At 63.6% G+C, this 112,078-nt stretch carries 107 protein-coding genes and 1 pseudogene (1 of these 108 cut by a window edge); 50 read left to right on the top strand and 58 right to left on the bottom strand.

The annotated features are described in order from the left end of the window. Positions 1-59 precede the first annotated feature (59 nt). From ltrA to secB, 4 genes and pseudogenes are all read left to right on the top strand, one after another. Positions 60-1,741, top strand: a pseudogene (gene ltrA, locus J7655_RS20175) (group II intron reverse transcriptase/maturase). A gap of 160 nt (positions 1,742-1,901) precedes the next feature. Further along, on the top strand, positions 1,902-2,315 hold the full coding sequence (locus tag J7655_RS20170; RefSeq protein WP_230925931.1) for a rhodanese-like domain-containing protein: 414 nt from the start codon (positions 1,902-1,904) through the stop codon (positions 2,313-2,315). A 1-nt stretch (position 2,316) separates the two neighbouring features. Further along, complete coding sequence (grxC, locus tag J7655_RS20165; RefSeq protein ID WP_230925930.1) at positions 2,317-2,577, top strand: glutaredoxin 3; 261 nt, start codon at positions 2,317-2,319, stop codon at positions 2,575-2,577. Between the two features lie 28 nt (positions 2,578-2,605). Next, the gene (gene secB / locus J7655_RS20160) at positions 2,606-3,091 is read left to right on the top strand and encodes a protein-export chaperone SecB (protein ID WP_003464143.1); all 486 of its coding nucleotides are present in this window, start codon (positions 2,606-2,608) and stop codon (positions 3,089-3,091) included. 345 nt (positions 3,092-3,436) lie between these two features. Here the strand turns inward: secB and trmL are convergent, their stop codons facing one another. Further along, positions 3,437-3,901, bottom strand: a complete 465-nt coding sequence (trmL, locus tag J7655_RS20155; protein WP_230925929.1) for a tRNA (uridine(34)/cytosine(34)/5-carboxymethylaminomethyluridine(34)-2'-O)-methyltransferase TrmL — start codon at positions 3,899-3,901, stop codon at positions 3,437-3,439. Here trmL and J7655_RS20150 point away from each other — a divergent pair. Then, the gene (locus J7655_RS20150) at positions 3,900-4,343 is read left to right on the top strand and encodes a hypothetical protein (RefSeq protein ID WP_230925928.1); all 444 of its coding nucleotides are present in this window, start codon (positions 3,900-3,902) and stop codon (positions 4,341-4,343) included. The genes trmL and J7655_RS20150 overlap by 2 nt on opposite strands. A gap of 317 nt (positions 4,344-4,660) precedes the next feature. Here the strand turns inward: J7655_RS20150 and J7655_RS20145 are convergent, their stop codons facing one another. Next, complete coding sequence (locus tag J7655_RS20145; RefSeq protein WP_230925927.1) at positions 4,661-7,039, bottom strand: penicillin acylase family protein; 2,379 nt, start codon at positions 7,037-7,039, stop codon at positions 4,661-4,663. A gap of 118 nt (positions 7,040-7,157) precedes the next feature. On the opposite strand from J7655_RS20145, the gene J7655_RS20140 reads away from it, so the two are divergent. Then, positions 7,158-8,189: an AraC family transcriptional regulator gene (locus tag J7655_RS20140; RefSeq protein ID WP_230925926.1), complete on the top strand. Its 1,032-nt coding sequence runs from the start codon at positions 7,158-7,160 to the stop codon at positions 8,187-8,189. Positions 8,190-8,208: 19 nt separating this feature from the next. Here J7655_RS20140 and J7655_RS20135 read toward each other — a convergent pair whose 3' ends face one another. After that, positions 8,209-9,189: an IS110 family RNA-guided transposase gene (locus tag J7655_RS20135; RefSeq protein ID WP_230925834.1), complete on the bottom strand. Its 981-nt coding sequence runs from the start codon at positions 9,187-9,189 to the stop codon at positions 8,209-8,211. 379 nt (positions 9,190-9,568) lie between these two features. Here J7655_RS20135 and J7655_RS20130 point away from each other — a divergent pair, with 379 nt between their 5' ends. Beyond that, on the top strand, positions 9,569-10,654 hold the full coding sequence (locus J7655_RS20130; RefSeq protein WP_011913346.1) for an IS5-like element ISPst12 family transposase: 1,086 nt from the start codon (positions 9,569-9,571) through the stop codon (positions 10,652-10,654). A 400-nt stretch (positions 10,655-11,054) separates the two neighbouring features. Further along, a complete protein-coding gene (locus J7655_RS20125; protein WP_230925834.1) occupies positions 11,055-12,035 on the top strand; it encodes an IS110 family RNA-guided transposase in 981 nt (326 codons plus the stop codon). Between the two features lie 14 nt (positions 12,036-12,049). On the opposite strand, the gene J7655_RS20120 is transcribed toward J7655_RS20125, so the two are convergent. Then, positions 12,050-12,631 carry a DUF6436 domain-containing protein gene (locus tag J7655_RS20120; RefSeq protein ID WP_230925925.1) on the bottom strand — a complete coding sequence of 194 codons (582 nt, stop codon included), beginning with the start codon at positions 12,629-12,631 and terminating at the stop codon, positions 12,050-12,052. 122 nt (positions 12,632-12,753) lie between these two features. Here J7655_RS20120 and bipL point away from each other — a divergent pair, with 122 nt between their 5' ends. Then, on the top strand, positions 12,754-13,695 hold the full coding sequence (bipL, locus tag J7655_RS20115) for a phospholipase BipL (protein WP_230925924.1): 942 nt from the start codon (positions 12,754-12,756) through the stop codon (positions 13,693-13,695). Positions 13,696-13,950: 255 nt separating this feature from the next. Here the strand turns inward: bipL and J7655_RS20110 are convergent, their stop codons facing one another. Next, positions 13,951-14,718 (bottom strand): hypothetical protein, encoded by a 768-nt coding sequence (locus tag J7655_RS20110; RefSeq protein WP_230925923.1) that lies wholly within the window; start codon positions 14,716-14,718, stop codon positions 13,951-13,953. A 112-nt stretch (positions 14,719-14,830) separates the two neighbouring features. Here J7655_RS20110 and J7655_RS20105 point away from each other — a divergent pair, with 112 nt between their 5' ends. Together J7655_RS20105 and J7655_RS20100 are read left to right on the top strand one after the other, a co-directional pair. Beyond that, a complete protein-coding gene (locus tag J7655_RS20105) occupies positions 14,831-15,454 on the top strand; it encodes a 2OG-Fe(II) oxygenase (RefSeq protein ID WP_230925922.1) in 624 nt (207 codons plus the stop codon). A 2-nt stretch (positions 15,455-15,456) separates the two neighbouring features. Next, positions 15,457-15,948, top strand: a complete 492-nt coding sequence (locus J7655_RS20100; protein WP_230925921.1) for a 2-thiouracil desulfurase family protein — start codon at positions 15,457-15,459, stop codon at positions 15,946-15,948. A gap of 192 nt (positions 15,949-16,140) precedes the next feature. Here J7655_RS20100 and serA read toward each other — a convergent pair whose 3' ends face one another. Beyond that, complete coding sequence (serA, locus tag J7655_RS20095; RefSeq protein WP_169968940.1) at positions 16,141-17,370, bottom strand: phosphoglycerate dehydrogenase; 1,230 nt, start codon at positions 17,368-17,370, stop codon at positions 16,141-16,143. 181 nt (positions 17,371-17,551) lie between these two features. On the opposite strand from serA, the gene J7655_RS20090 reads away from it, so the two are divergent. The 5 genes from J7655_RS20090 (at position 17,552) to J7655_RS20070 (ending at position 22,173) form a co-directional block, all read left to right on the top strand. Beyond that, entirely contained in the window at positions 17,552-18,943 is a 1,392-nt protein-coding gene (locus J7655_RS20090; RefSeq protein ID WP_230925920.1) for an FAD-binding oxidoreductase, read from the top strand. Positions 18,944-19,056: 113 nt separating this feature from the next. Next, positions 19,057-19,722 carry a fumarylacetoacetate hydrolase family protein gene (locus J7655_RS20085; protein WP_230925919.1) on the top strand — a complete coding sequence of 222 codons (666 nt, stop codon included), beginning with the start codon at positions 19,057-19,059 and terminating at the stop codon, positions 19,720-19,722. Positions 19,723-19,820: 98 nt separating this feature from the next. Then, positions 19,821-20,738, top strand: coding sequence for an SdiA-regulated domain-containing protein (locus tag J7655_RS20080; protein WP_230925918.1), 918 nt, complete (start codon positions 19,821-19,823; stop codon positions 20,736-20,738). A 101-nt stretch (positions 20,739-20,839) separates the two neighbouring features. Next, on the top strand, positions 20,840-21,187 hold the full coding sequence (locus J7655_RS20075) for a NirD/YgiW/YdeI family stress tolerance protein (RefSeq protein WP_230925917.1): 348 nt from the start codon (positions 20,840-20,842) through the stop codon (positions 21,185-21,187). 71 nt (positions 21,188-21,258) lie between these two features. Beyond that, positions 21,259-22,173 carry an SdiA-regulated domain-containing protein gene (locus J7655_RS20070; RefSeq protein WP_230925916.1) on the top strand — a complete coding sequence of 305 codons (915 nt, stop codon included), beginning with the start codon at positions 21,259-21,261 and terminating at the stop codon, positions 22,171-22,173. Here the strand turns inward: J7655_RS20070 and J7655_RS20065 are convergent. Together J7655_RS20065 and cadR are read right to left on the bottom strand one after the other, a co-directional pair. After that, on the bottom strand, positions 22,170-22,505 hold the full coding sequence (locus tag J7655_RS20065; protein WP_230925915.1) for a YegP family protein: 336 nt from the start codon (positions 22,503-22,505) through the stop codon (positions 22,170-22,172). The genes J7655_RS20070 and J7655_RS20065 overlap by 4 nt on opposite strands. 60 nt (positions 22,506-22,565) lie before the next feature. Continuing rightward, complete coding sequence (gene cadR / locus J7655_RS20060; protein ID WP_230925914.1) at positions 22,566-23,018, bottom strand: Cd(II)/Pb(II)-responsive transcriptional regulator; 453 nt, start codon at positions 23,016-23,018, stop codon at positions 22,566-22,568. Positions 23,019-23,097: 79 nt separating this feature from the next. On the opposite strand from cadR, the gene J7655_RS20055 reads away from it, so the two are divergent. Further along, a complete protein-coding gene (locus tag J7655_RS20055) occupies positions 23,098-25,287 on the top strand; it encodes a heavy metal translocating P-type ATPase (RefSeq protein ID WP_230925913.1) in 2,190 nt (729 codons plus the stop codon). Positions 25,288-25,298: 11 nt separating this feature from the next. After that, positions 25,299-25,634 carry a DUF3703 domain-containing protein gene (locus J7655_RS20050; RefSeq protein WP_230925912.1) on the top strand — a complete coding sequence of 112 codons (336 nt, stop codon included), beginning with the start codon at positions 25,299-25,301 and terminating at the stop codon, positions 25,632-25,634. Positions 25,635-25,810: 176 nt separating this feature from the next. On the opposite strand, the gene rpiA is transcribed toward J7655_RS20050, so the two are convergent. After that, entirely contained in the window at positions 25,811-26,482 is a 672-nt protein-coding gene (gene rpiA / locus J7655_RS20045) for a ribose-5-phosphate isomerase RpiA (RefSeq protein ID WP_079782531.1), read from the bottom strand. Positions 26,483-26,571: 89 nt separating this feature from the next. Between rpiA and ilvA the strand changes: the two genes are divergently transcribed. Further along, positions 26,572-28,155, top strand: coding sequence for a threonine ammonia-lyase, biosynthetic (ilvA, locus tag J7655_RS20040; RefSeq protein WP_420850958.1), 1,584 nt, complete (start codon positions 26,572-26,574; stop codon positions 28,153-28,155). Between the two features lie 85 nt (positions 28,156-28,240). Further along, complete coding sequence (locus J7655_RS20035; protein ID WP_230925910.1) at positions 28,241-28,681, top strand: DUF2269 family protein; 441 nt, start codon at positions 28,241-28,243, stop codon at positions 28,679-28,681. A gap of 110 nt (positions 28,682-28,791) precedes the next feature. Here J7655_RS20035 and J7655_RS20030 read toward each other — a convergent pair whose 3' ends face one another. Continuing rightward, positions 28,792-29,445 (bottom strand): histidinol-phosphatase, encoded by a 654-nt coding sequence (locus J7655_RS20030; protein WP_230925909.1) that lies wholly within the window; start codon positions 29,443-29,445, stop codon positions 28,792-28,794. A gap of 143 nt (positions 29,446-29,588) precedes the next feature. Here J7655_RS20030 and J7655_RS20025 point away from each other — a divergent pair, with 143 nt between their 5' ends. Continuing rightward, positions 29,589-30,068: an RNA pyrophosphohydrolase gene (locus tag J7655_RS20025; protein WP_004373919.1), complete on the top strand. Its 480-nt coding sequence runs from the start codon at positions 29,589-29,591 to the stop codon at positions 30,066-30,068. An 18-nt stretch (positions 30,069-30,086) separates the two neighbouring features. Next, complete coding sequence (gene ptsP / locus J7655_RS20020) at positions 30,087-32,366, top strand: phosphoenolpyruvate--protein phosphotransferase (RefSeq protein ID WP_230925908.1); 2,280 nt, start codon at positions 30,087-30,089, stop codon at positions 32,364-32,366. Positions 32,367-32,555: 189 nt separating this feature from the next. Here ptsP and J7655_RS20015 read toward each other — a convergent pair whose 3' ends face one another. Continuing rightward, the gene (locus tag J7655_RS20015) at positions 32,556-33,299 is read right to left on the bottom strand and encodes an NRDE family protein (RefSeq protein WP_230925907.1); all 744 of its coding nucleotides are present in this window, start codon (positions 33,297-33,299) and stop codon (positions 32,556-32,558) included. Between the two features lie 127 nt (positions 33,300-33,426). On the opposite strand from J7655_RS20015, the gene J7655_RS20010 reads away from it, so the two are divergent. Genes J7655_RS20010 through J7655_RS20000 form a run of 3 tightly spaced genes read left to right on the top strand, consistent with a single transcriptional unit; the run spans position 33,427 to position 35,814 of the window. After that, positions 33,427-34,209, top strand: a complete 783-nt coding sequence (locus J7655_RS20010) for a sulfite exporter TauE/SafE family protein (RefSeq protein ID WP_230925906.1) — start codon at positions 33,427-33,429, stop codon at positions 34,207-34,209. 10 nt (positions 34,210-34,219) lie between these two features. Continuing rightward, positions 34,220-35,020 (top strand): prolipoprotein diacylglyceryl transferase, encoded by an 801-nt coding sequence (gene lgt, locus J7655_RS20005; RefSeq protein ID WP_230925905.1) that lies wholly within the window; start codon positions 34,220-34,222, stop codon positions 35,018-35,020. Continuing rightward, positions 35,020-35,814 (top strand): thymidylate synthase, encoded by a 795-nt coding sequence (locus J7655_RS20000; RefSeq protein ID WP_230925904.1) that lies wholly within the window; start codon positions 35,020-35,022, stop codon positions 35,812-35,814. Before lgt ends, J7655_RS20000 begins: the two co-directional genes overlap by 1 nt. A 108-nt stretch (positions 35,815-35,922) precedes the next feature. Here J7655_RS20000 and J7655_RS19995 read toward each other — a convergent pair whose 3' ends face one another. After that, positions 35,923-36,903 carry an IS110 family RNA-guided transposase gene (locus tag J7655_RS19995; RefSeq protein ID WP_230925834.1) on the bottom strand — a complete coding sequence of 327 codons (981 nt, stop codon included), beginning with the start codon at positions 36,901-36,903 and terminating at the stop codon, positions 35,923-35,925. Between the two features lie 249 nt (positions 36,904-37,152). On the opposite strand from J7655_RS19995, the gene J7655_RS19990 reads away from it, so the two are divergent. Beyond that, the gene (locus J7655_RS19990) at positions 37,153-37,680 is read left to right on the top strand and encodes an REP-associated tyrosine transposase (RefSeq protein ID WP_230925903.1); all 528 of its coding nucleotides are present in this window, start codon (positions 37,153-37,155) and stop codon (positions 37,678-37,680) included. A gap of 75 nt (positions 37,681-37,755) precedes the next feature. Here J7655_RS19990 and J7655_RS19985 read toward each other — a convergent pair whose 3' ends face one another. From J7655_RS19985 to J7655_RS19975, 3 genes are all read right to left on the bottom strand, one after another. Continuing rightward, entirely contained in the window at positions 37,756-39,138 is a 1,383-nt protein-coding gene (locus J7655_RS19985; protein ID WP_230925902.1) for a GTPase/DUF3482 domain-containing protein, read from the bottom strand. Positions 39,139-39,243: 105 nt separating this feature from the next. Beyond that, positions 39,244-40,581 carry a DUF2868 domain-containing protein gene (locus J7655_RS19980; RefSeq protein WP_230927767.1) on the bottom strand — a complete coding sequence of 446 codons (1,338 nt, stop codon included), beginning with the start codon at positions 40,579-40,581 and terminating at the stop codon, positions 39,244-39,246. A gap of 114 nt (positions 40,582-40,695) precedes the next feature. Further along, the gene (locus J7655_RS19975) at positions 40,696-41,841 is read right to left on the bottom strand and encodes a glycerophosphodiester phosphodiesterase (protein ID WP_230925901.1); all 1,146 of its coding nucleotides are present in this window, start codon (positions 41,839-41,841) and stop codon (positions 40,696-40,698) included. Between the two features lie 115 nt (positions 41,842-41,956). Between J7655_RS19975 and J7655_RS19970 the strand changes: the two genes are divergently transcribed. Further along, positions 41,957-42,487, top strand: coding sequence for a dihydrofolate reductase (locus tag J7655_RS19970; RefSeq protein ID WP_230925900.1), 531 nt, complete (start codon positions 41,957-41,959; stop codon positions 42,485-42,487). A gap of 112 nt (positions 42,488-42,599) precedes the next feature. After that, the gene (locus tag J7655_RS19965; RefSeq protein ID WP_230925899.1) at positions 42,600-43,247 is read left to right on the top strand and encodes a YitT family protein; all 648 of its coding nucleotides are present in this window, start codon (positions 42,600-42,602) and stop codon (positions 43,245-43,247) included. A gap of 64 nt (positions 43,248-43,311) precedes the next feature. On the opposite strand, the gene gloA is transcribed toward J7655_RS19965, so the two are convergent. The 9 genes from gloA to J7655_RS19920 form a co-directional block, all read right to left on the bottom strand. Continuing rightward, entirely contained in the window at positions 43,312-43,839 is a 528-nt protein-coding gene (gene gloA, locus J7655_RS19960) for a lactoylglutathione lyase (RefSeq protein WP_230925898.1), read from the bottom strand. Positions 43,840-44,068: 229 nt separating this feature from the next. Further along, positions 44,069-44,530 carry a metallophosphoesterase family protein gene (locus J7655_RS19955; RefSeq protein WP_230925897.1) on the bottom strand — a complete coding sequence of 154 codons (462 nt, stop codon included), beginning with the start codon at positions 44,528-44,530 and terminating at the stop codon, positions 44,069-44,071. Continuing rightward, on the bottom strand, positions 44,527-48,603 hold the full coding sequence (locus J7655_RS19950) for a DEAD/DEAH box helicase (protein WP_230925896.1): 4,077 nt from the start codon (positions 48,601-48,603) through the stop codon (positions 44,527-44,529). The genes J7655_RS19955 and J7655_RS19950 overlap by 4 nt, the downstream gene beginning before the upstream one ends. Before the next feature lie 105 nt (positions 48,604-48,708). After that, positions 48,709-50,547: a dihydroxy-acid dehydratase gene (gene ilvD, locus J7655_RS19945; RefSeq protein ID WP_230925895.1), complete on the bottom strand. Its 1,839-nt coding sequence runs from the start codon at positions 50,545-50,547 to the stop codon at positions 48,709-48,711. Positions 50,548-50,762: 215 nt separating this feature from the next. Beyond that, positions 50,763-51,617 carry an ABC transporter permease gene (locus tag J7655_RS19940; RefSeq protein ID WP_230925894.1) on the bottom strand — a complete coding sequence of 285 codons (855 nt, stop codon included), beginning with the start codon at positions 51,615-51,617 and terminating at the stop codon, positions 50,763-50,765. A 133-nt stretch (positions 51,618-51,750) separates the two neighbouring features. Further along, entirely contained in the window at positions 51,751-52,986 is a 1,236-nt protein-coding gene (locus tag J7655_RS19935; RefSeq protein WP_230925893.1) for an ABC transporter permease, read from the bottom strand. Positions 52,987-53,066: 80 nt separating this feature from the next. Then, entirely contained in the window at positions 53,067-54,140 is a 1,074-nt protein-coding gene (locus J7655_RS19930) for an ABC transporter substrate-binding protein (protein ID WP_230925892.1), read from the bottom strand. Continuing rightward, the gene (locus J7655_RS19925) at positions 54,125-55,279 is read right to left on the bottom strand and encodes an ABC transporter ATP-binding protein (RefSeq protein ID WP_230925891.1); all 1,155 of its coding nucleotides are present in this window, start codon (positions 55,277-55,279) and stop codon (positions 54,125-54,127) included. Before J7655_RS19925 ends, J7655_RS19930 begins: the two co-directional genes overlap by 16 nt. Before the next feature lie 424 nt (positions 55,280-55,703). Then, positions 55,704-56,903: a class I SAM-dependent rRNA methyltransferase gene (locus J7655_RS19920; protein ID WP_230925890.1), complete on the bottom strand. Its 1,200-nt coding sequence runs from the start codon at positions 56,901-56,903 to the stop codon at positions 55,704-55,706. A gap of 192 nt (positions 56,904-57,095) precedes the next feature. Between J7655_RS19920 and J7655_RS19915 the strand changes: the two genes are divergently transcribed. The 5 genes from J7655_RS19915 to J7655_RS19895 all read left to right on the top strand — a co-directional run bounded on the left by J7655_RS19915 (position 57,096) and on the right by J7655_RS19895 (position 61,771). Then, positions 57,096-57,908, top strand: a complete 813-nt coding sequence (locus J7655_RS19915) for an HDOD domain-containing protein (protein ID WP_230927766.1) — start codon at positions 57,096-57,098, stop codon at positions 57,906-57,908. Between the two features lie 93 nt (positions 57,909-58,001). Then, positions 58,002-58,814 (top strand): bifunctional DNA-formamidopyrimidine glycosylase/DNA-(apurinic or apyrimidinic site) lyase, encoded by an 813-nt coding sequence (gene mutM / locus J7655_RS19910; RefSeq protein ID WP_230925889.1) that lies wholly within the window; start codon positions 58,002-58,004, stop codon positions 58,812-58,814. 34 nt (positions 58,815-58,848) lie between these two features. Continuing rightward, the gene (locus J7655_RS19905; protein WP_230925888.1) at positions 58,849-59,427 is read left to right on the top strand and encodes a lysophospholipid acyltransferase family protein; all 579 of its coding nucleotides are present in this window, start codon (positions 58,849-58,851) and stop codon (positions 59,425-59,427) included. Between the two features lie 76 nt (positions 59,428-59,503). Beyond that, complete coding sequence (locus tag J7655_RS19900) at positions 59,504-59,842, top strand: multidrug transporter (protein ID WP_230925887.1); 339 nt, start codon at positions 59,504-59,506, stop codon at positions 59,840-59,842. Positions 59,843-59,935: 93 nt separating this feature from the next. Beyond that, entirely contained in the window at positions 59,936-61,771 is a 1,836-nt protein-coding gene (locus J7655_RS19895) for a Na/Pi cotransporter family protein (protein WP_230927765.1), read from the top strand. 89 nt (positions 61,772-61,860) lie between these two features. Here the strand turns inward: J7655_RS19895 and ggt are convergent, their stop codons facing one another. From ggt to J7655_RS19865, 6 genes are all read right to left on the bottom strand, one after another. Next, entirely contained in the window at positions 61,861-63,519 is a 1,659-nt protein-coding gene (gene ggt, locus J7655_RS19890) for a gamma-glutamyltransferase (protein ID WP_230925886.1), read from the bottom strand. A gap of 108 nt (positions 63,520-63,627) precedes the next feature. Beyond that, complete coding sequence (locus J7655_RS19885) at positions 63,628-63,879, bottom strand: YfhL family 4Fe-4S dicluster ferredoxin (RefSeq protein WP_004373873.1); 252 nt, start codon at positions 63,877-63,879, stop codon at positions 63,628-63,630. A gap of 198 nt (positions 63,880-64,077) precedes the next feature. Further along, complete coding sequence (gene coaD / locus J7655_RS19880; RefSeq protein ID WP_147811578.1) at positions 64,078-64,560, bottom strand: pantetheine-phosphate adenylyltransferase; 483 nt, start codon at positions 64,558-64,560, stop codon at positions 64,078-64,080. 104 nt (positions 64,561-64,664) lie between these two features. Then, entirely contained in the window at positions 64,665-66,263 is a 1,599-nt protein-coding gene (locus J7655_RS19875; protein WP_230925885.1) for a GMC family oxidoreductase, read from the bottom strand. Positions 66,264-66,531: 268 nt separating this feature from the next. Beyond that, positions 66,532-67,077 carry a twin-arginine translocation pathway signal protein gene (locus tag J7655_RS19870; RefSeq protein ID WP_230925884.1) on the bottom strand — a complete coding sequence of 182 codons (546 nt, stop codon included), beginning with the start codon at positions 67,075-67,077 and terminating at the stop codon, positions 66,532-66,534. A gap of 42 nt (positions 67,078-67,119) precedes the next feature. Beyond that, entirely contained in the window at positions 67,120-68,550 is a 1,431-nt protein-coding gene (locus J7655_RS19865) for a coniferyl aldehyde dehydrogenase (protein ID WP_230925883.1), read from the bottom strand. A 210-nt stretch (positions 68,551-68,760) separates the two neighbouring features. Between J7655_RS19865 and J7655_RS19860 the strand changes: the two genes are divergently transcribed. Next, positions 68,761-69,417 carry a TetR/AcrR family transcriptional regulator gene (locus J7655_RS19860; RefSeq protein WP_230925882.1) on the top strand — a complete coding sequence of 219 codons (657 nt, stop codon included), beginning with the start codon at positions 68,761-68,763 and terminating at the stop codon, positions 69,415-69,417. Between the two features lie 5 nt (positions 69,418-69,422). On the opposite strand, the gene J7655_RS19855 is transcribed toward J7655_RS19860, so the two are convergent. The 4 genes from J7655_RS19855 to J7655_RS19840 are packed head-to-tail and all read right to left on the bottom strand — an operon-like array spanning position 69,423 to position 74,081. Further along, a complete protein-coding gene (locus J7655_RS19855) occupies positions 69,423-69,902 on the bottom strand; it encodes a response regulator (RefSeq protein ID WP_230925881.1) in 480 nt (159 codons plus the stop codon). A gap of 2 nt (positions 69,903-69,904) precedes the next feature. Next, the gene (locus tag J7655_RS19850; protein ID WP_230925880.1) at positions 69,905-72,256 is read right to left on the bottom strand and encodes an ATP-binding protein; all 2,352 of its coding nucleotides are present in this window, start codon (positions 72,254-72,256) and stop codon (positions 69,905-69,907) included. Continuing rightward, on the bottom strand, positions 72,253-72,915 hold the full coding sequence (locus tag J7655_RS19845) for a response regulator (protein ID WP_230925879.1): 663 nt from the start codon (positions 72,913-72,915) through the stop codon (positions 72,253-72,255). Before J7655_RS19845 ends, J7655_RS19850 begins: the two co-directional genes overlap by 4 nt. After that, complete coding sequence (locus tag J7655_RS19840; RefSeq protein WP_230925878.1) at positions 72,912-74,081, bottom strand: sensor histidine kinase; 1,170 nt, start codon at positions 74,079-74,081, stop codon at positions 72,912-72,914. Before J7655_RS19840 ends, J7655_RS19845 begins: the two co-directional genes overlap by 4 nt. A gap of 163 nt (positions 74,082-74,244) precedes the next feature. On the opposite strand from J7655_RS19840, the gene J7655_RS19835 reads away from it, so the two are divergent. After that, the gene (locus tag J7655_RS19835; RefSeq protein WP_230925877.1) at positions 74,245-74,751 is read left to right on the top strand and encodes an SgcJ/EcaC family oxidoreductase; all 507 of its coding nucleotides are present in this window, start codon (positions 74,245-74,247) and stop codon (positions 74,749-74,751) included. 1 nt (position 74,752) lies between these two features. Here the strand turns inward: J7655_RS19835 and J7655_RS19830 are convergent, their stop codons facing one another. From J7655_RS19830 to J7655_RS19810, 5 genes are all read right to left on the bottom strand, one after another. Next, positions 74,753-75,733, bottom strand: coding sequence for a hydrolase (locus J7655_RS19830; protein WP_230925876.1), 981 nt, complete (start codon positions 75,731-75,733; stop codon positions 74,753-74,755). Between the two features lie 67 nt (positions 75,734-75,800). After that, complete coding sequence (gene rsmD, locus J7655_RS19825; protein ID WP_230925875.1) at positions 75,801-76,418, bottom strand: 16S rRNA (guanine(966)-N(2))-methyltransferase RsmD; 618 nt, start codon at positions 76,416-76,418, stop codon at positions 75,801-75,803. Next, positions 76,418-77,878: a M16 family metallopeptidase gene (locus J7655_RS19820; protein WP_230925874.1), complete on the bottom strand. Its 1,461-nt coding sequence runs from the start codon at positions 77,876-77,878 to the stop codon at positions 76,418-76,420. Before J7655_RS19820 ends, rsmD begins: the two co-directional genes overlap by 1 nt. Further along, positions 77,875-79,242 (bottom strand): M16 family metallopeptidase, encoded by a 1,368-nt coding sequence (locus J7655_RS19815; RefSeq protein WP_230925873.1) that lies wholly within the window; start codon positions 79,240-79,242, stop codon positions 77,875-77,877. The genes J7655_RS19820 and J7655_RS19815 overlap by 4 nt, the downstream gene beginning before the upstream one ends. A 144-nt stretch (positions 79,243-79,386) precedes the next feature. Then, complete coding sequence (locus J7655_RS19810; RefSeq protein WP_230925872.1) at positions 79,387-79,821, bottom strand: BLUF domain-containing protein; 435 nt, start codon at positions 79,819-79,821, stop codon at positions 79,387-79,389. A 340-nt stretch (positions 79,822-80,161) separates the two neighbouring features. Between J7655_RS19810 and ftsY the strand changes: the two genes are divergently transcribed. The 5 genes from ftsY to J7655_RS19785 all read left to right on the top strand — a co-directional run bounded on the left by ftsY (position 80,162) and on the right by J7655_RS19785 (position 84,805). Next, positions 80,162-81,481, top strand: a complete 1,320-nt coding sequence (gene ftsY, locus J7655_RS19805; protein ID WP_230925871.1) for a signal recognition particle-docking protein FtsY — start codon at positions 80,162-80,164, stop codon at positions 81,479-81,481. Continuing rightward, positions 81,478-82,146 carry a cell division ATP-binding protein FtsE gene (gene ftsE, locus J7655_RS19800; RefSeq protein WP_003463983.1) on the top strand — a complete coding sequence of 223 codons (669 nt, stop codon included), beginning with the start codon at positions 81,478-81,480 and terminating at the stop codon, positions 82,144-82,146. Before ftsY ends, ftsE begins: the two co-directional genes overlap by 4 nt. Beyond that, positions 82,146-83,162 (top strand): permease-like cell division protein FtsX, encoded by a 1,017-nt coding sequence (gene ftsX / locus J7655_RS19795; RefSeq protein ID WP_230925870.1) that lies wholly within the window; start codon positions 82,146-82,148, stop codon positions 83,160-83,162. The genes ftsE and ftsX overlap by 1 nt, the downstream gene beginning before the upstream one ends. 128 nt (positions 83,163-83,290) lie before the next feature. Next, positions 83,291-84,145: an RNA polymerase sigma factor RpoH gene (gene rpoH, locus J7655_RS19790; RefSeq protein WP_230925869.1), complete on the top strand. Its 855-nt coding sequence runs from the start codon at positions 83,291-83,293 to the stop codon at positions 84,143-84,145. 63 nt (positions 84,146-84,208) lie between these two features. Beyond that, the gene (locus J7655_RS19785) at positions 84,209-84,805 is read left to right on the top strand and encodes a hypothetical protein (protein ID WP_230925868.1); all 597 of its coding nucleotides are present in this window, start codon (positions 84,209-84,211) and stop codon (positions 84,803-84,805) included. A 19-nt stretch (positions 84,806-84,824) separates the two neighbouring features. On the opposite strand, the gene mtgA is transcribed toward J7655_RS19785, so the two are convergent. After that, entirely contained in the window at positions 84,825-85,535 is a 711-nt protein-coding gene (gene mtgA, locus J7655_RS19780; protein WP_230925867.1) for a monofunctional biosynthetic peptidoglycan transglycosylase, read from the bottom strand. 301 nt (positions 85,536-85,836) lie between these two features. On the opposite strand from mtgA, the gene J7655_RS19775 reads away from it, so the two are divergent. The 6 genes from J7655_RS19775 (at position 85,837) to J7655_RS19750 (ending at position 91,030) form a co-directional block, all read left to right on the top strand. Continuing rightward, complete coding sequence (locus J7655_RS19775; RefSeq protein ID WP_230925866.1) at positions 85,837-86,208, top strand: DUF423 domain-containing protein; 372 nt, start codon at positions 85,837-85,839, stop codon at positions 86,206-86,208. Positions 86,209-86,310: 102 nt separating this feature from the next. After that, positions 86,311-86,511, top strand: a complete 201-nt coding sequence (gene thiS / locus J7655_RS19770; RefSeq protein ID WP_230925865.1) for a sulfur carrier protein ThiS — start codon at positions 86,311-86,313, stop codon at positions 86,509-86,511. A gap of 18 nt (positions 86,512-86,529) precedes the next feature. Then, on the top strand, positions 86,530-87,324 hold the full coding sequence (locus tag J7655_RS19765; protein ID WP_230925864.1) for a thiazole synthase: 795 nt from the start codon (positions 86,530-86,532) through the stop codon (positions 87,322-87,324). 68 nt (positions 87,325-87,392) lie between these two features. Then, complete coding sequence (gene trmB, locus J7655_RS19760; protein ID WP_230925863.1) at positions 87,393-88,109, top strand: tRNA (guanosine(46)-N7)-methyltransferase TrmB; 717 nt, start codon at positions 87,393-87,395, stop codon at positions 88,107-88,109. Positions 88,110-88,493: 384 nt separating this feature from the next. Continuing rightward, entirely contained in the window at positions 88,494-89,837 is a 1,344-nt protein-coding gene (locus J7655_RS19755; protein WP_230925862.1) for a DUF1329 domain-containing protein, read from the top strand. A gap of 116 nt (positions 89,838-89,953) precedes the next feature. Next, on the top strand, positions 89,954-91,030 hold the full coding sequence (locus J7655_RS19750; protein ID WP_230925861.1) for an NAD(P)-dependent alcohol dehydrogenase: 1,077 nt from the start codon (positions 89,954-89,956) through the stop codon (positions 91,028-91,030). 40 nt (positions 91,031-91,070) lie between these two features. On the opposite strand, the gene J7655_RS19745 is transcribed toward J7655_RS19750, so the two are convergent. From J7655_RS19745 to J7655_RS19695, 11 genes are all read right to left on the bottom strand, one after another. Continuing rightward, the gene (locus J7655_RS19745; RefSeq protein WP_230925860.1) at positions 91,071-91,394 is read right to left on the bottom strand and encodes a DUF3392 domain-containing protein; all 324 of its coding nucleotides are present in this window, start codon (positions 91,392-91,394) and stop codon (positions 91,071-91,073) included. An 87-nt stretch (positions 91,395-91,481) separates the two neighbouring features. Beyond that, positions 91,482-92,642 (bottom strand): radical SAM family heme chaperone HemW, encoded by a 1,161-nt coding sequence (gene hemW, locus J7655_RS19740; protein ID WP_230925859.1) that lies wholly within the window; start codon positions 92,640-92,642, stop codon positions 91,482-91,484. Beyond that, positions 92,639-93,235: an RdgB/HAM1 family non-canonical purine NTP pyrophosphatase gene (gene rdgB / locus J7655_RS19735; protein WP_230925858.1), complete on the bottom strand. Its 597-nt coding sequence runs from the start codon at positions 93,233-93,235 to the stop codon at positions 92,639-92,641. The genes hemW and rdgB overlap by 4 nt, the downstream gene beginning before the upstream one ends. A gap of 129 nt (positions 93,236-93,364) precedes the next feature. Further along, positions 93,365-93,781, bottom strand: a complete 417-nt coding sequence (locus J7655_RS19730; RefSeq protein ID WP_230925857.1) for a DUF4426 domain-containing protein — start codon at positions 93,779-93,781, stop codon at positions 93,365-93,367. 14 nt (positions 93,782-93,795) lie between these two features. Beyond that, complete coding sequence (gene metW, locus J7655_RS19725; protein ID WP_230927764.1) at positions 93,796-94,416, bottom strand: methionine biosynthesis protein MetW; 621 nt, start codon at positions 94,414-94,416, stop codon at positions 93,796-93,798. Between the two features lie 2 nt (positions 94,417-94,418). Next, positions 94,419-95,558, bottom strand: a complete 1,140-nt coding sequence (gene metX, locus J7655_RS19720; protein WP_230925856.1) for a homoserine O-succinyltransferase MetX — start codon at positions 95,556-95,558, stop codon at positions 94,419-94,421. An 84-nt stretch (positions 95,559-95,642) separates the two neighbouring features. After that, positions 95,643-97,619 carry a dynamin-like GTPase family protein gene (locus J7655_RS19715; protein WP_230925855.1) on the bottom strand — a complete coding sequence of 659 codons (1,977 nt, stop codon included), beginning with the start codon at positions 97,617-97,619 and terminating at the stop codon, positions 95,643-95,645. Positions 97,620-97,800: 181 nt separating this feature from the next. Further along, positions 97,801-98,106, bottom strand: coding sequence for a DUF167 domain-containing protein (locus J7655_RS19710; RefSeq protein WP_230925854.1), 306 nt, complete (start codon positions 98,104-98,106; stop codon positions 97,801-97,803). Positions 98,107-98,185: 79 nt separating this feature from the next. Next, positions 98,186-98,779: a YggT family protein gene (locus tag J7655_RS19705; RefSeq protein ID WP_230925853.1), complete on the bottom strand. Its 594-nt coding sequence runs from the start codon at positions 98,777-98,779 to the stop codon at positions 98,186-98,188. Positions 98,780-98,789: 10 nt separating this feature from the next. Beyond that, the gene (proC, locus tag J7655_RS19700) at positions 98,790-99,608 is read right to left on the bottom strand and encodes a pyrroline-5-carboxylate reductase (RefSeq protein WP_230925852.1); all 819 of its coding nucleotides are present in this window, start codon (positions 99,606-99,608) and stop codon (positions 98,790-98,792) included. 17 nt (positions 99,609-99,625) lie between these two features. Beyond that, a complete protein-coding gene (locus tag J7655_RS19695) occupies positions 99,626-100,318 on the bottom strand; it encodes a YggS family pyridoxal phosphate-dependent enzyme (protein WP_230925851.1) in 693 nt (230 codons plus the stop codon). Between the two features lie 75 nt (positions 100,319-100,393). Between J7655_RS19695 and pilT the strand changes: the two genes are divergently transcribed. Further along, positions 100,394-101,428, top strand: a complete 1,035-nt coding sequence (pilT, locus tag J7655_RS19690) for a type IV pilus twitching motility protein PilT (RefSeq protein WP_003463935.1) — start codon at positions 100,394-100,396, stop codon at positions 101,426-101,428. Between the two features lie 165 nt (positions 101,429-101,593). Continuing rightward, positions 101,594-102,739, top strand: coding sequence for a PilT/PilU family type 4a pilus ATPase (locus J7655_RS19685; RefSeq protein WP_230925850.1), 1,146 nt, complete (start codon positions 101,594-101,596; stop codon positions 102,737-102,739). Here J7655_RS19685 and J7655_RS19680 read toward each other — a convergent pair. Both J7655_RS19680 and J7655_RS19675 read right to left on the bottom strand, forming a co-directional pair. After that, positions 102,705-103,592 carry a TIGR03915 family putative DNA repair protein gene (locus tag J7655_RS19680; RefSeq protein ID WP_230925849.1) on the bottom strand — a complete coding sequence of 296 codons (888 nt, stop codon included), beginning with the start codon at positions 103,590-103,592 and terminating at the stop codon, positions 102,705-102,707. The two genes, J7655_RS19685 and J7655_RS19680, sit on opposite strands and share 35 nt — an antisense overlap. Next, positions 103,592-104,803 (bottom strand): putative DNA modification/repair radical SAM protein, encoded by a 1,212-nt coding sequence (locus J7655_RS19675; RefSeq protein WP_230925848.1) that lies wholly within the window; start codon positions 104,801-104,803, stop codon positions 103,592-103,594. The genes J7655_RS19680 and J7655_RS19675 overlap by 1 nt, the downstream gene beginning before the upstream one ends. Before the next feature lie 148 nt (positions 104,804-104,951). Between J7655_RS19675 and J7655_RS19670 the strand changes: the two genes are divergently transcribed. Next, positions 104,952-105,350: an NINE protein gene (locus tag J7655_RS19670; RefSeq protein WP_108233432.1), complete on the top strand. Its 399-nt coding sequence runs from the start codon at positions 104,952-104,954 to the stop codon at positions 105,348-105,350. A gap of 137 nt (positions 105,351-105,487) precedes the next feature. Here J7655_RS19670 and ntrC read toward each other — a convergent pair whose 3' ends face one another. From ntrC to glnA, 5 genes are all read right to left on the bottom strand, one after another. Continuing rightward, on the bottom strand, positions 105,488-106,921 hold the full coding sequence (gene ntrC, locus J7655_RS19665; RefSeq protein WP_230925847.1) for a nitrogen regulation protein NR(I): 1,434 nt from the start codon (positions 106,919-106,921) through the stop codon (positions 105,488-105,490). Next, positions 106,918-108,006, bottom strand: coding sequence for a nitrogen regulation protein NR(II) (glnL, locus tag J7655_RS19660; RefSeq protein ID WP_420850899.1), 1,089 nt, complete (start codon positions 108,004-108,006; stop codon positions 106,918-106,920). The genes ntrC and glnL overlap by 4 nt, the downstream gene beginning before the upstream one ends. A gap of 263 nt (positions 108,007-108,269) precedes the next feature. Further along, positions 108,270-108,887, bottom strand: a complete 618-nt coding sequence (locus J7655_RS19655; RefSeq protein WP_230927762.1) for a DUF4124 domain-containing protein — start codon at positions 108,885-108,887, stop codon at positions 108,270-108,272. Positions 108,888-108,892: 5 nt separating this feature from the next. Next, complete coding sequence (locus J7655_RS19650) at positions 108,893-109,456, bottom strand: DUF4124 domain-containing protein (RefSeq protein WP_230925846.1); 564 nt, start codon at positions 109,454-109,456, stop codon at positions 108,893-108,895. 257 nt (positions 109,457-109,713) lie between these two features. Beyond that, positions 109,714-111,120 carry a glutamate--ammonia ligase gene (gene glnA, locus J7655_RS19645; RefSeq protein WP_230925845.1) on the bottom strand — a complete coding sequence of 469 codons (1,407 nt, stop codon included), beginning with the start codon at positions 111,118-111,120 and terminating at the stop codon, positions 109,714-109,716. Positions 111,121-111,448: 328 nt separating this feature from the next. Between glnA and thiI the strand changes: the two genes are divergently transcribed. Continuing rightward, positions 111,449-112,078 carry the beginning of a tRNA uracil 4-sulfurtransferase ThiI gene (gene thiI, locus J7655_RS19640; RefSeq protein ID WP_230925844.1) on the top strand. 825 nt of this gene lie beyond the right edge of the window, so the window shows 630 of its 1,455 coding nt (coding positions 1-630); its start codon is at positions 111,449-111,451; the stop codon falls past the right edge of the window.

Genomic DNA, 112,078 nt, shown 5'->3' with positions numbered 1-112,078 from the left:
GTCAGATGTTCATGGAATGGGTGGCCAGATGACCGTGGAATCCGCACTCCGGCGGAGTGATGAACTGGCACGATCTTGATTGGACCACCATTCAGCAAGCCGTTCGGAAAACGCAGCTAAAGATTGCGCAGGCAACACAGGAAGGTAACTGGCGCAGGGTTAAACGCCTGCAACGGATGCTGACCTATTCGTTTTACGGCCGCTGTTTGGCTGTACGACGAGTCACGGAGAACCGGGGTCGTAAGACTCCGGGCGTCGATGGAGAAACCTGGGGATCGCCCCAGGCCAAGCGCCGTGCTGTGGGAAGTCTGTCGAAACAACGGGGTTATCGGCCCAAACCGCTACGGCGGGTCTGGATACCGAAACCCGGCAAGCTGGAGGAGCGCCCGCTGGGTATCCCGACGATGTTGGATCGGGCCATGCAGGCGCTGCATCTGCAAGCGTTGGAGCCTGTAATCGAAAGCACCAGCGATCCGAAGTCCTATGGATTTCGCCCGGATCGTTCGACTGCTGACGCAATGGTTGAGCTTTTCCACCTGCTGTCGTCGCAAACGGCGCCGGTCTGGATTCTGGAAGGCGACATCAAGGGCTTCTTCGACAACATCAACCACGAATGGCTGTGTCGGAATGTCCCGATGGACACGAAGGTACTGCGCAAGTGGTTAAAAGCCGGGGTTATCGACCGGCGACAACTCATGGCAACGGAAGCCGGGACGCCGCAGGGTGGAATTATTTCGCCCTGTCTGGCCAATGCCACTCTGAACGGTCTGGAAACTCAGCTGAAACGTCATCTGGCGAAGAAGCTAGGCATCAATAAGGCCGAGAAGACCAAGGTGCAGTGTGTACGGTATGCGGACGACTTCGTGATCCTGGCAGCCTCGAAAGAGCTGCTGGAGGAAGAGGTCAAGCCCTGGGTAGAGCAATTCCTGTCAGTACGAGGGGTTGAGTTATCTCGGGAGAAAACGCGCATCACGCACATTCACCAGGGATTCGATTTCTTGGGGTGGAATTTCAGGAAGTACGTGCCGAAGTCACCACGTAGGAAGGCCAAGCTGCTGATCAAGCCCTCGAAGAAGAACGCCTCGGCGTTGTATCGGAAGGTACGCGAGATCATCAAAAGCAGCGGGGCTATGACGCAGGAAGCGTTGATCGGCCAACTGAACCCGGTACTGAAGGGGTGGGCGCAATATCACTCCCGGTCGTGGCAAAGGAAACCTTCAGCAAGCTGGATCATCTGATCTTTTGGCGAATCTGGAGGTGGGCGAAACGTAGGCATCCGAGGAAGTCGGCTGATTGGATCAGGAATAAATACTTCCGATCCATAGGCGGGCAGAGCTGGGTGTTCGCGTACCCCTACAAGAATGGTAAGGGAGAAAAGCAGTACCGCCGGCTATACCTGTTGGCGGGAACCGCAATCGTGCGTCACAAACGTCTACCTGGGGCTTACAACCCCTATGATGTGGCGCACGAGCTGAAGTGGGAGGCGCTGAGGGTTCAACGGATGCAGCACAAGCTGCGTTATCGGGGGCAAATACTCAGTATCTTCCGCAGACAAAAGGGGCTTTGTGCCCTTTGCGGGCAAGCGGTGAGCAAGGAAACTGGCTGGCACGACCATCACGTCATCAGGCGTGTGGACGGCGGCTCGGATACTTTACGTAATCGCACCCTGCTTCATCCCAACTGCCATGCGCTGGTTCACAGCCAGCGCCAAGAGGTAACTCTACGATTCAGCGGCTTATAGCTGTAGAATCCGACGCAACACTTCGTACGTTGCCGGCCAAGCTACTTGATTTTTTCGTAAGCTTGAGCCGTATGCGGTGAAAGCCGCACGTACGGTTCTTAGGGGGGGATGGGCCAGCAATGGCCTATCCCTACCCGACTTACCGTCCTGGGCCCTATAGATGTTCGCCAACCTGATTGAATTCATCATTAACCACTATGTACTGAGCGGCACATTTGCCGTGCTGCTGGTGCTGCTGATCGTCACCGAAATGCGCAAGGGCGGGCAGAGCCTGTCGAGCCGCGAGCTCACCGCACTGGTCAACAGTGAACAGGGCGTGGTGTTGGATATCCGCGCGCAGAAGGACTTCTCCGCCGGTCATATCGTCGATTCGCTGCACATTCCTTACGACAAGGTCGCAGCGCGCATCGCCGAGCTGGACAAGCACAAGGCCAAGACCATCATCATCGTCGACGCCATGGGCCAGCACGCCGGCAGCATCGCCCGCGAGCTGAAGAAGGCCGGCTACACCGTTGCCAAACTGTCCGGTGGCATCGCCACCTGGCGCGGCGACAACCTGCCGCTGGTGAAGTGACATGACCGGCGTGGTCATCTACTCCAGCGACTGGTGCCCCTACTGCATGCGTGCCAAGCAACTGCTGAGCAGCAAAGGGGTGGGCTTCGAGGAAATATGCGTCGACGGTCAGCCGGCCGTGCGCGCGGAGATGACCCGCAAGGCTGGGCGCACCTCGGTGCCGCAAATCTGGATCGGCAGCACCCATGTTGGTGGCTGTGACGACCTCTATGCCCTGGAGCGCGCCGGCAAGCTCGATGCGCTGCTGCAGAACCCCGCTTGAAACCTCAACGTTAAGGAAGGCACACGCCATGACCGAGCAAGCCAACAGCGGCGCCGCCGCTGCCGATTCGCAGAACCCGCAATTCTCCCTGCAGCGCATCTACGTCAAGGACCTGTCCTTCGAAGCGCCGAAGAGCCCGGAAATCTTCCGTCAGGAGTGGACGCCGAGCGTCGGTCTGGATCTCAATACCCGCCAGAAGGCCCTGGAAGGTGACTTCCATGAAGTGGTGCTGACCCTGTCGGTAACGGTGAAGAACGGCGAAGAAGTCGCCTTTATCGCTGAAGTGCAGCAGGCCGGCATCTTCCTGATCAAGGGTCTGGACGCGGCTTCGATGAGCCACACCCTTGGCGCCTTCTGCCCGAACATCCTGTTCCCCTACGCCCGCGAAGCGCTGGACAGCCTGGTGATCCGCGGCTCGTTCCCGGCCCTGATGCTGTCGCCGGTGAACTTCGACGCGCTGTACGCCCAGGAGCTGCAGCGCATGCAGCAGGCTGGCGAAACCGCTGCGCAATAAGCGTCATAGCGCTGGAAAAACGCCGCGACTCCCTGCGAGGGAGCGCGGCGTTTTGCTTTTTCAGGGGCGGCATGAACCGGTTTCCATAACCGGTGCTGCCCACGCTCTGCAGGGTTACCAGTGTTTGCAGCGCCCACTTCATGCCGGGTGGCGCGGCAGAGCATAAGAATGACCCATCAGGCGGCCCCCGGGTTTCGCTGAGCTTAACCCAGGCTGCCAGCATGCGTTGTAGGCGCCCGCTTGCGGGCGATGTTTGGCTGGTGTGATCACCGGCAAGCCGGCTCCTACAGGTTGTGTTGCGGCGTTTATTCGGCATCGTTGGATGGGTAGAGCAGGGTGCGCGCCTCACTCGGCTTCGGCGAAGCCGTTCTGCCGCCAGGCTTCATAAACCGTCACCGCCACGGTGTTGGAGAGATTCAGGCTGCGGCAACCGGCGCGCATCGGCAGGCGCACGCGCCGTTCGGGCGGCAGGGCGTTGCGAACCTCTTCTGGCAGGCCGCGGCTTTCCGGGCCGAACAGGAAGGCATCACCGGGCTGATAGGCGATTTCGTGGAACGGCTGCGAACCCTTGGTGGTGAAGGCGAACAGGCGCGGCTGGCCGAGGCTGTCGAGGCAGCTCTGCAGGTCAGAGTGGCGCTTGAGCGTGGCGTATTCGTGATAGTCCAGGCCGGCGCGGCGCAGGCGCTTGTCGTCCAGCTCGAAGCCCAGCGGCTCGATCAGGTGCAGTTGGCAGCCGCTGTTGGCACACAGCCTGATAATGTTGCCGGTATTGGGCGGAATTTCCGGTTGAAAGAGGATGACGTGAAACATGCAGCACTCCGAGCACTGGGACGAGCGCCATTCTACGCCGCCAGAAGATCCACGGCCGCGTTTGCGCTGGCGTTTTGTCGCGTCGGTGATGCTGCTTGCCTTTCTGATCGGGGTGATGATCGGCCGGGTGTTCGAGCCGCCACGGCTGCGTATCGAGGACGCCGAGCCCTGGGAGCAGGGCTTGCAGCTATGGTTCAACCGTGAGCCGCCGCAGCAGGTCGAGCATGTCGAGGGCGCGCTGGTGTATCGCTATGAGGATGCCTACGGTCGGGTACGTGACGGCCAGCTCAAACTGCCGCTGGGCCTGGTGAACTGGCGCATCGAGCGCGAGGGGCGTGATCTGCTGCTGGTGCTGGTGTCGCCCCGCCCGCTGGACGGGGAGTGGCGCGGTGCGCAAGAGGATGGGCGTTGGCATGCGCGCCTGGTGCTGCGTACCAGATAAAGAAGGGGATTCCCCAGCCTGCCTGTACCAAGGTCCCCGAAACGGATGGCGCCGTGCCTGTTGAGCGGTGGCGCCCATCTGACGCGGTTGTCGCGTCGCATAAAGAGGGGGATTCCCCGGCCTGCCTGTACCAAGGCCCCCAAAACTGGATTGTCATAGCCCATGCAGAGGCTGTGCCAGTTTTATGACCGTGGCTGTAAGGCGCGTTCTGCTTGGGTTTCAGGCCTGTTCGGCGCGGCTGAGACGGCTATTGGCAGCCAGCAGGCTGCACCAGCGTGCAGCGCGATGCACCGTTGGTGCACCACGCTGCGTGGTGCTCAGCGCGGCAGCAGGCGCAGCGTGCCCTGGCTGTGCGCGTTGACGTCGGCTTCGCTCAGATGCTGCGGTTGATACTCGCCGGCCACATGTGCGGCGGCTTGATCAGCGTAATGCGCGTCGAAGGGGACGCCGCTCTGGCCGACGGGAATGCCGCCCAGCGCCTTGTCGGCATCGGCCAGGTCGATCAGGCGCCGCGTCGAAGGGCCGTAAACCACCGGCCAGGGCGCCGTACCGATTTTGTGTGACAGGTTGTTCGGCGTTTCATGGCCACCGGGTGCGGCGAACGGGCCGATATTCAGCACGCGCGCCAATAGCGGCTGTTGGCCAAGTGGGTGTTCGTGGGTGAGGGTATGCGCGCGATCCCAGGTCCAGGTTTCCGGGGCGTTGCCGAGTACGTGGCGCAGATGCGCCAGGCTGGCGCGCCAGGCATCGGCGACGATCTGCGCACGGCTTTCGCGTTGTTCGCTGCCCTGGCGGTTCCACCAGGGGGAGTCGGCATCGGCGGTCAGGCGCGGCAGGGCGCTGTCGAGCGCGCGGGACTGCAGCAGGCTGTCGAAGAATACCTCGCCCAGTTCGTCGGCCATGGCTTCGTGGGCGATCTGATAGGTCAGCTGGTTGAACAGGGTAGCGGCCACGGAGTCGAGCGTATGGTCGCCATTCCACCCGGCCAGTTGCGCCACCAGCGCGCGCTCCTGATCGTCCAGTGCCGCGCTGCGCAGTTCGTCGAGGATCGGCGCCAGCAGACGCGGGCCATAACCGGTGCCGGGGTCGAGCTGCAGTGCCTGGCTGTTGTGCGTATCCCATTTCACCGAGGTGTCGTTCAGGCGCTGGTTCAGGCGCTGACCGCGATCAGGCAGGTTGTAATAACCGGGAATCTCGATGCCACTGGCCGGCACGGGCTGGTAGTTGGCCGAGAGGATATAGCCTCGCTCGGGATTTTCTTCCTGCGGGTTGGCGCTGAAGGGGTGATAGCCGAGTTTGTCCGCTTCGCCGCTGCTGCCGTCGAGAATGAAGGTCGGGTTGACCCCGGCTGGGCGCAGCGGCAGCTTGGCCGCCGCCCACCAGGCGATATCACCGCTGGCGTTGGCCCAGACCACGTTGAGGCCAGGGGCCTCGATCTTCTCGACGGCGGCGCGCGCCTTGCCCAGGCTGTCGGCACGATTGAGCTGGTAGAAGGCGTCGAGCATCGGGTTGTCGGTTTCGAGGAAGGCCCACCACATGGCGATGGGCGTGCTGCCACTGGTCTGGCCCAGCGCATCGTTGATGATCGGCCCGTGCGGCGAGCGCCGCAGGGTGAGCTGCACCGGTTCGGCGTCCTTGACCTGGATGGTTTCCGTGCGCTGCTCGAGGTCGACCCAATTGCCCCGGTACCAGACCTGATTGGCGTTGTCCGGGTTGACGCGCTCGGCGATCAGGTCGAGGTCGTCATTCTGGAACATGGTCAGGCTCCAGGCGAAGTCGCGGTTATGGCCGAGCATGGCGCTGGGTACCAGCGCGTGGTGGTAGCCATACAGCTCGTAACCGGGCGCTTGCAGATGGGCCTCGTACCACACGGCTGGCAGCGAGAAGCGAATGTGCGGGTCGCCGGCCAGCAGTGGCTTGCCGCTGGCCGTGCGGCTGCCGGAGACGACCCAGGCATTGCTGCCCTCGAACTGGGGCAGGCCGCTGCCTGCCAGGGCACCATTGCTGAGTTGGGCGAGTGCCGCGAGATCCTGCCAGTCACCGGTATTCAGTGTGTTGGCGAGTACGCCCTGTGGATACCAGTCGAGATCGAACAGCTGGAGGTAGTCCGCGCCCAGCTCGTCGCGGATATGGGTCATCAGCGGCTCGGTGCGCAAGGCGGCGGCGAAGCTGTAGGCCACGTAACCGGCGACGCTCAGCGTATCGGCCATGGTGAAGGGGCGTGACGTGATGCCCAGCAGGTCGAACTCCAGTGGGCGCGGGCGGCTGGCCTGGTACTGGTTGATGCCTTCGAGATAGTGCTGCAGGGCCTGGGTGGATGGGCTGCTGGCATCCAGTCGGGCGGCGTAGGCATCGGCATGGCGAGCGATTTCCAGGGTGCGGAACAGGCGATCGGTGGGCACCAGCTGTTCACCCAGGACTTCGGCCAGTTCGCCGCGTGCCAGACGGCGCAGCAGCTCCATCTGGAACAGACGATCCTGGGCATGCACGAAGCCCAGGGCGCGGTACATGTCGGCCTCGTTCTCGGCGCGAATATGCGGCACGCCGCGCTCGTCATAGTCGACCGTGACCGGCGCCTGCAGGGTGCTCATTCGCAATTCGCCGTCACGTTGCGGTTGCTTGTCGTGCAGATACCAGGTCAGGCCACCGGCTGCGGCAGCGATTACCAGCGCCAGGGCGGTCAGTGAGCGTTTCATCCAGCGATCCTTATTGTTGTGGGCAAGCGTGCAGGCATTTTGCGTGGGCGCCCGTGTGGCGGCATTGACCATATGCTTCAGGCCTGAAATTATATGGTCAAATCCATATGGAGTCCTCATGCCCGATAACGCCTTCGTCGCCCTGACCCACTCTTCGACCCTGCGTCGCCTGCTGTATGAAGCCCTGGCGGCATTGGGGCTCGATCCCACCGATACCTACCGTCAGGCCTACGCCGGCGTGGCGCTGGCGGCGCCGTTGCTGGAGGCGCGTGAGGAGCATGACAACGCACCGCGCTTCTGGCAGGCGTTGGAAGGTATCACCGGGGACGCCGACATTGGCCTGCACCTGGGCGAGGTCATGCAGCCACGGCCGATGGATGTGGTCGGTTACCTGCTGCTGGCTGCTCGGGACGTGCGTCAGGGCTTGCAAGCCTTCGTGCGCTTCCAGCACATCCTCTCCGGCGGGTTCGCCGCGCGGCTGGAGGAGCAGGGCGAGGAAGCGCGCCTGGTGATCGACCTCAACTACCGTGAGGTCGGTTCACTGCGCCAGCAGATGGAGTGCCTGGCCGTGCTGCTGAGCAAGATGCTGGCATCGGCCGCTGGCGGTGAGCTGCCGCTACTGGGCGTCGAGTTTCGTCACCTGGCGCCACGCAGGCTGGTCGAGCATCGTCGCCTGCTGGGCGTCGAGCCACGCTTCGCGCAGCCGCATGACGTACTGATCCTGCCGCGCGTATTGCTCTCGCGACCCTCGCGCAGCGCCAGTCCAAGGCTGTTCGAGGTGCTCAGCGAGGAAGCCGAGAGGCAATTGGCGGAGTTGGTGGAAAACCAGCTGTTGGCACGGGTGCGCTACTGGCTGGAACTCAACCTGGGCCGCGCAACCTGCAGCCTGCAAGCCTGCGCGCAGGCCTTGGGCAGTAACCGCAGCGCCTTGCAGCGGGCATTGAGCGAGCAGGGCAGCAGCTTTCGTGCCCTGCACGATGAAGTGCGCCGCTTGCGCGCGCTGCGCCTGCTCGATCAGGGGCAGGATATGCGCGACGTGGCACGGGCCTGCGGTTTCGCCGAGCTGTCACCGTTCTACCGCGCCTTCCGCCGCTGGCAGGGCGGCACACCGCGTGGTCTGGTAGCGCGCCACGGAGCGACTGGCGAGTGAAGCGCGTTCGTAGATACTGTTATCTGGCGCAAGCGACATGGAGTTCGGGGTCGAACTTTCGTCCGGACTTCAGCACGCCAAAGGCCACATGCACGAGTTTGCGCATCATGGCACCGATGATGACTTTGGCTGGCTTGCCGTTACCGGCAAGCCGGTCACGATAGCGACGCCCCCAGTCGGTTCTGTACAGAGCCACCATCGCGGGCATGTACAGCGCACTGCGCAGCCGTGAGTGACCGACCTTGGACATCCGCGGCTTGCCCCTGACGCTGCTGCCAGACTCATACGCACGCACGCTCAAGCCGGCAAAGGCAACGAATTGGCGCGCCTTGTCGAAGCGTTCTCCTCCCAGGCCGTAGGCCAATAGAACGGATAAGGTGCGTTCCCCAAGACCAGGGATGGAGATCAGCAGCTCACGCTTGCCTCGTAACGTCGGGTCATCATCAAGCGTCTGGGATATCTGCAGTTCAATACGCTTGATCTCTTCGTCGAGCCATTGCAGGTGCTTGTCCAGACTTTCACGCACCGAGTCACGGGCCGACTCGATCCGGTTCTTTTCCTCGGTGCGCATGGTCACTAGGCCTTGAAGGCGCAGTACCAGCGCTTTTAACCGCTGCTCCGAAAGTGATGGAGCAACCCAAAGGGCAGGTTGTCGTTGCCGACAATAATCAGCCAACGCCTTTGCATCGATTGCATCAGTCTTGCTACGCAGACCCAGCGATTGAGCATGGGCTTTGGCCAGGGCTGGATTGATGACACTGACGCGATGCCCCGCATTGGCCAGATGTACAGCCACTGCCTCCCAGTAGATGCCCGTAGCCTCCATACAGATGTGCACTGTTGCTTGGGCGTGCTGATCGATCCAAGCGCACAACCCGACAAACCCTTCGGGGTTATTGGCGAAGACCTTGTTCTTGAATTTTGCACCCAGCATCAGGGCGCAATCGATTTTCTTCTTGGATATGTCGATTCCCAGAGGGATGAAGTCAAAAGAGCTCATGGCTTGCGCGATCCACCTTGTGAATGCTGACTCACGGCTTGGCCGGGTCGAAGATACTGTCCGATCTCTGGCAAGTTAAAGCAGGCAAACCGGTGCGAAATCTACATCACGGCCTTGTCGCCAAGGGTGGATACGGCATCCGGGTGCCTTGTGCTCAAGAGCGACTTGAGCAAAAACAAAATACAAGGGTGGGTTAGCCGCCTGTCGCGCTTATCAGTCGACTCGCTTTATTAGCTGCGGTGTAACCCACCGCCGGCGCAACGCGATCTACCGCCTGGTGGGTTACGCGACGCACTAGCAGGCCGTTGAAAAAAGCCAGAGCCCGCGTGGCTCTGGCAAAATGGCGGCCATCCTCTTCTGCCGAAGCCAGCCCAAGCCGATGCGTGGACTCGACCTCAAACAAAACGAGCTGTTCAGTTATACGACGCTGGAGCAGCGCATCCCGAACGATCACCCGCTGCGTCCCCTGCGAGGCCTGGTCGATACCGTTCTGGCTTCGATGGATCGGGACTTCGACGGGCTGTACTCCACCCTGGGACGGGCCTCGATTGCGCCGGAGCGGCTGCTGCGCGCCTCGTTGCTGCAGGTGATTTACACCATTCGCTCCGAGCGGCAGTTGGTCGAGCAGATTGATTTCAACCTGCTGTTTCGCTGGTTCGTCGGCTTGTCGATGGACGAGCGCATGTGGGATCACTCGACCTTCAGCCAGAACCGTGACCGCTTGTTCAACCAGGATGTAGCGCGGCTGTTCTTCCAGCGCATCAAGTCGCTGGCCGCATGGTCCGAGTACGCCAGCAACGAGCATTTCAGCGTCGATGGCACGCTGATCGACGCCTGGGCCTCGCACAAGTCCTTTATCAAGAAGGATGGCGGCGACCCACCGGAGGATGGCACGCGCAACCCCGATGCCGACTTCAAGGGCGAGAAGCGCAGCAACGCGACCCACCAATCGACCAGCGATCCCGAGGCCCGGCTGGCGCGCAAGAGCAATGGCGATGCCAGTCGTCTGGCGCACATGGCCCACACGATGATGGAGCACCGCAACGGTCTGATCGTGGATGTGGAATGCACCGAGTTCAATGGACGTGCCGAGGTAGAGGCGGCGCTGGAGATGCTGGAGCGCACGGCCAAGCCGGGCAGCACGGTAGGTGCAGACAAGAATTACGACCAGAAGCGTTTCGTGCAGAGGGCGCGCGAGCTGAAAGTGACACCGCATGTGGCGCAGAAGCGCAAGGGCAGCGCCATCGATGGGCGCACCACGCGGCATCCGGGGTATGCCGCCAGCCAGAAGATCCGCAAGCGGATCGAAGAAGGTTTTGGCTGGCTGAAGACGGTTGGCGGCCTGCGCAAGACCAAGCTGATCGGTCGCGCCAAGCTGAGTGCTCAGTTATTGCTGGGTTTCTCGGTCTACAACCTGATCCGACTGGGTAGCCTGTCGGGTTGGTGGCGAGGATCGCATGTATAGGGCGAGTTACGCCCAAAAAACGCCGAAAGGCGTGAACGTGGTGCTGAAACCTGTCAAAAAGGCCTGAAGTCAGGCCTTGTGTGGACTCCGTTAGGCCAAAGCGCTTGAAAAAGCGCCAAACCGGACGGGTTGGGGCAGTTGAAGCCGAGTTTTTCAACGGCCTGCTAGCTGCGCGGCGCCTGTCCGATTTGCCTCGGCCGTCGCTAACCCACCCTTGTATTTTGTTTTTGCTCAAGTCGCTCTTGAGCACAAGGCACCCGGATGCCGTATCCACCCTTGGCGACAAGGCCGTGATGTAGATTTCGCACCGGTTTGCCTGCTTTAACTTGCCAGAGATCGGACAGTATCTTCGACCCGGCCAAGCCGTGAGTCAGCATTCACAAGGTGGATCGCGCAAGCCATGAGCTCTTTTGACTTCATCCCTCTGGGAATCGACATATCCAAGAAGAAAATCGATTGCGCCCTGATGCTGGGTGCAAAATTCAAGAACAAGGTCTTCGCCAATAACCCCGAAGGGTTTGTCGGGTTGTGCGCTTGGATCGATCAGCACGCCCAAGCAACAGTGCACATCTGTATGGAGGCTACGGGCATCTACTGGGAGGCAGTGGCTGTACATCTGGCCAATGCGGGGCATCGCGTCAGTGTCATCAATCCAGCCCTGGCCAAAGCCCATGCTCAATCGCTGGGTCTGCGTAGCAAGACTGATGCAATCGATGCAAAGGCGTTGGCTGATTATTGTCGGCAACGACAACCTGCCCTTTGGGTTGCTCCATCACTTTCGGAGCAGCGGTTAAAAGCGCTGGTACTGCGCCTTCAAGGCCTAGTGACCATGCGCACCGAGGAAAAGAACCGGATCGAGTCGGCCCGTGACTCGGTGCGTGAAAGTCTGGACAAGCACCTGCAATGGCTCGACGAAGAGATCAAGCGTATTGAACTGCAGATATCCCAGACGCTTGATGATGACCCGACGTTACGAGGCAAGCGTGAGCTGCTGATCTCCATCCCTGGTCTTGGGGAACGCACCTTATCCGTTCTATTGGCCTACGGCCTGGGAGGAGAACGCTTCGACAAGGCGCGCCAATTCGTTGCCTTTGCCGGCTTGAGCGTGCGTGCGTATGAGTCTGGCAGCAGCGTCAGGGGCAAGCCGCGGATGTCCAAGGTCGGTCACTCACGGCTGCGCAGTGCGCTGTACATGCCCGCGATGGTGGCTCTGTACAGAACCGACTGGGGGCGTCGCTATCGTGACCGGCTTGCCGGTAACGGCAAGCCAGCCAAAGTCATCATCGGTGCCATGATGCGCAAACTCGTGCATGTGGCCTTTGGCGTGCTGAAGTCCGGACGAAAGTTCGACCCCGAACTCCATGTCGCTTGCGCCAGATAACAGTATCTACGGAGTCATTCGCTGTCGGTTTCAGCCCATTGGCAGAAGCAGCCCACGGCCAGGGTGTTGCTGGCATCCACCTTGCGCCCGGCCGCCAGCGCTTCGAGTATGGGTTCGATGAAACTGTTGCTCGAGTTGCACACCAGCCCTTCGCTGTAGGGGCCGAAATAGGCCAGCTGGCCTTGTTTGTCCCAGATCGCCACGGCCGGGCTGGCCGGCAGTTTGGCGCTGCCGGGCAGCTCGTCGATGACTTGCAATGCGGCCAGTTCGGCTGGCAGGCGGCCCTGGCTGCCGGGCTTGCGCACGACATGAAACTGCACGCCTTGCGGCGCATAGTGTGCGATCAGTTCGGCCAGGTGCTGCTGGTTGCCGACATTGCATGGGCAGGCCGGGTCCCAGAAGTGCACCAGGCGGATCGCGCCGGGGCCGCTCAGGGCGGCGGGCAATTGCAGCTCGGCGCCGGAGAACACCGCTGCACGCTCGTCGAAGGTGCGCAGGTAGCGCGTCTCGAACCAGCGGTAGGCCAGCGTCAGAGCCACCAGGCAAGCCAGGGTGAGCAGGGTGATGAGCAGGTTCTTGCGGGACAGGCGGAGCATGATCGAGCCAGGCAGAAAAGGGTGTGTAGCTTGCCACGATGCCCCTGGCGGCTGAATATCGCAGCATTCGAGGCGTTGTCGCGGGAAGTGTCCGCCAGCCCTTGCAGCCGATGGAAAACCCTATGTCAGAGCCGTTTCAACCCGACCAGTTACGCCCACTGCTGCGACCCTTGGCCGCAGCGCACCTGGATTTACCGGCGTTGCAGGCGTATCGCAGCTTCTATGGTTTCGATCTGGGAGCACGTTTTACCGGGCTGGATAACCGCCTCGGCAGTTTCAATGCCGCGGGCTACCAGATTGCCGTACAGCTGTGGGCGCCGGCCGAGCCGCAGGGCACCCTGCTGTTGCTGCATGGCTATTACGACCATATGGGCCTGTACCGACATGTGGTTGACTGGGCGCTGAGCATGAATTTTGCCATGCTCGCCTGCGACCTGCCGGGACACGGTCTGTCCAGCGGCGCGCGCGCCAGCATCGGAGATTTTGCCGAGTATCAGCAGGTGCTCGCGGGCCTGTTCGAACAGGCTAGCGAACTGGGGCTGCCGCAGCCCTGGCACCTGTGTGGGCAGAGTACGGGCGGGGCGATCCTGCTGGATTATCTGCTTGCCGATGGTCGGCGTCCGGAACTGGGCCAGAGCATCCTGCTGGCGCCGCTGGTGCGGCCACGCTCCTGGGGCTGGTCGAAGCTCAGCTATCGCCTGCTCAGCCCCTTCGTCCGCGAGATCCCCCGGCGTTTCAGTGAAAACTCCAGCGACGCCACCTTTATCGACTTCGTGCACAACCTCGATCCGCTGCAGCCGCGCAGCCTGCCGACGGCCTGGGTCGGCGCGCTGAGCCAGTGGGTGCCGCGTATCGAGGCAGCCGGGCGCAGCCGGCACAGCCCGCTGATCATTCAGGGTGAGGCGGACATGACCGTGGACTGGCGCCACAACCTCGAAGTCCTGCAGGACAAGTTCCATCAGCCGCAGATCCTGCGATTGGCAGACGCCCGCCATCACCTGGCGAACGAGAACGCAGCGTTGCGTAAGCATTATTTCGACTTTCTGCGCGAGCGACTGGCGTAGCCTCTGCCGGCGCCAAGGAGCATCTTAGGTGGGGCGAGCAACGCAAAACCCAGCAGATGGCCCAATACCGATCAGATAAGGTTGCAAAAGCGGCCTTTCGTAGGAGCCCCGCCCCGGGGCGAAGCTTTTCAATTGCGCATCGCCCTGGTTCGCGGCGGGGCGCCGCTCCTACACATTCGCAGCGTCGATGCTTAACTGACGGGCATTAATCAAATGGCCCTGGGTTTCGCTGCGCTCAACCCAGGCTACAGGCTGTCAGATGCCCTGCGGCGCCGGCGCCAGCTCGTTGCTGCTCATGCCTACTGCAAGACCTGCGCGCAGTGCCTCAAGGGCAGCCTGGTAATAGGCTTTGCCGGCGTCGGACTGGGCGAACTCGACGAACTGCTCCAGCTCGGGGTTGCTGAGGTCGCGGTAGACGTGCAGCAGGGTGTTGTCGAGGTCTTGCTCGATCTGCGCCATCAGGCGCTCACGCTGGCCATTGAGCAGCCCTTGAGCCTGACCGCCGCCAAGCAGGCCGGGCATCATCTGGCTGAGGCTGTCAGCAGCCACGCCGGCCAGCGCCAGGCTGACTTCAGCCCCGGCCTCCTTGGCCGGAATGGCCTGGGCCAGGTGGCGAATCAGCAGGCGCCGGGTGGCATCGGCATCGGTGCGTGGCAGACCGTTGGCGTACTTGGCCAATTGGTCGCTACGGGTGGCCAGCGTCTCGGCGGCGACGATCTTGCGCCCCAGTTCGGACTCGAAGAAGGCCAGCGCCGGCTGCGGGTCGGCCAGTTGCATGCGCAGGCTGTGTTGCGCGCGCTGGTCGATGGCTGCGGCGGCGAAGCGACGATTGCTGTTGTCCACCAGAGCCTGGAAGACCGCCGGCGGCAGGGTGCTGCGGTAACGCTGCTGGGCGGCGTCGAGCGCCTGATTGAAATGTTCACGCTGTTGCGGCCAGCCAGCCGTCTGATACAGGCGCAGGTGGTCATCGGCGAAAGTCGGCAAGGTCAGGCCAATCAGCAACAGGGCAAACAGAACGCGCATCGAAAACTCCTTGGCAAACTTTCCTGACCGACCGCAGGCTGCTGCGGCCGGCTATTTTCGGTGGCCGGTGGAGGCTTGTCGAGTCACGACGGGCCACTGATACAATTGCCCCATGACCGAATCCAGCCAGCACGACCTCTTTGCCAGCCTTATCGACGATCTTGCCAATCAGGGCTGGTCGCAACGGGCGTTGTTCGCCCCCGAGGTTCTGACCCGCGAACTGGCCGCCGAGTGCCGCAAACGTGCGCACAGCGGCGCGCTGAATGCCGCCAGCGTCGGCCGTGGCGGCGCGCAGCAGGTGCAGGAAGGCATTCGCGGTGACCGTATCCAGTGGCTGGAGCCTGGTCAGAGTGCTGCCTGTGACCAGTATCTGCAGCACATGGACGATCTGCGCCAGGCGCTCAATCGCACGCTTTACCTGGGCCTTGAAGACTACGAGTGTCACTTCGCCTGTTACGCACCGGGCGCGTTCTATCAACGCCACCTCGATCGGTTTCGTGATGACGACCGGCGCACCGTCTCGGCAGTGTTCTACCTCAACGATGACTGGCAACCCGAGCAGGGCGGTGCGCTGCGCCTGTATCTGGCCGATGGCCGCGAGCATGATGTGCTGCCACGGGCCGGCACCCTGGCCTTGTTCCTCTCCGCCGACATGCCGCATGAAGTGTTGCCGGCCACGCGCGAGCGCCTGTCGCTGACGGGGTGGTTCCGGCGGCGCGGCGAGGGGCCGTTCTGACTGTGCAGAAAATCCTCGTCAGCCGTTGCCTGCTGGGCCATCGCGTGCGCTATGACGGCGGAGCGCATGGGCCCTTCGATCTGCTGCAGCAGTGGCTGGATGAAGGGCGAGTGGTCGCCCTGTGCCCGGAGGTAGCCGGCGGCCTGCCGACGCCCCGGCCGCCTGCCGAGATCGCGGGTGGGCAGGGCGCGCTGGTATTGGATGGGCGTTTACCCGTGCTGACTGTCGATGGCGCCGACGTCACCGATGCCTTCGTCGCGGGTGCGCAGCAGGCGCTGGCCCTGGTGCGGGAGCACGGTATTGGCCTGGCCCTGCTCAAGGCGCGCAGCCCGTCGTGCGGCAATCTGGAAAATTACGATGGCAGCTTCAGCGGTGTGCGCGTGGCGGGCGAGGGCGTCACCGCTGCCCTGCTGAAACGCGCTGGCGTGAAGGTGTTCAACGAACTGCAGCTGGACGAAGCCGCAGCCGAATTGACACGGCTGGAGCGAGATTGAGGTAGCAGGGTGATGCGCGCGGCGCATCCTGTGAAATGAACAAAGGGAGGCCGAAGCCTCCCTTTGTTAATTGCTGCATAACTCCGGGGCTCGCGAGCCAGAGCGAGACAAGGCGGGAGCGACCGAGGCGAGCGAAGTAGCATCTCCGAGGTCGTTCCCAGCGTCGAATCGCCGACGCGCAGCCGCTCCGGCTTAGAACAGGACGCGGCTGCGGATGGTGCCGTTGACGTGCTGCAGCTTCTCCAGCGCCAGATCCGAGTACTCGGCGTCGACGTCGATCACCACGTAGCCGACCTTGTCATTGGTCTGCAGGAACTGGCCGGAAATGTTGATGCCATTGTCGGCGAACACCTTGTTGATCTCGCTCATCACGCCCGGAATGTTGGCGTGGATGTGCAGCAGACGGTGTTTGCCCGCGTGTGCCGGCAGGGCCACCTCGGGGAAGTTGACCGAGGATACCGAGGTGCCGTTGTCGCTGTACTTGACCAGCTTCTCGGCGACTTCCAGGCCGATGTTGGCCTGGGCTTCAGCGGTGGAGCCACCGATGTGCGGGGTGAGGATCACGCGATCCAGGCCGCGCAGCGGGCTCTCGAAGATGTCGTCGTTGGACTTGGGCTCGACCGGGAACACGTCGATGGCCGCGCCGATCAGGTGCTCGTCCTTGATCGCCTGGGCCAGATGATCCAGCTCGACCACGGTGCCACGGGCGGCGTTGATCAGGATGGCGCCCTTCTTCATGGCGCGGATTTCCTTCTCACCGATCATCCACTGGGTCGACGGCAGCTCCGGTACGTGCAGCGAGACGATATCGCACAGGCCCAGCAGTTCGTGCAGGTTGCCGATCTGCGTGGCGTTGCCCAGCGGCAGCTTGGTCACCGTGTCGTAGAAGTAGACCTGCATGCCCAGGGCTTCGGCCAGCACCGAGAGCTGGGTGCCGATCGAGCCGTAGCCGATGATGCCCAGCTTCTTGCCACGGATTTCGAAGGAGTTGGCCGCCGACTTGATCCAGCCACCGCGATGGCAGGAGGCGTTCTTCTCGGGGATGCCGCGCAGCAGCAGGATGGCTTCGGCCAGCACCAGTTCGGCCACCGAGCGGGTGTTGGAATAGGGCGCGTTGAACACGGCGATACCGCGCTCGCGGGCAGCGTCCAGATCGACCTGGTTGGTGCCGATGCAGAAGCAGCCGACGGCGACCAGTTTCTTCGCGCAGTCGAAGACGTCAGCCGTCAGCTGGGTGCGCGAGCGGATGCCGATGAAGTGAGCGTCGGCGATCTTCGCTTTCAGCTCATCGCCCGACAGAGCGGTCTTGAGGTACTCGATGTTGGTGTAACCGGCGGCCTTCAGCGTGTCTACGGCGTTCTGGTGCACGCCTTCGAGAAGAAGGAACTTGATCTTGCTCTTTTCCAGAGAGGTCTTGCTCATCGGAGTACCTGTGTCCCACGGGATGTTGTCAGGGAAGGGCTGAGAAGCTCAGCCAGCGCCCGCAGATCGCTGCATGGCTCGATTCACGGGGTGCGTATGCTAGCATGTTCGTCTTTTTCAATGCTCGGTTGCGACCTGAATGGTTCTCAGGGCGACCATGAATCCTTTGAGAGTTCCGTAGATGACCACCTCCGCCCAGATCGAAGAGCTGAAGACCCTGGTTGAACCCGGCAAGGTGCTGACCGACGCCGATTCCCTGGACACCTACGGCAAGGACTGGACCAAGCATTTCGCCCCGGCGCCCTGTGCCATCGTCTTCCCCAAGACCATCGAGCAGGTGCAGGCCATCGTGCGCTGGGCCAATGCGCACAAGGTCGCCCTGGTGCCGTCCGGTGGCCGAACCGGTTTGTCGGCGGCTGCGGTCGCGGCCAATGGCGAAGTGGTGGTGGCGTTCGACTACATGAACCAGATTCTCTCGTTCAACGAATACGACCGCACCGTAGTCTGCCAGCCGGGCGTGGTGACCAAGCAGCTGCAATTGTTCGCCGAAGAGAAGGGACTGTATTACCCGGTGGATTTCGCCTCCAGCGGCTCCAGCCAGATTGGCGGCAATATCGGCACCAATGCCGGCGGTATCAAGGTCATTCGCTACGGCATGACCCGTAATTGGGTCGCTGGTCTGAAGGTCGTGACCGGCACCGGCGAATTGCTGGAGCTGAACAAGGACCTGATCAAGAACGCCACCGGCTATGACCTGCGCCAGCTGTTCATCGGTGCCGAGGGCACCCTGGGGTTCGTGGTCGAGGCGACCATGCGTCTGGATCGCGCGCCGAAGAACCTCACCGCCATGGTGCTCGGCACGGCGGATTTCGATTCGATCATGCCGGTGCTGCATGCCTTCCAGAGCAAGCTCGACCTGACCGCGTTCGAGTTCTTCTCCGACAAGGCGCTGGCCAAGGTGCTCGGCCGTGGCGACGTCCCCGCACCCTTCGAAAGCGAATGCCCCTTCTATGCGCTGCTGGAATTCGAAGCTAGCACCGAGGAAGTGGCCAACCAGGCGCTGGAAACCTTCGAGCATTGCGTCGAGCAGGGCTGGGTGGTCGATGGCGTGATGAGCCAGAGCGAACAGCAGCTGCAGAACCTGTGGAAGCTGCGCGAATACATCTCCGAAACCATCAGCCACTGGACGCCATACAAGAACGACATCTCCGTCACTGTCAGCCAGGTACCGGCCTTCCTCAAGGATATCGACGCCATCGTCGAGGCCAACTACCCGGATTTCGAGGTGGTCTGGTTCGGTCATATCGGTGACGGCAACCTGCACCTGAATATCCTCAAGCCCGAGAACCTGTCCAAGGACGAGTTCTTCGCCAAGTGCGCGGTAGTCAACCAGTGGGTATTCGAGACCGTGCAGAAATACAACGGCTCGATCAGTGCCGAGCATGGTGTGGGCATGACCAAGCGCGACTACCTGCACTACAGCCGTTCGCCAGAAGAAATCGCCTGCATGAAAGCGATCAAGGCGGTGTTCGACCCCAACGGCATCATGAACCCCGGCAAGATCTTCGCCTGATCGCAGACGCCCGCCTGACAGCGGGCGTTTTCGTATCCGGCCATGTGTCGGTTAAGGTACGGCACCGGCCACAAGCCGCCATGCCCACAATACGAACAACACAGGAGTCGGTGATGAGCTATCAGCACCAGTACGTCGACGGTACCACCGTCCACTTCCCCCTCGGCAAGGTCGTCTGCATCGGCCGCAACTACGCCGAGCATGCCGCCGAACTGAACAACCCGGTGCCCACCGAGCCGCTGCTGTTCATCAAACCCGGTTCCTGCGTGGTGCCGCTCGAGGGTGGCTTTGTCATCCCCGAGGATCGCGGCTCGGTGCATTACGAGGCGGAAATCGCCGTGCTGATCGGCAAGCCACTGTCGAAAAAGCCGGATGCCGAAGAAGTACGTGACGCCATCAGCGGTTTCGCGCCGGCGCTCGACCTGACCCTGCGCGACGTGCAGGCCAGGCTCAAGGAGAAGGGCTATCCCTGGGAAATCGCCAAGAGCTTCGACGGTGCCTGCGTGCTGGCGCCTTTCGTGCCGGGTGATGCCATCGAGGACCTGGCTGATATCGGCATTCGCCTGGTGATCAATGGCGAAACCCGCCAGGACGGCAACAGCCGCGACATGCTCAACCCCATCGTGTCGATGATCCAGCACATGGCCGGGCACTTTGCCCTGCAGCCGGGCGACGTGATTCTCACCGGTACGCCGGTCGGCGTGGGTGCGCTGAACAAGGGCGACGAGTTGGTGCTGGAGCTGGTCGGTCACAGCCGCTTCAGCAGTCGCGTGGTGTAAGCCTTATCCCGCGCTGATACCTGCCGCCATCCAGCGGATGGCGGAACTACCCCTGACAATGGATGTCGGATTGCCATTACGCAGCCGAGTTGTCGCCGATGTCCACTGTTCTTCGCACGCTTCGCCGCCCCCGTTACTGGCTGCCTGCCCTGGCAGCCGTCACCCTCGGCACATTGACCCTGACCCAGCATTGGGATGATCGCGCCCAGCTCTGGTTGCAGGAACGCTCGACGCCCTTGGTCGAGCGTCTGGCCAGCATCTGGCTGCCGGGTTACCGCGCCGTGATCCAGGCCAAGGCCCTGAACGGTCTGGAGCAGGACGAAACCTCCGGCCTCACCTACAACCCGGCTACCGGCACCTTGTTTACCGTGACCGGCAAGCATCCTCTGCTGGTGGAGTTGTCCCGTGAGGGCGAGGTATTGCGGCGCATCCAGCTCAAGGGCTTCGCTGATCCGGAAGCGGTGGAGGTGATGAGCGACGGGCGCATGGCCATCGTCGATGAGCGCAGGCGTCAGCTCACCACCTTTACCCTGCATGACGGCGACCTGGAGCTGGATGCGGCCGATTACCCCGGTTTTGACCTGGGCTTTGCCGATGCGGGCAACAAGGGCTTCGAGGCCCTTGCCTGGGATGCACGCAGCAGCAGCCTGATGCTGGGCAAGGAGCGCAGCCCGATGGGTTTGTTCAGCCTGCCTTTCCCTGGTGAAGACGGCGCCGCCGGGGTGATGCAGCCGTTTGGCTACGGCAACCTGGGCATACGCGATATTTCTTCGTTGAGTATCGATGCGCGTACCGGCCATGCACTGGTGCTGTCCGACGAATCACGCATGCTGCTGGAGATTGATCGCGCCGGCCGGCCAGTCAGCTTTCTCAGCCTGCTCGGCGGTCTCAACGGCCTGGACAGTGGCATCCAGAAGGCCGAAGGCGTGGCGATGGACGAGCAGGGCAACATCTACATCGTTGCCGAGCCCAATCTGTTCTACGTCTTCAGCAAGGTACAAGCGGATGCCGGTTGAGCAGGGTGGCGGATTCAGGTTGGCTTAAGCCGCGATTCAGTCTGGCTTCAGCTAGCGGCACTAATCTGACCCCGTCACTTACGAACAACGAGGTTCACACCATGAAACGTACCGCTCTCGCTCTGATGGTTCTGCCGCTGCTCAGCACCGCTGCTTTCGCTACTGGCTACACCGGCCCGGGTGCCACCCCGCAGGTCACCACCGTAGCCGCTGCGCTGGAAGCTGCCGACGATACCCATGTCGTGCTGGAAGGCCAGATCGTCAAGCGCCTGCAGGACGAGCTCTATGAGTTCAAGGACGCCACCGGCACCATCCAGGTGGAAATCGATGACGAAGACTGGCCGGGTCAGGCTGTCTCGGAAACCGCCAAGGTGCGTCTGAGCGGCGAAGTCGACAAGGACTTCAACAGCCGCGAGATCGATGTCGATCGCGTCGAACTGGTCAACTGATCAGGCTTGTGCCCCCGCCCGCCACGGCCATCACGTGGCGGGCTTTTTCGTGGTAGTCAGAGAAAATCACCATGCGCCGTCTGCTTTCCATCAACCCCTGGCTCTATCTGTTGTTCTTCGTGTTGTTGCTGGGCGCCGTGTTGGGCCAGCAAAATCGCCTGTTCGAACGCGCCTGGTTCGGCGTGACCGAATGGCAGCATGGTGAGCAGTGGCGCGAGCGTTCGCTCTGGCTGGCCGATTACCGCGTAGCCATCGAGGCCAAGCCCATCGGCAATATCAGTGATGTGTCGGCGCTGACCTATGACCCGGATCGGCGCAGCCTGTTCAGCGTCACCAACAAGCCGGCCAAGGTGATCGAAATCAGTTTGCAGGGTGATCTCCTGCGCACCATCGATCTTGAAGGGTTTGGCGACCCCGAAGCCATCGAGTACATAGCGCCCGGCACCTACGTGATTGCCGATGAGCGCGAGCAGCGCCTGGTCAAGGTGCTGATCGAAGACGACAGCCGCGTCATCGACGCGGCCGATTTCCAGCAGCTCTCCCTGGGCATAGGGCTCAATGGCAACAAGGGTTTCGAAGGCCTGGCCTATGACGCGGCTAACCAACGCCTGCTGGTGGCCAAGGAGCGCGATCCGGTGCGTATCTTCGAAGTACTGGGCTTCCCCCACGTTGACGAGAGCAGGCCGCTGGCGCTGGAGGTCAATACCGACCCCAAGCGCGATGCGCGGCTGTTCGTGCGTGACCTTTCCAGTCTGGACTTCGATGCTGTCACCGGGCATCTGCTGGCGCTATCGGACGAGTCGCGCCTGGTGATCGAACTCAATGCCGAGGGCAAGCCGGTTAGCACCCTGTCACTATTGCGCGGCCAGCATGGCCTGCGGCGCAGCGTGCCACAGGCCGAAGGGGTGGCAAGCGACGATGCAGGCAACCTGTACCTGATCAGCGAGCCGAACCTGTTCTATGTATTCAGGAAGCAGGGCGACTAACTCGTCTGGTCATCCGTTTGAGCATCGGGCGCATGCTTCTGTACCGACTCGATACCGCTCTTGCAGCCGGCGGCGCTTGCATACATCTGGCTCTGCCCGACTACCTGGCCGTTGCTGGCCATGAGCAGGAAGTAATGTTTGTCGCTGCCCGAGGTCTTGGTCTGAAAGGCGCCGTCACGCTGTGAGTTCTTCTTTACCGACTCGATGCCGTTCAGGGCCGAGTCCCTGGCCTTGTACATCTCGCTGCTGAGGATGACCTGGCCATTGGAGGCCAGCAGGTTGAAATGGAACTGGCCGTCTTTGGCCTTTTTCAGCTCGAACTTTCCAGGCATGTTCATTGCTCCCTGAGCGCCCGGCGGTATGCCGCAGCGATGTTCAGCAAGCGTAGACCATCAATGCGAGTGGCTCTTGCCGACATGGTTATGGCCATCATCGGGTAGTGCCTGCACGCCACCGCTGACGTTGAGCTGGCGCAGGATGCCGCAGTCCTCCGCTTCCTGCGGGCCGTGGCAGCGGTCACGCAGCTCGCTGAGTTGCTCGCGCAGAGCCAGCAGGCTGTTGATGCGGGCTTCGACGTGTTCGATATGTTCGTCCACCAGGCTGTTGACACCCGCGCAGCTCTCATGGGGCAGATCGCGCAGGGCCAGCAGGCACTGGATCTCTTCCAGGGTCATGTCCAGCGTGCGGCAATTGCGGATGAATACCAGCCGCTCCAGGTGCGCGGCGCCGTACAGGCGGTAGTTGCCTTCGCTGCGCGCAGGTGCCGGCAGCAGGCCTTCGCGTTCGTAGTAACGCACGGTCTCTACCTGGCAACCGGCCTTTTTCGCCAGTTCTCCGATTTTCATGCAATCGCCTCCGCAGGTGCTTGACCCTATAGTGGCTACAGGGTGTGTACTCGGCAACAGCCAATAGTTGGAGATTGCCATGAGCCGTTGCTGTGATCATTCGTACGAACAGCCACCTGCGCGCCACGCGCATGCCGGGCATGTGCCTGTGGCTGAGTCGTTGAGCGGGGCGCTGAATACCCGCATCCGCATCGAGCAGATGGACTGTCCCACGGAAGAGCGCCTGATCCGTGATGCACTGGGCCGTCTGCCGGGCGTGGTGGGCCTGCAGTTCAACCTGCTGCAGCGCGTGCTCACTGTCAGTCATGAGCAGGGCGCGCTGGATCGGGTACTGCCGGCCATCAGCGCACTGGGATTCACCCCGCAAGTCGAGGACGAAGAGGCGGCACAACAGCCGCTCGCCACACCTGCGAGCAAGCCCTGGTGGCCGCTGGCCCTGGCCGCTGCGGTGGCCAGCGCTTCGGAGGTGGTGCACTTCGGCGGGCTGGGAGCGGATTGGCTGGTGGCCGTGCTGGCGCTCGTCGCCATCGGTCTGTGCGGGCTGAACACCTACAGGAAGGGCTGGATCGCCCTGAAGAATCGCAACCTCAATATCAATGCGCTGATGAGCATCGCTGTAACCGGTGCGGTGCTGATTGGCCAGTGGCCGGAAGCGGCGATGGTGATGGTGCTGTTCACCCTCGCTGAGCTGATCGAAGCGCGTTCGCTGGAGCGGGCGCGCACTGCCATCCGTAGCCTGATGGATCTTGCCCCGCCGCGCGCCACGGTCCGTCAGGCCGACGGCAGTTGGCAGGACGTCGATGTGCAGAGCATCAGTCCGGGGGCCCTGGTGCGGGTGCGTCCGGGCGAACGCATCAGCCTTGATGGCGAGGTGGTGGGTGGCAGCTCGACGGTCAACCAGGCGCCGATCACCGGGGAAAGCCTGCCAGTGGAAAAGCACGTGGGTGATCCGGTCTTCGCGGGCACCATCAACGAAGCCGGTTCGCTGGAGTTTTCTGTCATCGCTGCGGCGCGCGACACCACGCTGGCGCGCATCATCCATGCGGTGGAGGAGGCGCAGGGCTCGCGCGCGCCGACCCAGCGTTTCGTCGATCAGTTCTCGCGCATCTACACGCCACTGGTGTTCGCCTTCGCCCTGGCGGTGGCCGTGGTGCCGCCGCTGGTCATCGGCGGTGCCTGGCTCGACTGGGTCTACCGCGCCCTGGTGCTGCTGGTGGTGGCCTGCCCCTGTGCGCTGGTGATCTCCACCCCGGTGACCATCGTCAGCGGCCTGGCAGCGGCTGCGCGCAAGGGCATCCTGATCAAGGGCGGCGTCTATCTGGAGAACGGCCGGAATCTGGCGTTGCTGGCGCTGGACAAGACCGGCACGCTGACCCATGGCAAGCCGGTGCAGACCGACAGCCTCAATCTGCTGGGCATGGAAGAGCCCAGCCACGCCATCTGGGCGGCGAGCCTGGCCGCGCGGTCGGATCACCCGGTTTCCCTGGCGCTGGCTCAGCATGCAGCGGAGCGGGGCCGGGCATTACGCGATGTGGCGGATTTCGAGGCGCTGCCCGGGCGCGGCACCAAGGGCGTGGTCGATGGCACGCTGCTCTATCTAGGCAACCATCGCCTGATCGAGGAACTCGGGCTCTGCTCTGTGCAGTTGGAAGAGCGCCTGGAGGCGCTGGAACGCCAGGGCAAGAGCGTGGTGGTGCTGTGTGACGAACAGCGCGCGCTGATGCTTTTCGCCGTCGCCGACACGGTGCGGCAGAACAGCCGCGAGGCGGTCGCCGAACTGCATGAGCTGGGTGTGCGCACCTGCATGCTGAGCGGCGACAACGCCCACACTGCGGCGGCCATCGCTGAACAGGTCGGTGTCGATGAAGCGCGCGGTGACCTGCTGCCGGCGGACAAGCTGGCCTGGGTCGAGGCACGCCAGGCGCAAGGCAAGGTGGTCGGTATGGTCGGCGATGGCATCAACGATGCCCCAGCGCTGGCCAGGGCCGAAATCGGCTTCGCCATGGGCGCCGCCGGTACCGATACCGCCATCGAGACCGCTGACGTGGCATTGATGGACGATGATTTGCGCAAGATTCCGGCCTTCGTGCGTCTGTCGCGGCAGACTCACGCCATTCTGCTGCAGAACATCGTCCTGGCTCTGGGCATCAAGGCGATCTTCCTGGCCCTGACGCTTGCCGGTGAGGCGACCATGTGGATGGCCGTATTCGCCGACATGGGCGTGAGCCTGATGGTGGTGTTCAACGGCCTGCGCTTGTTGCGCAAATGAAGGAGGGCGAGATGAACATGAAACTTCAAGTCGCCATCGACGAGGCTTTCGCTCAGGCGCAACAAGAACTGCATGCTCGCCGCAGCGCCGAAGCATTGGTCTGGCTGGAGCGGGCGCACATCCTTACCCAGCGGCGTCCCTGGCTGCATGCCCGTTCGCATTGGCTGATGCTGCGCGCCGGCTGGCAACAGGGCGATCTGCGCGAGGTGCTGGGACAAATGCTGCGCATCCCGGCGGCGCTGCTGTTCTCGCGCATCTGGGTGCCCGTCGGCAACACCGGGCGGGCGCGGGTCAGTGCCTTTCAACCCATGCCGATCAGCGAGGAACTGCGCCGCCTGCTCGAGTAGGCGGCGCTCCGTAGTTCGGATGCAATCCGGGAATTGCGCTGAGTCTGCCCCGGATTGCATCCGGGCTACGGTGGCTGCGCAAACCCGAGTGGTTGGAACAACGGACTCTGTGGGAGGGGCTTCAGCCGCGACAATCGCCGCTGAAGCGCCTCCCACAAGATGTACCGGTCACAGATTCAGCGCTTGAGCGTTTTTACACCGTCGGCGGTGCCCAGCAGCAGCAGGTCGGCCGGGCGGGCGGCGAACAGGCCGTTGGTGACCACGCCGACGATGGCGTTGATGTCCGCTTCCAGCTTCACCGGGTCAGTGATCGACAGGTTGTGCACGTCGAGGATGACGTTGCCGTTATCGGTCAGCACACCTTCGCGGTACACCGGGTCGCCGCCCAGTTTCACCAGCTCGCGGGCCACATGGCTGCGTGCCATGGGGATGACTTCCACCGGCAGTGGGAAGGCGCCCAGCACCGGCACCAGCTTGCTGGCATCGGCGATGCAGATGAAGGTCTTGGCTACGGCAGCGACGATCTTCTCGCGGGTCAGCGCGGCGCCACCGCCCTTGATCAGGTGCAGGCGCTCGTCGCTCTCGTCGGCGCCGTCGACATAGAACTCCAGCTCGGCGGTGCTGTTGAGGTCGTACACCGGGATGCCATGGCCTTTCAGGCGGGCTGCGGTGGCTTCGGAGCTGGCGACTGCGCCGTCGAAGTCCATCTTGTGCTTGGCCAGCGCGTCGATGAAGAAGTTGGCGGTGGAGCCGGTGCCGACGCCGACGATGCTCTTGCTGTCGAGGCGCGGGAGAATGTGGTCGACGGCGGCCTGGGCCACGGCCTGTTTCAGTTGATCCTGGTTCATCGCGGGGAAGTGCCTGGGAAAATGGGGGAACAAGGCGCGAATTATAGCCGCAAGTGAGCGGCAGACGGGGCAAAGCCCGCGTGTTTCGTATGGTCGCCCGGCGCGGCGCTGGGGTAGACTCGGCAGTCCCTCAAAGCCCGAATGCCTGCGAAATCACCATGCTCCAACAGTACGTGAAGAAGATCCTCACCTCGCGCGTCTACGACGTCGCGGTGGAAACCCCGCTGCAACCTGCCCGTCAGCTCAGTGAGCGGCTGGGTAGCCAGATTCTGCTCAAGCGCGAGGATCTGCAGCCGGTGTACTCGTTCAAGATTCGCGGCGCCTACAACAAGCTGGCGCAACTGTCCGCTGAAGAGCTGGCGCGCGGCGTGGTCACCGCCTCGGCCGGCAACCATGCGCAGGGTCTGGCGTTGGCGGCCAAGCACCTGGGGGTGAAGGCGACAATCGTCATGCCGCGCACCACGCCGGAACTGAAGGTGCAGGGCGTGCGTTCGCGCGGTGGCAAGGTGGTGCTGCACGGCGATGCCTTCCCCGAGGCGCTGGCACATTCGCTGAAACTGGTGGAGGAGAAGGGCTACACCTACATCCACCCGTACGATGATCCGCTGGTGATCGCCGGCCAGGGCACCGTGGCCATGGAGGTGCTACGCCAGCACCAGGGCCACATCGACGCCATCTTCGTCCCGGTCGGTGGCGGCGGCCTGATCGCCGGCATCGCCGCGTATGTGAAATACCTGCGCCCGGAAATCAAGGTGATTGGCGTTGAGCCGGACGACTCCAACTGCCTGCAGCAGGCGATGGCGGCGGGTGAGCGCGTGGTACTGCCGACCGTCGGGCTGTTCGCCGATGGCGTGGCTGTGGCGCAGATCGGCCAGCACACCTTCGATATCTGCAAGCATCACGTCGACGAGGTGATCACCGTCAGCACTGACGAGATCTGCGCGGCGATCAAGGACATCTACGACGATACCCGTTCGATCACTGAGCCGGCCGGCGCGCTGGCGGTGGCCGGGGTCAAGAAGTACGTCGAGCGCCAGGGCGCCAACGGCGAAGTGCTGGTGGGCATCGATTCCGGCGCCAACGTCAACTTCGACCGCCTGCGCCATGTAGCCGAGCGCGCCGAGCTGGGCGAGAAGCGCGAGGCGATCATCGCCGTGACCATCCCCGAGCAGCCGGGCAGCTTCAAGGCCTTCTGCGAGGCGGTGGGCAAGCGCCAGATCACCGAATTCAACTACCGCTATCACAGCGAAGGCGAGGCGCATATCTTTGTTGGCGTGCAGACCCATCCGGAGAATGATCCGCGTGCTGCGCTGGTCGAGGGCCTGCGTAGCCAAGGCTTCCCGGTGCTGGATCTGACCGACAACGAGCTGGCCAAGCTGCATATCCGCCACATGGTCGGTGGCCATGCTGCTGGCGTCGATGACGAGATGGTGCTGCGCTTCGAATTCCCCGAGCGGCCGGGTGCACTGTTCAACTTCCTGCAGAAGCTGGGTGGGCGCTGGAACATCTCGATGTTCCACTACCGCAACCACGGCGCTGCCGATGGCCGCGTGCTGGCCGCCCTGCAGGTGCCGGCGGACGAACGCCATCTGGTGCCGGCGGCGCTGGATGCCATCGGTTATCCCTACTGGGATGAAAGCGAGAATCCGGCCTACAAGCTGTTTCTCGGCTGAGCACGGGTAGGGCGGGTGTAACCCGCCGCCGCGTTCTGGCGGGTTGCCCCCGCCCTACTTAATCGCCGAATAAAAGGAAACCACGATGGAACACTACCTGCTGGTTCGCATCCTCCACAGCGCCCCGGGCGTGTTGCTGCTGCTCGGCCTGATCGCCCATGGCGTCATGCTGTTCAAGGCGCAGCGCGGTGGAGATGCGACGGTGCTGGCGCGCAAGCTGCGCGTGACCCTGCTGTTCAGCTTCCCAGCATTTGCCGTGCTGGCGCTGAGCCTGCCGGTTACCGGCTACTGGCTGGTGGACACCGCCGGCTGGCCACTGGGACAGACCTGGCTGCTGCTGGGCAGCATTCTTTATGGCGTGATGATGCTGCTGGGCTTGCTGCTGGCCGGTCGCCTGGCGGCCTGGCGTGCGCTGGGTGATACGCCGGCACCGACAGCGCTCAAGCGCCTGTGCCTGATTTATGCCGGGCTGATTCTGCTGCTCTTGATCGCCATCATGGCGCTGATGGGCGCCAAGCCCACTTAAAGCAGCCGCAGAGCGGCTTCTGATGACCCTCTCCCGCCGGGAGAGGGTGCCCGAAGGGCGGGAGAGGGCTTGTGGTTCGATTAATCTCGACTGCCAAACCCTATCGCCTCTCAGCGCAGCGAAATCACCGGCCAGCCGCGCTCGGTGGCGGTGGCGCGCAGCACCTCGTCCGGGTCGACTGCTACCGGGTTGGCCACGGCCTCAAGCAGCGGCAGGTCATTGCGTGAGTCGCTGTAGAAGTAGGCACCATCGAGGTTGTACCCCGTTTCAGCCAGCCATTCGTTCAGGCGCGTCACCTTGCCAGCCTGATAGCACGGCGTACCGGTGATCTGCCCGGTATAGCGACCATCCTGCATGCCGCATTCGGTAGCGATCAGCGTGTCCACGCCCAGGCGTTCGGCGATGGGCGCGGTGACGAAACGGTTGGTAGCAGTGATGATCACCAGCTTGTCACCTGCGGCTCGGTGCTCGGCCAGCAGTGCCTCGCCCTTGGCCAGAATGATCGGCTCGATCACCTCGGCCATGAACTCGCGGTGCCACTGCGCCAGTTGCGCCATGTCGTGGCGGCCGAGAATGGCCTGACTGAAATTCTGATAAGCCACCACGTCCAGCTTGCCGGCGCAGTAATCGGCATAGAAGGCATCGTTGCGCGCCAGGTACTCGGCTGCGTCGACCAGGCCGCGCTGGCAGACGAATTCGCCCCAACTGTGATCGCTGTCGCCAGCCAGCAGGGTGTTGTCGAGATCGAAAAGGGCCAAGCGCACGGTTCGTTACCTGTCTGTAGAAAGTGAAGGCGCGCCAGAATAGCCGCTTTGCCGGGGCTTTCAAACAGCGCCTAAACCCGCGTTGCTGCTGTCGCCGGCTTTGTGGAACAATGCCGGAACTTGCGTGTACGAGGTTGCTTGCCGTGATCGATTCTGATGGTTTCCGCCCGAATGTCGGCATCATCCTGACCAATGATGTCGGCCAGGTGCTCTGGGCCAGGCGTATCAACCAGGATGCGTGGCAGTTTCCCCAGGGTGGCATCAATGACCGTGAGTCGCCGGAAGAGGCGCTTTACCGTGAACTGAATGAAGAGGTTGGCCTCGAAGAGCAGGATGTGAAGATTCTCGCCTGCACCCGCGGCTGGTTGCGTTATCGTTTGCCGCAGCGTCTGGTGCGTACCCACAGCCAGCCGCTGTGCATCGGGCAGAAACAGAAGTGGTTTCTGCTGCGCCTGACCGGAGCCGAAGACCGCGTGCGTATGGACCTGACCGGTAAGCCTGAATTCGACGGCTGGCGCTGGGTCAGCTACTGGTACCCGCTGGGCCAGGTGGTCACATTCAAGCGCGAGGTCTACCGCCGTGCGCTCAAGGAACTCGCCCCGCGCCTGATAGTGCGCGACTGATACGGACTCCAATCGAGCATGCTCAATACGCTGCGCAAGATCGTCCAGGAAGTGAACGCGGCCAAGGATCTCAAGGCGGCGCTGTCGATCATTGTGCAGCGTGTAAAAGAAGCGATGGGCAGCCAGGTCTGCTCGGTCTATCTGCTGGACCCGGAAACCAACCGCTTCGTGTTGATGGCCACCGACGGCCTCAACAAGCGCTCCATCGGCAAGGTCAGCATGGCGCCCAGCGAAGGCCTGGTCGGCCTGGTGGGGAGCCGTGAAGAGCCGCTGAACCTCGAAGACGCCGCCAGCCACCCGCGCTACCGCTACTTCGCCGAGACTGGCGAGGAGCGCTACGCCTCCTTCCTCGGTGCACCGATCATCCACCACCGCCGCGTGATGGGCGTACTCGTCGTGCAGCAGAAGGAGCGGCGTCAATTCGACGAAGGCGAAGAAGCCTTCCTGGTCACCATGAGCGCGCAGCTCGCCGGGGTGATCGCCCATGCCGAGGCAACCGGCTCGATTCGCGGTCTGGGGCGCCAGGGCAAAGGCGTACAGGAGGCCAAGTTCATCGGCGTGCCGGGTGCGCCGGGGGCAGCGGTCGGTACCGCTGTCGTGGTGCTGCCCCCGGCCGATCTCAATGTAGTGCCAGACCGCCGCGTCGATGACATCGCCGCTGAGCTGGAGCTGTTCGACAAGGCGCTGGGCTGGGTGCGTGAGGACATGCAGGAGCTGTCCGAGAAGCTCGCCACGCAACTGCGCAAGGAAGAGCGCGCACTGTTCGACGTGTACCTGATGATGCTTGAGGACGCCGCACTGGGTAACGAGGTGCGCAAGATCATCCGCACCGGCCAGTGGGCGCAGGGCGCCCTGCGCCAGGTGGTGCTCGACCACGTCAATCGTTTCGAGCTGATGGATGACGCTTACCTGCGCGAGCGCGCCTCCGATGTGCGCGACCTCGGTCGGCGCCTGCTTGCTTACCTGCAGGAAGAACGCAAAACCACGCTGGTCTACCCGGATAACACCATCCTGGTCAGCGAGGAGCTGTCGCCGGCGATGCTCGGCGAAGTGCCGGAAGGCAAGCTGGTCGGTCTGATCTCGGTGACCGGTTCTGGCAACTCCCACGTGGCGATTTTCGCCCGCGCCATGGGTATTCCCACGGTGATGGGCGTGGTCGATCTGCCGTATTCGAAGATCGACGGCATCAAACTGATTGTCGATGGCTACCACGGCGAAGTCTTCACCAACCCCAGTGAACTGCTGAGCAAGCAGTATGCAGAGGTGGTCGAGGAGGAGCGTCAGCTGACCGAAGGGCTCGATGCGCTGCGCGCGCTGCCCTGCGAGACGCTCGATGGTCATCGCATGCCGCTGTGGGTCAACACTGGCCTGCTTGCCGACGTTGCACGCGCTCAGCAGCGTGGCGCCGAGGGCGTTGGTCTGTACCGCACCGAAGTGCCGTTCATGATCAACGAACGCTTTCCCAGTGAGAAGGAACAGCTCGCTACTTACCGCGAGCAATTGCAGGCCTTCCATCCGCTACCGGTGACCATGCGCACCCTGGACATCGGTGGCGACAAGGCGCTGTCCTACTTCCCGATCAAGGAGCAGAACCCCTTTCTCGGCTGGCGCGGCATTCGCGTCACCCTCGACCACCCGGAAATCTTCCTGGTACAGACCCGCGCCATGCTCAAGGCCAGCGAGGGGCTGAACAATCTGCGCATCCTGCTGCCGATGATTTCCGGCATTCAGGAGCTGGAAGAAGCCTTGCACCTGATTCACCGTGCCTGGGGCGAAGTCCGCGATGAAGGTATCGACGTGCCGCTGCCACCGATTGGCATGATGATCGAGATTCCGGCGGCGGTGTACCAGACCCGTGAGCTGGCGCGGCAGGTGGACTTCCTTTCGGTCGGCTCCAACGACCTGACCCAGTACCTGCTGGCGGTCGATCGCAACAATCCGCGTGTGGCCGACCTCTACGACTTCCTCCATCCGGCGGTGCTGCAAGCCCTGCAGAAGGTGGTCAACGACGCTCACCTCGAAGGCAAACCGGTGAGTATCTGTGGCGAGATGGCCGGCGACCCTGCTGCTGCCGTGTTGTTGCTGGCCATGGGCTTCGATTCGCTGTCGATGAACGCCACCAACCTGCCCAAGGTGAAGTGGCTGCTGCGCCAGATCACCCAGAGCAAGGCCAAGGAACTGTTGGGCCAGGTGATGACCATGGACAACCCGCACCTGATCTACAGCACCCTGCACCTGGCGCTGCGCAACCTGGGGCTGGGCCGGGTGATCAACCCGGCGTCGAATATTCAGGCCTGATTCGCCTAGCGCGCATGCTGGTGCGCCCCTCATGTAGCCTGGGTTGAGCCCAGCGAAACCCGGGATCGGCTGACGGGTTTCGCGTTGCTCTACCCATCCTACGATGCCGAATAAACGCCGCAACCAGACCTGTAGGCGCCGGCTTGTCGGCGATCACGTCCGATCACACCAGCAGCCATCGCCTTTTCCCTACCGGCGTAACGCGACCTCGCCGAGTACGGCGCCATGAGCGCCGAAACTGCGTTCGGTGATATTCCAGTCGCCACTCTGCTCAAGGTTCAACACCGTGCTGGCGCGGGTGCCATAGGTTGCGCTGGCGATGAACACGCTCGACAACAAGCGCTCCGTCGCCAGCCCTACGCCGGTGTCCGGCAGCAGGTGATCGGCCGGTTGGCGGTTGTCGCTCAGCAGCTCGAGCAAGTCCTCATCCACACCCTCGATGCGCTCGCGCAACGCCTCTCTGGCGTACAGCAGTTTCGGCCAGGGGGTGTCGAGGCTGGCGTTGGACATGCCGTAGATGCCGCTGCGTAGTTGTCGAGGCCGCCCTTCCCGGGAGTTGAAATGCCAGAGCTGCTGGCGGTCGCCCAACAGCAGGTTGAAGCCAGCATAGTCGGCGGCGTCGCGCATGATCCTGTCGAGATAGGCCGGCGCTGACGCCTGGCCCAGCAGATACTCGGTCGTCAGGGCGCCGCGTGAGCGCGGGCCGGCTTTCAGCCTGGGGTCGCGGATATTGGTCAGTGCGGCGAAGCGGCCTTCGGCGGTAACGCCGAGCCAGGTACCCCCGGCTTGCAGATCGCGGCCGCCGAAGACACCAGGGGCATCCGGCCATTCGCCCAGTGCAGCGCTGGGGCGCGCGTAGAACTCGTCGCGGTTGGCCGCCAGGCGCAGCACCGTCGGGCTTTCCGGCTGCCAGGCGAAGACGATCAGGCACATGCGCATTGCTCCTATGGCGGAATCTCCAGGCTAACGAGCGGAGCCTGGGGCGGCAACCATTGCGTCGGCCCGTGTGCCGTTGCGGGGGCATTTCCGCTACCATGCGCCTTTCGTTGTGGGGGTGTCGATGGAGCTGCTGCTCTACCTGGTTCTGGGCTCGGCAGCAGGTGTGCTGGCCGGTCTGTTTGGCGTGGGCGGCGGTCTGATCATCGTGCCGGTGCTGGTGCTGAGTTTTACCGCTCAGGGCATGGCGCCGGAAATCCTTACGCACATGGCCGTGGGCACGTCTCTGGCGACCATCGTCTTTACCTCGATCAACTCGCTGCTCGAACACCATCGTAATGGCGCGGTACGCTGGCCGCTGTTTCGCTGGTTGAGTCTGGGCATTCTGCTCGGTGCGGCGTTGGGGGCGATGACGGCGTCATTGATCCAGGGGCCGTTGCTGCAGAAGATCATCGGCACTTTCGCCATCGTCGTGGCGGTGCAGATGGCGCTGGATCTGAAACCCAAGGCTAGCGGTGGTGTCCCAGGCAAGCCCACATTGACCGTGGCTGGCGGGGTAATCGGCTGGGCCTCGGCGATTTTTGGCATTGGCGGTGGTTCGTTGACCGTGCCCTTCTTGGTCTGGCGCAGCGTGCCGATGCAGCAGGCCGTGGCGACCTCGGCGGCCTGTGGCTTGCCGATTGCCATTGCCGGTACGCTGAGTTTCATGTTTACCGGCTGGGGGCATGCGAGTCTGCCGCCATGGAGCGTCGGTTTCGTCTACCTCCCGGCGGTGCTGGGCATCGCCGTGACCAGCATGTTCTTTGCCCGTTTGGGTGCGCGCCTGGCTCATCGCCTGTCGCCCCTGTTGCTCAAGCGTCTGTTCGCCCTGCTGCTGCTGAGCGTGGGCCTGAGTTTTTTCATTTAAGGAGTCCTGGATGCTGCCTTATCCGCAGATCGACCCGGTGGCCATCGCCCTTGGTCCCCTGAAAATCCACTGGTACGGCCTGATGTACCTGGTCGGTATTGGTGGCGCCTGGTGGCTGGCCTCGCGCCGGCTGGAGCGTTTCGATGCGACCTGGAGCAAGGACAAACTGTCCGATCTGGTGTTCTGGGTAGCCATGGGGGTGATTCTCGGCGGCCGTCTGGGCTACGTGTTCTTCTATGATTTTGCTGCCTATATCGCCGAACCGGCAAAGATCCTGCGGGTATGGGAAGGCGGTATGTCCTTCCACGGCGGCCTGATCGGGGTGATGCTGGCGACCTGGTGGTTCGGCAAGCGCAACGGCAAGCGCTTCTTCGAGCTGATGGACTTCATCGCGCCACTGGTGCCGATTGGCCTGGGCGCCGGGCGCATCGGCAACTTCATCAACGCCGAGCTGTGGGGTAAGGCCACCGACGTGCCCTGGGCGATGGTCTTCCCCACCGACCCCGAGCAACTGGCGCGCCATCCGTCGCAGCTGTACCAGTTCGCCCTGGAAGGCGTGGCGCTGTTCACCATCCTCTGGTTCTATTCGCGTAAACCACGTCCGACCATGGCGGTATCCGGCATGTTCGCCGCCTGCTACGGGGTGTTCCGCTTCATCGTCGAATTCGTTCGTGTGCCGGACGCCCAACTGGGCTACCTGGCCTGGGGCTGGCTGACCATGGGGCAGGTTCTCTGCCTGCCGATGATCCTCGGTGGCATCGGCCTGATCGCCTACGCCTACAAGCGCCAGCCCGTTCAAGGAGCCGCCTGATGAAACAGTATCTCGACCTGATGCGCCACGTGCGCGAGCACGGCACCTTTAAGGAAGACCGTACCGGTACCGGCACTTACAGCGTGTTCGGCTACCAGATGCGCTTCGACCTGGCCGACGGCTTCCCACTCGTCACCACCAAGAAGTGCCACCTGCGTTCGATCATCCACGAGCTGCTGTGGTTTCTGCAGGGTGACACCAACATCAAGTACCTCAAGGACAACGGTGTCAGCATCTGGGATGAATGGGCCGACGAGAACGGTGACCTCGGCCCGGTGTACGGCTACCAGTGGCGCAGTTGGCCCGCGCCCAACGGCGAGTCCATCGACCAGATCGCCAAGCTGATCGAGATGATCAGGAAGAATCCGGATTCGCGCCGCCTGATCGTCTCGGCCTGGAACCCGGCGCTGGTCGAGCAGATGGCCCTGCCGCCGTGCCACGCGCTGTTCCAGTTCTATGTGGCGGACGGCAAGCTCAGTTGCCAGCTCTATCAGCGTTCGGCGGACATCTTCCTTGGCGTGCCCTTCAACATCGCCAGCTACGCGCTGCTGACGCTGATGGTGGCGCAGGTGTGCAACCTGCAGCCGGGCGAGTTCATCTGGACCGGCGGCGACTGTCACCTGTACGCCAACCATATCGAGCAGACCGACCTGCAACTGACCCGCCAGCCACTGCCGCTGCCGACCATGAAGCTCAACCCCGAGGTCAAGGATTTGCTGGCCTTCAAATTCGAGGACTTCGAGCTGCTCGGCTACGAGGCGCATCCGCATATCAAGGCGCCGGTGGCCGTCTGAGATGGAAATGCGTGGGCTCTGTTGGGCTAAAGCCCACCCTACGGTATGAAGTGGATCGCCGCCCGGCCCACCCAACGGTCTGTAAGTTCTACTAGGATGTAGATACTGTTATCTGGCGCAAGCGACATGGAGTTCGGGGTCGAACTTTCGTCCGGACTTCAGCACGCCAAAGGCCACATGCACGAGTTTGCGCATCATGGCACCGATGATGACTTTGGCTGGCTTGCCGTTACCGGCAAGCCGGTCACGATAGCGACGCCCCCAGTCGGTTCTGTACAGAGCCACCATCGCGGGCATGTACAGCGCACTGCGCAGCCGTGAGTGACCGACCTTGGACATCCGCGGCTTGCCCCTGACGCTGCTGCCAGACTCATACGCACGCACGCTCAAGCCGGCAAAGGCAACGAATTGGCGCGCCTTGTCGAAGCGTTCTCCTCCCAGGCCGTAGGCCAATAGAACGGATAAGGTGCGTTCCCCAAGACCAGGGATGGAGATCAGCAGCTCACGCTTGCCTCGTAACGTCGGGTCATCATCAAGCGTCTGGGATATCTGCAGTTCAATACGCTTGATCTCTTCGTCGAGCCATTGCAGGTGCTTGTCCAGACTTTCACGCACCGAGTCACGGGCCGACTCGATCCGGTTCTTTTCCTCGGTGCGCATGGTCACTAGGCCTTGAAGGCGCAGTACCAGCGCTTTTAACCGCTGCTCCGAAAGTGATGGAGCAACCCAAAGGGCAGGTTGTCGTTGCCGACAATAATCAGCCAACGCCTTTGCATCGATTGCATCAGTCTTGCTACGCAGACCCAGCGATTGAGCATGGGCTTTGGCCAGGGCTGGATTGATGACACTGACGCGATGCCCCGCATTGGCCAGATGTACAGCCACTGCCTCCCAGTAGATGCCCGTAGCCTCCATACAGATGTGCACTGTTGCTTGGGCGTGCTGATCGATCCAAGCGCACAACCCGACAAACCCTTCGGGGTTATTGGCGAAGACCTTGTTCTTGAATTTTGCACCCAGCATCAGGGCGCAATCGATTTTCTTCTTGGATATGTCGATTCCCAGAGGGATGAAGTCAAAAGAGCTCATGGCTTGCGCGATCCACCTTGTGAATGCTGACTCACGGCTTGGCCGGGTCGAAGATACTGTCCGATCTCTGGCAAGTTAAAGCAGGCAAACCGGTGCGAAATCTACATCACGGCCTTGTCGCCAAGGGTGGATACGGCATCCGGGTGCCTTGTGCTCAAGAGCGACTTGAGCAAAAACAAAATACAAGGGTGGGCTTCAGCCCACCGCAAACACCGCTCCGCATCATTCCCAATGGACAAAGGATTGCCCATGCCCAACTACCGCCGCGAACGGATTGCCGGTGCAACCTACTTCTTCACGGTCACTCTCGCTGATCGTCGTTCCCGCATACTGGTGAAGGAAATCGCGCTACTGCGCCAGGTCTACGTCGAGGCCAACAAGCGCATGCCGTTCAAGACCATCGCCATCTGCGTCTTGCCCGATCATCTGCATGCCGTATGGGAGCTGCCTGAGGATGATCACGACTATTCCCTACGTTGGGCATTGATCAAAAGCCAGTTCTCGCGTGCGCTACCTGCCATGGCTACCGTCACCGCCAGCAAATCCAGAAGACGTGAGAAAGGCATCTGGCAGAGACGCTTCTGGGAGCACCGCATCCGTGATGAGGATGATCTCGCGAGGCATGTCGATTACATCCATTTCAACCCGGTAAAGCACGGCCTAGTGACTCAGGTTGGCGACTGGCCTTATTCGAGCTTCCATCGTTATGTCGCGCGCGGGCTCCTGTCGGCAGATTGGGGTGGGCGGGGCGGTGACGATGGGGAGTTTGGGGAGTAGCGGGGAGGTGTGGGCGGTGAGGTGGTGGGCTAAAGCCCACCCTACGAGGTTTCGGTACTGGCTGTAGGGTGGGCTTCAGCCCACCGCTTGCATGGCGATTTCACTGCACAAACGCTCTACCTGTTCAGCGCGCTCGGCCTCTTCCAGGCGCGCGCCGGGGTTGAGTGATGACCATTCGGGATGCGCCCGTGCCACGTTAAGTGGCGCCGGTAGCTTGCCCTGGCGCCACAGGGTTTCCTGAGGTGCGTTGAGGGTGATGGCGTCCATCGCGGCGTGTCCACGTACGTTCAGTGCAGCCAGCAGTTGCTGCTGACGCAGGGCGAGCAGGCGCAGTACAGCATCGTCGACGGTCAGCTCGCGCTGGCCCTTGAGTTTTCCCTTCAGTCGTTCCCCGTAGTTGCGCAGGGTCTGTGCACTGCCGCCGATCACCGCACCCAGCGCTGCGGCAGCGCCCAGGGTGATGCCGCCGACCAGCAGGTCGACGCCGACGCCCGTGGCGGCGCCGGCCGCCATGCCGCCACCGACCTTGATGCCGAGCTGCTTCAGCGTTTCCGGGTTGAACAGGTCGTCGCCCCAGCGGCCGTCGAGCAAGGGTAGATCGGCCGCCTTGGCATCGCTGCTGCGGAAGGCATACAGGCGCAATAGGGCCTCGACGCAGCGCTGCTCGCGTTGGCGAATCGCATCGCGCAGCTCAGAAATGGCGCCCTGTTCCAGCACCGGCTGGGCGGCGACGCTGCGGCGGCAGGCAGCGCAGTCGATCAGCAGTTCGGCGATCAGCCGGTTGCCTGCCTGACGACGGGCCTGGCGCTGCGCTTCGTGATCCTCGATCAGGCGCTGCAACTGTGGGCGCGAACGCTCCAGCAGCAGGGCGAGGCTTTCGTATAGGCGCCGCTCGCCATCTTCGGGGGGCGCCACGCTGTCGAACGCAACCAGGGCATGCAGGCCGAGGCGCGCCAGTGCCTCGCGCCACTCGCCTTCACGATGGCCGGCAGTGGCGACGAAGTTGAGCACCGGCAGCAACGGTCGGCCACACATGTTGAGTACGGCCAGTTCGTCGCGGTACTTGGCCAGTACCGGCTCGCGCACATCGATCACGTACAGGCCGGCGTCGGAGGCCAGCAGCTGGCGCAGCACCTTGGCCTCCTGTTCGTAGCGCTGGCGCGCCTCGCTGCCTTCGAGAAAACGGCTCAGACGGGCCGGTCCGTCCAGGCGCTCGCCAGGGCGGTCGAGGCGCTCCAGGTAATCGAGCAGGGCGATGGCGTCTTCCAGGCCTGGCGTGTCGTACAGCTCCAGCAGCGCCTGACCATCCACCGACAGGCGCGCACCCTCGACATGGCGGGTGGTGCTGGCGCGCGGTGAGACCTCACCGAACTCCACGTCACGGGTCAGGGTGCGCAGCAGTGAGGTCTTGCCGACATTGGTGTGGCCGACCAGGGCCAGTTTCAGCGGTGCGTTCATGGGGCAAACCCCGACATGGTGTTCCCGGATTGCATCCGGGCTACGGGCTGCAGCGCTCCTCTCCCGCTTGCGGGAGAGGGGGCGGGGGAGAGGGTAATGGAGGCGTCAGTCATGCCCTGTCTCCAGCCAGTTCAGCGGCGCGGTATCACCATGGGTCAGCCCCAGGTTGGCGATTGCCTGGTGCCAGTCAGCCAGGCGGGCGCTGTCCAGGCTTTCACCGGGCGCGGGCGGTAGCAGCCAGATGCGCGTGGCGGAGGCGCAGCGCGCCAGTTCACCGAGCAGCGCCAAGGTGCCGCGATCCGGTGAGCGGCGCGGGTCGCAGGCGATGGCCAGGCGTTCGGGCGGAAAGCGGGTCAGTTGTTCGAGCAACTGCCGGCGTTGTTCACGGCTGTCGATCACCCCGGCATCGGCCACGTTCTTGGGTAACGGAGTCGGCGGCCAGGGGCGATGTTCGTCCAGTTCGATGCCGAGCAGCAGGGCGCCGCTGCCGGCTTGGGTCGTGGTGCCGCCTTGCGGCTGATGCAGTGCGGCGGGCGCCAGGTCGCAGATGCCGAGGCGTTCGCTGTCCGGCTGCAGGCGCTGACGCAGCAGGCTGTAGCCGGGCAGGTCGAGATCCAGCTTCAGTCTGTTTTTGCCCGACTGCCAGCGCCACAGGCACAGCAGCGCCAGCAGCAGGCGCGGCAGCAAGCCGTAGACCAGCACCACGCCGACCAGCCAGCCGGCCCAGCTTTGCCGGGCCGCTTCACTGGCGATGGCGGCATCGCCGCTGGCGCGGATCACGTCGATATCCGGCAGGCTGAAGCCGAGCAGGGCGGGCAGGGCGCCAATGGCTTGAGTCAGGGCGATGAAGGTGTCGCCGCCGAGGATGGTGGTTTCCCAGACGAAGCCGTAGCGGCGCGTGGCGAGCAGCAATAGCAGGGTGGCCAGCGCCGCGAGCATGGCCAGCGCCCACAGAGCGTTGACCATCAGGCCCAGGCCCCAGCGTGTCAGACGCTGGCGTTGCAGCATCAGCAGCAGAGCCGGGGCCAGTTGCGCAGCGCTGGCATCACGCGCCAGTTTTTCGCTGAGCCACAGCCACAGTCGACCCAGTGCGCCGGGGTTGTCACGGGTCAGCAGCAGGCCCAGCAGCCAGCCGAGCAGCATCAGCAGATTGAGCCCGAGCAGGCTACCCAGTGCCCAGAACACGTTGATCGGGCGGCTGCCGTCACCGAGTGCGGCCAGGGCCAGGCCGAAGCCGCTGAGCAGGGCCAGCAGGGCGAGCAGCACACCGGCCAGGCGTGCGCCCTGCAGCCAGTGCAGCAGGGCTTGCCACTGGCCATCACGACGGGCCAGCAGCAGGGCGCGCTGCTGGATGCGCTCGGCCAGATCAGCCGCATCGGCGCGGGCCAGGCGATTGGCCTCGGCGTCTTCCAGTGGGCCGGCGTGTTCCTCACGCAGGCGCATGGTTTCGCTGAGCCAGAGGCGTTGGAACAGTGTGGGGGAGGAGGCGTCTGTCACGCGGCGTCTCGTTGTTCGGATCAGGGGTCGAGGATAACCCCTGATCCGCCTCGGTGCGAATCAGCGCTGCTGGCGCAGGCGCACGGCGATATCCGGCTGGTCGATGAACAGGCCGTCGATGCCGGTGGCAAGGAAGGTGCGCAGTTCGGCGTCGATATCGCCGTGCGCCGCCGGTTCGCTGCCGTTACGCAGACGGGTGGGCAGGAAGGCGTTTTCAGCGCGGAAGGTGTAGGGATGCACCTTGAGCCCGGCCGCATGGGCGTCACGTACCAGGCTGGTCGGCTCTGTGAGGTTACCGGCGGCATCACGCGGGATGATCATGCCTTTCTCCGGGCCGATGCCGCTGGCGTAACGCGCGATGTTTTTCAGACCTTCTGGCGTGATCATCTGTTGATAGCCAAGACCGCTGCCAAGCACCTGCTGGTCGTAGGGCTGACCTTCTACCCAGAGCAGTTGTACCAGGCGAATCGCGGTCAGTTTGCTCAGCTTCTGGAGGTTGTCCACTTCGAAGGACTGGATGTACACCGGCCCCTCGGCACTGTCATAACCGTTGCGTTTCAGGGTGGCCAGCAGCGGCTCTTCCATGGCCAGATTCAGGCGCTGGAAGTGGGTGGGGTGCTTGGTTTCCGGGTACAGGCCAATCACCCGTTGCTGGCTGGCCTCCAGCCTTTTCGCCAGGTCGATGATCTCCTGCAGGGTGGGTATCTCGAACTGACCATCGAAGCGCGTGTTGCCCGGACGGTGCTGGGGGATGCGCTCGATGGCACGCAAGGTTTTCAGCTCGGCCAGGGTGAAGTCCTCGCTGAACCAGCCTTCCAGGCTGACGCCATCGACCGTCTGGGTACGCTTGCGTTCGGCGAACTCGGGGCGCTGCGCCACGTCGGTGGTCAGCCCCAGTTCGTTGTCATGGCGGGCGACCAGTTGGCCGTCGCGGGTCATTACCAGGTCCGGCTCGATGTAGTCGGCGCCCTGCAGCACCGCCAGCGCATAGGCAGCCAGGGTGTGTTCGGGCGCATAACCGCTGGCACCGCGATGGGCGATGATCAATGGCGCGCTGGCACTGTTGGGGTGTGTCTGCTGGGCGCTCGGTTGCTGCCTGGCCCAGTCGATGGCGGCCTGGACGTTGTCGGCGGGTGTCGGGCCGGCGAAAGCCAGAACCGGCAGCAGTACGCCGCCCAGTAACCAGGCAGAGAGTGATTTCGACATGATGCTGGCTCCTTGCTCGTAAGTTCAGCCGCTAGCCTGCAACGGCAAATGTGACGATACGATGACCGCGCGGCTGCAGCCACGGGTGTGCTGCAGGGCTGCTGGGTGCTCTGCTATGCTCGCCGCCATGAAAACGACTCTACCCCTTTCCCTGATTGCCGCGCTCGCGCACAACCGCGTGATTGGCCGCGACAACCAATTGCTCTGGCATCTGCCGGCGGATCTCAAACACTTCAAGGCGCTGACCCTGGGCAAGCCGATCATCATGGGGCGCAAGACCTGGGACTCGCTCGGTCGGCCGTTGCCGGGGCGGCTCAATATCGTGGTCAGCCGCCAGCCAGGTCTGACCCTGGAAGGTGCCGAAGTGTTCGCGACATTGGAAGACGCCATCGCGCGTGCCGATGTCTGGGCGCGTGAAGAGGGTGCCGAGGAATTGATGCTGATCGGCGGTGCGCAGCTGTATGAACTTGGCCTGGCAAGGGCTGATCGCCTGTACCTGACGCGCGTAGGTCTGGAACCCGAGGGTGATGCCTGGTTCCCCGAGGTCGACGAGGCTGCATGGTGCATGACCTCCAGCGTCGAGCACCCGGCTTCGGCCGAGACACCGTTTTACGCCTTCGAAGTGTGGGAGCGCCGCGGCGCATAATCCTGCCGTGCTTTCCGGCCGTCTCTGCCGCCAGACTCCCCTGCGCGCCGTGATGGCCACTGCCTTGCCTCTGCCGTCATTTTCTTTCGTGCATCCTGATGCAGGTTTTTACATGTCTGAGCAATCGCCCCTCGACGAGCGTCCGAGCGCCGTCGCTGCACTCTTTGTGCGCCATCCACTCTGGGAAGATGCACTGGCCCTGCTGTTCGGCACCGCTCTGGTGGCGCTGGGCATCGCCTTCTACACCCATGCCGGGTTGCTGACGGGCGGCACCGTCGGCCTCGCTTTTCTCGCCAACTACCAGGCTGGTTGGTCGTTCGGTCTGGTGTTCTGCCTGGTCAACCTGCCGTTCTATTTGCTGGGTATCTGGCGCATGGGCTGGGGTTTCACCTTGCGCACAGGCTGCGCGGTATTGCTGGTTTCGTTACTGGCTGAATTGACCCCGCAGTGGGTCGCCTTCGCCCACCTCAGTGCTCTCTATGCTGCGCTGTTTGGCGGGGCTGCGATGGGGCTGGGGTTGCTCATGCTGTTCCGCCACCGCGCCAGCCTGGGCGGGGTGAACATTCTCGCGCTGTATATGCAGGAGCGCTTCGCTCTGCGCGCGGGCGCGGTGCAGATGGCCATCGACGCGAGCATCGTGCTGGCGGCGATCTTTGTCGTGTCGCCAGACAAGGTGCTGCTCTCGGTGCTGGGTGCGGTGATGCTCAATCTGGTGCTGGCGATCAATCACCGGACGGATCGTTACGTGGGTGTCAGTTGAACCCGGTAAAGAGCCAGGGGCAGCTTCGCAGGATGCAGCCCCTGTCGGATTGCGCAGGCGCGCGTCAGATCACTTCAGTGAACTGGATGATCTCCACCCAATAACCGTCCGGATCCTTGATGAAGGCGATGTCGCGCATGCGCCCGTCGGTGAGGCGCTTCTGGAAGTCCACGCCGAGGTCTTCGAAACGCTGGCAGGCCGCCTTGATATCCGGCACCGATACGCACAGGTGGCCGAAGCCGCGCGGGTCGCTGTTGCCGCTGTGGTAGGAAAATTCCGGGTCTTTCTCGGTGCCGTAGTTGTAGGTCAGCTCCAGCACGCCGGGGATGGACTTGCGCCACTGATGGCGAGCCGCCGGATCGGTCGGAATCTGCGACTTGTCATTGATCAGCGCGAGGAAGTACAGGCTGAACTCGGCGTCGGGAAAGTCTTTCTTCTCCAGCAGGGTGAAGCCCAGTACGCGGGTGTAGAAATCCAGCGACTTCTGCAGATCCTTCACACGGATCATGGTGTGGTTGTAGACGAAGTCGGCGGTGGCTGCGTCGGGTTTGGCGGTCACGCCGGGGATGGCGTTGAGCTCGTCGAGGGTCATAGAGTTCTCCATCAGGCGGGAAAAGGGGAGGGCACGGAAAGGCCGTGTCTACCTATATGGCTTCGTCCATGGCGTTTTTCAAGGTCGAATGTCACAGCAGGGTGGATGGGACTCTTTCATCTGCCTTGCTTGCGTGGTGTCTTGAATGGTGGGCTGAAGCCCTCTCTACTCGATCGGGCATGGCTGTAGGGCTGCGATCCGCTTCAGCCCACCAATTCCAGCACCCGCATTATACCTGTAGCGTGATCAGCTCGGCCCGTACCCGGCCATCCTCGATATGCACAATGCCCACGCTGATGGGCAGCTTGAAACGTCGCGGCCCGGCGCTGCCAGGGTTGAGGTAGAGCACGCCGTTACGTTCCTCGTGCAGCGGCTTGTGTGAGTGGCCGGCGATCACCACGTCGATGTCTTGCTCAGCCGGGTCGATATCCAACTGCTTGAGATCGTGCAGCACATGCAGAGTGTAGCCGCCAAACGTCAGCGTCAGCCGCTCGGGGATGGCATCGGCCCATGGTTCCTGATCGTTGTTGCCGCGTACTACCGATAGCGGCGCGATGCGCTGCAGCTCGGCCAGGATATGCGGCCCGCCGATATCGCCGGCGTGGATCAGATAATCGACACCCTGCAATGCCGCCAGCGCCTCGGGGCGCAGCAGGTTGTGGGTGTCGGCGATCAGGCCGATACGGCTCACGCTTCGCCCTTGAGCAGTTGCAGCAGGGCGTCTGCGTCAAGCTTGCCGCTGACTTCGCCGCCGTCGAGCAGGCTGTCGGCCAGGTCGCGTTTGCGCCCGTGCAACGCGACGATCTGTTGCTCGATGGTGTTCTCCGTCACCAGGCGGTAAATCGTCACTGGGCGCTGCTGGCCCATGCGGTGGGCGCGGTCGCTGGCCTGGTCTTCCACGGCTGGGTTCCACCAGGGGTCCAAGTGGATGACGTAGTCGGCAGCGGTCAGGTTGAGGCCGCTGCCGCCAGCCTTGAGGCTGATCAGGAAGATTTCGCCGCTGCCGCTCTGGAAGGCGTCCACGGCAGCCTGACGGGCCTTGGCCGGTGTCGAGCCGTCGAGGTACTGATAGGCGATGCCGCGCTCATCGAGCCAGCGACGGACGATGCTCAGGTGGTCGACGAATTGGCTGAACACCAGCGCCTTGTGACGGTTTTCCAGCAGTTCGCTGACGATGGCCTGGAATGCCGCGAGTTTGCTGCTGGCCAGGGGCGAGCCGGGAATGACCAGCGACGGATGGCAGCAGAAGCGTCGCAGTCGGGTAATTTCCGCCAGCACCTGCAACGGTTGGTTGTCCTTGTCGCTGGAGGCATTGAGTTTTTCCACTGCCTGTTGGCGCAGGGCTTCGTATTGCAGGGCCTCGCCGTCGGATAGCGGTACGCTGTAGGTGATTTCGGTGCGCGCTGGCAATTCGTCGAGCACCTGGCTTTTCAGGCGGCGCAGGATGAACGGCTGGATCAGTTGCTTGAGGGCGCGGCGGGCGCCTGCATCACCATTTTCGATGGGGTTGGCGAAGCGTTGGGCGAAGCTTTCCTGGCTGCCGAGCAGAGCGGGGTTGATGAAGCGCATGAGGTTCCACAGCTCGCCGAGGTGGTTTTCCAGCGGCGTGCCGGTGGCCACCATACGGAAGTCGGCCTGCAGTGCCATGGCAGCTTGGGAGCGCTTGGTCTGGGCGTTCTTGATCGCTTGTGCTTCGTCCAGTACCGCGCTGGCCCAGGACACGGCGGTGAAGGCCTCGGCATCCTGTTGCAGCAGGCCGTAGCTGGTGATCAGCAGGTCGCGTGGGCCGAGGCCTTCGAGGCTGCGTTGCTGGTTGTAGTTGCGCACCTGCAGGGTCGGGGCGAAACGCTGCGCTTCGTTGAGCCAGTTGAGGGCGACCGAAGTGGGCGCCACCACCAGTTGTGGGCCTTGCGTGGCTCGCAGCAGGAGCAGGGCGAGAGTCTGCACGGTTTTGCCCAGGCCCATGTCATCGGCCAGGCAGGCGCCGACACCCCAGTGCGCCAGGCGCGCCAGCCAGTTGAAGCCTTCCACCTGGTAGTCACGCAATTCGGCCTGCAGGGTGCTGGGCACGCTGGGCTGGTAATCACGCAGTGATTGCAGGCGTTGCAGGTGTGCCTGCCAGTCCTGGCCGGCCTTGAATTCGCCGGCCTCTTCGGCCAGTTCGGCGAGCAGTGGAGTGGTCAGCGGGCTGAGGTGCAGGCCGTCGTCGTTGACCCGTTCGGCCAGGTGGGCCAGTTCGTCCAGGCGTTTGCGCAGGCTGTTGCCGAGGGCCAGCCAGTCGTTGTCGCCAAGCTTGATGAAGCGCCCAGGGCTGGCCTTGAGCAGCTCCAGCAACTGGCGCAGTTGCAGCACCTTGCCATCGTCGAGGGTCAAACCGCCCTGCAACTGGAACCAGTCGCCTGTCAGTTTGAGGCCGAGCTTGAGCTGCTGGATTTCACGGCGACCCTTGATGCGCATGCGCTCGCCTTCCGGCCAGACGCATTCGAGCTGGTCGCTGTCTATGGTTTGCAGTTCGCTGAGTAGTTGCAGGGCATCTTGCGGTTGCTGCAGTTGCCATTCCTGGCCGTCATACTCGGCGCCTGCCAGGCTCGGGCAGGCGTCGAGCACGCGTTGCAGGGCTTGTCGTTCCTGTTTCAACACTCGCACCACCTGTACGGTTCGGCCCTCATGCTCGCCGAGCAGGCGCTCGCTGCCTTGGCCAGGGCGGAACCAGCTACCCGAGGTGAGCGGGCGCACCAGCAGTTGCAGGCGTAAACCTTCGGCCAGGGGCAACAGGTGGGCGTACAGACGCGTGTCGGCGGGGCGTTCCTCGACGTTTGCGGCCAGCTCGGGGATGTCCGAATGGATGGGCAGCAGTGGGGCAATGCTGCCGATGGCGTCTACCAGTTGCGCCTTGGCTGACAAGGGAACCGTCAGGCCGCCGCCCAGGATCTCGGCGATCTGCCGCAGCTCCTTGCTGACGGGATAGATTTTCAGCCGTGTGGGGGTTTCCTTTTCCAGCAGCAACTCGCCCTGGCCAATCCCTTTAGGTTGCAGGTGCAGGGTGATCTGACCGTTCTTTTCCTTGAGGTGCAGGCCAGCTTCACCCAGGCAGACATCTACGCGCACATCCGGTGCATCCTGCCAGTACAAGGCCGAATGGCCTGCCAAACACTGCAACGCGGCTGGCGCCGGTAGGTAGTATTCGCGGCTGCCGTAGTAGTTGCTGGTGGACTGGATCAGACGACAAGCCTGGCGATCCTGGTCGCAGAGAAAGTCTAGGCTGGCGGCCTCTTCGAGCAGGCGCTTGAGTGCCACGGGGCGACCCTTGCTCCACTGGCCCTTGGCGCCGAGTTTTTGCTCGCGCGGTTCGAGTTGTAGGCCTGTGTAGCGATCCATGTGGATCAGCCAGGCCAGGCGTGAGTTGCTTTCGGCACTCTTGCCAGTGGCGGCTGGGGCTCGGATCTGGCTCAGGGCGTTGAGCGCCAGTTGCCAGCTCTCTTTGCGTTGGTAGAGGTCGACCAGCGGCGCTAGGCCATTGGCCAGGGGCGCCGTGCTATTGCCGAACTGGCGGCTGATCAGCGCTTTGTATTGTTCGGCCAGCCATGGATAACCATTGCTGCGCAGTTGTTGGGCATATCGCTGCAAGGCTTCGTGCCAGGCCTTCTGCTTGGCCAGCGGCTCGTCCAGCCAGTACAGCGCCAGGGCCAGCAGCAGGCCATCTAAGCCAGGCACCAAGGGGGGAAGGGTGTACAAGTGTTCCGGGCGGCTGCCTTGCAGCAGGTCTAGAACATCCAGCAACTGGTTGTAGGCCGCTGCGTAGCCGTTCTTGCTGCCCAGTTGCAAGGCTTGCTTGAGTGAGGGGTATTGCTTGGGATCGTTCTCCTGAATCAGTGCCAGGCAGTACAAGGCATTGAGTATTGGCGGCAGGTCGATCTTGCGCTTCTTGGTTTGCTTGCGCACCTCGGCCATCCAGGCGCGTAGGACGGCGAGCATGTCGCCCAGCGCGCCTTTGGCGAACAGGGTGACGACGTTTTGCATGAGGTCTTTCGAGTCGCCGAACAGCCCGTCCAGCGTCGCTTGGTCGCAGCGCCACAGGGCGTGCAGCAGCACCTGCAAGCTGAGGCTTGGATTGCCGTGCTGCTGCAGGCTCCGCAAGGCCAGTTGGTAGCTCTGCTCGGCGGGCGCGCAGAGCAAGGAGGACAAGTGCAGATGGTCATCCAGCAGCGCCTGACGTACAGGCAGCGATAGGCGCTCGAACAACGTCTTGCCGGCTGCGTCACCCAGCAGTTGCTGGAACGGGTGCAGTTTCAGCGCCTGTTGAGTCGGCAAGAAATCGTCGAGCCGCTCCAGTGACTGCTGCAGATATTCTCCATCGTCGGCGATGATCGACAGCCACACATCCTGCATGAGCCGATTGCTACTGGGGGCTACCCAAGGGTCGATGGCGCTCAGTTGATCCGTGTGGCTCTTGAGCAGGGCGAAGCGATCCGGCGACTCGAACATCCGCAGCAGCATCGGGTTACGCATGCGCGGTTGCAGGCACAGCAACGTCTGCTTGTTGTGCTCCTCACGGGTCAGCCAGCCCGCGCTCACCAACTCATTGATTAGCGCCTCAATGCTGGTGTTATCGATCAGGCGCGAGCTGGTCGCATGGGCACCCATGGCTCGCAAGTGCTTGACCAGTGAGGTTTTGTTCTGCCCTGGAAAGCAGGGCGTCAGGACGAACAAAATGAGCTGGTAATTGAAGCTCAAGGCATCGAAAGCAACGGGCGATTTCTTCATGCTTATGGCGCACAGGTGGAGAAGTTGGAGGTCGATGGTAATCGTGACCCGCCTAAACGACCAAGCCCGGCGCAGGGCCGGGCTTGGTTGATGTCTTGCTCGGGCTCAGCCTTCCAGCATCGCCTTGTTGCGCACCGCGCCCTTGTCGGCGCTGGTGGCCAGCAGGGCGTAGGCTTTCAGGGCGGTGGTCACCTTGCGCGCGCGCGGCTGCGCCGGCTTCCAGCCTTTCTTGTCCTGCTCGGCGCGGCGGGCGGCCAGTTCTTCATCGCTGACCAGCAGGTTGATGCTGCGGTTGGGAATGTCGATGAGGATCTTGTCGCCGTCGTTGACCAGGCCGATGGCGCCGCCTGCTGCCGCTTCCGGCGAGGCGTGGCCTATGGACAGGCCGCTGGTGCCGCCGGAGAAGCGGCCGTCGGTGAGCAGGGCGCAGGCCTTGCCCAGACCCTTGGACTTCAGGTAGCTGGTCGGATAGAGCATTTCCTGCATGCCCGGGCCACCTTTCGGACCTTCGTAACGGATGATGACGATGTCACCTTCCTTCACTTCGTCATTGAGGATGCCCTTGACCGCGCTGTCCTGGCTCTCGAAGACCTTGGCGCTGCCCTCGAAGACATGGATCGATTCGTCCACGCCCGCGGTCTTCACCACGCAGCCATCGAGGGCGATGTTGCCGTACAGCACCGCAAGTCCGCCTTCCTGGGAGTACGCGTGCTCGACGCTGCGAATGCAGCCTTCGGCACGGTCGTCGTCGAGGGTTTCCCAGCGGGTGCTCTGGCTGAATGCGGTCTGGGTCGGGATACCGGCCGGGCCGGCCTTGAAGAAGTGGTGCACGGCTTCGTCGCGGGTCTGGGTGATGTCCCACTGGGCGATGGCGTCGGCCATGCTCGGGCTGTGCACGGTGGGCACATCGGTGTGCAGCAGGCCACCACGGGCCAGCTCGCCGAGGATGGAGAAAATGCCGCCAGCGCGGTGCACGTCTTCCATGTGGTATTTCTGGATGTTCGGCGCCACCTTGCACAGCTGCGGCACCTTGCGCGAAAGGCGGTCGATGTCGCGCAGGTCGAAGTCGATCTCGGCTTCCTGCGCGGCGGCCAGCAGGTGCAGGATGGTGTTGGTCGAACCGCCCATGGCGATGTCGAGCATCATGGCGTTCTCGAACGCCTTGAAGTTGGCGATGTTGCGCGGCAGCACCGACTCGTCGCCTTCGCCGTAGTAGCGCTGGCACAGCTCGACGGCCAGGCGGCCGGCGCGCAGGAACAGCTGCTCGCGGTCACTGTGGGTGGCCAGGGTCGAACCGTTGCCCGGCAGGGACAGGCCCAGTGCTTCGGTTAGGCAGTTCATCGAGTTGGCGGTGAACATGCCGGAGCAGCTGCCGCAGGTCGGGCAGGCACTGCGCTCGTACTCGGCGACTTTCTCGTCGGAGGCGGTCGAGTCGGCGGCGATGACCATGGCATCGACCAGATCTAGGCCATGGCTGGCCAGCTTGGTCTTGCCGGCTTCCATCGGGCCGCCGGAGACGAATACCACCGGGATGTTCAGGCGCAGGGCAGCCATCAGCATGCCGGGGGTGATCTTGTCGCAGTTGCTGATGCAGACGATGGCGTCGGCGCAGTGGGCGTTGACCATGTACTCCACGGAGTCGGCGATGATCTCGCGGCTCGGCAGCGAATAGAGCATGCCGTCGTGGCCCATGGCGATGCCGTCGTCCACAGCGATGGTGTTGAATTCCTTGGCCACGCCGCCGTGCTTCTCGATCTCGCGGGCGACCAGTTGGCCGAGATCCTTCAGGTGCACGTGGCCGGGCACGAACTGGGTGAAGGAGTTGGCGATGGCGATGATCGGCTTCTTGAAGTCTTCGTCCTTCATCCCGGTGGCGCGCCACAGGGCGCGGGCGCCGGCCATGTTGCGACCGTGGGTGGAGGTTTTCGAGCGGTAATCGGGCATGACGGATTCCTGCGGCTAATGCGGTTGTATAGGCGGTGAGCGTCGGTGGGCGGCAGGTCGCCGCGTAGTGTGGGCTGCATGACGAAACGGGATCGCCGTTCGTGCGGCCAGGGCTCACAGGCCCGCCGGAGGATGCCGGGCGGGGAATGGGGCGATTCTACGCCCGCCAGGGCTGGCGGGGGAAGGTTGCCGGTCGTGCGCAGGCCCGTGACGGCTCAATGCGGTATTTCGATCCCGCGCATCCGCTCGGCACGTCTGCGTAGCATTTCCAGGGTGACCAGCAGGGCGATGGAGACCAGGATCAGCAGGGTGGCGATGGCCAGGATGCTCGGGTTGATCTGCTCGCGCAGGCCCGAGAACATCTGCCGGGGAATGGTGCGTTGCTGTGGGCCGGCCATGAACAGGATCACCACCACTTCATCGAACGAGGTGATGAAGGCGAACAGCGCGCCGCTGATCACCCCGGGGCGGATCAGCGGCATGATTACGTCGAAGAATACGCGGATCGGCGTGGCGCCCAGATTCAGTGCGGCGCGTGCCAGGCTGTAATCGAAGCCGGTGAGCGTGGCGGTGACGGTGATGATGACGAAGGGCGTGCCCAGCGCTGCGTGGGCCAGGATCACGCCAAGGTAACCGCCGGCTAGGCCGAGGTTGGAGTAGAAAAAGAACATGCCGGCGGCGGTGATAATCAGCGGCACGATCATCGGCGACAGCAGCAGGGCGGTGATGAAGCGGCGAAACGGCATCTCGTCGCGTGCCAGACCGACGGCGGCGCAGGTACCCAGAATCGTGGCGAGGATGGTCGAGAGGATGCCGATGAAGAAGCTGTTCTTGATCGCCAGGATCCACTTCGGATCGTTGAGGATCTCCTCGTACCAGCGCAGCGAGTAGGCCTCGGGGTCAAGGGTGAGCATGCCTTCGGTGAAGCTGAAGAAGGGCTCGGCGTTGAACGACAGCGGTACGATCACCAGGATCGGCAGGATCAGAAACAGCAGCACCAGCCAGGAGCTGACCTTGAGCAGCCAGTTGCCGAGGTGGTGCCAGAAGCCGTAATAGGCGGGGATTTTCATAGCGCTGAGCCCGGGTTGTAGGGACGGCGAGTGCCGCCCGTAGCCTGGATGAAATCCGGGGAGGGATGGGGGCTGGTTTTCCCGGATTGCATCCGGGCTACGCCGTTATGAGGAAATGACGGTACGGACATGTTCATCCCAACTTGATATTGCTGGCGCCGACGAAGCGGTCGTACACCCAGTACAGCAACAGGATCAGCCCGAGCAGCAGCGAGCCCAGCGCGGCGGCCAGCTCCCAGTTGTTCGAGCGCTGCATGTGGAAGGCGATGATGTTGCTGATCATCTGCCCGTCGGTGCCACCGACCAGTGCCGGGGTGATGTAGTAGCCCACCGAGATGATGAATACCAGCAGTGCCCCGGCACTGAGTCCGGGCAAGGTCATCGGGAAGTAGATGCGGACGAAGGCCGGTACCGGCTTGTCGCCCAGGCTCAGCGCGGCGCGCATGTAGCTGGGGTCGATGCCGCGCATCACGCTGTACAGCGGCAGAATCATGAACGGCAGCAGGATGTGGGTCATCGCCACCACGGTGGCGAACGAGGTATAGAGCATCTCGAAGGGCTGACTGATCAGGCCGATGCCCATGAGCGTGGAGTTGATCACGCCGTTGGTCTGCAGCAGGGCGATCCATGAAGTGGTGCGCACCAGCAGCGAGGTCCAGAACGGCAGCAGCACCAGTACCAGCAGCAGGTTGGCGCGATTCGACGGCAGGCTCGCCAGGTAGTAGGCCAGCGGGTAGCCGAGCAGGGCGCAGAGCAGGGTGATGACCAGCGCCATGTTCAGCGTCTTGGAATACAGCTGCAGGTAGATCTGGGTGTCCTGGCGCGCCTGGATGCCCTCGTCGGGGTGCATCTCCAGATCCAGTGCAGTCAGGTAGTAATCGTAGGTGTAAACCTTGCCGGCGCGCTCGATGGCGTACCACAGCTCGGGCTTGCTCCAGTTGCGGTGGGCCTCGAGCAGCGTCTGCACGCCTTGGCTTTGCAGCGCCTGGGCGTCCAGTCGGCCTACGCGCCGGGCAGTGGCTTTGACCACGCTGGACATGCCGGTATAGGCGCGGTTGAGTTCTTCGGAGAGCTTGCCGGACAGGCGTTGCTGGTTAAGGCCATGCAGTTCGCTGGCGAAGACCTGCAGGGTTTTTTCGTCCGGCAGTTGCTTGTGATCATCCCAGCGTTCGAGCTCGGCCAGGGTCAGGGGGATCAGCTCGGCCACGGTCGGGTGATGCACGCTGCGCCACAGCATGGTGCCGATCGGGGCGACGAAGGTGACGAGGATGAACAGCAGCAGCGGCACCACGAACAGGAAGGCGGTCAGGCGCTTCTTGCGGCGGGCGCTGGCAGCTTGGCCAGCTTCGTGGGTGGTCAGGGATGACAAGGCGTTACTCCGTAAACTCTGGTGAGGCCGATACCCTCACCCCAACCCCTCTCCCATGGGGAGAGGGGCTCCTGCGGGTGTTACTTCAACAGCCACTCGTTGAATTTCTCGCCCAGCGACTCGCCGTAGTCAGCCCAGAACTCCGAGCCGGCCTGGATACCTTTGTCCAGGTGCGCGGTTGGCAGATGCGGTGCGGTGCTCTGGTCGGCCAGCGGCATGGACGACTTGCGGGTCGGGCCGTAGGCCACGTCCGGCATGCCGGCCAGCGGCTTGGAGCCGGTGGCGTACTTGATGAACTCCATGGCCAGGTCCTTCTTCTTCGAGCCTTTGACGATGGCCCAGGCGTCGAGGTCGTAGACGTGGCCGTCCCAGACGATTTCGAAGGGTTTCTTCTCCTGCACGATGGAGTCGTAGAAGCGGCCGTTGGCCGACTGCACCAGCACCGCACCGCCGTCATTGAGCAGTTGTGGCGCCTGCGACCAGGAGTCGAACCAGACGATGTCCTTCTTGATGCTGTCCAGCTTGTCGAAGGCGCGTTGCTGGCCTTCGGGGGTGGCCAGCACTTCGTAGACTTCATCGGGCGCCACGCCATCGGCCAGCAGTGCCCATTCCATGTTCACCTGCGGGCGTTTGCGCAGGGCGCGCTTGCCGGGAATCTTGGCGGTGTCGAAGAAGTCGTCGATGCTGGCTGCCTTGGTATCACCGATGGTGTTCTGGTTGTAGGCGAATACCACCGACCAGACGATGTTACCCACCGCGCATTCGCTGGCCAGGGCTTCGGGGATGAAGTCCTGTGCGGCCGGGGTGCCGTCGATGCCGGCCGGCAGTACGCTGTGGTCGATGGTTTCCAGCAGGCCTTCGGAGCAGGCGCGTTCGAGGTCGATCACCTCGAAGTCGACCACGTCCCACTGAATGTTGCCGGATTCGACCTGAGCCTTGATCTCGGCGACGCCGCCCGAGTAATCCTCGAACAATACCTTGACCCCGGTTTCTGCCTGGTATGGGTCGATGACGTGCTTCTTCTGCGCCGCTCCATAGGCGCCGCCCCAGGACACTACGGTGAGGCTGTCCTGGGCCGTGGCGTTGCCAGCGGTGAGTCCCAGTGCCGCCACCAGGGCGAAGGTGGAAACGCTGGTAGTCAGTGATCTAGCCATTGTTGTGCTCCATGTGCTTCTACTAGTTGTGGGGGGACTTGCGAACGATCCAGAGCCTGGCTGTCTTCCGGCAGCCAGGCGAGGGCGATTTCCTGCTGAGCGCTGAGTTGCGGGGCTGAACTGTCGTTCAGGTTCTTCACCACCAGTTCGCTGCCGCTGGCCGTCTCGAAGTGGTAGCGGATGTATTCGCCCACGTAGTGACGGGTGACGAAGCGTGCCATGACCTGGTTGCCGGCGTTGCCGAGGCGGTCGGTGAAGCTGAGTTTTTCCGGGCGTACCGACACCGTGGTCGGCTGGCCGACCTCGGTGCAGTTGGCCTTCAGGGTGCTGACCAGGCCGCCATCGGTGAGGCGCACCTGCACGCGATCAGCCTCGACCGCTTCGATCACCCCTTCGAGCTTGTTGCTCTCGCCGATAAAGTCGGCGACGAACAGGTTGGCCGGGCGTTCATAGAGCACATGCGGCGCGGCGCATTGCTGCACCACGCCGTTATTGAATACGGCGATGCGATCGCTCATGGTCAGCGCTTCGGTCTGGTCGTGGGTCACGTAGATCACGGTGAAGCCGAGCTGCTCGTGCAGGCGCTTGATCTCGAACTGCATCTGTTCGCGCAGTTTCTTGTCCAGCGCGCCGAGTGGCTCGTCCATCAGCACGATGTCCGGGGCGAAGATCAGCGCGCGGGCCAGGGCCACGCGCTGGCGCTGACCGCCGGAGAGCTGACCGGGGTAGCGGCCGCCGAAGGCCTGCAGTTCGACCAGGGCGAGGTATTCCTCGACCTTGGCGCGGATCTCGTCCTTGGGCAGCTTGCGAATTTTCAGCGGGTAGGCCAGGTTCTCGCGGATGGTCATGTGCGGGAACAGCGCGTACTGCTGGAAGACCATGCCGATGTTGCGGTCATACGGGGCGATGCTGGTGACGTTGCGGCCGTTGATCAGGATCTCGCCGCTGGTCACGTCCTCGAAGCCGGCGAGCATCATCAGGCAGGTGGTCTTACCCGAGCCTGAAGGGCCGAGCAGGGTGATGAATTCACCCTTGGCCACGTTGAGGTTGAAATCCTTGACCACCAGGGTCTTGTGATCGTAGGTCTTCTTGACGTTGGTGAATCGCAGGAACGCCTCGTTCCCAGCCTGCGCAGCCATAGTGCTCCCCATTACCCGCAATCTGAAGTCAGCTCGTGGCTGTCTCCAATATCCTCAATCGATACGGCCCTATCGTGTAGGCCGTTCGTTGTGTAAATAGCCAAAAGCAATAAGCACGCCAGGCGACCGCGATTCGGTCGATGACGCTCTGCTTCGCTGTCTGAAGCCTAGTTCAGCCTGTGCGGGTGTGCAGAGTGGGTGTGGGAGGAAGTAACAGGCGGGAAGATGGAAGGCACCTGACGACACGCACTAGGTTGGTGCGTATCGCTCGAGCCTGGGGCGGGCGCCGGTTGCCGATCACATGGCCGTTGCGCCGCGACCCACCGTCAGTCCGTAGCCCGGATGTAATACGGGAATGGCCAGGCGCCAGGCACCGCCCCGGATTGCATCCGGGCTACGGCTGCAACTGTCTTGGTCCGGGGGCTTAACTATTGGGCAGCAGGCGCACGGTCAGGCTCTTGATGTAGCGGGTTTCGCCGATGGCCGGGTGCACCGGGTGATCCGGCCCCTGGGCGCCGCGCTCGAGCAACTGGATGTTGCGATCCAGATGGCGGGCGCTGGTCAGCAGGATGTTCTGCAGGTTGTCCTCTTCCAGGTGCATGGAGCAACTGGCACTGACCAGGATGCCGTCCTTGTTCAGCAGGCGCATGGCGGTTTCGTTGAGGCGGCGGTAGGCCGCTTCACCGTTCTTGATGTCCTTCTTGCGCTTGATGAAGGCGGGTGGGTCGGCGATCACCACGTCGAAGCGCTCTTCGGCGGATTTCAATTCGCGCAGGGCGGCGAACACGTCGCCCTCCACGCAGGTGACCTTCTCGGCGAAACCGTTGAGCGTGGCGTTGCGCTCCACGCCGTCGAGGGCGAAGGCCGAGGCATCGACGCAGAACACTTCGCTGGCGCCGAAGGCTGCGGCCTGTACGCCCCAGCCGCCGATGTAGCTGAACAGGTCGAGCACGCGCTTGCCCTTGACGTAGGGCGCCAGGCGCGCGCGGTTCATGCGGTGGTCATAGAACCAGCCGGTTTTCTGCCCTTCGATCACCGGTGCTTCGAACTTCACGCCGTTCTCTTCCAGCGCCACCCACTCCGGCACCGCGCCGTAGGCAGTTGCCACATAGCGCTCGAGACCTTCTGCGTCGCGCGCGCTGGAGTCGTTCTTGAACAGGATGCCGCTGGGTTTGCACACCTGGATCAGCGCGGCGAGCACGTCGTCCTTGTGCGCCTCCATGGTGGCCGAAGCCAGCTGCACCACCAGAATGTCGAAGAAACGGTCCACCACCAGCCCCGGCAGCAGGTCGGAGTCGCCATACACCAGGCGGTAGCAGGGTTTGTCGAACAGACGCTCGCGCAGCGACAGGCAGACGTTGAGGCGGTGCACCAGCAGGGATTTGTCCAGCACGTGCTTGACGTCGCGCGACAGCAGACGCGCGCAGATCAGGTTGTTCGGGCTCATGGCGACGATGCCCAGCGGTTTGCCGCCGGCGGCTTCGAGAATGGCCTGATCACCGGCGGCAAAGCCATGCAGCGGGGTGGCGGCGACATCAATCTCATTGCTGTACACCCACAGGTGGCCGGCGCGCAGGCGTCGGTCGGCGTTGGCTTTCAGGCGCAGACTGGGCAGGGAAGACATGGGTTCGGGCTCCGCAGGGCAAAGAGCGGGATTATAGCGGTTTGCACGCCGCCCTGGCGGTTACAAAAAGTCGACTGTGGGGCCTGCCGTGCATTGGCTAGACTGTGCGTTACATCTCACCCTGCGCGACCTCAACTCATGACTTACGAACTTACCGCCGAACAGATCCAGCAAGTCCTGCAGGGTATCAGCGTGCCGCCGCAACCGCAGATCATGGTCGACCTGCAGATGGAGCAGGTCATGCCCAATCCTGATCTGCGCAGCATCGCCAAACTGATCAGCCAGGATCCCGGGCTGTCCGGCGCCTTGCTGAAAATCGTCAATTCGCCGCATTTCGGCCTGGCCAACCGCATCGCTTCGATCCAGCAGGCGGTCAATCTGCTGGGCTGCAACACGGTGATCAACCTGATCAATGCGCAGTCGATCAAGGGTGAGCTGACCGATGAGGCGATCCTGGTGCTCAACCGTTTCTGGGACAGTGCTCAGGATGTGGCCATGACCTGCCTGACCCTGGCCAAGCGCCTCGGCTATCACTCGCCGGACGAGGCCTACAGCCTGGGGCTCTTCCACAATTGCGGCATCCCGCTGATGATCAAGCGCTTCCCCAACTATATGCAGGTATTGGAGGAGGCCTACGCCAGCGCCAGCGACGAGCGCCGCGTGGTCGATACCGAAAACCGTCTGCTGACCACCAATCATGCAGTGGTCGGGTATTTCACGGCGCGTTCCTGGCGTTTGCCGGAGCACCTCTGTGAGGTTATCGCCAACCACCATAACGCCCTGTCGATCTTCAGCGACGACTCCGGGCGAGATGCACAGCTCAAGACGCTACTGGGCATCCTGAAGATGGCTGAGCATATCTGCGAGACTCACCGCGTGCTGGGTGCCCAGGCCGTCGACATGGAATGGCAATACATCGCCCAGCCGATTCTGGAGTATGTGGGGCTCTCGGAGTATGACTTCGAGAACCTGCGTGAGAGCATCCGCGACCTGGCCGTGCTCTGAAACGGGGTGCGCCGCTCACGCGCGGGCGTGCGCTACCGTTTTCTGCGCCGCTCCTGCTAAGGTGGCGCACCGTCGTTTTCCTGACGTATCGCCATGCCTGAATTACCTGAAGTCGAAACCACCCGCCGGGGCATCGCCCCCTATCTGGAAGGTCAGCGCGTCAGCCGCGTGATCGTGCGTGAGCGCCGCCTGCGCTGGCCGATTCCCGAAGATCTGGACATTCGCCTGTCCGGTCAGCGTATCGAGCGCGTCGAGCGCCGTGCCAAGTACCTGCTGATCAAGGCCGAGGCAGGCAGCCTGATCAGCCACCTGGGCATGTCCGGCAGCCTGCGCCTGGTCGCGTGCGGCCTGGCTGCGGCCAAGCACGAGCATGTGGACATCGAGCTGGAGTCCGGTCTGGCGCTGCGTTACACCGATCCGCGGCGCTTCGGCGCGCTGCTCTGGAGCGAAGACCCGCTGCGCCATGAGTTGCTCAGCAAACTCGGCCCGGAGCCGCTGGGTGACGCCTTCGATGGTGAGCGCCTGTTCCAGTTGTCACGCGGGCGCAGCATGGCGGTCAAGCCCTTCATCATGGACAACGCCGTGGTGGTGGGGGTGGGCAATATCTACGCCAGCGAAGCGCTGTTCGCCGCCGGTATCGACCCGCGCCGCGAGGCCGGCTCAATCTCCCGGGCGCGTTATTTGAAGCTGGCCGATGAAATCAAGCGCATCCTCGCTTATGCCATCGAGCGCGGTGGCACCACGCTGCGCGACTTTGTCGGCGGTGATGGTCAGCCGGGCTATTTCCAGCAGGAGTTGTTCGTCTACGGCCGAGGCGGCGAGTTCTGCAAGGCCTGTGGCAGTACCCTGCGAGAGGTCAAACTGGGCCAGCGAGCCAGCGTCTACTGCCCACGTTGCCAGCGTTGAAACGCCTGATACGAATAAAAAATCCGAGGTACTGATGTCCGGCAACTATCTGCCCCCCAATCCTTTCGCCGAATGGCTGGGCCGCACGGTGCTGAAGCTGATGGGCTGGCGTATCGACGGCCAGTTGCCGAAGCTCGACAAGTTCGTCGCCATCGGTGCCCACCATACGTCCAACTGGGATTTCGTGATCTTCATCGCGCTGAAGTTCGTGCTGCGCCTCAACGCCCGCTGGTTCGGCAAGCACAGCATCTTTCGCTGGCCTTTTGGCGGTCTGATGCGCAGCTGGGGCGGTGTCCCGATTCGCCGGGATCGCACGCTCAACACCGTCGAGCAGGCGGTGCAGGCCTTTCGCGAGCATGATCAGTTCATCCTGGTGCTGTCGCCCGAAGGCACGCGCAAGAAGGTCGAGCGCTGGCGGATGGGCTTCTACCATATCGCCCTGGGCGCCGGTGTCCCCATTGTGCTCGGCGCGCTGGATTACCAGAACCGGCGGGTGGTGATCGGCCCTGTTTTCCAGCCTACTGGCGATGAGCGCGCCGATCTGGCTGCGATGCTGACGTTCTTTCGTCCTTACGTGCCGAAAAAGCCGGAGTATGCCTTTCACGGCGATTGACGTCCGTCACGCTGACAATTGCCAATGCGCTGTTATAGTTATTGGTAGTTTCCCGAATAATCTGAAGGATCGATCCATGAAAGCGTTCCGCACTTCCGCCGTTGTCCTGGCGCTGACCTCTGGCCTGCTGGCGCTCTCGGCGCAGGCGGAAGTGGTTCAGCAGAACGTCAGCGGCGACCCGCTGTACACCGTCGAAGCGCCCAAGGGCTTCGCCATGGTCGGTGATCTGGTTGTCGCCCGCCCGCTGCTGATCGGCGCAACCCTGGTCGGCACTGCAGCCTTCATTGTCAGCCTGCCGTTCACCGCGCTGGGGGGCAACGTCGGTGAAGCCGCGCAAGCCCTGGTGGTCGAGCCGGGGCGTGAAGCATTCGTACGTTGCCTGGGCTGCACCAGCAGCGGCTACAAGCAAAACTGATTCGCTGTAACCTGTTTATCGCGGCCCCACGCCTCCTCGTCGAGGCGTGGGGCCGCGTGCATGTGCAGGTCGCAAAAGGAAAGCACGGTGATCATGAAGTACCTGCGTGTGGTGATGTTGCTGCTGGTGGTGGCGGGGTTGATTGCCTCGTTCTGGTTCAGCCAGGGCTGGCTGCAGCTTTGCGCCGGGCTCGCGATCTTCCTGTTCGGCATGCAGTGCCTGGAAGAGGGCTTGCGCCAGCTGGCCGGCAGCAAGCTGGAACAGATACTCGGACATAGCACCTCTACGCCCTTCAAGAGCCTGTTGTTCGGCGTTGGCGGCACCTTGTTGCTGCAGTCCAGCACCCTGGTGTCGCTGCTGACCATCGCGTTCATCAGCACCGGGTTGATCCAGCTGGCCGGCGGCATCGCCATCCTGTTCGGCGCCAACCTGGGTGCCACCAGCGGCATCTGGCTGCTGGCGATGGCCGGGCAAAATCTCAGCCTGAGCCCGTTGGCATTGCCACTGCTGGTGTTCGGTGTACTGGCGGGTTTCTTCGGGGCCAAGAGCAAGGCGGCCGGGCGCATCGTGCTGGGCATCGCTTTCATCTTTCTCGGTATCGATCAGATCAAGGAGGGCTTTGCCAGTTTCGGCGATGGCCTGGACATGACCGCCTATCACGAGAGCGGGTTGCGTGGGGCGCTGCTGTTTACGGCCATTGGCATGGCCGTCACCGTGGTGCTGCAGTCCAGTCACGCCACGCTGATGCTGACCCTGGCGGTCTTGGCCAGCGGCCAACTGGAGCTGGGGCAGAGCCTGGCCATCGCCATTGGCTCCAACGTCGGCAGCAGCGTGACCACGGCCTTCGTCGGTTCGCTCGGCGGCAACCGCAGTGGTCAGCGGCTGGCCCTGGCGCATGCGTTGTTCAACATCACCACAGGGGTGATCGCGTTCATCCTGCTCGGCCCGCTGACCTGGCTGGTGCAGGCGCTGGCCGAACCGCTGGGGCTGGGCGGCAATAGCCTGATTCAACTGGCGATGTTCCATACCCTGTTCAATGCCATGGGCGTGGCGCTGTTCTGGCCGTTACAGGCGCGTCTGGCGCAGTGGTTGATTCGCTGGCTGCCGGAGCGTGTCGAACCGTCGGTGCTGATCACCGAGTTGGTGTCGGAGCAGATGGCCGAACCCGAGCTTACCCGTGCCCGTTACCTCAATGAGCGGGCGCTGGACTCGGTGGATGCGGCCTCCGGCGCGGTGGTGCAGGAGCTGGGGCACCTGGGGCGTCTGAGCCTGGAAGTGATCTGCCATGCGCTCTACCTGCCGGTGGATCAACTGGCGCGTGTGCGTGGCGATGAGCATGTGCTGCAGGCCAGGCCCGCCCACAGTGGGTTCGAGGCCGATCACCTGTATCGCGTCCATATCAAGGGCGTGTATGGCGATCTGCTGAGTTTCATGGGGCGCATGGAGTTGCCCATGGATGAGGCGCACCAGCAGTTCTGGGTCAGCTGCCAGCTGGCGGCGTTGCAACTGGTGGATGCGGTCAAGGACGCCAAGCACCTGCAGAAGAACCTGGGCCATTACCTCGACGCGTCCCCCTCGGTGGTGCGCGATGCCTATGTGGAGCTGCGTCGCCATTTGCTCGCCACCCTGCATGAGGTGCGCGAGCTGGCGCGTACCGAGCTGCCCGAGGAGGCCTGGCAGTCACGCCTGCGCTGGCTCGACGAGCAGGCGGCCAATTTCGATGCGACGTTCCGCCAGCGGCTGTTCGCCCAGGTGCGCGAAGGGCGCCTGGATGGCCTGCAGACCAGTTCCCTGATGAATGATCTGGGCTATGCCAGCCGTATTTTCCAGAGCCTGCGCAACGTGCTGATGCTGGGCAGCGAGCAGGCGCTGTTCCGTGAACTACGCAAGTTCGGTGAAGAGCAGGAGAGCCTGATACGGCTCCCCTGAGGCCTGGTAGCCCGGATGAAATTCGGGGCTTTCGGGCCACGAGCCTTCCGGATTTCATCCGGGCCACACTCACACGTGAGCGCTGCGCCTCAGGGCGTCGCTGTGCCAATCCCGCGTGGGTCGCTGGCGGCCTGCACCTCGCCGCTGGCCTTGTTCCAGAACAGCACCTGCTGGTTGCCGTACTGCCGCTCCAGAGGTTTGAGTGCATGGCCGCGCTTTTGTAGCGCGGCGACCTGCTCAGCGCTGAAGGTATCCGGCTCATGCTCGATCACGTCGGGCAGGAACTGGTGGTGGTAGCGCGCCACCGCCGGCCAGCGCGCGATGGGCTGATCGTCCAGATATTCGAGCATCGACAGCAGCACCATGCTCGGAATACGGCTGCCGCCCGGTGTGCCGAAAGCGGCGAACTCGTCATTGCTTTCGATGAAGCTCGGGCTCATCGATGACAGCGGGCGTTTGCCGCCGGCGATGCTGTTGGCCTGGCTGCCGGTCAGGCCGTAGGCGTTGGCGCCTTGCACATCGGCGGCAAAATCGTCCATCTCATCGTTGAGCAGCACGCCGGTGCCGGGCACGGTGAAGGCGGCGCCGAACGGCAGGTTGATCGATAAGGTGGCGGCTACCGCGTTGCCCTCGGCATCGAGCACGGCAAAATGCGTGGTGTGGTCGCCTTCATGCCAGGCGCCGGCTGGCGGCAGGCTGGCGCTGGGCGTGGCGCGCTCGGGGTCGATGCTGCCGGCCAGTACGGCCAGGTGTCCGGGCGAGAGCAATTGCTCGACCGGGTTCTTGACGAAGTCCGGGTCGCCCAGCAGGCCACGGTCACGGTAGGCGCGGCGCAGCGCCTCGACCACATAATGCACGCGTTGTACCGGGTCAGCCTCGCGCCAGGGCAGTTGGCCGAGTATCGCCAGGCTCTGCGCCAGGGCGATGCCGCCCGCCGAGGGCGGCGGTGCGCTGATCAGCTCGCGGCCGTCTTCGAGGGGGAAACGCAGCGGCGTGCGCTGTTGCACACGATATTCCGCCAGATCGTCATTGTTCCAGATGCCGCCTGCCTTGCGCACGCCGGCGATCAGGCGCTTGCCCAGCTCGCCGCCATAGAACCCGGCGCGGCCGTGCTCGGCCAGCGCCTGCAAGGTAGTCGCCAGCTCCGGCTGGCGCAGCAGGAAACCTTCTGCCGGCACCTCGCCCTGATCGAGAAACAGTCTGGCGCTTTCGGGGTCATCGCGCAGCGCGGCCAGACGCCAGGTGGCGCGTTCGCGGTAGATGCGATCGACCGCGAAGCCTTCATTGGCCAGGCGAATGGCCGGCTCCAGGCTGGTTTTCAGCGGCAGACGGCCGTGTTTCTCGGCCAGTTCGACCAGCGCGGCCGGCAAGCCGGGAATGGCCGCCGCCAGGGCACCATTGAGCGACAGCTCGCGCTGTACCTTGCCGTCACGCACGTAGAGATCTGCCTTGGCCTCCAGCGGCGCGCGTTCGCGGGCATCGAGGAAGTCGTAGGTCGGCGTCTCGCCGCCACTGCGCAGGAGGAAGAAACCGCCGCCGCCAATACCCGAACCATAAGGCTCGACCACGGCCAGTGCTGCGCTGGCGGCTACGGCGGCATCGAAGGCATTGCCACCGGCGTCGAGCATCTGCTGGGCGGCGGCTGTGGCGGCGGGGTGGGCGGTGGCAATGGCGGGTTGCTGTGGCGCGGCCTGGGCCAGCAGGCTGGCGCCGAGCAGCAGGGTCGATAGCAGGAGTGTGCGCAACATGCGATCTACCAGAGGCGGCTGAAAGAAGCCTGCAGCTTAACAGCCTCGCTCGGGCGATAGGGCACAACGGGCGCGGAGAAGCAGGAGGCCGCTGGCCTCCCGGCACTATCAGGCCTTGCCGGTGATGATGCGATATTTCTGCATCAGTTCATCCTTGCTCTCGACGTTGTTCTCGTCGAGCGGGATGCAGTCCACCGGGCACACCTGCTGGCATTGCGGTTCATCGTAGTGACCGACGCATTCGGTGCACAGGTTGGGGTCGATCACGTAGATCTCCTCACCCTGGGAGATGGCGCCGTTGGGGCACTCGGGTTCGCAGACGTCGCAGTTGATGCAGTCGTCGGTGATGATCAGGGACATGGAACAACTCCTGTCGCAGCGCGGGCTTCGACATTGGCGGACAACGATGGCGCGAATTGTGCCGTATTGGCGTGCCTTGTGCCATTGGCCTGATCAGTCAGGCGCCGCTACCTGTAGGCGCGGCGCCCCGCCGCGAATCTGGGCCCGCCAGACACGCTTTGCCCCGGGGCGGGGGCTCCTACTAAAAGCCGATATTGCTTAGCTTTTACGAAACCGCGCGTTCAGGGCGTCGGCCACGGCGGGGTGAACGAACTTGGAAATATCGCCACCCAGGGCCGCGATCTCGCGTACCAGGGTCGAGGAGATGAAGGAATACTTCTCCGACGGCGTGAGGAACAGGCTTTCGACGTCCGGCGCCAGTTGGCGGTTCATGTTGGCCAACTGAAATTCGTACTCGAAGTCCGACACCGCGCGCAGGCCGCGCAGGAACACATTGGCGTTCTGTTCCTTGACGAAGTGCGCCAGCAGCGAGGAGAAACCCACCACTTCGACGTTGGGCAGGTGCTTGGTCACCTCACGGGCCAGTTCGACACGTTGCTCCAGCGGGAACAGCGGGTTCTTCTTGGGGCTGGCGGCGACGGCGATGATGACGTGATCGAACAGGCGCGCAGCGCGTTCGACCAGATCACCGTGGCCCTTGGTGATGGGGTCGAAGGTGCCGGGGTATAACACTCGATTCATCGGGACGTCCTGGCAGGTCGAAAAGGAGTCGGATGGTAGCGCAGCGCATGCCAGCGGCCAAGCCACGGCCGCCGCCGGGTTTTTCAATGTTGTAACGCCGGCGTCTAGCCCGGACTCTTCAGGCGCTCTGCCAGTAACGTGGCGAGCTTCGAGGTCAGCCCGTAGATCGACAGCTGCGGGTTGGCGCCGATGCTGGTGGGGAACAGCGAGCCGTCATGCACCGACAGGTTGGCCAACTGATGATGCCGACCCAGGCTGTCGACCACCGCCTGCTGCGGGTCTTCGCCCATGGCGCAGCCGCCCATGACATGGGCGCTGCCCAGACGCGTGCGATAGAGCACCAGATCGAGCTGCTCGATCAGTGTCCTGGCTTGCTGCCAGCTCTTAACGTAACCGGCATCGGCGTGCAGCGGCATCACCGCCTTGGCGCCGGCAGCGAACTGGATTTCGGCCATGCTCAGGAAGGCGCGGCGCACGCCCTCCCAGGTGTAATCGGTCATCTGGTAGTCGAGCACCGGGCTGCCGTCGCTGCGCAGCTCCACACGGCCTTCGGCGCAGTCCGGGTGGAAGCCGTCACGCAGCAGGGCGAGCATCACGTTGGTGTGTGGCAGTTGCTCCATGCGCAGGGCGTTTTCGCGGCCAAACTCGCCGAGCATGGTGGCGGTCAGTGCCGGTTGCAGCGGTGGCACTTCCAGCTTGTAGGACAGCCGCCCGGTGGTGCCGTCGTCCCACTGGAAATGGTCGGAGTAGAGCGACTGCGGTGCACCATAGAAGGGGTTGATCACCTGCTCGAACTGCGCAGCAGAGAAGTTGACCAGGTGCAGGTAGGTACGCCGGCCGACGCGCTGGTGCGGGTCGGGCGTCGCCGAGCGCAGGAGGATGCCCGGGGTGTTGATACCGCCACCGGCCAGCACGTAATACCGCGCCTTGACCCGGATGCGCCGGCCATTGGGCGCTACGCAGCGTTCGTCCATGCCCTGGCAGTCGATGCCGACCACCTGGTCACCTTCGATCAGCAGCTTGTCGGCGCGCGCCAGGTAGAGCAGCTCACCGCCTGCGTCGAGGGTGGCGGGGATGGTGGTGACCAGCATCGATTGCTTGGCGTTGGTCGGGCAACCCATGCCGCAATAGCCCAGATTCCAGCAGCCGCGCACGTTGCGCGGGATCGGCGCCCAGTGATAGCCAAGCTTGTCGCAGCCGCTGCGGATCACCTCGTTGTTGGCATTCGGCGGCACCAGCCAGGGGGCGACGCCCAGGCGCTGTTCCATCTTCTCGAACCAGGGCGCCATGGACTCGACATCATGGCCTTTCACGCCATGTACGTCGGCCCAGTGAGCGAGGGTTTGCGGCGGGGTGCGAAAGCTGCTGGTCCAGTTGATCAGTGTGGTGCCGCCGACTGCGCGGCCCTGCATGATGGTGATGGCGCCGTCCTTGCTCAAGCGGCCGATGCCTTCCTGATAGAGGCTCGGGTAGGCCTCGGCCTCCTGCATCCTGAAGTCGTCGCTGGTCTTCAGCGGGCCTTCCTCGATCAGCAGCACCTTGTAGCCGGCAGCGCTGAGGATTTCCGCCGTGGTGCCGCCACCAGCGCCGCTGCCGACGATGGCGACGTCGGCCTCCAGGGTCAGGTCGTTTTCCAGGCGTGAACCGTCGTGGGTCTTCCAACCCCTGGCCAGGCCTTGCTTGAACAAATCGGGTACAGGCATTGTTATTCCTCGGCGTCACTGAAACCTACTGCGCGATCCGATTGCGGCGTCAGGTTCTCGCCCGTGGCTCGGCGTACTTCAGTACAGCCTCGCCACGTGCTGCGAGCCTTCCTTGCACTCGAACCGCTCGCTACGGTTTCAGAGGCCTCATTCTGATAATCGCTGTTGGCTAAATTCCAGTTGGTAGGGTGGGCTTCAGCCCACCAAGGCTGGCCGCTGTTGGTGGGCTGAAGCGGATCGCCGCCCGGCCCACCCTACGGATCAGCCGCTATACGGTGGGCGGCCCGGGATAGCCGCAATGCGCCCAGGCCTCCTGGCGGCTGTACCAGGCCATCATCACCAGTTGCAGCAACGAGGCATGGCCCATGCGCAGTAGGCTCAGGCTGCTGTTCTGCCAGCGCTTGAGGAACTGCCGCACATCATCGGCGCTGGCGTTGTCCCAGCTGCCCCAGACCCCGGTCAGCGGGCCGCGGCTGATGGGCAGGGCCAGCACGTCGAACAGTTGTACGGTCAGTTTCAGCATCGCTGGCGACAGGTGCGCCAGGCTGTTATCGAGGCTCTGGAGGGTGCCGTCGATGGCCTGCGGCATCTGCTCGGCGCTGACGGCGCCATCGAGCATCACCGGGATCAGCGCGCGCAGAAAGGGCAGGTCGCTGCTGCGCAGGATCAGGTAGCCGCTGGCCGGCGTGCTGGCCGAGCAACCGCTTAAGGTAGCGGTCAGCCCGGCGGTGCCGAGCAGTGCCGTGCCCAGCAGGCCGACCTTGAGCAGGCTGCGCCGCGACAGGTGCGGCGCGTCGAGGGTGGTGTCGTTCATTGTTGTTGTCACCAGGCGTAAAACGGGCGCAGCCCGCATTGATCAGCGTACGAACAGCTTATAGACCAGCTTCTGCAGCGCCTTGCCATAGGGCGGGTAGATCAGCCGCGCGGCGTTGAAACGCTGCTTGATGAACACGCCCTTGGCCTTGCTGAAGGTCAGAAAGCCTTCGTGGCCATGGTAATGGCCCATGCCGGACGGGCCGACGCCGCCGAACGGCATGTCGTCCTGGGCCACGTGCAGCAGGGTGTCGTTGAGGCACACGCCGCCGGAGTGAGTCTCGTGCAGCACGCGTTGCTGCTCGCGCTTGTCGTAGCCGAAGTAGTACAGCGCCAGCGGGCGCGGGCGGGCGTTGACGTAGGCGAAGGCGTCTTCGATGCGGTCGTAGGGCACCACCGGCAGCAGCGGGCCGAAGATCTCGTCCTGCATGACCTTCATGTCGTCGTTGACCTCCAGCAGCAGGCTCTGCGGCAGGCGTCGGCCCTGTGCTTCGGGATACAGCGGGATGATCCGCGCGCCCTTGGCCTGGGCGTCCTGCAGGTAGCCGTTGAGGCGCAGCAACTGGCGCTCGTTGATGATCGCGGTGTAATCCGGGTTGTCCTTGAGCTGCGGGTAGAAGCGTTGCACCGCTGCACGGTAGGCAGCGACGAAACCGTCGACACGCTCACGCGGCACCAGCACGTAATCCGGCGCCACGCAGGTCTGCCCGGCGTTGAGGGTCTTGCCGAAGGCGATGCGCTCGGCAGCGTCCGCCAGTGGCACATCGGCGGAGACGATGGCCGGCGACTTGCCGCCCAGCTCCAGGGTCACCGGCGTGAGATTTTCGGCGGCGGCGCGCATCACATGCTTGCCGATTCTGGTGGCGCCGGTGAACAGCAGGTGGTCGAACGGCAGTTTGGAGAAGGCCATGCCGACTTCCGCCTCGCCGAGGGCGACGCTGACCAGATCCTCGGGGAAGATGCGCGCCAGCAGATCTTTGACCAGTTGCGAGGTGGCCGGGGTGGACTCGCTCATCTTGATCATCACCCGGTTGCCGGCGGCCAGCGCGCCGGTCAGCGGGCCGATGGCGAGAAACAGCGGGTAATTCCACGGCACGATGATGCCGACCACGCCCAGCGGCTGGTAAATGACCTTGGCAGACGCCGGCATGAATTGCAGGCCGACGCTGCGCCGCGAGGGTTTCATCCACTTCTTGAGGCGTTTGGATGCGTAGTGGATGCCATGCAGACTGGGCATCAGTTCGGCGAGCAGGGTTTCGTCTGCCGAGCGGTTGCTGAAGTCCTGGGAAATGGCCGAGATCAGGGCATCCTGCTGCTCGGTCAGCAGTTCGCTGAGGGATTTGAGCCACTGCAGGCGCTGTTCGGCCGAGGGCATCGGATTAGCGGCGAAAGCCGCGCGCTGCAGGGCGAAGGTGGCCTCCAACTGGTTGATCTGCTGTTGGCTCTGCTGCAGATAGGCGATGTCGGCGACCATGGGTTTCTCCTAGACGTTCCAGCGGGCTGCTTGGGACTGTGCTGGATTTCTAGAGCAATTACTCTAATGTGTCAAATAGGATGCCGCGTCGCTGTCTGAGTCGCACCCTAACCAAAGGCCAGCAGCAACCTCTGGGATGCGTCGAGGGGTAACACTTCGGCTGTTTCGCCTGTACCTTTGCCACTTTTGAAGTCGAGATCGAGCTGCGTCATGGCGCCACCCAAGACCCGCGACCGCATCGTTGCCGAGAGCCTGGCCCTGTTCAACGGCCAGGGCGAGCGCAACGTCACCACCAACCACATCGCCGCGCACCTGGGCATTTCGCCGGGCAATCTGTATTACCACTTCCGCAACAAGCAGGTGATCATCGCCGAGCTGTTCGCCCAGTACGAAGCGCAGGTCGACAGCTTCCTGCGCCGCCCAGAAGGCCGCGCGCTGACGGTGGAGGACAAGACCTTCTATCTGGAGGCGCTGCTGGCGGCGATGTGGCATTACCGCTTCCTGCACCGCGACCTGGAGCACCTGCTGGAATCCGACGCCGAGCTGGCCGCGCGTTACCGCGCCTTCGCCCGGCGCTGCCTGGTGGGGGCGCAGTCTATCTACCAGGGGTTCGTCGAGGCCGGCATCCTGCTGATGACCCCGGCGCAGATCGAGGCGCTGACGCTCAACGCCTGGATCATCATGACCTCCTGGGTGCGCTTTCTCTGCACGGCTGGTGCCAGCCCGGACAACCTCAGCCAGGACATGCTGCGCCGCGGCATCTACCAGGTGCTGGCGCTGGAGGGCGGCTATATCGCGCCTTCGGCGCGCGCGGCGGTCGAGGCGCTGTACGATCGCCTGCACGTGCCGCTGGAGCAGGTGCTCTGAGACGATCAGCTACTGTTGCCCAGCGCCATGGGTCTGGCCCGCAAGGGCTGCTGGTCGGGTTGCAGGCGCCGTAACTGGCGATACAGCGCGCGGGTTTCCAGCAGGTTCCACACCCGCAGCAGGGTCTCGATGGTATCCAGCGGCTTGCTGATGAAGTCGCGCGCGCCCAGCGCCAGGGCGCGCAGCCGGGCCTCGCGGGTGGCATCGGCGGTGAGTACCAGAATCGGCAGGTAATCATCGGCGGGAATGCGCCGCTGCAGCTGTTCGAGCACGGCGAAGCCGTCCAGGCCGGGCATGTGCAGATCGAGAATCAGCAGGTCCGGCTCGAAGCTGCTGAACAGGGCCAGCGCCTGGGCCGGGTCGGTGCAGCTGAGCACGTTGTGCAGGCCCTCGCGGGCCAGCAGTTGTTCCACCAGTTCGAGGTTGGCGGGCTGATCGTCGATCACCAGGATACGAAAATCGTCGGCGGGCGCTGGTTGGTTCATGGTCAGGCTCCGAGAGGCGGGGTGGGTGTGGCGGCATCCAGATGCTGGCGCAGGGCGGCGAGAAAGGTCGGCACGTGCAGGGGTTTGCTCAGCACCGCGGTGGCGCCGGCCTGCTGCAGGTCGCGCCGGGTGCCGGCGCTGACGTCGGCGGTGATCAGCAGCACGGGTGTATCGCTGCTGCTGGGGTTCAGACGCAGGCGCTTGAGCACTTCCTGGCCCGAGAGGTCGGGCAGGTCGAGATCCAGCAGAATCACCTCGGGGCGGTGCTGCCAGGCCAGATCGAGACCGAGCTGGCCCTGCATGGCCGAGATCACCTGCACCTGTGGCCAGCGCGACAGCAGGGTCTCGATCAGCGCCAGGCTGGACAGGTTGTCTTCGATGCACAGCACGCGCAGCGGTCGCTCCGGCGGAGCGATGTCGCTGGCCGCGGGTGGTGGCGCCGCGGCCGGCGCCGGCAGCAGGCCGTCATGCACCTGCGCCCGTGGCAGCGTCAGGCTGAAGGTGCTGCCCTCGCCGGGCGTGCTGTGCACGCCGAGGCTGCCATCCATCTGCTCCAGCAGGCTCTTGCTCAGGGCCAGGCCCAGGCCGGTGCCCTCCACCTCGCTGGCCGCGGCGCCGAGGCGCTCGAAGGGAATGAACAGGCGCTCCAGATCCTCGGCGGCGATGCCCGGGCCGTTGTCGATCACGCTCAGCGTGACGGTGTCGCTGTCGGCCTGCACCCGCACTTCGACATGGCCGCCAGGGTGGTTGTACTTGATCGCGTTGGACAGCAGGTTGAGCAGCACCTGCACCAGGCGCTGGCGGTCGGCCTGCACGCAGAGCTCGGCGGGCAGCTCCTCCGGCAGGCGCAGGCGGATATCGGCGCTGTCGGCCTGGGGCGACAGCAGCAGGCTGACCTCCTGCAGCAGCGGGCGCAACGCCAGCGGCTCGGGGCTCAGTGCCAGCCGCCCGGATTCGATGCGGGCAATGTCCAGCACCTCGTTGATCAGCCCCAGCAGGTGCCGCCCGGCGCGCAGGATATGCCGCACCTGGGCCTGCTGCGCCGGTGTGCCGCGGTCCATTTCCAGCAGCTGGGCGAAGCCAAGGATGGAATTGAGCGGGGTACGCAGCTCATGGCTCATGCGCGAGAGAAATTCGCTTTTCGCCCGACTGGCGTTCTCCGCCTCTTCGCGCGCCGTGCGCAGGGCGGCCTCGGCATTGCGCCGGTCGGTGATGTCGCGGGTGATCTTGGAGAAGCCGCGCAAGGTGCCGCTAGCGTCACGCTGCGCGGTGATCACCACGTTGGCCCAGAACAGCGAGCCATCGCGGCGCTGGCGCCAGGCCTCTTCCTCGTAGCGCCCTTCGCGGGTGGCCGCCTGCAGGGCCAGGTAGGGGGCGGTGTCGCGGGCCTGCGGCGGGTAGAACAGGGAGAAGTGGCAACCGAGGATGTCCGCCTCGCTGTAGCCCTTGATGCGCTCGGCGCCGGTGTTCCAGGAGGTGACGTGGCCGCTGGGGTCGAGGCCGAAGATGCCGTATTCCTTGACCCCGTCGATGATCAGGCGCAGGCGTTCCTCGTTGTCGCGCAGGGCGCGCTCGCGTTCGGCCAGCAGCTGCCCGGCCTCTTCCAGGCTGGCGGCGAGCTGGCCGATCTCGTCGGCCGCCGGGCCTTGGGGAATCAGCGGCTGACCCAGGGCCAGACGCCGCGCGTTGCGCTCGACCTGCTGCACCCGATGGACGATGCCGGTGGACAACAGCGCCACGGCGAACAGTGCACCGAGCACACCGAACATGGCAGCCAGACTGGTGGCCAGGAGCATGCGCGAGCGCACCGCGCTGGCTTCGGCGTTGCGCTCGTCGAGCAGGGTCTGCTCACGCTCGAGCATCTGCTGGATCTCCTGGCGTAGCGCATCGAGCACGTGCTTGTTGTCCACCAGAATGCGCGTCATCGCCGCGCGGTCATCACTGCTGGCCAGCGCCTTGAGCTGTTCCAGGCCCTCCAGCTTGATCACGATCAGCGGGCGCAGGCGTTCCAGGCTGCCGCGCATCTGCGGGTCGCGGATGTCCGTATCGAGGCGCCGCAGCGTGCTGTCGATGCGCTCCAGCGCACTGCGGTAGGACGGCAGGAAGTCGCTGCGCTGGACCAGCAGGTAGCCGCGCACGCTGGCCGCCGCCTCGGCCAGCAGGCTGTGTACCGCCTGCACGTCGCCCTGCACGCGCAGTGCCCGGCGCACGTCGTCCTCGACCCGCGAGGTCTGGCGTTCGGTGACGTACACCAGCACCAGGGAGATCAGCAGCACCGCCAGCGGCAGGGCGATGATCACCAGGCTCTTGCTGCGCAGCGGGCGGTCGGTCCAGCGCGTGATCAGGCCCTTCATGCCTTGTGCTCCAGCGGCGCCACCAGGCCCAGGGCAATGCCCTGCACGGCGGCCTGGGTGCGGTCGGCGACCCCCAGCTTGCCGATCACCCGTTCGACGTGGGCCTTGGTCGTGCCGGTGGCGATGCCCAGCTCTTCGCCGATCTCGCGATTGGTGAACCCGGCGGCGATCAGTCGGAGCACCTGATGCTCGCGGGGCGTCAGCGCACTGCCCGGCGCGCCGCCCTGATTGCGCTGGACCACGCGGCGTAGCAATTGCGCACTGACCATGCCGTTGAGCGCGCACTGGCCGGCCGCCACCTGGCGCAGGCCGTCGATGACCTCCTGGCGGCTGGCATCCTTGAGCAGATAGCCGACGGCGCCGGCGTTGACCGCCGCTTCCAGGTGGTCGGGGCTGTCGTACATGGTGAACAGCAGCACCTTGATCGACGGCTGCTGTTCGCGCAGCAGGCGCGCGGTAGCCAGGCCGTTGAGCTGCGGCATGCGGATATCGAGGATGGCGATGTCCGGATTCAGGCGCTGGCAGAGCTCCAGCGCCTGGCGGCCGTCCACCGCCTGGCCGACGATGCTGAATTCCGGGCAGTCGGCGAGCATCGCGGCGAAGCCGGCGCGGGTCACCTCGTGGTCGTCGGCCAGCAGCAGGCGAATGGGTTCGTTCATGGGCTGTCCTCATCCGCCAGGGCGTGTGGAATGCTGGCCAATACACGGGTGCCCTGGCCAGGTTGGCTGTGGCAGGCGAACTGACCGCCAAGCAGCAGGCAGCGTTCGCGCATGGCCACCAGGCCCATGCCGCCTGTATCCGCCTGGGGTTTGGGTGGGCTGACAAAACCAGGGCCGCGATCCTCTATGTGCAGGTGCGCGGTGTCGCCATCGAGGTGCAAATCCAGGCTGACCGCGCCGTCAGCGGTGTGCTTGCAGATGTTGTTGATGGCCTCCTGGCCGACGCGAAACAGGGCGATTTCCACCGCCGGGCGCAGGCGCTGGGGATCGCGGCGCAGCCACTGCACCTGGCGGCCCTGGCTGCGCAGGCGGTCGAGTTCACGGTCCAGTGCCGGCGCCAGGCCGAAGTCATCCAGCAGGGTGGGGCGCAGCCCGCTAATGGCCTGGCGCGTCTCGCCCATGCTGCGTTGCGCCAGTTGCAGGATGGGCGCCAGGGCAGCGCGTAAATCCTCATTCAGTTGGCGATGCTGGGCGAAGCCCTGCAAGTGCTGATGCAGGCCGGCCAGGGTCTGCGCCAGGCCGTCGTGCAGGTCATAGGCCACCCGCGCGCGCTCGTCATCCTGGGCGCTCATCTGCCGATGCACCAGCTCCGACATGCTGCGCTCGCGCAGGCTCAGCGCCTCCAGCAACTGGCTGTTGTGCAGATGTCCGGCGAGCAGGGTGGCGAGCAGTTGCAGGGCTTCGAGGTCTTCTGCGTCGGGGCCGCGCATGGTGCTGGCGTTGCCCAGTAGCAGGGCGCCGAAGACTTCGTCCGAGGCCGCATGCAAGGGCAGGCAGAGCGCCAGGGCAACCTGCGCCAGCGGCGCTTCCAGCACCTGGGCGACGCCCGGCCAGGGCAGCGTGGCGAGCTGCTGTTGCAAGGCGGCCGGGCCGAAGCCGGCACTCAGACTCGGGCTGCCATCGGCTGGCCTGAGCAGCAGCACGCCGCCATCCATGGCGCAGAAGCTGCAGGCCCGCTGCAGAGCCAGTGCACCGCTTTCGGTGGCCGGCAAGGCGCTGAGGGCGCGGCCGCTCTCCACCAGCAGGCGCAGGCGCGCGGCGCGGCTTTCCGCCTGGCGGTAATCGGCGCGCAGGGCCAGCACGCTGTCGGGTGGGGTGTGCTGCATCTACGCCTCCACGAAGTGCGCGCCATCGGACGGCGCAGGCTAATGGCTCCAGGCACGTCTGGCATCTGCCACCTGGCATAGGCCGCTGGCTCCATCCGGCCGATGTGCAGGCGCCGTGCCGGTTGCATGCTGACGGCGTCCTTCAATAGCCGGAGATTCGACCATGTTGAAACCCTTGTTCAGCGGCTGCGCCCTGGTGTTCGCCCTGTCCGTGCCGCTGGTTCAGGCGGCTGAGGCGCCTTATGTCTATACGGAAACCGCAGCCGCCCCGAGCGATGCGCAGGAGCAACAGATCGCCAGCCTGTTCGAGCGCTGGAACGCCGCCCTGCAGACGGGCGATTCGGCCAAGGTGGCTGCGCTCTATGCCGACAACGGCGTGCTGCAGCCCACGGTATCGAATCGGGTGCGCGTAGGCCACGAGGCGATCCAGGACTATTTTGACCATTTCTTACAGGCCAAGCCGGTGGGCACGATCAACATGCGTGAAATTCGCCAGTTCGGCCCGGATGCGGTGGTGGACTCGGGGGTCTACACCTTCGCCCTGACCCAGGGCGACACGGTGCGCCAGGTGCAGGCGCGCTACACCTTCGTGTACCAGAAGGTCGATGGCGAGTGGAAAATCCTCAAGCACCACTCCTCGGCAATGCCGGAGCAGCTTGCTGCCAATTGACTCAGGCGAGTGAGCCGAGCCAGTGAGGGATGCGCCGCTCCAGGTAGTAACTGGGGCGGCGCGGGCTGCCTTCGACGAAGCCGACATGCCCGCCTTTGGCGTGCAGTTCAAATTCGGTGCCGGGGGCCAGCTCGCTGGCCTCGGGCAGGCTGTGACGGAAGATGAAGGGATCGTCCTCGGCCTGGATGATCAGCGTGCGTGTGCGAATTTCGCCCAGGTAGAAGCGGCTGGAGGCGCGCCGGTAGTAATCGTGGGCATCGGCGAAGCCGTGCAGCGGCGCGGTGATGCGTCCGTCGAAGTCCCAGAAGGTGCGCATGCCGTCCAGCGGCCCTAAGCGCTGCAGCACCGACAGGCGTTCGCCCTGGCCGCTCTCGGCGAACAGGCGCTGCTTGTTGCTGACATAGGCGACCATCTCACGCATGAAATGCGCCTGGTACACCCGCGAGAAGCCCAGGCCGATGCGGTCGGCGCACTGATCCAGACGAAATGGCACCGACACCGCCACGGCGCCCTGCAGCTGGCTTTGTTCGCCACTCTCCCCCAGATACTTGAGCAGTACGTTGCCGCCGAGGGAATAACCGACGGCGTACAGCGGCGCCATTGGCCGTTGTGCGCGCAGGTGGGCCACGGCTGATGCCAGATCCTCGCTGGCACCGGAGTGGTAGCCGCGCGGCAGCAGGTTGGGTTCACCGGAGCAGCCGCGCCAGTTCAGCGCCACGCTGGCCCAGCCGCGCGCGGCCAGCGCCTGTTGCAGCCCCAGCACGTAGAGCGAGTTGGAACTGCCGGTCAGGCCATGCAGCACCAGCACCAGCGGCGCATGGGCGTCATGCGGGCCGTGCCAGTCGAGGTCGAGAAAATCGCCATCGTCCAGCCACAGCCGCTCGCGCTGCCGTTCCAGTTGCGGCGGCTTGCGGCAGAAGGGGTTCCACAGCGTCTGCAGGTGCGGGCCGGGGAGCCACCAGGCGGGTTGGAATGGTGTCATGGGTATGGTCTATCCAAAACGTAGCCTGGATGAAATCCAGGGGCAACGCTCCCGGATTGCATCCGGGCTACGTTGGCTCCTGCGACGAACTTCTTTGCCACAGCGCGTAATGCACCTGGCCGGTGTGCTTCTCGCGGTGCAGACGCCAGTTGCCGGGCAGGCCCAGCGTCGAGGGCGCGGTTTCGCTTTCGGTATAGACCCAGGCGTCGTCGCTCAGCCAGCCCTGCGCTTCCAGCAGGTTGCAGGCGTCCTGCAACAGATTCTTGTGGAACGGCGGGTCGAGCAGGACGATATCGAAGCGCCGCGGCGCCGGCCGGGCCAGCAGTTGCAGGGCATCGCCCAGCTGGATTTCACCGGTGCTGCACTGCAGCGTCGTCAGATGCCCGCGCAAGGCGCTTACCGAGGCCGGGTTGAGGTCGCAGGCCAGGCCGCTGGCAGCGCCGCGTGACAGCGCTTCGAGCAGCAGCGCGCCGCTGCCGGCGAAGGGGTCGAGCACATGGGCGCCCTCGACATAGGGCGCCAGCCAGTTGAACAGCGTCTCGCGCACCCGGTCCGGGGTCGGGCGCAGGCCCGGCCCGTCGGGGAAGGCGAAGCGCCGCGAGCGCCACTGCCCGCCGATGATGCGCAACTGGCCCTGGCCGCCGTGAGCCTTGGCGGCCGGTTTTTGCGGTGTACGACCACGCATCAGTGCGGCACCGCGCTGGGTAGTTCGGCCGGGCGCTCGGTGGGTGGCGGCAATTCTTTCTGCGGCACCGTCGGGCCGGCGGTGACCACCACCAGTGCCTCGGGGTCGAGGTGTTTGGCCATCGCCGCCTTCACCTGCTCGGTACTCAGGTTTTGCACGTCACGCATGAAATCGTCCAGGTAGTTCAGCGGCAGGTCGTAGAAGCCCATCGACGCCAGTTGACCGACGATAGCGGCATTGCTTGCGGTGGACAGCGGGAAGCTGCCGGCCAGCTCGCGCTTGGCGTTGTCCAGCTCTTGCTGGGTGGGGCCGTCACGCAGGTAGTCGGTGAGCAGTTGCTTGACCAGCGCCAGGGTGCCTTCGCTCAACTCGGCGCGGGTTTGCAGGTTGATCATGAAGGGGCCACGCGCCTGCATGGCGCTGAAACCGGAGTAGACGCCGTAGGTCAGGCCGCGCTTCTCGCGCACTTCGCTCATCAGACGGGTGCCGAAACCGCCGCCGCCGAAAATCTGGTTGCCCAGGTACAGCGCGGCGTAGTCCGGGTCGCGCCTGTCGATGCCGAGCTGGGCGAGCATCAGGTGGGTCTGGTTGGACGGGTACTCGATATGGCTTGCGCCAGGCTTGGGTGTTTGCGGCTGGGCGATCTTGGCCAGCGCCGGGCCTTGCGGCAGGGCAGCGGATACCTGATTGGCGATGGCCTCGGCCTCGCTGCGCGACAGATCACCAACCAGCGCGATCACCGCATTACCGGCGGCATAGGCACGGGCATGGAAAGCCTGCAACTGCTGGCGGGTGATGGCCGGGATCGACTGCGCCGTGCCGTCGCTCGGGTGAGCGTAGGGATGCTGGCCGTACAGGCGCTCGAACAACTCGAGGCTAGCCAGCTTGCCCGGGTTCTGTTTCTGGAACTCGAAGCCGGCGAGCAGCTGGTTCTTGATCCGCGCCAGCGAGTCGGCGGGGAAGGTGGGCTTGCCCAGCACCTCGGCGAACAGCGCCAGGGCTGGCTCACGCTGCTCCTGCGCACTCAGGCTGCGCAGGCTGGCCACGGCCATGTCGCGGTAGGCGCCGTTGCCGAACTCGGCACCGAGCCCCTCGAAGCCGGCGGCGATGGCGCCAACGTCCTTACCCGGCACACCTTCGTTGAGCATGGCATTGGTCAGGGTGGCCAGGCCAGGCAGGTTGCCGTCCTGGCTGCTGCCGGCGGCGAAGGTCAGGCGCAGGTCGAACATTGGCAGTTCGCGGGCTTCGACGAACAGCACCTTGGCGCCTTGCGCGGTGCTCCAGGTCTGGATATCCAGCGTGCGGCGCGTTGGCGCCTTGCCGTCCAGTGCCGCCAGGGATTGCAGCTTGGCGGCATCGCCCGTGGGGGCCTTGTCAAAGAGGTTGGCGCAGGCGCTCAGCATCAGGGCGCTGGACAGGATCAGGCCGAGCAGGCCCAGGCGGCGGTGCTCAGGCTTCATGGGTGGGACTCCTCATTACGGGATTCTTCAGGCAGTACGTGGGCGACGCTCAGACGGTCGCGAACGAAGAAAGTACGGGCAGCCTGCTGGATGTCCGCCGGGGTCACGGCTTCCAGCTCGGCCAGTTCCTGGTCGATCAGTTGCCAGGACAGGCCGACGGTTTCCAGTTGGCCGATGCTGGTGGCCTGGCTGGTGATCGAGTCGCGCTCGAACACCAGGCCGGCGATCACCTGGGCGCGTACGCGGGCCAGTTCGGCGGCGGACGGCGGGGCTTTCTTCAGCTCTTCCAGCTCGCGCCAAAAGCCGGCTTCGGCCTGCTCCAAGGTCTTGCCCTTCTGCACGTTGGGCGTGGCAGAGAGAATGAACAGGCTGTCGCCACGGGTGAAGGCGTTGTACCAGGCGCTGGCGCCGGACACGAGCTCTTCGCCACGCTCCAGGCGGGTGGACAGGCGTGCGCTGTAACCGCCGTCGAGCAGCGCGGCGGCCAGGCGCAGGGCATAGACCTGGCGCGGTGTTTCGGCGGTGGCCAGGCCCGGCACGTTGAAGCCCATGATCAGGCTCGGCAACTGCGTCTTGAGGTATAGCGTGGTGCGACGTTCGCCCGGCGCGGCCAGCTCCAGTGGCAGTTTGGCAGTGGGCACGTCAGCGCGCGGGATGTCGCCGAAGTAACGCTGCACCTGGCTCTTGACCTCATCCACGCTGACGTCACCGACCACTACCAGAGTGGCGTTGTTCGGTGCGTACCACTTCTGGTGCCAGGCACGCAGGTCGTCGATATGCATGCGGTCGAGGTCGGCCATCCAGCCGATGGTGGGGATGCTGTAGCCGCTGGCCGGATACGCCATGGCCTTGAAGCGCTCGTAGGCCAGCGAAGACGGGCGGTCGTCGGTGCGCAGGCGGCGCTCTTCCTTGATGACTTCGATTTCCTTGGCGAACTCGTCGGCCGGCAGCTTCAGGCTGGCCAGGCGGTCTGCTTCCAGCTCCAGCGCCACGCCCAGGCGGTCGCTGGCCAGCACCTGGTAATAGGCGGTGTAGTCGTCGCTGGTGAAGGCATTTTCCTCGGCGCCCAGCTCGCGCAGGATGCGCGAGGCTTCGCCGGGGCCGAACTTGCCGCTGCCCTTGAACATCATGTGTTCCAGCGCGTGCGACAGACCGGTGGAACCGGGCGTCTCGTAGCTGGAGCCGACCTTGTACCAGATCTGCGAAACCACCACCGGCGCGCGGTGATCCTCGCGGACGATGACCTTGAGGCCATTGTCGAGCGTAAATTCATGAGTGGGCTGCGGCGCAGCAGCGAACGCCGCCAGCGGCAGGCAAAGCACCCCCAGAATCAGGCCAAGGGTGCGGCGTGCAGTGACAATCATCAGGTGTCGTCCTGTTTGGATGGCCGAGGCGGTCGAACCGCCGTTGACAAGAGGGCGTCAGGATACCCCATCCACACACGAGGCACCGCCCGCCGTTCCGACAGCGGCACATGCGGTTAGGTTCTGCGGCACGGCGAATTGCAATCAGTCGATGATCGGCGCGTTGATGGTGCTGACGTTCGCCGCAAGCTCCAGCAACAGGCCGTTGACCTGCTCGGCGCACATGCTGAAGGGGTCGAGGCGGTCGCTGCAGGAATATTTCAGAAACAGTTCTCTGTTGGCCTGCTTGGCGCCTGCCCAGCCCATGCTCCAGTTGGCATAGCGGCGTACGCTGATCTCTTCATAGTCGAGGATCGTCAGATCCTTGTGGCGGTTGTCCTCGGCCAGGCGGTTGTACAACGCATTGATGGCGTTTCGCGGCCCTTCCAGCGCCTGGAGAAAGGTATCGGCATTGCAGCAGAGGATGCCGGTGAGGCCGCGTGCCGGATTGTTGCGTTGCGAGCTGTCGAGAATCTCGCGGATCAACTGTGAAGAGATGCCATGGCTGGCGCGGCTGGCATAGGTTAGGCGGACAAGCATGCTGGCGACCCCGCAACAAGGTTGGGCTTGGAAAGAAGTTCGCCGATTGTGCATGGATTTGTACAACTGTTGTATAGCTTTTTGCTATCGCCGTCAGAGGCTGTTGCCCTGGTCATGCCCATGACGGCAAGCGCCTGATCAGTGGCAGGCAACTGGCCTGGCGTAACGCTGCGCGGCGGCCCGCTAAAGTGGTAAAGTCTCGGGCTGTTTCGTACAGCGCAAGCTCTTTGCAGTGCCCGTGCGGGCGGTTGCCCCGGGCCGAGCCTGGCAAGCGAATTTTTCCGGATGCGCCTGCGGCACCCACTGCCTGCAATGGCTGCTCGCCCCTTTGAGAAGACCCATGTTTGGTTCCAAAGACGACAAGAACTCACCGGCCGTGACCGACCCCCAAGCCCAGCCCGTGAGCGAAGAAAAGAAATCCCTGTTCAGCTGGTGGCGCAAGAAACCGGCAGAGACGACTGCCGAGCCCGCTCAGCCCGCGCCCGTTGAGCAACCTGCTGCTCAGGCGCCTGTCGAGTCGCCGCCCGCGCCCGAAGCCGTACCAGCGGTCGCGGTGGAGGTGGCTGAAGTCGCGCCCGCTCCGTCAGCGCCGCCTGAGCCGCACGTCGTTGAGCCGCCGATTGTCGCTGCAGCTGTGCAGCCGCAGCCGGTCGTGCCCGAACCTGTCGTCGAGGCAGCGCCCGTGGCGGCATTACCGGCTCCCGTCGCTGCAGCGGCCACGCAGGAAAAGCCGAGCTTCTTCGCCCGCCTCAAGCAAGGCCTGTCCAAGACCAGCGCCAGCCTTGGCGAAGGGATGGCCAGCCTGTTCCTCGGCAAGAAGGCTATCGACGATGACTTGCTCGACGATCTGGAAACCCGTCTGCTCACCGCTGACGTTGGCGTCGAGGCGACCACCACCATCATCGGCAACCTGACCAAGCGCGTGGCGCGCAAGGAACTGGCCGACAGCGGCGCCCTGTACAAGGCGCTGCAGGAGGAGCTGGTGACCCTGCTCAAGCCGGTCGAGCAGCCGCTGGTCATCGACACTGCCAAACAGCCTTACGTGATTCTCGTCGTCGGCGTGAACGGCGTGGGCAAGACCACCACCATCGGCAAGCTGGCCAAGAAACTCCAGCTCGAAGGCAAGAAGGTCATGCTCGCCGCTGGCGACACCTTCCGCGCCGCTGCGGTGGAGCAACTGCAGGTGTGGGGTGAGCGCAACAACATCGCGGTCATCGCCCAGCACACCGGCGCCGACTCGGCCTCGGTGATCTTCGATGCGGTGCAGGCGGCCAAGTCGCGTGGTATCGATGTGCTGATCGCCGATACCGCCGGGCGCCTGCACACCAAAGATAACCTGATGGAAGAGTTGAAGAAGGTGCGCCGGGTGATCGGCAAGCTGGACGACACCGCGCCGCACGAAGTGCTGCTGGTGCTCGATGCCGGCACCGGGCAGAACGCCATCAACCAGGCCAAGCAGTTCAACCAGACGGTCAATCTCACCGGCCTGGCGCTGACCAAACTCGATGGCACCGCCAAGGGCGGCGTCATCTTCGCCCTGGCCAAGCAGTTCGGCCTGCCGATTCGCTACATCGGCGTGGGCGAGGGCATCGATGATCTGCGCCCGTTCGAGGCGCAGGCTTTCGTCCAGGCACTCTTCGAGGAGCGTGAGCGCGGATGATCCGATTCGAGCAGGTCGCCAAGCGTTACCCCAATGGCCATGTCGGGCTGCACGAGCTGACTTTCCGCGTTCGCCCGGGCGAATTTCTCTTCGTCACCGGTCACTCCGGCGCCGGCAAGAGCACGCTGCTGCGTTTGCTGCTGGCGATGGAGCGGCCTACCAGCGGTAAGTTGCTGCTGGCCGGGCAGGATCTGTCCACCATCACCAACGCGCAGATTCCCTTCCTGCGCCGGCAGATCGGCGTGGTGTTCCAGAACCATCAATTGCTGTTCGACCGTACCGTGTACGACAACGTCGCCCTGCCGCTGCAGATTCTCGGCCTGTCCAAGCCGGAGATCGCCAAGCGCGTTGGTGCCGCACTGGAGCGCGTCAGCCTCAGCGACAAGGCGGCGCAATCGCCTGGCGATCTGTCCACCGGGCAACAGCAGCGTGTTGGCATCGCCCGTGCCATCGTCCACCGTCCGGCCCTGCTGCTGGCGGATGAGCCTACCGGTAACCTCGATCCGCGCCTGGCTGCCGAGATCATGGGCGTGTTCGAAGACATCAACCAGTTGGGCACCACCGTGCTGATCGCCAGCCACGACCTGGCGCTGATCGCACGTATGCGTCAGCGCATGCTCACCCTGCAACGCGGTCGTCTGATCGGTGATGGGGAGGCTGCCTGATGAGTGCATCGAAGATGCCCACGCCGCAACCGGCTGAGCGCGTCGGCGCGGCGCCGCGCAACAAGGTGGTCGATGGCCCGGCGGACGAGCCGGATTTCCGCACGCTGTTCAACGCCTGGCTGGAAAGCCACCGCGCCAGCCTGGTCGACAGCCTGCGCCGCCTGGCGCGTCAGCCCATCGGCAGTTTCTTCACCTGCCTGGTGATGGCCGTGGCGTTGAGCCTGCCCATGGGCCTGTCGCTGCTGCTGGACAACGTCGAGAAGCTCGGCGGCTCCTGGCAGCGTGCCGCGCAGATATCCCTGTTCCTCGACATGTCCGCTGGCGAGCGCGACGGCCAGGCGCTGCGCGAGCAGATCGCGGCGATGGATGACGTCGCCGAGGCCGAGTGGATCAGCCGCGAACAGGCGCTGGAAGAGTTCCAGCAACTGTCCGGCCTGGGCCAGGCGCTCAAGGAGTTGCCGGAGAATCCGCTGCCGGGCGTGGTGCTGGTCACGCCCAAGGAAGTCGACAAGGCCAAGCTCGAAGCCCTGCGCCAGCGCCTGGCGGAGCTGCCCAAGGTGGAGCAGGCGCAGCTCGATCTGGTCTGGGTCGAGCGCCTGACCGCCATCCTCAAGCTGGGTGATCGTTTCGTCTTCGGCCTCAGCCTGCTGCTGATCCTGGCGCTGCTGCTGGTGATCGGCAATACCATCCGCCTGCACATCGAGAACCGCCGCGCCGAGATCGAGGTGATCAAGCTGGTGGGCGGCACCGATGGCTATGTGCGCCGGCCCTTCCTTTATATGGGCGCGTTGTACGGCTTCGGCGCCGGTATCTTCGCCTGGTTGCTGCTGGCCTTCGGCCTGGATTGGCTGAACGATGCGGTAGTACGTTTGGCCGGCTTGTACGGTAGCGATTTCGCGCTGGGTGGAGTACCTTCTGCCGACGGTTTTTCGCTGCTGCTCGGCGCCGTGCTGTTGGGCTATATTGGCGCCTGGCTGGCAGTGGCCCGGCATCTGAACGAGCTTGCGCCGCGCTGATGCTGAACGCAGGCTGACAAGCCATTGTTTTGGTTGATATTGACTATATGGCAGGGAACTTATCCACAGGCCCTGCATCAGATAGCGCAGTGCTACACTGCACGCGTTTTGTGAATCGGAGGATTCGAATGTCCACTTCCTTGCAACCTGTTCATGCCCTTGTTCCAGGCGCCAACCTGGAAGCTTACGTGCATGCGGTCAACAGCATTCCGCTGCTGACGCCCGAGCAGGAGCGTGAACTGGCCGAAAATCTCTACTACCAGCAGGATCTCGAGGCCGCCCGCCAAATGGTGCTGGCCCACCTGCGTTTCGTCGTGCATATCGCTCGCAGCTACTCCGGTTATGGCCTGGCCCAGGCCGACCTGATTCAGGAAGGCAATGTCGGCCTGATGAAGGCGGTCAAGCGCTTCAACCCGGAAATGGGCGTGCGCCTGGTGTCTTTCGCCGTGCACTGGATTCGCGCGGAAATTCACGAGTTCATCCTGAAGAACTGGCGCATCGTCAAGGTGGCCACCACCAAGGCCCAGCGCAAACTGTTCTTCAACCTGCGCAGCCAGAAGAAGCGTCTGGCCTGGCTGAACAACGATGAAGTGACTGCCGTAGCGGAAAGCCTGGGCGTCGAGCCGCATGAAGTGCGCGAGATGGAAAGTCGCCTGACCGGCCAGGACATGGCCTTCGACCCGGCCGCCGATGCCGACGATGACAGCGCCTTCCAGTCGCCTGCGCATTACCTGGAAGACCACCGCTACGACCCGGCACGCCAGCTCGAGGATGCCGACTGGAGCGACAGTGCCAGCAGCAACCTGCACGAAGCGCTGGAAAGCCTCGACGAGCGCAGCCGCGACATCCTTTACCAGCGCTGGCTGGCCGAAGAGAAAGCGACGCTGCACGACCTGGCTGCCAAGTACAACGTGTCGGCCGAGCGCATTCGCCAGCTCGAAAAGAACGCGATGAACAAGCTCAAGGGCTGCATTGCTGCCTGAGCCTGTCGTTATCCCGAAAAGCCGCACCCACTGGTGCGGCTTTTTGCTGTCTGGAGCATGGTCATGAACAAAACCCCGCGGCTGCTCTTCGTGATCGTCGCCGCGCTATTCTTCGCCTGGGGCGCCTGGCTGATGCGCAGTACCGAGGTCAAGCCGGTGGCCCATTTGCAGCAATGGCGCGATGCGCTGTTGCTGCCGCTGGCTGACGATGGTCTGGCGCTGCGGGATATACAGCGGTTGGCCCCGGGTGAGCTGTGGCTGCAGCCGCGTCCGGATGGTGCACGGCTGTTGTATCGAGTAACGCTCGAAGGCGAAGAGGGCGAGTGGTTGCTGCAGGCTGAACTGGTTCTGAGCCAGGGCCAGCGCGACAGTCTGATGGCTGCACAAGGCCTGAAATCAGGCGATACCGACACCGTGCTGGATGACTCGTTGAGTGAGCAGATGGCCGGTTTTGCTATTGCCAGTCTGACCCTGCAAGCGCCTGATGCGCTGGCCAGTGAGCGCCTGGCCGCCAGTCTCGGGCAGCCACGCCTGACTCTGGAGCTGGCCGAAGGCCAGGCCTGGGTCTATCCGCAATGGGGGCTGACCGTGCATCTGCGCGGTGACGAGGTCGAACTGTTGCACGCCGTCCCGCGCAAGGCGTTTCGCGCTACCCGCTAGCTTACAGCCAGCGTGGCCATCAATCGGGACGATTCGGCTTGAGCTGATTGAGGTAGTGGCTGCCGCCGAGCTGGTTCATCTGCTGGCGAATCCAGGCGGCGCGGCGATTGACGTAGGCGTCCGGCCGGCCCGCACTCCAGCGCAGCGGATTGGGCAGCACCGCGGCCAACTGGCTGGCCTGCTGTCGATTGAGGTACGGCGCGCCAACGCCGAAATGATGCTGCGCAGCCGCTTCGGCGCCGAAGATGCCATCGCCCCATTCGACGCTGTTGAGATAGACCTCGAGGATGCGTTCCTTCGACCAGAACAGTTCGATCAGCGCAGTGAACCAGGCTTCCAGCCCCTTGCGCAGCCAGCTACGGCCAGACCAGAGGAACAGGTTTTTGGCCACCTGCTGGCTGAGGGTGCTGGCGCCACGCAGCGAGCCGCCGCTCTGGTTGTGTGCCAGTGCCGCCTGAATCGCGCCGACATCGAAACCCCAGTGTTCGGCAAATTTCTGGTCTTCGGCGGCGATCACCGCCATTTTCAGGTGATCCGGCAACTCGTTCCACGGGCGCCACTGGCGCTTGAGCTGCAGCGATTGCCCGCTGCCCCAGGATTCGACCTTACGCTCGACCATCAGCGCCGTACCGGGCGGCGGCACCCAGCGCAACACGAGCACCAGCAGGGCGCTGGCCAGTATCAGCCAGAGCAGCAGTTTCAGCAGGCGGCGGGTCAGGGCTCGGAGCATGGTGTCTCGCAATGATTGGGCGTGGCGCTATTAAAACAAAAAATCGCCGGGAGCGATTTTTGACGTCAGCGCTGTAGTCGGCTCGCTAGGGTTGCCGCCAAGGATGGCAGGCAACAAAAAATGCCGGGAGCAATTTTTGACGTCGCTTTGCGACGGCCCGAAGGGTTGCCGCCATGGATGGCAAGCAACAAAAAAGCGCTGAGGAAATTCCCGCCCGATACCCGGGTGTGACAATAACGCCCCATTCGCCTTCGGCCTCAATGGTTAAACTGCGTTCAGGTCCATCTCATCAGGAGTTTCCATGGCCCGTCTCTGGCTACTGTTGTCCGCGTTCGCCGGCTTCACCGGTGTTGCCCTGGGGGCTTTCGCCGCCCACGGCCTGAAGCAAAGGCTGACTCCCGAATATCTGGCGGTTTTCCAGACCGGTACCCATTACCAGTTGATTCATGCGCTGGCATTGTTCGGCGTCGGTCTGCTGGCGCTGCAGATGCCGGGACGGCTGGTGAACCTGGCAGGTGGCGCTTTCGCCCTGGGGATCTTGCTGTTTTCCGGCAGCCTCTACCTGCTGACCCTCAGCGGTATCGGCAAGCTGGGCATCATTACTCCGTTCGGCGGTGTCGCCTTCCTGGTTGGCTGGCTGTGCCTGGGTTTGGCGGCCTGGAGACTGGCCTGACCCTGGCGTCAGAAATGAGGACGAATGGCGCCTTTTAGCCTTGGTCGCCGGCGGCTGTCGGGCTAGAATGCCGGCCCTCTTCCTAGTTGTGACCGAGTCGTCATGCGTATCCAGTTGAATGGTGAACCCTTCGAACTGCCGGATAACCAGAGCGTCGCCGACCTGTTGGTTCGCCTCGACCTGACCGGGCGCCGTGTGGCGGTCGAGCTCAATCTGGATATCGTTCCACGCAGCCAGCACGACAGCACTCTGCTCGCCGAAGGCGACCAGGTGGAAGTGGTGCACGCCATCGGTGGCGGCTGACCTCACGAGGAGTATTCCATGAGCCAAGTTCGCAGCGACAAGCCCTTCACCCTGGCCGGTCGTACGTTCCAGTCGCGCCTGCTGGTCGGTACCGGCAAGTACAAGGATAAGGACGAGACCCGTGACGCCATCGCCGCGTCGGGTGCCGAGATCGTCACCGTAGCCGTGCGCCGCACCAACATCGGCCAGAATCCCGGTGAGCCGAACCTGCTCGATGTGATCAGTCCGGATAAGTACACCATCCTGCCGAACACCGCAGGCTGCTATGACGCCGTCGAGGCCGTGCGCACCTGTCGTCTGGCGCGTGAGCTGCTCGACGGCCACAACCTGGTCAAGCTGGAAGTGCTGGCCGACCAGAAAACCCTGTTCCCCAACGTCATCGAAACCATCAAGGCCGCCGAAGTGCTGGTCAAGGACGGTTTCGACGTCATGGTCTACACCAGCGACGACCCGATCATCGCCCGCCAACTGGCCGAAATCGGCTGCATCGCGGTGATGCCGCTGGCCGGCCTGATCGGCTCGGGCCTGGGCATCTGCAACCCGTACAACCTGCGCATCATCCTCGAGGAGTCGACGGTGCCGGTGCTGGTCGATGCCGGTGTCGGCACGGCTTCCGATGCCACCATCGCCATGGAACTGGGCTGCGAGGCGGTGCTGATGAACAGCGCCATCGCTGAAGCGCAGAACCCGGTGCTCATGGCCCGCGCCATGCAACATGCCGTCGAGGCCGGGCGCCTGGCCTACCTGGCCGGGCGCATGCCGAAGAAACTCTATGCCAGTGCATCGTCGCCGCTGACTGGCCTGATCAATTAAGGATGACGATTGGTTGTGCGTCGGCCTGCCCGCGCGCCAAGTCGTAACGCAATCTACAAGAGCCCAGCATGACTGATACCCAACAGCCCGAATTGACCGAAGACGGTCGCCAGCGCCGTACCATCAAGAGTTTCGTGATGCGCGCCGGGCGCATGACCGAAGGCCAGCAGCGTGGCCTCGACAAGGGCTGGCCGCTGTTCGGCCTCGAACTCGAAGACGGCCTGCGCGATTTCGATCAGGTGTTCGGCCGCAGCGCACCGCGTACCTTCGAGATCGGTTTCGGTATGGGCCACTCCACGCTGGAGATGGCCGCAGCCGCGCCCGAGCAGGATTTCATCGGCGTCGAGGTGCACAAACCGGGCGTGGGCGCACTGCTCAATGGCGTCATGGCGCAGAATCTGAGCAACTTGCGCGTGTACAGCTGCGATGCGCTGGAAGTGCTGCGCGATTGCGTCGCCGATGCCAGCCTGGATCGCGTGCTGCTGTTCTTCCCCGATCCCTGGCACAAGTCGCGCCACCACAAGCGCCGCATCGTCCAACCGGCGTTCGCCGAGTTGGTACGTCGCAAATTGAAGATCGGCGGCGTGCTGCACATGGCTACCGATTGGGAGAACTATGCCGAGCACATGCTCGAGGTGATGAACGCAGCGCCCGGCTATCGTAATCTGGCGGTCGATGGCACCTACGTGCCGCGCCCTGAAGAGCGTCCGGTGACCAAGTTCGAGCGTCGGGGCGAGCGCCTCGGCCATGGTGTGTGGGATCTGAAGTTTCAGCGTCAGGCATGATTCACCCGGCAACACGCGTTTGATTAGAACCGGCAGGATGCACGATTAGATCGGGATAACCCGACAGCCAGGACGGCGCCTCACCTCAGAACCTGCTCACGATCTGCTGCGCGTCGGCGCTACTGCGTTAAAAACAAGCTCGGAAAGCCGCTTGCGGCTAACGCACCTCTGGTGCGGCCCCGAAGGGGGGAGCGAAGCGAGTCATGCTCATTTACCACTCGTAAAGTCGAGCGCGACTCCGACCGTTCCTCGCTTGTTTTTGCCTTGTATCGCTCTAGCTCGCGAGATCGTGAGCAGGCTCTCAGAACACAACAAAGACAAGCGCACCTACAAGGTGCGCGGACAATAGCGGTGCCGCTGTCATGGCGTCGCGAGGAGAGCATTGTGTTGAGATCGGTTTCCCTACTTCTGCTGAGCGCCCTGGCGTTTCAGGCCCAGGCCAGCGTCGATGCCAGCCAGGCTGCACGTCTGGGTCAGGAACTGACCCCGCTGGGCGGCGAGCGCGCTGCCAATGCCAGTGGCACCATCCCAGCCTGGACGGGTGGCCTGGCCACGCCGCCGGCCAACTACCAGCCGGGTATGCATCACCCGGATCCTTACGCGGATGACAACCTGTTGTATCGCGTCGACAGCCAGAATCTGGCGCAGTACGAGCAACAGTTGCCGGTCGGCCTCAAGACGCTGCTGCAGCAGAACCCAAGCTTCTATTTGCGCGTATTCCCGACTCGCCGCAGTGCAGCTGCGCCGCAGCGCATCTACGACGCCACCCGCTTCAATGCACTGAATGCCGAGCTGATTTCTGGCGGTAACGGTGTTCAGGGCGCTGCGGCCGGTGTGCCGTTCCCGATACCGCAGAATGGCCAGGAGGCCATCTGGAACCACATCATGCGCTACCGTGGCGACCAGATCAGCATGGTCACCAACCAGGCAGCGGTGCTCGCCAACGGCGGCTACAACCTGCTCAAGCTCGAGCGCGACATCTATTTCCTCTACGGTCGCGAAGGCGTGGCCCCGCAGGATCTGGACAACACCCTGTTCTACTACAAGTACAAGGTGGTGGCGCCGGCCAAGCTGGCCGGTTCGGCGCTGGTGGTGCAGGAGACCCTGGATCAGGTGCTGGCGATTCGCAAGGCCTGGCGCTTCAATCGTGGTGAGCGCCGTGTGCGCCGTCTGCCGATGCTTGCCTACGACACCCTGCAGCCCGATACCAACGGCATGGCCACGGCCGACCAGGTGGACGCCTACAACGGCGCACCGGATCGCTACGAATGGCAACTGCTGGGCAAGCGCGAGATGCTGGTGCCGTACAACAGTTATGCCGTGCACCAGCAGGGCATCCCCTACGCCGATATTCTTCAGGCCCGGCACATCAACCCCGAGCTGCTGCGCTATGAGTTGCACCGCGTTTGGGTGGTGGAGGCGGATCTGCGCACGGGCTTCAGCCATCCATATGCCAAGCGCCGCTTTTACCTGGACGAAGACAGCTGGCAGATTCTTGCCGTCGACCTGTACGACCGCAGCGGCAATCTGATTGGCCTGCAGGAAGCGCATCCGATCAGCTATTACGACGTGCCCATGTTCGGTTCCACGCTTGAAACCGTCTATGACTTCAAGGGCGGGCGCTACTTCGCCGATGGTCTGGACAACAACGAGAAGATGTACGACTTCAACGCCCGCCTGAGCCCGCGCGACTTCACTCCGCAGGCGCTGCGCCGCGAAGGCAACTGAGCCACGGGCTGCACTGGCGGCCTGTGCTGTGCTGCTCCGCTGTTTGATCCGTGGCAATACCGCCGCCGCCCGTTGGGCTAGAGTCAGATATCTCGGACTCTAATGAGGGCAAGGCCATGAGCCTGATGAAAGCGGCGGTGTTTATCGAACCCGGGCGTATCGAACTGGTGGACAAACCGATTCCACCAGTCGGGGCCAACGATGCGCTGGTGCGTATCACCACTACCACCATCTGCGGCACCGACGTACACATTCTCAAGGGGGAGTACCCGGTGGCCAGTGGGCTGACCGTGGGTCACGAGCCGGTGGGGGTGATCGAGAAGCTGGGCGCCAATGTGCAGGGCTACCAGGAAGGCCAGCGGGTCATCGCCGGCGCCATCTGTCCCAGCTTCACCTCCTACGCCTGCCAGGATGGTTATCCGGCCCAGGATGGTGGCTGCCAGTGCCACGGTTACAAACCCATGGGCGGCTGGCGCTTCGGCAACAGCATCGACGGCACCCAGGCCGAATATGTGCTGGTTCCCGACGCCCAGGCCAATCTGGCGCCGGTACCGGATGGCTTGAGCGACGAGCAGGTGCTGATGTGTCCGGACATCATGTCCACCGGTTTTGCCGGTGCCGAGGCGGCCAATATCAAGATCGGCGATGTGGTGGCGGTGTTCGCCCAGGGGCCGATTGGCCTGTGCGCCACCGCCGGAGCCAAGTTGCGCGGGGCCAGCACGATCATCGCCATCGATGGTGTCGACGAACGCCTGCGTATTGCCCGCCAGCTCGGCGCCGACGTCACCCTGAATTTCCGCGAAGTGGACGTGGTGGACGAGATTTTCAAGCTCACCGGCGGCCGTGGCGTGGATGCCTCGATCGAGGCGCTGGGCCTGCAGAGCACCTTCGAACAGGCGTTGCGGGTGCTCAAGCCGGGCGGCACGCTGTCCAGTCTGGGGGTTTACTCCAGCGACCTGACCATTCCCCTGGGTGCCTTCCACGCGGGGCTGGGTGACCACCGCATCGTTACCTCGCTGTGCCCGGGGGGCAAGGAACGCATGCGCCGCCTGCTCAATGTGGTGGCCTCCGAGCGCGTCGACCTCGGCGCGTTGGTTACTCACCAGTATCGCCTGGAGAACATCGTCGAGGCCTACGACCTGTTCGTCAATCAACGCGACGGCGTACTCAAGGTGGCGATCAAGCCATTCTGAAGCCTTCGTCCTGCGCGTCGCTGATGACGCGCAGGACGATCTAGTTGCGGTCGGCGAGGATGCCGATCACCACGAAGATCAGGATCAGCACCGGCGCCAGGGTGAAGTTGTTGAAGTGCGCCAGCCCCTTGGCCAGCCAGGGCGTGAGGAAGACGATCGCCAGGCCATAGCCGACCGCGCAGAACACCACGAACAGCAGGGTACGCAGGACGAAGTTGAGGTTGCCGATGGTGCGCTGAACCCAGGCGTTGATGGCCGGGCCGAACAGCACCAGCAGGGTGGCCATGATGGCCAGGGCGATATCGCCGAGGTGGCTGCGGCTCCAGCGCGAGAGGGTGACGATCAGGTCCAGTAGCAGATCCATGCAGGCTCCTTCAGTACAGCGCGGCGTGAGCGTTGGCCGCGCGTATGGCGCGTTAGCCTACCGGATTCATGCCGCGCTGTGGGTGATCTAGGCCAGGAACTGCTGCAGCAAATCGTTGAGAAACAGCTGGCCCTTGGCCGTGGCGACCAGTCGGGTATGGTCAGCTTGCAGCAGACCCTGACGTTCGGCTTCGCGGCGTGACCGTTCAAGTTGCTGCAACGGCAGACCGGTACGCTGGCTGAACAGCTCGGCCGGCGCGCCTTCGCTCAGGCGCAGCACGTTCATCAGAAATTCGAAGGGCAACTCGTCGGCTGCCAGCAGGCGTTCGCCGGCCTGGAAGGCTTTGGCCGGGTCGAGGTAATCCTTCGGCAGGCGGGTTTTCCAGGTGCGCTGAATGCGCCCTGCGGGTGTGCTCAGCTTGGCGTGGGCACCGGCGCCGATGCCGAGGAAATCACCAAAGGTCCAGTAGTTGAGGTTATGTCGCGCCTGCTTGCCAGCCTTGGCGTAGGCGGACACTTCGTATTGCGCGTAGCCCTCGGCGGCGAGCAGCGCCTGGCCGGCTTCCTGGATGTCCCACAGCAGATCGTCTTCGGGAAGCGTGGGCGGTTGGCTCCAGAACACCGTATTCGGCTCCATGGTCAGCTGGTACCAGGACAGGTGCGTCGGGCCCTGGCTGTTGGCGGTGCGCAGGTCGAACAGAGCGTCTTCGATGCTCTGCTCGGGTAGGCCGTGCATCAGGTCAAGGTTGAAATTGTCAAAGCCGGCGGCGCGGGCCATGTCGGCGGCGCGAATTGCCTCGTCGCCATCGTGGATACGCCCCAGCGCCTTGAGCTTGGCCTGCTGGAAACTCTGCACGCCAATGGACAGGCGATTGATGCCGAGGCTTCGGTAGCCCTTGAACTTGGCCTGCTCGAAAGTGCCGGGGTTGGCTTCCAGGGTGATCTCGATGTCACCAGCGAAGGCCACACGCCGCTCGACGCCTTCCAGCAAACGGCCCAGGGCGCGGTCGGAGAACAGGCTGGGCGTGCCGCCACCGAAGAAGATCGAAGTCAGTGGCCGGCCATGGACGTGCTGCAGGTCGGCATCGAGATCGGCCAGCAGCGCGTCGACGTACTCCTCTTCAGGCAGCGTCGGCCCGGCGGCATGGGAATTGAAGTCGCAGTACGGGCATTTGCGCACACACCACGGGATGTGGATATAGAGCGCCAGGGGCGGGAGCAGAAAACTCCCGCCAGCGGTATTGCTCATGCCAGCCCCAAGCGCTGCTTGAACAGGGCCATGGCGCGCGCGCGGTGGCTGAGGCGGTTCTTCTGCTCGGCCGGCAGTTCGGCACTGGAGCAACTGGTTTCCGGGACCCAGAACAGCGGGTCGTAGCCGAAGCCGTGTTCGCCACGGGCTTCATGCAGGATGCTGCCGTGCCACAGGCCTTCACAGAGGATCGGCAGCGGATCGTCGGCGTGGCGCACCAGGGCCAGGGCGCAGACGAACTGCGCGCCGCGCTCGGCGTCCGGCACGTCTTTCAGGGCAGCGAGCAGCTTGGCGTTGTTCGCTGCGTCGCCCTGGCCATCGGCATAGCGCGCCGAGTAGATGCCGGGCGCGCCGCCGAGGAAATCCACCGCCAGACCGGAGTCGTCTGCCAGCGCCGGCAGGCCGGAGATGCGTGCGGCGTTGCGCGCCTTGAGGATGGCGTTCTCGACGAACGACAGTCCGGTCTCTTCCGGCTCGACCTGGCTGAACTCGCCGATGGAGCGCACGCGCACGGCGTCGCCGAGCATGGCATGCAGCTCCTTGAGCTTGCCGGCATTGTGGCTGGCCAGTACCAGTTCCTTGAGGTCGATCATGCGCATAGTGCCTGTTAGTTGAACGTTGAATTACAGAGCTTGTAGGTGCAGCGCCCCGCCGCGAATCAGCTTGAAAGCTTCGCCCCGGGGCGGGGCGCCTACGCAAAGACGCCGGCAGCGCTTGCGGCATCAGTCATCCGGGAACATTTCCTGATTGAAGGTGATGCGGTGCGCGTCGTCGCCCTGGCGCACATCGAGGGTGAAACTGAGAATCTCGCGGCTGGAGAAGGGGAACTGCGCCAGGTAGTAGATGGCGCCGCTCTCGGTGACTTGCCTGAAGGTCAGTGCGGTGCTCTGCCCCAGCAGGTTCTTCACCTGGCCGCTGACCTGCGCGGTACTGGCCTTGCCGGCCTTGAGCACGGCGACGTTGATCACGCCCTGGGTCTTGCTACGCACCAGGCCGGCGGCGCTGGCGATGTCCGGCTGGATGAAGCTGGAATTGAACACGCTGTAGTGCACGTCGAGGTCGCCGAAGCTCTGCTTGCGCTCGGCGGCGGCCGGCAAGGCCAGGCACAGGGCGATCAGGAAGGGGATGATGCGACGCATGATGTTCTCCTCGTTCAGGCCGCGACGCGGTGGGCGGAGAGGTCCGCGCCGCTGATGCGGTAAATGCCGATTTCGCCCAGCAGGTTGGGCCAGATGCGGCTGGCGATGCCGTGGCGGTGGTCACGGTCCACCGCCAGGCGCTCTTCCACACGGGCACCCTGGGCGTGGCACAGGCGCTCGAAGTCCTCGAAGGTGCAGAAGTGGATGTTCGGGGTGTTGTACCAGGTGTAGGGCAGGAAGTCCGACACCGGCATGCGACCTTTTGTCGTCAGGTACCAGCGGCAGCGCCAGTGGCCGAAGTTGGGGAAGGTGATGATGCAGGTCTTGCCGACGCGCAGCATCTCGGCCAGCACCTTGTCCGGGTAGTGCAGCGCCTGCAGCGACTGGGTCATGACCACCACGTCGAAGCTGTTGCTGGCGAAGTTGCCCAGGCCCAGGTCGAGGTTCTGCTCGATGACGTTGACGCCGCGCTCGATGCACAAGGCGATCTTGTCCGGGTCGATTTCCAGGCCGTAGCCGGAAACCTGCTTGTTGTCACGCAGCCAGGCGAGCAGTTCGCCGTCGCCGCAGCCCAGGTCGAGCACACGGCTGCCCGGGGCGATCCATTCCTGGATGATGTCCAGATCCGCTCGCATGCTCATACCTCGATTCGCTTCATGTAGCTGCCGAACGCCTGCAGGTAACGCGGGATCGGCATGAGGAAGGCGTCGTGGCCCTGCGGTGCGTCGATCTCCAGATAGCAGACGTTCTTCTTCGCCGCCGTCAGCGCATCGACGATCTCCCGCGAGCGGGCCGGGGAGAAGCGCCAGTCGGTGGTGAAGGACATCAGGCAGAAGTCCGCCTTGGCCACAGCCAGGGTCTTGGCCAGGTCGCCGTCGTTGGCGGCGGCCGGGTCGAAGTAATCCAGGGCCTTGGTCATCAGCAGGTAGGTGTTGGCGTCGAAACGCCCGGAGAATTCCTCGCCCTGGTAACGCAGGTAGCTTTCCACTTGGAACTCGACGCTGTGGAAGTCGTAGTTGAGCTTTTCGCTCTTCAGGCCTCGGCCGAATTTCTCGCCCATGGCGTCATCGGACAGGTAGGTGATATGGCCGACCATGCGCGCCAGCATCAGCCCGCGCTTGGGGATCACACCCTGTTCCAGGAAGTGTCCGCCGTGGAAGTCCGGGTCGGTGAGAATCGCCTGGCGCGCCACCTCGTTGAAGGCGATGTTCTGCGCCGACAGCTTGGGCGCCGAGGCGATGGCCAGGCAGTGACGCACGCGCTCGGGGTAGCTGATGGTCCACTGCATGGCCTGCATGCCGCCGAGGCTGCCGCCGATCACCGCCGCCCATTGCTCGATGCCGAGCACATCGGCCAGGCGCGCCTGGCTGTGTACCCAGTCTTCCACGGTCATCACCGGGAAATCCGCGCCATAGGGCTTGCCGGTAGCGGGGTTGGTGCTGCTGGGGCCGGTTGAGCCGTTGCAGCCGCCGAGGTTGTTGAGGCTGACGACGAAGAATTTGTTGGTGTCTATCGGTTTGCCGGGGCCGATGCAACTGTCCCACCAGCCGGGTTTGCGGTCATCCGGGCTGTGGTAACCGGCGGCGTGATGGTGGCCGGACAGGGCGTGGCAGATCAGCACCGCATTGCTGCGTGCGGCGTTCAGTTCGCCATAGGTTTCGACGACCAGTTCGTACTCGGCCAGGCTGCGCCCGCAGGCGAGCGCCAATGGCTCGCTGAAACGGAACACCTGGGGGCTGACCAGGCCGACGGAATCTTCGGGAAAGGCAGTGGGCATGGAGGCGCTGCTAATGAATCGGAGGAGGGCGCCAGTCTAAAGAGCACCGCCGGTAGCGGCAAGCGAGCATGCCGCCCGCTTGTGCTACTGGCTTTGTTGCCGTGCCGCCACCGGCAGGCTGACCACCTTGCCCTGGCGCTGCACTGGTGCCGGGCGGCGCAGTACGCGCAGCATCTCGCCGGCCTGGGCCAGTTGTTGCTCCAGCTCTTGCTGATAACGCGCCAGCAACTGGCTGCGTTTACGCGTCTGCTGGGTTTCCTGGGCCAGTGCCTTGAGGCGCAACATGTGGCTTTCCAGCATCTGTTTGTGTTCCAGAGTGTGTTGCATCAGCGGCATCAGCGCATCGGCGGCCCATTGCTCGGCATCCAGGCGCAGGCGCTGGTGCAGGCCGATCACTTCCTGGGCCAGGGTGGCGAAGAAGCGCCGGGTCAGGGTGCGTTGTTCGGTAAGCAGCGTCTTCACGTGCAGGCGGAACTGATCGCCCTTGGCTTGCAGCTTGTTCAGCTCGCGCAGGTAGCGCTGGATCTTGAACTGCGGCGCGTCGACCCCACCCAGCGGATTGTCTTCGTTGTGTCGACGATAGATGGCTGCAACCATCTTGTTGGCCATGTCGGCTTCGTGCTGCAGGTTGTGCAGATCCTGTTCGACGGCGCGGAAGAAATGCAGGATGGCCTGGTTGATGCCCAGGGTGGTCCAGCTGCCGGTGAGATTGCGGCGCACCTCGCTCAGGTGTTCCTCCAGGCGTTCGGCGCGTGCGGCGTGTCGCAGCAGCTGACCCTGACGCTGCAGCAGGCGCTGGTTGGTCTTCAGACCAAGCAGGCGTTTGTGGTGCAGGCTGTGGTCTTCCTTGGTTTTGGCGGTCAGCTCGAACAGCAGCTGGCCGTTGTCCTGTTGATGGTTGCCGAGCAGGGCCAACTGCTCACTGACTTTCTCCAGGCGCAGGTTGAGCACATGTTGGCTGTTGTTCACCAGCGCCAGCACCTGACGCACCACATGATCTTCGATCAGGCGTTCCTTCTGCGCGACGATTCGCTCGCACAGCAGGTTTTCCAGACCAGCCATCTGGCTGCGTGCCAGCAGTCCTTCGTCTTTGCGCACCTTGGCCAACAGTGCCTGCTTGGCCGACAGCGGCAGTACGTCCTGCTTGGCGATGCCCAATTGCTTGGCGGTGGCGCTCTGGATCTGGCCAATGGCGTTCTGCACGAAGGTCTCGCCTGCCAGGTCGTCCCACAGCACGTCGATCTTGTTGAGCACGGCGAACAGGCTGGTCTGGGCGTCTTCGTCGAGCTGCCGGATGTGCTGCTGCCAGATGCTCATGTCGCTGGCGGTGACGCCGGTATCGGCGGCCAACAGGAAGATGATCGCCTGGGCATTGGGCAGCATCGATAGGGTCAGCTCCGGCTCGCTACCGAGGGCGTTGAGCCCGGGGGTATCGAGAATGCGCAGGCCCTGGCGCAGTAACGGGTGGTCGAAATTGACCATGGCATGGCGCCAGGCCGGCACCAGTACCTGGCCACGTTTGCCGGTGCCTTCGAGCATGTCCGGGTGGAAACCGAGCTGGATCGCCTGTTCCACCGGCATGGATTTGGTTTTGGCCACCTGGCTGAAAGCCAGGGCCATATTGGCCGGGTCGCTGGTATCCAGCGGGATGTTCACCCAGTGCCGCGGGATGCGTTTGAACTGTGCGACGCTGGCCGAGGCCGTGCGCGTCTCGATGGGCAACAGACGAATGTAGGGGCGTTCCGAGCGCGGGTCGAAGAACAGCTCGGTGGGGCACATGGTGGTACGCCCGGCATGCGAAGGCAGCATGCGCTGGCCGTATTCGGAGAAGAACAGGCTGTTGATCAGTTCGGTCTTGCCGCGCGAGAACTCGCCGACGAAGGCCAGGGTGATGTGGTCGGTGCGCAGGATCTTCAGCGCACGGTCAAGCTTGGCCTGCACCGCCTCGGAGTTGAGCCGGTTGTGCTCCAGCCAGCTGCGATAGCGCGTGATCTCACGCATCAGTTCGCGTTTCCAGGCGACGTAGGCATCGACCTGCTGGCTGAGACGTTCCATGCTCATCCTGGCTCTCCTCTCGGCAAGATCATCCTCTTGCGGGGGCTGCGTGACGGTTCGGTTGGGGCTGCCGCCAGGACGCACGGCTCTCACGACGATAGCCTGCATTATGCGAGCTGCAAGGCAGGCGTCAATTGGCCAGCGCTACGCTCCCGCCTTATGGTCGGCTTGGGGCGCCGAGTGGTCGTCAGGGGCGCTGCAGGCCCGGAATCGGCGGCAGGCTTTTGGGCGCGCGGATACGCAGGCGCTTATGCCGGTTGAGCTCGCCGCTTTCCAGGATTACCTGGCTCTTGGCGACACCGAAGGCCTTGGCCAGAAAGGCCAGTAGATGGGCGTTGGCCTTGCCATCGACCGGTGGGGCGATGAGACGAATCTTCAGCCGCTCGGCCTGCAGCCCGGCGAACTCGTCCTTGCTCGCCTTGGGTTGCAGGTGGCAGTCGAGGATCAGATCCTCGCCGTCCCAGCGGTAGAAGCTTGCGGTATTGATGGTCATACCTCGCATGCGCGCTGCATGCCACCCTCTCCCCGCGGGGAGACGTGGCATGCAAGGCGTCGCTGCCTGACTTTCAGGTTTACAGGAAGGGGCTGAGCATCGGTGGCAGGCCAGTGGACGCGGCCAGGCCACCGATGACGAAGCGATCGATCAGGTTGATGGCGATGAAGGCGAAGATCGGCGAAATATCCAGGCCGCCCAGATTTGGCAGCAGCTTGCGGAACGGCGCCAGCAGCGGTTCGCAGATCTGACTCACCAGTTGTGCGCCTGGGTTGTAGCTACCCGGGGCGACCCAGGAGAGGATCACGCTGATGATCAGGGCGAAGAAGAACACCTTGAGAAACAGCGAGGTCACGCCAATCAACGACCACACCAGCAGTTGCGGAATGACACCGCCTACGTTGATGCCCATCAATGTCAGGGTGACGATCATCAGCAGCAACTGCACCAGGATGGCCAGCGCCAGCGAGGCCAGATCCAGCCCGGCGAAGCCGGGGATGATGCGGCGCAGCGGCGTCAGCAAGGGTTGCGTGGCCTTGACGATGAACTGGCTGAGCGGGTTGTAGAAGTCGGCGCGTACCAGCTGCAGGATGAAACGCAGCAGCACGATCAGCAGATACAGGCTGCCGAGGGTCTGGATGATGTAGATGAGGGCTTCGATGAGTCCGGACATAAGTGCTTCCTTATTGACCCAGTTGTTCGGCCAGTTCGGCCGAGCGGTTGGCGGCGGCATTCAACGCCTGTTGTACCAGCGCTTCGAAGCCGCCGGTCTGGAAGGTGTTGATCGCTGCCTCGGTGGTGCCGTTCGGCGAGGTCACACGACGACGCAATTCGGCGGCGTCGACATCGCTTTCACTGGCCATGCGTGCCGCACCCAGCGCGGTGTGGATGCTCAGGCGTGCAGCGGTTTCGCGCGGCAGACCGAGTTTTTCGCCCGCAGCGGTCATCGCTTCGATCAGCAGGAAGAAATAGGCCGGGCCGCTGCCGGATACTGCAGTGACGGCATCGAGCTGGCTTTCCTCATTCAGCCACAGCGCCAGGCCAACGGCGCTCAGCACCTGTTCGGCCTGTGCCTTCTGCGCGGCGCTGACGCGGGCGTTGGCGAACAACCCGGACACGCCCTGACGCAGCAGCGCCGGCGTGTTGGGCATGCAGCGCACGACTGCACGCTCGCCCAGCCAGTTCTCCAGGCTGGCGCAGCTGATGCCGGCCGCGATGGAGATGATCACCTGGTTGGGAGCCAGGTGCGGCGCCAGATCCAGGCATACCGCCTTCATGATCTGCGGCTTGACCGCCAGCACAATCAGATCGGCGCCTTTTATGGCTTCAGCGTTGTCGGCGAAGGTGGCGATACCGTGCTCTTGCTGCAGGCGGGCGCGCTGTTCGCTGCCGGGCTCGCTGGCGCGGATGGCGCTGGCTGCCACGCCCTGGGCGCGCAGGCCGCCAATCAGGCTGGCGGCCATGTTGCCGGCGCCGACGAAGGCGATGCTCGGGTTGCTCATTGCAGAAATTCCTTCATTCAGTGAGTGGGCTGGCCGTAATCGCGGGCGCCGAACAGGGCCGTGCCGATGCGCACCCAGGTGGCGCCTTCGGCGATAGCGGCTTCCAGGTCATGGCTCATGCCCATGGACAGGGTATCGAGGTTCAGCGCCAGCTCATCACGCAATTGGCGCAAGCGGGCGAAGGCGGCGTGTTGTGCGGCGACATCGTCGGTCGGTTCGGGAATCGCCATCAGCCCGCGCAGCCTGAGGTTGGGCAGGGCAACGACGGCCCGGGCCAGCGCCGTTAGCTCTTCGGGGCTGCAGCCGGACTTGCTGTCCTCACCGCTGACGTTGACCTGCAGGCAGATGTTCAGCGCTGGCAGGTGCGCAGGACGCTGTTCTGACAGGCGTTGGGCAATTTTCAGGCGATCCACCGAATGCACCCAGTCGAAATGCTCGGCGATGGGCCGGGTCTTGTTTGATTGAATGGGGCCGATGAAGTGCCAGGTCAAGGACAGGTCAGCCAGCTGGGTCTGTTTTTCCAGGGCCTCCTGCAGGTAGTTCTCGCCGAAATCGCACACGCCGGCGGCATGGGCTTCACGAATGGCGTCTGCCGGTTTGGTCTTGCTCACCGCGAGCAGGCCGATGTCCGCGAAATTACGCTGCGAGGCTTGCGCCGCCTCACGGATACGCGCACCGACCTTTGCAATATTCTCTGCTATCGTGGACATTACCTGCGCTCTATAAAAGCCCGCTCGTTCAGCGTTCGCGGCATTCTACCTGCTTGCTTGTAATTGGGGAGTCCCATGGATATCACTGAGCTGCTCGCCTTCAGCGCCAAGCAAGGCGCGTCGGATTTGCACCTCTCGGCGGGGCTGCCGCCGATGATCCGCGTCGACGGCGATGTACGCCGCATCAACCTGCCGCCGCTGGATCACAAGCAGGTACACGCGCTGATCTACGACATCATGAACGACAAGCAGCGCAAGGATTTCGAAGAGTTCCTCGAGACCGACTTCTCCTTCGAGGTGCCGGGCGTGGCGCGTTTCCGGGTCAACGCCTTCAACCAGAACCGTGGCGCGGGTGCGGTGTTCCGGACCATTCCATCCAAGGTACTGACCATGGAAGACCTCGGCATGGGCGAGGTGTTCCGCAAGATCACCGACGTGCCGCGCGGCCTGGTGCTGGTCACCGGCCCCACCGGTTCGGGCAAGTCGACCACCCTGGCTGCGATGCTCGACTACCTCAACAGCAACAAGTACCACCACATCCTCACCATCGAGGACCCCATCGAATTCGTTCACGAGTCGAAGAAGTGCCTGGTCAACCAGCGTGAGGTGCACCGTGATACCCACGGCTTCTCCGAGGCGCTGCGTTCGGCCCTGCGTGAAGACCCGGACATCATTCTGGTGGGCGAGATGCGCGACCTGGAAACCATCCGCCTGGCGCTGACTGCCGCGGAAACCGGCCACTTGGTATTCGGCACCCTGCACACCACCTCTGCTGCCAAGACCATCGACCGCGTGGTCGACGTGTTCCCCGCCGAAGAGAAATCGATGGTGCGTTCGATGCTGTCGGAATCGCTGCAGGCGGTGATCTCGCAGACCCTGCTGAAGAAGATCGGCGGCGGTCGTGTGGCGGCGCACGAAATCATGATCGGTACGCCGGCCATCCGTAACCTGATCCGCGAGGACAAGGTGGCGCAGATGTATTCGGCGATCCAGACCGGTGGTGCGCTGGGCATGCAGACCCTCGATGCCTGCCTGAAGACCCTGGTATCCAAGGGCCTGGTCAGCCGCGACAGTGCCCGCGAGAAGGCCAAGAGCCCGGAAAACTTCTAGGAAAACCCAGTGGGTAGGGTGGGCTTCAGCCCACCAAGGCCGGCCACTGTTGGTGGGCTGAAGCCCACCCTACGGACTACTTCACGGCTGCGATGACACGCTCGCAGCCGCTGGTCCTGCGCTGCGGGGCCTTGCATTCATGCGTGCGGATGAGCGAACACGACGATGGAATTCGAAAAACTACTGCGTCTGATGGTCGAAAAAGGCGGCTCCGATCTGTTCATCACCGCTGGCGTGCCGCCGTCGATGAAGGTCAATGGCAAGATCATGCCGGTGACCAAGACCGCCATGTCGCCGGAAATGACCCGAGAAACCGTGCTGGGGGTGATGAACGAGGCACAGCGTCGCGAGTTTGCCGAAAAGCACGAATGCAACTTCGCCATCAGCGCCCGTGGTATCGGCCGTTTCCGTGTCAGTGCCTTCTACCAGCGCAACCTGGTGGGCATGGTGCTGCGCCGCATCGAGACCAATATCCCGACCCTCGATGAACTCAAGCTGCCGGACATCCTCAAGAAGCTGGCGCTGACCAAGCGCGGCCTGGTGCTGTTCGTCGGCGCCACCGGCACCGGTAAGTCCACCTCGCTGGCGGCGATGATTGGCTACCGCAACAAGAACAGCAGCGGCCACATCATCTCCATCGAAGACCCGATCGAATACATCCACCAGCACCAGAACTGCATCGTCACCCAGCGCGAAGTGGGCATCGACACCGAGTCCTTCGAGGTGGCGCTGAAAAATACCCTGCGCCAGGCGCCGGACGTGATTCTCATCGGCGAGGTGCGCACCCGCGAGACCATGGATCATGCCGTGGCCTTCGCCGAAACCGGTCACCTGTGCCTGGCCACCCTGCACGCCAACAACGCCAACCAGGCGCTGGATCGCATCATCAACTTCTTCCCGGCCGACCGGCAGAACCAGGTGTGGATGGACCTGTCGCTCAACCTCAAGGCCATCGTCGCCCAGCAACTGATTCCAACCCCGGATGGCAAGGGCCGTCGTGCGGTGATCGAGGTGCTGATCAACACCCCGCTGGCCGCCGACCTGATCCGCAAGGGTGAAGTGCACGAGCTCAAGGGCCTGATGAAACGTTCCACCGAGCAGGGCATGCAGACCTTCGACCAGGCGCTGTACAACCTCTACACCCAGGGCGAGATCACCTACGAAGATGCGCTGCTCTACGCCGACTCGGCCAACGACCTGCGCCTGATGATCAAGCTCGGTTCGGAAACCGATGGCGATCACCTGACCAGCATGGCCCAGGGCCTGGCGCTGGAGGTCAGCGAGGAAGATCCGGGGCGTCGCTTCCGCTGACGCTGCCTGACGGGGGACGCGCTGCGTCCCCTTCGTTTATCCGGGCGATACGTTTGCCCTTTCTGCCGGCCAGCACCAGGGCCTGGCCATCGCGCTGCGCACCGGCACGCGCTTCGCTCATCAGTTGCGGAATCAGCGGGCCTTCCGGCAGGTGCTTCCAGAAGCGCAAGGGCAAATGCTGCTGCATCACCATGCGGTTGAGTCGTGCCGGGTTGAAGGTGCTGCCGTAATAGGCGCGCCACAGGGCCTGGCCGTCATCCTCGGGCTGCTGCGCCCAGGCCTGCCACTGCGCCGGGCAACGGCGTTCGTGCTGCAGGCGCTGACCATCCCAGTAGACGCCGTCGCGCGGTGTGGCGATCAGCCAACTGTGCTTGCCCAGGCGTTCGGCGAAGTGACCACTGGCCGAGGCGAGGATATCGTGCGCCGGTTCGAACCAGGCGACGAAGTCCGGCGCACCCGCAGCCTTGCTCGGCTGAAAGCGCACGAAGGCATGCAGATGATGCGCTTCGCGGCGCACCGCCTTGAGCCGGCGATGCAGCTCGCTGCCGTCGGAGTCACCAGCCAATACGGCGCTGCGCTCGCCCTGGACGAAACGCCAGAGCACTCGGTAGAGCAGGCTCCAGCGCTCCTCACCACGGTACTGGGCAGCGCTCTCCAGCAGCTCCAGCAGTTCGGGCGATACGCGCAGGCGACCACTGGGCTGCGGCGTACACTCGGCGGGCTGGTCGAACAGGCTGGGGTGTTCCTCGTCGTCCAGCCATTGCAACTGATGGGGAGCCAGGCCCTGCAGCAGAGCGCGGCGCGCGGCCTGGCGCCAGGTGGCGAAGGTGCCGTCGAAACGCAGGCTATGCATCACCACAACGCCATCTGTGCCGGGGTGTCGCGCAGTTGCTGGCGCAGCACCACGGACTCGTGCTCGGCCAGCGGCGGCCGATAGTCCTGGGTGATGATGAAGGGCTTGGCCTTCTCCAGTACGCAGCGCAAGCGGGTCAGATCCTCGAAGCGGATGCGCCGTTCACGCCGCAGCGCGCCCAGGCGCCGGGCGCTGAGCACGCCGATGCCGGGCACGCGGGCGATCAATGATTCGTCGGCACGGTTCAGATCCACCGGAAACTGCTCACGGTTGGCCAGCGCCCAGGCCAGCTTGGGGTCGATGTCCAGATCCAGATTGCCGGGGCCGCTGAGTAACTCGGTGGCGCTGAAGCCGTAGCCGCGCATGAGAAAGTCCGCCTGGTACAGACGGTGTTCGCGCAGCAGCGGCGGCGCTTCGAAGGGCACGCTTTTCGGGCTCTGCGGGATGGGGCTGAAGGCCGAGTAGTAAACGCGGCGCAGGCGATAGTCCTGATACAGGCTCTGCGCATTGTGCAGGATGGTGCTGTCGTCAGTGGCGTCGGCGCCGACGATCATCTGCGTACTCTGCCCGGCCGGGGCGAAGCGCGGGGCGCAGCGCTCTTCCTTGGCCTCGCGTTCACCCAGATGAATGTCATGCATGGCCTGGTGGATGCTGGCGACGTTTTTCTCCGGCGCCAGGCGTACCAGGCTGGTCTCTGTGGGCAGCTCGATATTGACGCTCAGGCGGTCGGCGTACAGACCGGCTTCGGCGATCAGTTCCGGCGCGGCCTCGGGGATGGTCTTGAGATGGATATAGCCACGGAACTGGTGCTCCTGGCGCAGCAGCTTGGCGACGCGGATCAGTTGCTCCATGGTGTAGTCGGCCGAGCGGATGATGCCGGAGCTGAGGAACAGGCCGCTGACGCAGTTGCGCTTGTAGAAGTCGAGGGTCAGCGTGACTACTTCCTCGGGGCTGAAGCGTGCCCGCGGCACATCGCTGGAGCGGCGGTTGATGCAGTACTGGCAGTCGTACAGGCAGAAGTTGGTCAGCAGGATTTTCAGCAGCGCCACGCAGCGGCCATCCGGCGTATAGCTGTGGCAGATGCCCATGCCGTTGGTCGAGCCGATGCCGTCCTTGCCCCTGGAGCTGCGCTTGGGTGCGCCGCTGCTGGCGCAGGAGGCATCGTACTTGGCGGCGTCGGCGAGGATGGTGAGCTTTTCGATCAGTTGCATGGCGCGCGATATCTATACTGTTTTTTTATACAGTATATGGGCGCTGTAGAGCTATCAAGTGGTTCGTGATGTTGCGTCGCCCCGGTGCGCGTGAAACCTTATCCCGGCCTGCAGCGTCTTATGCTGTATCTCGCACAAGGAGTTCGCCATGCAACGACAGGATACGCACAGCAAGCTGATTGGCTACCTGCTGTGGATTTTCGGCTTTCTCGGTTCGCACCGTTTCTATTACGGCAAACCGGTCACCGGCACCATCTGGTTCTTCACCCTGGGATTGTTCTTCATCGGCTGGATCATCGACCTGTTTCTGATCCCGGCGATGGATCGTGAGGCCGATCTGCGCTTCACCGCCGGCGACACCGACTACAACGTGGCGTGGATTCTGCTGACCTTCCTTGGCATTTTCGGTGTACACCGCATGTACCAGGGCAAGTGGATCACCGGGATCATCTACCTGTTCACCGGCGGCCTGTTCCTGATTGGCGTGCTCTACGATTTCTGGACACTCAATACGCAGATCTCGATCAAGAACGCGCAGCGCGGTTGAGCCTGTCTCAATAGGCGGTGCGCGCGGCGCACCCTACGGTTTGCTCGTGGTTCCGTAGCCCGGATGCAATCCGGGGACATTCTCCGAGAAACGAAAAGGGCATCCGACGGGATGCCCTTTTCGTAGCGCTGGCGGGATCAGTCGTCGCCGTCGTCATCGTCCCCGCCGTCGACCTTCATGCCCAGTTCCTTGATCTTGCGCGTCAGGGTGTTACGCCCCCAGCCCAGCAGCAGGGCCGCATCGCGGCGGCGGCCGGCGGTGTGTTTGAGCGCGGTCTCGATCATGATCCGTTCGAAGGCCGGCACGGCGACATCGAGCAGGTTGGACTGGCCACGCGCCAGGGCCTGATCGGCCCACAGGCGCAGCGCCTGTTCCCAGTTGGTCACCGGCGCGGCGTCCTGCGGCTGGGTTAGCAGCTCCGGTGGCAGGTCGTCGACATGCACCTCGCGCCCCGAGGCCATGACGGTGATCCAGCGGCAGGTGTTCTCCAACTGGCGCACGTTGCCCGGCCAGGGCAGGTGCTTGAGGTAATCCTCGGTTTCGCTCTTGAGCAATTTCGGCTCCACCGCCAGCTCCTGCGCGGCGCGGGCGAGGAAGTGATGGGCCAGGGTCGGGATGTCCTCGCGGCGATCGGCCAGGCGCGGGATATGAATACGGATGACGTTGAGGCGGTGGAACAGGTCTTCACGGAACTTGCCGGCAGTCACCAGTGTTTCCAGGTTCTGGTGGGTGGCGGCGATGATGCGCACGTCTACCTTCACCGGGGTATGGCCGCCGACGCGGTAGAACTCGCCATCGGCCAGCACGCGCAGCAGGCGCGTCTGGGTATCGGCCGGCATGTCGCCGATTTCGTCGAGGAACAGGGTGCCGCCGTCGGCCTGCTCGAAGCGACCACGGCGCTGGTTGGCCGCGCCGGTGAAGGCGCCTTTCTCGTGGCCGAACAGCTCGGACTCCATCAAGTCCTTGGGGATCGCCGCCATGTTCAGGGCGATGAACGGCGCCGCCGCGCGCGGGCTGTGGCGGTGCAGGGCATGCGCCACCAGCTCTTTACCCGTGCCGGATTCGCCATTGATCAGCACGGTGATATTGGAATGGCTGAGGCGACCGATGGCGCGAAAGACCTCCTGCATCGCCGGGGCTTCACCGATGATTTCCGGGGTGCGCGCCTGTGCGGCGGGCGCGGCCAGGCTCTGCTGTTCCTGGGCGTGCTGGAAGGCGCGCTTGACCAGCGACACCGCTTCATCGACGTCGAATGGCTTGGGCAGGTATTCGAAGGCGCCACCCTGGTAGCTGGCCACCGCGCTGTCCAGGTCGGAATGCGCGGTCATGATGATCACCGGCAGGCGCGGGTACAGCTCGCGGATGCGTGCCAGCAGGTCGAGGCCGCTGGAGCCGGGCATGCGGATGTCGGAGATGATCACGTCCGGCTGCTGGCGGGTCAGGCGGGCGAGTACACCGTCGGCACTGTCGAAACTCTGGGTGGTCATGCCTTCCTGTTGCAGGGCCTTTTCCAGAACCCAGCGGATGGAACGATCGTCGTCGACAATCCAGACGGTTTCACTGCTGCTCATGGTGTGGGCGCTCCTTGTTCCAGCGGCAGGAAGATCGAGAACACGGTATGGCCGGCGTGGCTCTCGCACTCGATCAGACCTTGGTGCTGACTGATGATGTTCTGGGTGATGGCCAGGCCCAGGCCGGTGCCGTCGGCACGCCCGCTGACCATGGGATAGAAGATGGTTTCCTGCAGCTCGGGCGGTATGCCCGGGCCGTTGTCGATGATCTCGACCTTGACCACCAGGCGGTGGCGCGTGTGGCCGATGGTGAACTGGCGCAGGGTGCGGGTGCGCAGGCTGATGCGCCCCAGGCCCATGTCGTGTTTCTGCCCGGCGATGGCCTGCATGGCGTTGCGCACGATATTGAGCACGGCCTGAATCATCTGTTCGCGGTCGATCAGCAGATCCGGGATGCTCGGGTCGTAGTCGCGCACCAGGGTGATGCCGCCCTGGCATTCCGCTTCGATCAGGTTGGCGACGCGCTCGAGCACTTCATGCACGTTGGTCATGGCCAGCGACGGCAGCTTGTTCGAGCCGAGCATACGGTCGACCAGATTTCGCAGGCGGTCGGCCTCTTCGATGATGACGTTGGTGTAGTCCTTGAGGTCTTCGTTGGGCAGTTCGCGGGCCAGCAGTTGTGCGGCGCCTCGGATGCCACCGAGCGGGTTCTTGATCTCGTGAGCCAGGCCGCGCACCAGCAGTTTGGTGGTTTCCTGCTTGGACAGCTGCGCCTCTTCCTTGGTGATGCGCAGCAGGCGGTCGCGTGGGTGCACCTCCAGCAGCAGCAGGGTTTCGCCCTTGCTGAACAGTGGCGTCACCGCGTAGTCCACGGTCAGCGTCTGGCCGGTGACCGAGGTCAGTACGGCCTCACGCTTGTTGAACGGGTGCGCCTGCTCCACCGCCTGGCGCAGGGATGACAGCGCCTCTGGCGATTCGGTGAACAGGTCGCTGATGAACTGACCATGGCTGCGCTGGCCGCTAACGGCCAGGAGCATTTCCGCCGCCGGGTTCATGTACTCAAGGCACAGCTGGCTGTTGAGCAGCAGGGTGGCGGTGGTCAGGTTGTCGAGTAGCAGGCGGTGCAGCGCGTCGTTGATGATCATAGGCAGTGCGTTCCGGCGATGGGGCAGAAAATGCAAGAAGCAAACCAAAGCCCCGAAAAGACGCATTTTTTCTGGCCTGCCATCCCCGGCAGCCGCCTCTGGGCCGTTGCAAGCGAGGTGAAAAATGGTGCGAGGCCGTTTTCTCTGCGATCTACCCGGGCTTTGTGGGTGCCAACGGGTGGCGACGTGAGGAAAAGCGACCCAAAACAGGGAGAGCTTAGGAGGTGGTGCGCCAGATTGCACCATTAAGGTGCAATCAGCGTTCAGAGAAAGGGCAGGATGTTGGTTTTTTCCTTGGGCTTGTCTTTCAGTGGGCACTCGGGCCGCACGCCGTATTCCTCTTTCTTGCAGGGATTGATCTTGCGCTTTTGCGTCAGGCTCATGCGGTGCATATGAAAGGGTTGCGCCGGTGTGCGCTCGACGATGAGACCGGCAGAGTCGATGATCTCTGCTGCCAGTTGGTGCGTGCCCCGGTCGATGTGCTGCAGGGAGAAAACCGGGCTGCGGCTGCTTTCACCCTGTTGCTGGCCATTGAGCAGCAGGCGGTAGTTGTGCCCCGGCAGCAGGCCGGGCTCGCTGCTCAGGGTAACGATCATCTCGCCTGAACCGTTATGGATGGAGGCATCCGGCTCCGGTACGAGAATGCGCAGCACCTGGTAATGCACGGTGGGCTTGCTCACTGCGGGTGCCGGCGCCATGCGCACCGTGGGCGCGGGTTGGCTCAGTTCGACGTTGTTGGAGGGCGCTAGCATCACCCGCTCGGCATTGCTGCTACGCGGTTTGTCGGTAAACACGCGGTTACCTTCGGCATCGATATAGGTATAGACCTGGGCCGAAGCCACTGGGGTGATGAACAGCAGGCAGAGCAGCAGTACGCGCATCATGATCAGTTCGCAGGTTTCGGGGCTGGGCGCGTTGGCGATACCGGTGGGCGGGCTGGGCTGTTGACGCTGATGCGCTGCACGGTAAAGGTTTCGCTGGCGCTTTGCTGGACGATACGGTCACCGGCCATGACGGCGACGGCTAGGCTGTGTTCGCCTCGGTCGAGTTCAGTCAGTTGCAGGCTGGGGACGTTGCTGGGCTGGCCGTAGGGTTGGCCATCTAGTATCAGCCTGAGCACATGTCCTGGTTGCAGGCGCGGCTCGATGTTTACCCCGACGACGAAGCTGCCATTGTTGGCGCGCATGGCTTCATCGTCCGGTATCCCGCTCAGGCTCAGTACGGCGTAGGGCGCCTCATTCTGTGCGGAGGCATTGTCGCCTTCGGCTGCCATCGCGGGCGCTTGGCTTTCCACCGTATTGGTAGGTGGCAGGTTGATGCTTTCAGCTGCCACGCCTTCAGGCGGCTGGTTGGTGAAGACCGTATTGCCGTTGGCGTCAATGTACTTGTAGATCTGCGCATGGGTCGGCAGGGCCAGGGCAAGCAGCAGGCAGGCGAGTAGCGGGCGCATGGGCCGTTCCTTCCGCGGATGATGCGCTAAGCCTTGCACTGCAATCGGTTCCTGGCAAGCACAGGGGATTGTGGCTGTGATGTTTGGCTACAAATCGGCCGCTTGGCGTGCGGTCGTGTATGGGTGAAATCCGCTTGCGAGCATTCGAGGCGAGCGGGTTCGCGAGTAGCGACAGTCGGTGCGCAGGCGCATAAAAAAGCCCCGCACGGCAGGCCGGGCGGGGCTTCGGGCGCGCCGCAGAGCGGCGCGAATCTGGCTTAGACGCTGTAGTACAGGTCGTATTCCAGCGGGTGTACGAAGGTGCGTACCTTGATTTCCTCTTCGGACTTCAGCTCGATGTAGGCATCGATGAAGTCGTCGGAGAACACGCCGCCCTTGGTCAGGAACGCGCGGCCCTTGTCCAGCTCTTCCAGGGCTTCCTTCAGGCTGCCGCAAACCTGCGGGATCAGCTTGCCTTCTTCCGGCGGCAGATCGTACAGGTTCTTGTCGGCGGCATCGCCCGGGTGGATCTTGTTCTGGATGCCGTCCAGGCCGGCCATCAGCAGTGCAGCGAAGCACAGGTACGGGTTGGCAGCCGGGTCCGGGAAGCGCGCTTCGATGCGGCGGGCTTTCGGGCTCGACACATACGGAATACGGATCGAAGCGGAACGGTTGCGAGCCGAGTAGGCCAGCATGACCGGCGCTTCGAAGCCCGGAACCAGACGCTTGTAGGAGTTGGTCGACGGGTTGGTGAAGCCGTTCAGGGCCTTACCGTGCTTGATGATGCCGCCGATGAAGTACAGGGCGGTCTCGGACAGACCGGCATAGCCTTCACCCGCGAAGGTGTTCTTGCCGTCTTTGGAGATCGACATGTGCACGTGCATGCCCGAGCCGTTGTCGCCGTACAGCGGCTTCGGCATGAAGGTCGCGGTCTTGCCGTAGGCATCGGCGACGTTGTGCACGCAGTACTTCAGGGTCTGAACTTCGTCAGCCTTGGCCACCAGGGTGTTGAACTTCACGCCGATTTCGTTCTGACCGGCAGTGGCCACTTCGTGGTGGTGCACTTCGACGACCAGACCCATTTCTTCCATGGCATTGCACATGGCAGTACGGATTTCGTGGTCGTGGTCGCACGGCGGAACCGGGAAGTAACCGCCTTTGACAGCCGGGCGGTGGCCCTTGTTGCCGCCTTCGACGTCCTGGTCCGTCATCCAGGAACCTTGCTCGGAGTAGATCTTGAACATCGAGCCGGAGATGTCGGACTTGAACTTCACCTGATCGAAGATGAAGAACTCCGGCTCCGGGCCGACGAATACGGTGTCACCAATGCCGGTGGTTTTCAGGAACTCTTCAGCGCGCTTGGCGATCGAGCGCGGGTCACGATCGTAGCCTTGCATGGTGCTCGGCTCGATGATGTCGCAGACGATGATCAGGGTCGGCTCTTCGGTGAACGGATCCAGCACGGAGGTTTCATCGACCGGCATCAGGATCATGTCGGAGGCTTCGATGCCTTTCCAGCCGTGGATGGACGAGCCGTCGAACATCTTGCCGTGTTCGAAGAAGTCTTCGTCCAAGGCGTCACGGGCCGGCATGGTCACGTGATGCTGTTTGCCCTTGGTGTCGGTGAAGCGCAGGTCTACCCACTTCACGTCGTGTTCTTTGATCAGTTGAACAGCCTTAGACATGTTGTCCTCCAGGTGGAAAAGGCTCTTGTCGATAAGCCTTGAAGATGCGGTGAAGCCCGGCGGGATAGTCCTTCAGGGCGACCTGCCTCACAAGGGAGCAAATTGCATGCCAGTGCCCTGTATTGGGCAGAAGCCGCGAAACTCAGGGATTGCGCCGCCTGCGTCGTCATTTGCCAGGAATATTTGCACTGTTTAGGGGCTGGAAATTTCAATAAAGAACCATTTTGGTGCATGAAGTGATCGATGCAGTATTTTTGGTCAAAGCTTGAACAATTTCCGCTATAATCCGCGCCCCTGTTTTTTCGTCCCCCAAGTGGGCGGCTTATTCATGAAGCTCATCGTCAAAGTTTTCCCGGAAATCACCATCAAGAGCCGCCCGGTGCGCAAGCAGTTCATCCGCCAGTTGGGGAAGAACATTCGCTCCGTGCTGCGTGATCTTGACCCCGACGTTCGGGTGACCGGTGTCTGGGACAATCTGGAGGTCGAGACCGACCTGGACGATGCCAGGCTGCTGGCCGAGATGACCGAACGCCTGCGTAACACGCCGGGCATTGGTCTGTTCCTCGAGGTGAATGAGTACCCGCTGGGCGATCTCGACGACATCACCGAACACTGCAAGCGCCATTACGCCGACCAGCTGCCGGGCAAGGTCTTTGCCGTACGCTGCAAGCGTGGCGGCAAGCATGCGTTCAGCTCCATCGATGTCGAGCGTCATGTCGGTTCGCGCCTGCGCCGCGAGTGCAATGCAGCCGGCATCGATCTGAAGAAGCCGGATGTCGAAGTGCGCATGGAGATTCGCGATCAGCGCCTCTTTGTGGTGCATAACCGTCACGAAGGGCTCGGCGGCTATCCGCTCGGTTCGCTGGAACAGACCCTGGTGCTGATGAGTGGCGGCTTCGACTCCACCGTGGCGGCCTATCAGATGATGCGTCGCGGCCTGGTCAGTCACTTCTGCTTC

It is taken from the genome of Pseudomonas wenzhouensis (genome assembly GCF_021029445.1).
Taxonomy (GTDB): Bacteria; Pseudomonadota; Gammaproteobacteria; order Pseudomonadales; family Pseudomonadaceae; genus Aquipseudomonas; species Aquipseudomonas wenzhouensis.
Note: the sequence above shows the minus strand (reverse complement) of the source record. Positions and strands in the feature narration are given on the sequence as shown.

Coding starts and splice junctions, on each gene's coding strand:
- J7655_RS20110 (WP_230925923.1), bottom strand. CDS start 14,718: ATGCGCGTTCTGTTTGCCCTGTTGCTGATTGGCCTGACCTTGCCGACT.
- serA (WP_169968940.1), bottom strand. CDS start 17,370: ATGAGCAAGACCTCTCTGGAAAAGAGCAAGATCAAGTTCCTTCTTCTC.
- J7655_RS20070 (WP_230925916.1), top strand. CDS start 21,259: ATGCGCCGTCTGCTTTCCATCAACCCCTGGCTCTATCTGTTGTTCTTC.
- J7655_RS20075 (WP_230925917.1), top strand. CDS start 20,840: ATGAAACGTACCGCTCTCGCTCTGATGGTTCTGCCGCTGCTCAGCACC.
- mtgA (WP_230925867.1), bottom strand. CDS start 85,535: ATGCTCCGAGCCCTGACCCGCCGCCTGCTGAAACTGCTGCTCTGGCTG.
- J7655_RS19980 (WP_230927767.1), bottom strand. CDS start 40,581: ATGCGCCTGCGTGAGGAACACGCCGGCCCACTGGAAGACGCCGAGGCC.
- trmB (WP_230925863.1), top strand. CDS start 87,393: ATGACTGATACCCAACAGCCCGAATTGACCGAAGACGGTCGCCAGCGC.
- J7655_RS19750 (WP_230925861.1), top strand. CDS start 89,954: ATGAGCCTGATGAAAGCGGCGGTGTTTATCGAACCCGGGCGTATCGAA.
- J7655_RS20050 (WP_230925912.1), top strand. CDS start 25,299: ATGAACATGAAACTTCAAGTCGCCATCGACGAGGCTTTCGCTCAGGCG.
- rsmD (WP_230925875.1), bottom strand. CDS start 76,418: ATGCGTGGTCGTACACCGCAAAAACCGGCCGCCAAGGCTCACGGCGGC.
- J7655_RS19885 (WP_004373873.1), bottom strand. CDS start 63,879: ATGTCCCTGATCATCACCGACGACTGCATCAACTGCGACGTCTGCGAA.
- J7655_RS19650 (WP_230925846.1), bottom strand. CDS start 109,456: ATGCGCCCGCTACTCGCCTGCCTGCTGCTTGCCCTGGCCCTGCCGACC.
- J7655_RS19730 (WP_230925857.1), bottom strand. CDS start 93,781: ATGCGTCGCATCATCCCCTTCCTGATCGCCCTGTGCCTGGCCTTGCCG.
- ftsX (WP_230925870.1), top strand. CDS start 82,146: ATGAGTGCATCGAAGATGCCCACGCCGCAACCGGCTGAGCGCGTCGGC.
- J7655_RS20015 (WP_230925907.1), bottom strand. CDS start 33,299: ATGTGCCTGATCGTCTTCGCCTGGCAGCCGGAAAGCCCGACGGTGCTG.
- J7655_RS20130 (WP_011913346.1), top strand. CDS start 9,569: ATGCGTGGACTCGACCTCAAACAAAACGAGCTGTTCAGTTATACGACG.
- J7655_RS19930 (WP_230925892.1), bottom strand. CDS start 54,140: ATGGCTAGATCACTGACTACCAGCGTTTCCACCTTCGCCCTGGTGGCG.
- J7655_RS19920 (WP_230925890.1), bottom strand. CDS start 56,903: ATGTCTTCCCTGCCCAGTCTGCGCCTGAAAGCCAACGCCGACCGACGC.
- J7655_RS20085 (WP_230925919.1), top strand. CDS start 19,057: ATGAGCTATCAGCACCAGTACGTCGACGGTACCACCGTCCACTTCCCC.
- J7655_RS19840 (WP_230925878.1), bottom strand. CDS start 74,081: ATGCAGCACACCCCACCCGACAGCGTGCTGGCCCTGCGCGCCGATTAC.
- gloA (WP_230925898.1), bottom strand. CDS start 43,839: ATGACCCTCGACGAGCTCAACGCCATCCCCGGCGTGACCGCCAAACCC.
- J7655_RS19775 (WP_230925866.1), top strand. CDS start 85,837: ATGGCCCGTCTCTGGCTACTGTTGTCCGCGTTCGCCGGCTTCACCGGT.
- J7655_RS19985 (WP_230925902.1), bottom strand. CDS start 39,138: ATGAACGCACCGCTGAAACTGGCCCTGGTCGGCCACACCAATGTCGGC.
- J7655_RS20125 (WP_230925834.1), top strand. CDS start 11,055: ATGAGCTCTTTTGACTTCATCCCTCTGGGAATCGACATATCCAAGAAG.
- ilvD (WP_230925895.1), bottom strand. CDS start 50,547: ATGCCCGATTACCGCTCGAAAACCTCCACCCACGGTCGCAACATGGCC.
- J7655_RS19905 (WP_230925888.1), top strand. CDS start 58,849: ATGTCCGGCAACTATCTGCCCCCCAATCCTTTCGCCGAATGGCTGGGC.
- J7655_RS20135 (WP_230925834.1), bottom strand. CDS start 9,189: ATGAGCTCTTTTGACTTCATCCCTCTGGGAATCGACATATCCAAGAAG.
- J7655_RS19950 (WP_230925896.1), bottom strand. CDS start 48,603: ATGAAGAAATCGCCCGTTGCTTTCGATGCCTTGAGCTTCAATTACCAG.
- rpiA (WP_079782531.1), bottom strand. CDS start 26,482: ATGAACCAGGATCAACTGAAACAGGCCGTGGCCCAGGCCGCCGTCGAC.
- J7655_RS19995 (WP_230925834.1), bottom strand. CDS start 36,903: ATGAGCTCTTTTGACTTCATCCCTCTGGGAATCGACATATCCAAGAAG.
- thiS (WP_230925865.1), top strand. CDS start 86,311: ATGCGTATCCAGTTGAATGGTGAACCCTTCGAACTGCCGGATAACCAG.
- J7655_RS20000 (WP_230925904.1), top strand. CDS start 35,020: ATGAAACAGTATCTCGACCTGATGCGCCACGTGCGCGAGCACGGCACC.
- J7655_RS19815 (WP_230925873.1), bottom strand. CDS start 79,242: ATGATTGTCACTGCACGCCGCACCCTTGGCCTGATTCTGGGGGTGCTT.
- glnA (WP_230925845.1), bottom strand. CDS start 111,120: ATGTCTAAGGCTGTTCAACTGATCAAAGAACACGACGTGAAGTGGGTA.
- ftsE (WP_003463983.1), top strand. CDS start 81,478: ATGATCCGATTCGAGCAGGTCGCCAAGCGTTACCCCAATGGCCATGTC.
- ntrC (WP_230925847.1), bottom strand. CDS start 106,921: ATGAGCAGCAGTGAAACCGTCTGGATTGTCGACGACGATCGTTCCATC.
- J7655_RS19965 (WP_230925899.1), top strand. CDS start 42,600: ATGTCTGAGCAATCGCCCCTCGACGAGCGTCCGAGCGCCGTCGCTGCA.
- J7655_RS19925 (WP_230925891.1), bottom strand. CDS start 55,279: ATGGCTGCGCAGGCTGGGAACGAGGCGTTCCTGCGATTCACCAACGTC.
- J7655_RS20170 (WP_230925931.1), top strand. CDS start 1,902: ATGTTCGCCAACCTGATTGAATTCATCATTAACCACTATGTACTGAGC.
- J7655_RS19870 (WP_230925884.1), bottom strand. CDS start 67,077: ATGAACGACACCACCCTCGACGCGCCGCACCTGTCGCGGCGCAGCCTG.
- ptsP (WP_230925908.1), top strand. CDS start 30,087: ATGCTCAATACGCTGCGCAAGATCGTCCAGGAAGTGAACGCGGCCAAG.
- proC (WP_230925852.1), bottom strand. CDS start 99,608: ATGAGCAACCCGAGCATCGCCTTCGTCGGCGCCGGCAACATGGCCGCC.
- J7655_RS20065 (WP_230925915.1), bottom strand. CDS start 22,505: ATGCCTGGAAAGTTCGAGCTGAAAAAGGCCAAAGACGGCCAGTTCCAT.
- glnL (WP_420850899.1), bottom strand. CDS start 108,006: ATGATCATCAACGACGCGCTGCACCGCCTGCTACTCGACAACCTGACC.
- J7655_RS19745 (WP_230925860.1), bottom strand. CDS start 91,394: ATGGATCTGCTACTGGACCTGATCGTCACCCTCTCGCGCTGGAGCCGC.
- J7655_RS19850 (WP_230925880.1), bottom strand. CDS start 72,256: ATGAAGGGCCTGATCACGCGCTGGACCGACCGCCCGCTGCGCAGCAAG.
- J7655_RS20010 (WP_230925906.1), top strand. CDS start 33,427: ATGGAGCTGCTGCTCTACCTGGTTCTGGGCTCGGCAGCAGGTGTGCTG.
- J7655_RS19705 (WP_230925853.1), bottom strand. CDS start 98,779: ATGTCCGGACTCATCGAAGCCCTCATCTACATCATCCAGACCCTCGGC.
- cadR (WP_230925914.1), bottom strand. CDS start 23,018: ATGAAAATCGGAGAACTGGCGAAAAAGGCCGGTTGCCAGGTAGAGACC.
- J7655_RS19695 (WP_230925851.1), bottom strand. CDS start 100,318: ATGTCCACGATAGCAGAGAATATTGCAAAGGTCGGTGCGCGTATCCGT.
- metW (WP_230927764.1), bottom strand. CDS start 94,416: ATGCGAGCGGATCTGGACATCATCCAGGAATGGATCGCCCCGGGCAGC.
- ggt (WP_230925886.1), bottom strand. CDS start 63,519: ATGTTGCGCACACTCCTGCTATCGACCCTGCTGCTCGGCGCCAGCCTG.
- J7655_RS19975 (WP_230925901.1), bottom strand. CDS start 41,841: ATGTCGAAATCACTCTCTGCCTGGTTACTGGGCGGCGTACTGCTGCCG.
- J7655_RS19830 (WP_230925876.1), bottom strand. CDS start 75,733: ATGACACCATTCCAACCCGCCTGGTGGCTCCCCGGCCCGCACCTGCAG.
- J7655_RS19835 (WP_230925877.1), top strand. CDS start 74,245: ATGTTGAAACCCTTGTTCAGCGGCTGCGCCCTGGTGTTCGCCCTGTCC.
- ftsY (WP_230925871.1), top strand. CDS start 80,162: ATGTTTGGTTCCAAAGACGACAAGAACTCACCGGCCGTGACCGACCCC.
- mutM (WP_230925889.1), top strand. CDS start 58,002: ATGCCTGAATTACCTGAAGTCGAAACCACCCGCCGGGGCATCGCCCCC.
- J7655_RS19865 (WP_230925883.1), bottom strand. CDS start 68,550: ATGGTCGCCGACATCGCCTATCTGCAGCAGAGCCAACAGCAGATCAAC.
- J7655_RS19675 (WP_230925848.1), bottom strand. CDS start 104,803: ATGCAACTGATCGAAAAGCTCACCATCCTCGCCGACGCCGCCAAGTAC.
- J7655_RS19685 (WP_230925850.1), top strand. CDS start 101,594: ATGGAATTCGAAAAACTACTGCGTCTGATGGTCGAAAAAGGCGGCTCC.
- bipL (WP_230925924.1), top strand. CDS start 12,754: ATGTCAGAGCCGTTTCAACCCGACCAGTTACGCCCACTGCTGCGACCC.
- J7655_RS19900 (WP_230925887.1), top strand. CDS start 59,504: ATGAAAGCGTTCCGCACTTCCGCCGTTGTCCTGGCGCTGACCTCTGGC.
- J7655_RS19940 (WP_230925894.1), bottom strand. CDS start 51,617: ATGAAAATCCCCGCCTATTACGGCTTCTGGCACCACCTCGGCAACTGG.
- grxC (WP_230925930.1), top strand. CDS start 2,317: ATGACCGGCGTGGTCATCTACTCCAGCGACTGGTGCCCCTACTGCATG.
- pilT (WP_003463935.1), top strand. CDS start 100,394: ATGGATATCACTGAGCTGCTCGCCTTCAGCGCCAAGCAAGGCGCGTCG.
- J7655_RS19845 (WP_230925879.1), bottom strand. CDS start 72,915: ATGAACGAACCCATTCGCCTGCTGCTGGCCGACGACCACGAGGTGACC.
- J7655_RS19860 (WP_230925882.1), top strand. CDS start 68,761: ATGGCGCCACCCAAGACCCGCGACCGCATCGTTGCCGAGAGCCTGGCC.
- J7655_RS19710 (WP_230925854.1), bottom strand. CDS start 98,106: ATGACCATCAATACCGCAAGCTTCTACCGCTGGGACGGCGAGGATCTG.
- J7655_RS20090 (WP_230925920.1), top strand. CDS start 17,552: ATGACCACCTCCGCCCAGATCGAAGAGCTGAAGACCCTGGTTGAACCC.
- hemW (WP_230925859.1), bottom strand. CDS start 92,642: ATGAGCAATACCGCTGGCGGGAGTTTTCTGCTCCCGCCCCTGGCGCTC.
- metX (WP_230925856.1), bottom strand. CDS start 95,558: ATGCCCACTGCCTTTCCCGAAGATTCCGTCGGCCTGGTCAGCCCCCAG.
- J7655_RS20145 (WP_230925927.1), bottom strand. CDS start 7,039: ATGAAACGCTCACTGACCGCCCTGGCGCTGGTAATCGCTGCCGCAGCC.
- J7655_RS20080 (WP_230925918.1), top strand. CDS start 19,821: ATGTCCACTGTTCTTCGCACGCTTCGCCGCCCCCGTTACTGGCTGCCT.
- rdgB (WP_230925858.1), bottom strand. CDS start 93,235: ATGATCGACCTCAAGGAACTGGTACTGGCCAGCCACAATGCCGGCAAG.
- J7655_RS19680 (WP_230925849.1), bottom strand. CDS start 103,592: ATGCATAGCCTGCGTTTCGACGGCACCTTCGCCACCTGGCGCCAGGCC.
- secB (WP_003464143.1), top strand. CDS start 2,606: ATGACCGAGCAAGCCAACAGCGGCGCCGCCGCTGCCGATTCGCAGAAC.
- J7655_RS19655 (WP_230927762.1), bottom strand. CDS start 108,887: ATGCGCGTACTGCTGCTCTGCCTGCTGTTCATCACCCCAGTGGCTTCG.
- J7655_RS19785 (WP_230925868.1), top strand. CDS start 84,209: ATGAACAAAACCCCGCGGCTGCTCTTCGTGATCGTCGCCGCGCTATTC.
- J7655_RS20035 (WP_230925910.1), top strand. CDS start 28,241: ATGGAACACTACCTGCTGGTTCGCATCCTCCACAGCGCCCCGGGCGTG.
- coaD (WP_147811578.1), bottom strand. CDS start 64,560: ATGAATCGAGTGTTATACCCCGGCACCTTCGACCCCATCACCAAGGGC.
- J7655_RS19670 (WP_108233432.1), top strand. CDS start 104,952: ATGCAACGACAGGATACGCACAGCAAGCTGATTGGCTACCTGCTGTGG.
- J7655_RS20105 (WP_230925922.1), top strand. CDS start 14,831: ATGACCGAATCCAGCCAGCACGACCTCTTTGCCAGCCTTATCGACGAT.
- J7655_RS19820 (WP_230925874.1), bottom strand. CDS start 77,878: ATGAAGCCTGAGCACCGCCGCCTGGGCCTGCTCGGCCTGATCCTGTCC.
- J7655_RS20140 (WP_230925926.1), top strand. CDS start 7,158: ATGCCCGATAACGCCTTCGTCGCCCTGACCCACTCTTCGACCCTGCGT.
- J7655_RS19990 (WP_230925903.1), top strand. CDS start 37,153: ATGCCCAACTACCGCCGCGAACGGATTGCCGGTGCAACCTACTTCTTC.
- J7655_RS20055 (WP_230925913.1), top strand. CDS start 23,098: ATGAGCCGTTGCTGTGATCATTCGTACGAACAGCCACCTGCGCGCCAC.
- ilvA (WP_420850958.1), top strand. CDS start 26,572: ATGGTCGCCCGGCGCGGCGCTGGGGTAGACTCGGCAGTCCCTCAAAGC.
- J7655_RS19875 (WP_230925885.1), bottom strand. CDS start 66,263: ATGCCTGTACCCGATTTGTTCAAGCAAGGCCTGGCCAGGGGTTGGAAG.
- J7655_RS19970 (WP_230925900.1), top strand. CDS start 41,957: ATGCTCGCCGCCATGAAAACGACTCTACCCCTTTCCCTGATTGCCGCG.
- J7655_RS20150 (WP_230925928.1), top strand. CDS start 3,900: ATGCAGCACTCCGAGCACTGGGACGAGCGCCATTCTACGCCGCCAGAA.
- J7655_RS19765 (WP_230925864.1), top strand. CDS start 86,530: ATGAGCCAAGTTCGCAGCGACAAGCCCTTCACCCTGGCCGGTCGTACG.
- J7655_RS20120 (WP_230925925.1), bottom strand. CDS start 12,631: ATGCTCCGCCTGTCCCGCAAGAACCTGCTCATCACCCTGCTCACCCTG.
- lgt (WP_230925905.1), top strand. CDS start 34,220: ATGCTGCCTTATCCGCAGATCGACCCGGTGGCCATCGCCCTTGGTCCC.
- J7655_RS19810 (WP_230925872.1), bottom strand. CDS start 79,821: ATGCTTGTCCGCCTAACCTATGCCAGCCGCGCCAGCCATGGCATCTCT.
- rpoH (WP_230925869.1), top strand. CDS start 83,291: ATGTCCACTTCCTTGCAACCTGTTCATGCCCTTGTTCCAGGCGCCAAC.
- J7655_RS19895 (WP_230927765.1), top strand. CDS start 59,936: ATGAAGTACCTGCGTGTGGTGATGTTGCTGCTGGTGGTGGCGGGGTTG.
- J7655_RS19715 (WP_230925855.1), bottom strand. CDS start 97,619: ATGAGCATGGAACGTCTCAGCCAGCAGGTCGATGCCTACGTCGCCTGG.
- trmL (WP_230925929.1), bottom strand. CDS start 3,901: ATGTTTCACGTCATCCTCTTTCAACCGGAAATTCCGCCCAATACCGGC.
- J7655_RS19855 (WP_230925881.1), bottom strand. CDS start 69,902: ATGAACCAACCAGCGCCCGCCGACGATTTTCGTATCCTGGTGATCGAC.